The organism is Pseudomonas sp. CMR5c (genome assembly GCF_003850545.1).
Taxonomy (GTDB): Bacteria; Pseudomonadota; Gammaproteobacteria; order Pseudomonadales; family Pseudomonadaceae; genus Aquipseudomonas; species Aquipseudomonas piscis.
Map to the genome: position 1 here is coordinate 3,892,327 of NZ_CP027705.1, position 109,653 is coordinate 4,001,979.

Annotated in this window: 112 protein-coding genes, 1 tRNA gene, 3 pseudogenes and 1 riboswitch (2 of these 117 cut by a window edge); of the genes and pseudogenes, 55 read left to right on the top strand and 61 right to left on the bottom strand. The window is 63.4% G+C overall.

Annotated features, from left to right (window positions below):
• The 3 genes in view from C4K40_RS17870 to hpaI are tightly spaced (at most 10 nt apart) and all read left to right on the top strand, a layout consistent with a single transcriptional unit that may run on beyond the window.
• A protein-coding gene (locus tag C4K40_RS17870; RefSeq protein ID WP_022639089.1) for an MFS transporter crosses the window boundary here: on the top strand, nt 1-423 show its final stretch. It extends 885 nt beyond the left edge of the window; 423 of the gene's 1,308 nt are visible here — the last part of the coding sequence; its start codon lies beyond the left edge, outside the window; its stop codon occupies nt 421-423.
• Nucleotides 424-425: 2 nt separating this feature from the next.
• A complete protein-coding gene (gene hpaH / locus C4K40_RS17875; protein WP_031319953.1) occupies nt 426-1,229 on the top strand; it encodes a 2-oxo-hept-4-ene-1,7-dioate hydratase in 804 nt (267 codons plus the stop codon).
• A 10-nt stretch (nt 1,230-1,239) separates the two neighbouring features.
• Entirely contained in the window at nt 1,240-2,040 is an 801-nt protein-coding gene (gene hpaI / locus C4K40_RS17880; protein WP_053130726.1) for a 4-hydroxy-2-oxoheptanedioate aldolase, read from the top strand.
• A 12-nt stretch (nt 2,041-2,052) separates the two neighbouring features.
• Here the strand turns inward: hpaI and C4K40_RS17885 are convergent, their stop codons facing one another.
• On the bottom strand, nt 2,053-3,204 hold the full coding sequence (locus C4K40_RS17885) for a glycerate kinase (RefSeq protein ID WP_053130729.1): 1,152 nt from the start codon (nt 3,202-3,204) through the stop codon (nt 2,053-2,055).
• Between the two features lie 290 nt (nt 3,205-3,494).
• Complete coding sequence (locus C4K40_RS17890; protein ID WP_053130732.1) at nt 3,495-4,628, bottom strand: sugar diacid recognition domain-containing protein; 1,134 nt, start codon at nt 4,626-4,628, stop codon at nt 3,495-3,497.
• 191 nt (nt 4,629-4,819) lie between these two features.
• Between C4K40_RS17890 and C4K40_RS17895 the strand changes: the two genes are divergently transcribed.
• Nucleotides 4,820-6,130 (top strand): MFS transporter, encoded by a 1,311-nt coding sequence (locus C4K40_RS17895; RefSeq protein WP_053130735.1) that lies wholly within the window; start codon nt 4,820-4,822, stop codon nt 6,128-6,130.
• Between the two features lie 62 nt (nt 6,131-6,192).
• Here C4K40_RS17895 and C4K40_RS17900 read toward each other — a convergent pair whose 3' ends face one another.
• Nucleotides 6,193-6,603: a hypothetical protein gene (locus C4K40_RS17900; RefSeq protein ID WP_053130738.1), complete on the bottom strand. Its 411-nt coding sequence runs from the start codon at nt 6,601-6,603 to the stop codon at nt 6,193-6,195.
• The gene (locus C4K40_RS17905; RefSeq protein WP_022639095.1) at nt 6,600-7,331 is read right to left on the bottom strand and encodes an SDR family oxidoreductase; all 732 of its coding nucleotides are present in this window, start codon (nt 7,329-7,331) and stop codon (nt 6,600-6,602) included. The genes C4K40_RS17900 and C4K40_RS17905 overlap by 4 nt, the downstream gene beginning before the upstream one ends.
• A 100-nt stretch (nt 7,332-7,431) precedes the next feature.
• Between C4K40_RS17905 and C4K40_RS17910 the strand changes: the two genes are divergently transcribed.
• The 3 genes from C4K40_RS17910 to rarD all read left to right on the top strand — a co-directional run bounded on the left by C4K40_RS17910 (nt 7,432) and on the right by rarD (nt 10,492).
• On the top strand, nt 7,432-8,331 hold the full coding sequence (locus tag C4K40_RS17910) for a LysR family transcriptional regulator (RefSeq protein ID WP_053130741.1): 900 nt from the start codon (nt 7,432-7,434) through the stop codon (nt 8,329-8,331).
• A 76-nt stretch (nt 8,332-8,407) separates the two neighbouring features.
• Complete coding sequence (locus C4K40_RS17915) at nt 8,408-9,421, top strand: aldo/keto reductase (protein WP_053130744.1); 1,014 nt, start codon at nt 8,408-8,410, stop codon at nt 9,419-9,421.
• A 189-nt stretch (nt 9,422-9,610) separates the two neighbouring features.
• The gene (gene rarD / locus C4K40_RS17920) at nt 9,611-10,492 is read left to right on the top strand and encodes an EamA family transporter RarD (RefSeq protein ID WP_031319954.1); all 882 of its coding nucleotides are present in this window, start codon (nt 9,611-9,613) and stop codon (nt 10,490-10,492) included.
• Between the two features lie 79 nt (nt 10,493-10,571).
• Here the strand turns inward: rarD and hpaR are convergent, their stop codons facing one another.
• The 3 genes from hpaR to C4K40_RS17935 form a co-directional block, all read right to left on the bottom strand.
• Nucleotides 10,572-10,994 (bottom strand): homoprotocatechuate degradation operon regulator HpaR, encoded by a 423-nt coding sequence (gene hpaR, locus C4K40_RS17925; protein ID WP_022639099.1) that lies wholly within the window; start codon nt 10,992-10,994, stop codon nt 10,572-10,574.
• A gap of 128 nt (nt 10,995-11,122) precedes the next feature.
• Nucleotides 11,123-12,199 carry a 4-hydroxyphenylpyruvate dioxygenase gene (gene hppD / locus C4K40_RS17930; RefSeq protein ID WP_022639100.1) on the bottom strand — a complete coding sequence of 359 codons (1,077 nt, stop codon included), beginning with the start codon at nt 12,197-12,199 and terminating at the stop codon, nt 11,123-11,125.
• A 247-nt stretch (nt 12,200-12,446) separates the two neighbouring features.
• Nucleotides 12,447-13,403 carry a DMT family transporter gene (locus C4K40_RS17935; RefSeq protein WP_053130747.1) on the bottom strand — a complete coding sequence of 319 codons (957 nt, stop codon included), beginning with the start codon at nt 13,401-13,403 and terminating at the stop codon, nt 12,447-12,449.
• Between the two features lie 86 nt (nt 13,404-13,489).
• Between C4K40_RS17935 and C4K40_RS17940 the strand changes: the two genes are divergently transcribed.
• The 3 genes from C4K40_RS17940 to C4K40_RS17950 all read left to right on the top strand — a co-directional run bounded on the left by C4K40_RS17940 (nt 13,490) and on the right by C4K40_RS17950 (nt 16,592).
• Nucleotides 13,490-14,383, top strand: a complete 894-nt coding sequence (locus C4K40_RS17940) for a LysR family transcriptional regulator (RefSeq protein WP_053130750.1) — start codon at nt 13,490-13,492, stop codon at nt 14,381-14,383.
• Between the two features lie 62 nt (nt 14,384-14,445).
• Nucleotides 14,446-15,984, top strand: coding sequence for an EAL domain-containing protein (locus tag C4K40_RS17945; protein WP_053130752.1), 1,539 nt, complete (start codon nt 14,446-14,448; stop codon nt 15,982-15,984).
• A gap of 242 nt (nt 15,985-16,226) precedes the next feature.
• Entirely contained in the window at nt 16,227-16,592 is a 366-nt protein-coding gene (locus C4K40_RS17950; protein WP_022639105.1) for a histone-like nucleoid-structuring protein, MvaT/MvaU family, read from the top strand.
• Nucleotides 16,593-16,836: 244 nt separating this feature from the next.
• Here the strand turns inward: C4K40_RS17950 and C4K40_RS17955 are convergent, their stop codons facing one another.
• Nucleotides 16,837-17,364, bottom strand: coding sequence for a DUF4946 domain-containing protein (locus tag C4K40_RS17955; RefSeq protein WP_053131404.1), 528 nt, complete (start codon nt 17,362-17,364; stop codon nt 16,837-16,839).
• Nucleotides 17,365-17,562: 198 nt separating this feature from the next.
• On the opposite strand from C4K40_RS17955, the gene gloA reads away from it, so the two are divergent.
• The gene (gloA, locus tag C4K40_RS17960) at nt 17,563-18,084 is read left to right on the top strand and encodes a lactoylglutathione lyase (protein WP_022639107.1); all 522 of its coding nucleotides are present in this window, start codon (nt 17,563-17,565) and stop codon (nt 18,082-18,084) included.
• A gap of 87 nt (nt 18,085-18,171) precedes the next feature.
• Here the strand turns inward: gloA and ahpF are convergent, their stop codons facing one another.
• The 3 genes from ahpF to C4K40_RS17975 all read right to left on the bottom strand — a co-directional run bounded on the left by ahpF (nt 18,172) and on the right by C4K40_RS17975 (nt 21,510).
• The gene (ahpF, locus tag C4K40_RS17965; protein ID WP_053130755.1) at nt 18,172-19,737 is read right to left on the bottom strand and encodes an alkyl hydroperoxide reductase subunit F; all 1,566 of its coding nucleotides are present in this window, start codon (nt 19,735-19,737) and stop codon (nt 18,172-18,174) included.
• A gap of 120 nt (nt 19,738-19,857) precedes the next feature.
• Nucleotides 19,858-20,421, bottom strand: a complete 564-nt coding sequence (ahpC, locus tag C4K40_RS17970) for an alkyl hydroperoxide reductase subunit C (protein ID WP_017907017.1) — start codon at nt 20,419-20,421, stop codon at nt 19,858-19,860.
• A gap of 150 nt (nt 20,422-20,571) precedes the next feature.
• Nucleotides 20,572-21,510, bottom strand: coding sequence for a site-specific integrase (locus tag C4K40_RS17975; protein WP_022639109.1), 939 nt, complete (start codon nt 21,508-21,510; stop codon nt 20,572-20,574).
• Nucleotides 21,511-21,689: 179 nt separating this feature from the next.
• Here C4K40_RS17975 and C4K40_RS17980 point away from each other — a divergent pair, with 179 nt between their 5' ends.
• Nucleotides 21,690-22,694 carry a DNA-binding protein gene (locus C4K40_RS17980; RefSeq protein WP_053130758.1) on the top strand — a complete coding sequence of 335 codons (1,005 nt, stop codon included), beginning with the start codon at nt 21,690-21,692 and terminating at the stop codon, nt 22,692-22,694.
• Here C4K40_RS17980 and gorA read toward each other — a convergent pair whose 3' ends face one another.
• Together gorA and galU are read right to left on the bottom strand one after the other, a co-directional pair.
• The gene (gene gorA / locus C4K40_RS17985; protein ID WP_053130760.1) at nt 22,695-24,053 is read right to left on the bottom strand and encodes a glutathione-disulfide reductase; all 1,359 of its coding nucleotides are present in this window, start codon (nt 24,051-24,053) and stop codon (nt 22,695-22,697) included.
• 132 nt (nt 24,054-24,185) lie between these two features.
• Nucleotides 24,186-25,025, bottom strand: coding sequence for a UTP--glucose-1-phosphate uridylyltransferase GalU (gene galU, locus C4K40_RS17990; protein WP_022639112.1), 840 nt, complete (start codon nt 25,023-25,025; stop codon nt 24,186-24,188).
• Between the two features lie 420 nt (nt 25,026-25,445).
• Here galU and C4K40_RS17995 point away from each other — a divergent pair, with 420 nt between their 5' ends.
• A complete protein-coding gene (locus tag C4K40_RS17995; protein ID WP_022639114.1) occupies nt 25,446-25,727 on the top strand; it encodes a hypothetical protein in 282 nt (93 codons plus the stop codon).
• Nucleotides 25,728-25,733: 6 nt separating this feature from the next.
• Here C4K40_RS17995 and C4K40_RS18000 read toward each other — a convergent pair whose 3' ends face one another.
• The 4 genes from C4K40_RS18000 to C4K40_RS18015 form a co-directional block, all read right to left on the bottom strand.
• Nucleotides 25,734-25,964: a hypothetical protein gene (locus C4K40_RS18000; RefSeq protein WP_022639115.1), complete on the bottom strand. Its 231-nt coding sequence runs from the start codon at nt 25,962-25,964 to the stop codon at nt 25,734-25,736.
• Between the two features lie 70 nt (nt 25,965-26,034).
• Nucleotides 26,035-26,886: a c-type cytochrome gene (locus C4K40_RS18005; RefSeq protein WP_371263422.1), complete on the bottom strand. Its 852-nt coding sequence runs from the start codon at nt 26,884-26,886 to the stop codon at nt 26,035-26,037.
• Nucleotides 26,887-26,951: 65 nt separating this feature from the next.
• Nucleotides 26,952-27,602, bottom strand: a complete 651-nt coding sequence (locus C4K40_RS18010) for a cytochrome c (RefSeq protein ID WP_053130766.1) — start codon at nt 27,600-27,602, stop codon at nt 26,952-26,954.
• Nucleotides 27,603-27,810: 208 nt separating this feature from the next.
• Nucleotides 27,811-28,164 (bottom strand): hypothetical protein, encoded by a 354-nt coding sequence (locus tag C4K40_RS18015; RefSeq protein WP_022639118.1) that lies wholly within the window; start codon nt 28,162-28,164, stop codon nt 27,811-27,813.
• 214 nt (nt 28,165-28,378) lie between these two features.
• On the opposite strand from C4K40_RS18015, the gene C4K40_RS18020 reads away from it, so the two are divergent.
• From C4K40_RS18020 to ada, 5 genes are all read left to right on the top strand, one after another.
• The gene (locus C4K40_RS18020) at nt 28,379-28,681 is read left to right on the top strand and encodes a DUF1883 domain-containing protein (protein WP_022639119.1); all 303 of its coding nucleotides are present in this window, start codon (nt 28,379-28,381) and stop codon (nt 28,679-28,681) included.
• A 38-nt stretch (nt 28,682-28,719) separates the two neighbouring features.
• Entirely contained in the window at nt 28,720-28,890 is a 171-nt protein-coding gene (locus C4K40_RS31575) for a hypothetical protein (protein ID WP_022639120.1), read from the top strand.
• Nucleotides 28,891-28,979: 89 nt separating this feature from the next.
• Nucleotides 28,980-29,696, top strand: coding sequence for a 2OG-Fe(II) oxygenase (locus C4K40_RS18025; RefSeq protein WP_053130770.1), 717 nt, complete (start codon nt 28,980-28,982; stop codon nt 29,694-29,696).
• Complete coding sequence (alkB, locus tag C4K40_RS18030; protein WP_053130772.1) at nt 29,686-30,420, top strand: DNA oxidative demethylase AlkB; 735 nt, start codon at nt 29,686-29,688, stop codon at nt 30,418-30,420. The genes C4K40_RS18025 and alkB overlap by 11 nt, the downstream gene beginning before the upstream one ends.
• A 31-nt stretch (nt 30,421-30,451) precedes the next feature.
• Nucleotides 30,452-31,525: a bifunctional DNA-binding transcriptional regulator/O6-methylguanine-DNA methyltransferase Ada gene (gene ada / locus C4K40_RS18035; RefSeq protein WP_022639123.1), complete on the top strand. Its 1,074-nt coding sequence runs from the start codon at nt 30,452-30,454 to the stop codon at nt 31,523-31,525.
• Here ada and C4K40_RS18040 read toward each other — a convergent pair.
• Complete coding sequence (locus tag C4K40_RS18040; RefSeq protein WP_022639124.1) at nt 31,489-31,977, bottom strand: GyrI-like domain-containing protein; 489 nt, start codon at nt 31,975-31,977, stop codon at nt 31,489-31,491. The two genes, ada and C4K40_RS18040, sit on opposite strands and share 37 nt — an antisense overlap.
• Nucleotides 31,978-32,191: 214 nt before the next feature.
• Between C4K40_RS18040 and C4K40_RS18045 the strand changes: the two genes are divergently transcribed.
• The 7 genes from C4K40_RS18045 (at nt 32,192) to C4K40_RS18075 (ending at nt 39,528) form a co-directional block, all read left to right on the top strand.
• On the top strand, nt 32,192-33,256 hold the full coding sequence (locus C4K40_RS18045) for a nitronate monooxygenase family protein (protein ID WP_022639125.1): 1,065 nt from the start codon (nt 32,192-32,194) through the stop codon (nt 33,254-33,256).
• 179 nt (nt 33,257-33,435) lie between these two features.
• Nucleotides 33,436-34,203 (top strand): molybdate ABC transporter substrate-binding protein, encoded by a 768-nt coding sequence (gene modA, locus C4K40_RS18050; protein WP_022639126.1) that lies wholly within the window; start codon nt 33,436-33,438, stop codon nt 34,201-34,203.
• Entirely contained in the window at nt 34,204-34,884 is a 681-nt protein-coding gene (gene modB / locus C4K40_RS18055) for a molybdate ABC transporter permease subunit (protein ID WP_022639127.1), read from the top strand. It abuts the gene before it with no gap.
• Nucleotides 34,885-34,888: 4 nt separating this feature from the next.
• Nucleotides 34,889-35,971: a molybdenum ABC transporter ATP-binding protein gene (gene modC / locus C4K40_RS18060; RefSeq protein ID WP_053130774.1), complete on the top strand. Its 1,083-nt coding sequence runs from the start codon at nt 34,889-34,891 to the stop codon at nt 35,969-35,971.
• A gap of 237 nt (nt 35,972-36,208) precedes the next feature.
• The gene (locus tag C4K40_RS18065; protein WP_053130776.1) at nt 36,209-37,246 is read left to right on the top strand and encodes a DNA topoisomerase IB; all 1,038 of its coding nucleotides are present in this window, start codon (nt 36,209-36,211) and stop codon (nt 37,244-37,246) included.
• Between the two features lie 175 nt (nt 37,247-37,421).
• Entirely contained in the window at nt 37,422-39,062 is a 1,641-nt protein-coding gene (locus C4K40_RS18070; protein WP_053131407.1) for an ABC-F family ATP-binding cassette domain-containing protein, read from the top strand.
• Between the two features lie 76 nt (nt 39,063-39,138).
• On the top strand, nt 39,139-39,528 hold the full coding sequence (locus C4K40_RS18075; RefSeq protein WP_053130778.1) for a VOC family protein: 390 nt from the start codon (nt 39,139-39,141) through the stop codon (nt 39,526-39,528).
• 21 nt (nt 39,529-39,549) lie between these two features.
• On the opposite strand, the gene C4K40_RS18080 is transcribed toward C4K40_RS18075, so the two are convergent.
• The 5 genes from C4K40_RS18080 to C4K40_RS18095 all read right to left on the bottom strand — a co-directional run bounded on the left by C4K40_RS18080 (nt 39,550) and on the right by C4K40_RS18095 (nt 42,241).
• On the bottom strand, nt 39,550-39,870 hold the full coding sequence (locus tag C4K40_RS18080; RefSeq protein ID WP_022639133.1) for a YbjQ family protein: 321 nt from the start codon (nt 39,868-39,870) through the stop codon (nt 39,550-39,552).
• Nucleotides 39,871-39,990: 120 nt separating this feature from the next.
• On the bottom strand, nt 39,991-40,149 hold the full coding sequence (locus C4K40_RS31580; protein ID WP_022639134.1) for a hypothetical protein: 159 nt from the start codon (nt 40,147-40,149) through the stop codon (nt 39,991-39,993).
• A gap of 221 nt (nt 40,150-40,370) precedes the next feature.
• On the bottom strand, nt 40,371-40,757 hold the full coding sequence (locus C4K40_RS18085) for an MliC family protein (protein ID WP_022639135.1): 387 nt from the start codon (nt 40,755-40,757) through the stop codon (nt 40,371-40,373).
• Nucleotides 40,758-40,831: 74 nt separating this feature from the next.
• Nucleotides 40,832-41,608, bottom strand: a complete 777-nt coding sequence (locus C4K40_RS18090; protein WP_053130781.1) for an APH(3') family aminoglycoside O-phosphotransferase — start codon at nt 41,606-41,608, stop codon at nt 40,832-40,834.
• Between the two features lie 6 nt (nt 41,609-41,614).
• Entirely contained in the window at nt 41,615-42,241 is a 627-nt protein-coding gene (locus C4K40_RS18095; RefSeq protein WP_256223893.1) for an N-acetyltransferase, read from the bottom strand.
• 187 nt (nt 42,242-42,428) lie between these two features.
• Here C4K40_RS18095 and C4K40_RS18100 point away from each other — a divergent pair, with 187 nt between their 5' ends.
• The 3 genes from C4K40_RS18100 to C4K40_RS18110 all read left to right on the top strand — a co-directional run bounded on the left by C4K40_RS18100 (nt 42,429) and on the right by C4K40_RS18110 (nt 44,326).
• On the top strand, nt 42,429-43,364 hold the full coding sequence (locus tag C4K40_RS18100; RefSeq protein ID WP_053130783.1) for a hypothetical protein: 936 nt from the start codon (nt 42,429-42,431) through the stop codon (nt 43,362-43,364).
• 197 nt (nt 43,365-43,561) lie between these two features.
• Nucleotides 43,562-43,648 (top strand) — tRNA-Leu (locus tag C4K40_RS18105).
• Nucleotides 43,649-43,906: 258 nt separating this feature from the next.
• Nucleotides 43,907-44,326: a hypothetical protein gene (locus C4K40_RS18110; RefSeq protein ID WP_022639139.1), complete on the top strand. Its 420-nt coding sequence runs from the start codon at nt 43,907-43,909 to the stop codon at nt 44,324-44,326.
• 166 nt (nt 44,327-44,492) lie between these two features.
• On the opposite strand, the gene C4K40_RS18115 is transcribed toward C4K40_RS18110, so the two are convergent.
• Entirely contained in the window at nt 44,493-45,386 is an 894-nt protein-coding gene (locus tag C4K40_RS18115; RefSeq protein WP_256223894.1) for an MFS transporter, read from the bottom strand.
• 59 nt (nt 45,387-45,445) lie between these two features.
• Between C4K40_RS18115 and C4K40_RS31955 the strand changes: the two genes are divergently transcribed.
• On the top strand, nt 45,446-45,802 hold the full coding sequence (locus tag C4K40_RS31955) for a hypothetical protein (protein WP_256223895.1): 357 nt from the start codon (nt 45,446-45,448) through the stop codon (nt 45,800-45,802).
• 497 nt (nt 45,803-46,299) lie between these two features.
• Here the strand turns inward: C4K40_RS31955 and crcB are convergent, their stop codons facing one another.
• The gene (gene crcB / locus C4K40_RS18120) at nt 46,300-46,683 is read right to left on the bottom strand and encodes a fluoride efflux transporter CrcB (protein ID WP_053130785.1); all 384 of its coding nucleotides are present in this window, start codon (nt 46,681-46,683) and stop codon (nt 46,300-46,302) included.
• 139 nt (nt 46,684-46,822) lie between these two features.
• A riboswitch (Fluoride riboswitch) is annotated at nt 46,823-46,883 on the bottom strand.
• A gap of 180 nt (nt 46,884-47,063) precedes the next feature.
• Complete coding sequence (locus tag C4K40_RS18125; RefSeq protein ID WP_022639143.1) at nt 47,064-47,327, bottom strand: DUF1652 domain-containing protein; 264 nt, start codon at nt 47,325-47,327, stop codon at nt 47,064-47,066.
• Nucleotides 47,328-47,681: 354 nt separating this feature from the next.
• On the opposite strand from C4K40_RS18125, the gene C4K40_RS18130 reads away from it, so the two are divergent.
• Nucleotides 47,682-48,170, top strand: a complete 489-nt coding sequence (locus C4K40_RS18130; protein ID WP_053130788.1) for an ATP-binding protein — start codon at nt 47,682-47,684, stop codon at nt 48,168-48,170.
• Between the two features lie 49 nt (nt 48,171-48,219).
• Here the strand turns inward: C4K40_RS18130 and C4K40_RS18135 are convergent, their stop codons facing one another.
• Entirely contained in the window at nt 48,220-48,489 is a 270-nt protein-coding gene (locus C4K40_RS18135; RefSeq protein WP_022639146.1) for a hypothetical protein, read from the bottom strand.
• Between the two features lie 802 nt (nt 48,490-49,291).
• Between C4K40_RS18135 and C4K40_RS18140 the strand changes: the two genes are divergently transcribed.
• Complete coding sequence (locus tag C4K40_RS18140; RefSeq protein ID WP_083456878.1) at nt 49,292-50,032, top strand: HAD family hydrolase; 741 nt, start codon at nt 49,292-49,294, stop codon at nt 50,030-50,032.
• Nucleotides 50,033-50,162: 130 nt separating this feature from the next.
• Here the strand turns inward: C4K40_RS18140 and C4K40_RS18145 are convergent, their stop codons facing one another.
• Nucleotides 50,163-50,648, bottom strand: coding sequence for a helix-turn-helix domain-containing protein (locus C4K40_RS18145; RefSeq protein ID WP_022639149.1), 486 nt, complete (start codon nt 50,646-50,648; stop codon nt 50,163-50,165).
• A 118-nt stretch (nt 50,649-50,766) separates the two neighbouring features.
• Between C4K40_RS18145 and fabF the strand changes: the two genes are divergently transcribed.
• Nucleotides 50,767-52,035: a beta-ketoacyl-ACP synthase II gene (gene fabF / locus C4K40_RS18150; protein WP_053130791.1), complete on the top strand. Its 1,269-nt coding sequence runs from the start codon at nt 50,767-50,769 to the stop codon at nt 52,033-52,035.
• A 51-nt stretch (nt 52,036-52,086) separates the two neighbouring features.
• On the opposite strand, the gene C4K40_RS18155 is transcribed toward fabF, so the two are convergent.
• Nucleotides 52,087-52,608, bottom strand: coding sequence for a hypothetical protein (locus tag C4K40_RS18155; RefSeq protein WP_053130794.1), 522 nt, complete (start codon nt 52,606-52,608; stop codon nt 52,087-52,089).
• A gap of 222 nt (nt 52,609-52,830) precedes the next feature.
• Here C4K40_RS18155 and C4K40_RS18160 point away from each other — a divergent pair, with 222 nt between their 5' ends.
• Nucleotides 52,831-53,031: a hypothetical protein gene (locus tag C4K40_RS18160; RefSeq protein WP_172681618.1), complete on the top strand. Its 201-nt coding sequence runs from the start codon at nt 52,831-52,833 to the stop codon at nt 53,029-53,031.
• 26 nt (nt 53,032-53,057) lie between these two features.
• On the opposite strand, the gene C4K40_RS18165 is transcribed toward C4K40_RS18160, so the two are convergent.
• Entirely contained in the window at nt 53,058-53,522 is a 465-nt protein-coding gene (locus C4K40_RS18165) for a MerR family transcriptional regulator (RefSeq protein WP_053130796.1), read from the bottom strand.
• Nucleotides 53,523-53,633: 111 nt separating this feature from the next.
• On the opposite strand from C4K40_RS18165, the gene C4K40_RS18170 reads away from it, so the two are divergent.
• Together C4K40_RS18170 and catB are read left to right on the top strand one after the other, a co-directional pair.
• Nucleotides 53,634-54,890 carry an NADH:flavin oxidoreductase/NADH oxidase family protein gene (locus tag C4K40_RS18170; protein WP_022639153.1) on the top strand — a complete coding sequence of 419 codons (1,257 nt, stop codon included), beginning with the start codon at nt 53,634-53,636 and terminating at the stop codon, nt 54,888-54,890.
• A gap of 232 nt (nt 54,891-55,122) precedes the next feature.
• Nucleotides 55,123-55,758: a type B chloramphenicol O-acetyltransferase gene (catB, locus tag C4K40_RS18175; protein WP_053130798.1), complete on the top strand. Its 636-nt coding sequence runs from the start codon at nt 55,123-55,125 to the stop codon at nt 55,756-55,758.
• Nucleotides 55,759-55,837: 79 nt separating this feature from the next.
• Here the strand turns inward: catB and C4K40_RS18180 are convergent, their stop codons facing one another.
• The 3 genes and pseudogenes from C4K40_RS18180 to C4K40_RS18190 form a co-directional block, all read right to left on the bottom strand.
• The gene (locus C4K40_RS18180) at nt 55,838-56,275 is read right to left on the bottom strand and encodes a DUF1289 domain-containing protein (protein ID WP_053130801.1); all 438 of its coding nucleotides are present in this window, start codon (nt 56,273-56,275) and stop codon (nt 55,838-55,840) included.
• 52 nt (nt 56,276-56,327) lie between these two features.
• Nucleotides 56,328-57,464 (bottom strand): annotated as a pseudogene (locus C4K40_RS18185) (ribonucleotide-diphosphate reductase subunit beta); the annotation flags it as partial.
• Between the two features lie 522 nt (nt 57,465-57,986).
• Nucleotides 57,987-59,012: a sensor histidine kinase gene (locus tag C4K40_RS18190; protein WP_053130807.1), complete on the bottom strand. Its 1,026-nt coding sequence runs from the start codon at nt 59,010-59,012 to the stop codon at nt 57,987-57,989.
• A gap of 224 nt (nt 59,013-59,236) precedes the next feature.
• On the opposite strand from C4K40_RS18190, the gene C4K40_RS18195 reads away from it, so the two are divergent.
• The 3 genes from C4K40_RS18195 to C4K40_RS18205 all read left to right on the top strand — a co-directional run bounded on the left by C4K40_RS18195 (nt 59,237) and on the right by C4K40_RS18205 (nt 62,731).
• Nucleotides 59,237-60,253: an AraC family transcriptional regulator gene (locus tag C4K40_RS18195; RefSeq protein ID WP_053130810.1), complete on the top strand. Its 1,017-nt coding sequence runs from the start codon at nt 59,237-59,239 to the stop codon at nt 60,251-60,253.
• A gap of 192 nt (nt 60,254-60,445) precedes the next feature.
• Nucleotides 60,446-61,813, top strand: coding sequence for an APC family permease (locus tag C4K40_RS18200; protein WP_022639159.1), 1,368 nt, complete (start codon nt 60,446-60,448; stop codon nt 61,811-61,813).
• Between the two features lie 48 nt (nt 61,814-61,861).
• A complete protein-coding gene (locus C4K40_RS18205) occupies nt 61,862-62,731 on the top strand; it encodes a proline iminopeptidase-family hydrolase (RefSeq protein ID WP_053130813.1) in 870 nt (289 codons plus the stop codon).
• A 13-nt stretch (nt 62,732-62,744) separates the two neighbouring features.
• On the opposite strand, the gene C4K40_RS18210 is transcribed toward C4K40_RS18205, so the two are convergent.
• On the bottom strand, nt 62,745-63,203 hold the full coding sequence (locus C4K40_RS18210) for an anti-virulence regulator CigR family protein (RefSeq protein WP_022639161.1): 459 nt from the start codon (nt 63,201-63,203) through the stop codon (nt 62,745-62,747).
• A 171-nt stretch (nt 63,204-63,374) separates the two neighbouring features.
• Here C4K40_RS18210 and C4K40_RS18215 point away from each other — a divergent pair, with 171 nt between their 5' ends.
• Nucleotides 63,375-63,755: a hypothetical protein gene (locus tag C4K40_RS18215; protein ID WP_022639162.1), complete on the top strand. Its 381-nt coding sequence runs from the start codon at nt 63,375-63,377 to the stop codon at nt 63,753-63,755.
• Nucleotides 63,756-63,797: 42 nt separating this feature from the next.
• Here the strand turns inward: C4K40_RS18215 and C4K40_RS18220 are convergent, their stop codons facing one another.
• The 5 genes from C4K40_RS18220 to C4K40_RS18240 form a co-directional block, all read right to left on the bottom strand.
• Nucleotides 63,798-64,964, bottom strand: coding sequence for an NAD(P)/FAD-dependent oxidoreductase (locus C4K40_RS18220; RefSeq protein WP_256223899.1), 1,167 nt, complete (start codon nt 64,962-64,964; stop codon nt 63,798-63,800).
• A gap of 92 nt (nt 64,965-65,056) precedes the next feature.
• Complete coding sequence (locus C4K40_RS18225; RefSeq protein WP_022639165.1) at nt 65,057-65,404, bottom strand: ribonuclease E inhibitor RraB; 348 nt, start codon at nt 65,402-65,404, stop codon at nt 65,057-65,059.
• A gap of 87 nt (nt 65,405-65,491) precedes the next feature.
• Complete coding sequence (locus tag C4K40_RS18230; protein WP_053130815.1) at nt 65,492-65,926, bottom strand: hypothetical protein; 435 nt, start codon at nt 65,924-65,926, stop codon at nt 65,492-65,494.
• 243 nt (nt 65,927-66,169) lie between these two features.
• A complete protein-coding gene (locus C4K40_RS18235; RefSeq protein ID WP_053130819.1) occupies nt 66,170-67,669 on the bottom strand; it encodes a UbiD family decarboxylase in 1,500 nt (499 codons plus the stop codon).
• A 3-nt stretch (nt 67,670-67,672) separates the two neighbouring features.
• Complete coding sequence (locus tag C4K40_RS18240) at nt 67,673-68,092, bottom strand: hypothetical protein (RefSeq protein WP_256223900.1); 420 nt, start codon at nt 68,090-68,092, stop codon at nt 67,673-67,675.
• Between the two features lie 110 nt (nt 68,093-68,202).
• On the opposite strand from C4K40_RS18240, the gene C4K40_RS18245 reads away from it, so the two are divergent.
• The 3 genes from C4K40_RS18245 (at nt 68,203) to C4K40_RS18255 (ending at nt 69,494) form a co-directional block, all read left to right on the top strand.
• Nucleotides 68,203-68,505: a hypothetical protein gene (locus tag C4K40_RS18245; RefSeq protein WP_172681619.1), complete on the top strand. Its 303-nt coding sequence runs from the start codon at nt 68,203-68,205 to the stop codon at nt 68,503-68,505.
• Nucleotides 68,506-68,581: 76 nt separating this feature from the next.
• Nucleotides 68,582-68,791, top strand: coding sequence for a hypothetical protein (locus tag C4K40_RS18250; RefSeq protein ID WP_022639170.1), 210 nt, complete (start codon nt 68,582-68,584; stop codon nt 68,789-68,791).
• A 145-nt stretch (nt 68,792-68,936) separates the two neighbouring features.
• Nucleotides 68,937-69,494: a hypothetical protein gene (locus C4K40_RS18255; RefSeq protein WP_172681620.1), complete on the top strand. Its 558-nt coding sequence runs from the start codon at nt 68,937-68,939 to the stop codon at nt 69,492-69,494.
• Between the two features lie 17 nt (nt 69,495-69,511).
• Here C4K40_RS18255 and C4K40_RS18260 read toward each other — a convergent pair whose 3' ends face one another.
• Nucleotides 69,512-70,219 carry a haloacid dehalogenase type II gene (locus C4K40_RS18260; protein ID WP_053130822.1) on the bottom strand — a complete coding sequence of 236 codons (708 nt, stop codon included), beginning with the start codon at nt 70,217-70,219 and terminating at the stop codon, nt 69,512-69,514.
• A gap of 190 nt (nt 70,220-70,409) precedes the next feature.
• Nucleotides 70,410-71,354, bottom strand: a complete 945-nt coding sequence (locus C4K40_RS18265) for an alpha/beta hydrolase (RefSeq protein WP_218188660.1) — start codon at nt 71,352-71,354, stop codon at nt 70,410-70,412.
• Between the two features lie 137 nt (nt 71,355-71,491).
• Between C4K40_RS18265 and C4K40_RS18270 the strand changes: the two genes are divergently transcribed.
• The gene (locus C4K40_RS18270; protein ID WP_053130825.1) at nt 71,492-72,406 is read left to right on the top strand and encodes a LysR family transcriptional regulator; all 915 of its coding nucleotides are present in this window, start codon (nt 71,492-71,494) and stop codon (nt 72,404-72,406) included.
• A 267-nt stretch (nt 72,407-72,673) separates the two neighbouring features.
• Here the strand turns inward: C4K40_RS18270 and C4K40_RS18280 are convergent, their stop codons facing one another.
• The 5 genes from C4K40_RS18280 to C4K40_RS18300 form a co-directional block, all read right to left on the bottom strand.
• Nucleotides 72,674-73,780, bottom strand: coding sequence for a YheT family hydrolase (locus tag C4K40_RS18280; RefSeq protein ID WP_053130828.1), 1,107 nt, complete (start codon nt 73,778-73,780; stop codon nt 72,674-72,676).
• An 82-nt stretch (nt 73,781-73,862) separates the two neighbouring features.
• Nucleotides 73,863-74,729 (bottom strand): SDR family NAD(P)-dependent oxidoreductase, encoded by an 867-nt coding sequence (locus C4K40_RS18285; RefSeq protein ID WP_053130831.1) that lies wholly within the window; start codon nt 74,727-74,729, stop codon nt 73,863-73,865.
• Nucleotides 74,730-74,849: 120 nt separating this feature from the next.
• Nucleotides 74,850-75,689, bottom strand: coding sequence for an SDR family NAD(P)-dependent oxidoreductase (locus C4K40_RS18290; protein ID WP_053130834.1), 840 nt, complete (start codon nt 75,687-75,689; stop codon nt 74,850-74,852).
• Between the two features lie 47 nt (nt 75,690-75,736).
• Nucleotides 75,737-76,681 carry an alpha/beta hydrolase gene (locus C4K40_RS18295; RefSeq protein ID WP_053130837.1) on the bottom strand — a complete coding sequence of 315 codons (945 nt, stop codon included), beginning with the start codon at nt 76,679-76,681 and terminating at the stop codon, nt 75,737-75,739.
• 136 nt (nt 76,682-76,817) lie between these two features.
• A complete protein-coding gene (locus C4K40_RS18300; RefSeq protein ID WP_053130840.1) occupies nt 76,818-77,660 on the bottom strand; it encodes an SDR family NAD(P)-dependent oxidoreductase in 843 nt (280 codons plus the stop codon).
• Between the two features lie 169 nt (nt 77,661-77,829).
• Between C4K40_RS18300 and C4K40_RS18305 the strand changes: the two genes are divergently transcribed.
• Entirely contained in the window at nt 77,830-78,840 is a 1,011-nt protein-coding gene (locus C4K40_RS18305; RefSeq protein ID WP_053130842.1) for an AraC family transcriptional regulator, read from the top strand.
• 261 nt (nt 78,841-79,101) lie between these two features.
• Here the strand turns inward: C4K40_RS18305 and C4K40_RS18310 are convergent, their stop codons facing one another.
• The 3 genes from C4K40_RS18310 to C4K40_RS18320 all read right to left on the bottom strand — a co-directional run bounded on the left by C4K40_RS18310 (nt 79,102) and on the right by C4K40_RS18320 (nt 82,040).
• Nucleotides 79,102-79,611, bottom strand: a complete 510-nt coding sequence (locus C4K40_RS18310) for a ProQ/FINO family protein (protein WP_053130845.1) — start codon at nt 79,609-79,611, stop codon at nt 79,102-79,104.
• A 127-nt stretch (nt 79,612-79,738) separates the two neighbouring features.
• A complete protein-coding gene (locus C4K40_RS18315; RefSeq protein WP_053130848.1) occupies nt 79,739-80,869 on the bottom strand; it encodes an amidohydrolase family protein in 1,131 nt (376 codons plus the stop codon).
• Nucleotides 80,870-80,969: 100 nt separating this feature from the next.
• Complete coding sequence (locus C4K40_RS18320; protein ID WP_053130851.1) at nt 80,970-82,040, bottom strand: amidohydrolase family protein; 1,071 nt, start codon at nt 82,038-82,040, stop codon at nt 80,970-80,972.
• Nucleotides 82,041-82,334: 294 nt separating this feature from the next.
• Between C4K40_RS18320 and C4K40_RS18325 the strand changes: the two genes are divergently transcribed.
• The 9 genes from C4K40_RS18325 (at nt 82,335) to dmpG (ending at nt 93,022) form a co-directional block, all read left to right on the top strand.
• Nucleotides 82,335-82,943 carry a TetR/AcrR family transcriptional regulator gene (locus tag C4K40_RS18325; protein ID WP_022639186.1) on the top strand — a complete coding sequence of 203 codons (609 nt, stop codon included), beginning with the start codon at nt 82,335-82,337 and terminating at the stop codon, nt 82,941-82,943.
• A 244-nt stretch (nt 82,944-83,187) separates the two neighbouring features.
• On the top strand, nt 83,188-85,044 hold the full coding sequence (locus C4K40_RS18330; RefSeq protein ID WP_053130853.1) for a DUF1302 domain-containing protein: 1,857 nt from the start codon (nt 83,188-83,190) through the stop codon (nt 85,042-85,044).
• 14 nt (nt 85,045-85,058) lie between these two features.
• Nucleotides 85,059-86,423, top strand: coding sequence for a DUF1329 domain-containing protein (locus tag C4K40_RS18335; RefSeq protein WP_083456879.1), 1,365 nt, complete (start codon nt 85,059-85,061; stop codon nt 86,421-86,423).
• 184 nt (nt 86,424-86,607) lie between these two features.
• Nucleotides 86,608-87,477, top strand: a complete 870-nt coding sequence (locus tag C4K40_RS18340) for an alpha/beta fold hydrolase (RefSeq protein WP_053130856.1) — start codon at nt 86,608-86,610, stop codon at nt 87,475-87,477.
• Between the two features lie 15 nt (nt 87,478-87,492).
• Entirely contained in the window at nt 87,493-88,488 is a 996-nt protein-coding gene (locus C4K40_RS18345; RefSeq protein WP_053130859.1) for a VOC family protein, read from the top strand.
• The gene (locus tag C4K40_RS18350) at nt 88,485-90,224 is read left to right on the top strand and encodes a bifunctional 3-(3-hydroxy-phenyl)propionate/3-hydroxycinnamic acid hydroxylase (RefSeq protein WP_053130862.1); all 1,740 of its coding nucleotides are present in this window, start codon (nt 88,485-88,487) and stop codon (nt 90,222-90,224) included. The genes C4K40_RS18345 and C4K40_RS18350 overlap by 4 nt, the downstream gene beginning before the upstream one ends.
• Nucleotides 90,221-91,012, top strand: coding sequence for a 2-keto-4-pentenoate hydratase (locus C4K40_RS18355; protein WP_053130865.1), 792 nt, complete (start codon nt 90,221-90,223; stop codon nt 91,010-91,012). Before C4K40_RS18350 ends, C4K40_RS18355 begins: the two co-directional genes overlap by 4 nt.
• Before the next feature lie 22 nt (nt 91,013-91,034).
• On the top strand, nt 91,035-91,976 hold the full coding sequence (locus tag C4K40_RS18360) for an acetaldehyde dehydrogenase (acetylating) (RefSeq protein ID WP_053130868.1): 942 nt from the start codon (nt 91,035-91,037) through the stop codon (nt 91,974-91,976).
• Nucleotides 91,977-91,987: 11 nt separating this feature from the next.
• Complete coding sequence (gene dmpG, locus C4K40_RS18365) at nt 91,988-93,022, top strand: 4-hydroxy-2-oxovalerate aldolase (protein ID WP_053130871.1); 1,035 nt, start codon at nt 91,988-91,990, stop codon at nt 93,020-93,022.
• A 66-nt stretch (nt 93,023-93,088) separates the two neighbouring features.
• Here dmpG and C4K40_RS18370 read toward each other — a convergent pair whose 3' ends face one another.
• Complete coding sequence (locus C4K40_RS18370) at nt 93,089-94,135, bottom strand: amidohydrolase family protein (RefSeq protein ID WP_218188661.1); 1,047 nt, start codon at nt 94,133-94,135, stop codon at nt 93,089-93,091.
• A gap of 251 nt (nt 94,136-94,386) precedes the next feature.
• On the opposite strand from C4K40_RS18370, the gene C4K40_RS18375 reads away from it, so the two are divergent.
• Nucleotides 94,387-95,181 carry a DNA-binding transcriptional regulator gene (locus tag C4K40_RS18375; RefSeq protein ID WP_022639196.1) on the top strand — a complete coding sequence of 265 codons (795 nt, stop codon included), beginning with the start codon at nt 94,387-94,389 and terminating at the stop codon, nt 95,179-95,181.
• Nucleotides 95,182-95,299: 118 nt separating this feature from the next.
• On the opposite strand, the pseudogene C4K40_RS18380 reads toward C4K40_RS18375, so the two are convergent.
• The 11 genes and pseudogenes from C4K40_RS18380 to C4K40_RS18430 all read right to left on the bottom strand — a co-directional run bounded on the left by C4K40_RS18380 (nt 95,300) and on the right by C4K40_RS18430 (nt 107,916).
• Nucleotides 95,300-96,570, bottom strand: a pseudogene (locus tag C4K40_RS18380) (OprD family porin).
• A gap of 78 nt (nt 96,571-96,648) precedes the next feature.
• On the bottom strand, nt 96,649-97,830 hold the full coding sequence (gene mhpT, locus C4K40_RS18385) for a 3-(3-hydroxy-phenyl)propionate transporter MhpT (RefSeq protein ID WP_022639198.1): 1,182 nt from the start codon (nt 97,828-97,830) through the stop codon (nt 96,649-96,651).
• A 79-nt stretch (nt 97,831-97,909) separates the two neighbouring features.
• A complete protein-coding gene (gene mhpE / locus C4K40_RS18390; protein WP_053130877.1) occupies nt 97,910-98,920 on the bottom strand; it encodes a 4-hydroxy-2-oxovalerate aldolase in 1,011 nt (336 codons plus the stop codon).
• Nucleotides 98,917-99,849, bottom strand: a complete 933-nt coding sequence (locus C4K40_RS18395) for an acetaldehyde dehydrogenase (acetylating) (protein ID WP_053130880.1) — start codon at nt 99,847-99,849, stop codon at nt 98,917-98,919. The genes mhpE and C4K40_RS18395 overlap by 4 nt, the downstream gene beginning before the upstream one ends.
• 11 nt (nt 99,850-99,860) lie before the next feature.
• Entirely contained in the window at nt 99,861-100,655 is a 795-nt protein-coding gene (mhpD, locus tag C4K40_RS18400; protein WP_053130883.1) for a 2-keto-4-pentenoate hydratase, read from the bottom strand.
• A gap of 15 nt (nt 100,656-100,670) precedes the next feature.
• Entirely contained in the window at nt 100,671-101,534 is an 864-nt protein-coding gene (locus C4K40_RS18405) for an alpha/beta fold hydrolase (RefSeq protein WP_053130886.1), read from the bottom strand.
• A 19-nt stretch (nt 101,535-101,553) separates the two neighbouring features.
• Nucleotides 101,554-102,498, bottom strand: a complete 945-nt coding sequence (gene mhpB, locus C4K40_RS18410) for a 3-carboxyethylcatechol 2,3-dioxygenase (RefSeq protein ID WP_053130889.1) — start codon at nt 102,496-102,498, stop codon at nt 101,554-101,556.
• Nucleotide 102,499: 1 nt separating this feature from the next.
• A complete protein-coding gene (locus tag C4K40_RS18415; RefSeq protein WP_053130892.1) occupies nt 102,500-104,167 on the bottom strand; it encodes a bifunctional 3-(3-hydroxy-phenyl)propionate/3-hydroxycinnamic acid hydroxylase in 1,668 nt (555 codons plus the stop codon).
• 620 nt (nt 104,168-104,787) lie between these two features.
• Entirely contained in the window at nt 104,788-105,963 is a 1,176-nt protein-coding gene (locus C4K40_RS18420; protein WP_053130895.1) for a PAS domain-containing sensor histidine kinase, read from the bottom strand.
• A complete protein-coding gene (locus tag C4K40_RS18425; protein WP_053130898.1) occupies nt 105,956-106,768 on the bottom strand; it encodes an alpha/beta fold hydrolase in 813 nt (270 codons plus the stop codon). The genes C4K40_RS18420 and C4K40_RS18425 overlap by 8 nt, the downstream gene beginning before the upstream one ends.
• A gap of 489 nt (nt 106,769-107,257) precedes the next feature.
• Nucleotides 107,258-107,916, bottom strand: a pseudogene (locus C4K40_RS18430) (carbonic anhydrase).
• A 1,707-nt stretch (nt 107,917-109,623) separates the two neighbouring features.
• Between C4K40_RS18430 and C4K40_RS32255 the strand changes: the two are divergent.
• Nucleotides 109,624-109,653 carry the 5' end (the start) of an ATP-binding protein gene (locus C4K40_RS32255; protein ID WP_083235727.1) on the top strand. It continues 156 nt past the right edge of the window, so the window shows 30 of its 186 coding nt (coding positions 1-30); its start codon is at nt 109,624-109,626; the stop codon falls past the right edge of the window.

Consider the following 109,653-nt stretch of genomic DNA (forward strand, 5'->3'; position numbering starts at 1 on the left):
GGTTGCCTGTTCATGCTGGCGGTCGGCCGTTCCTCGGACCGCCTGCGCGAACGCCGCTGGCACCTGGCCGTGCCGCTGCTGATGGCCTGCCTGGGCCTGGCGCTGACCGCCCTGGCGCCACAGAACCCCTGGCTGGTGATGTTCGGCCTGCTGGTGGCGGGCATGGGCGCCAGCGCCGCATTGCCGATGTTCTGGCAACTGCCGCCGGCCTTTCTGGCCAGCAATACCCAGGCTGCGGGCATCGCCCTGATCAGCTCCTTCGGCAGCGTCGCGGCCTTCCTCGCGCCTTACCTGATCGGCGTGGTGCGTGACGCCACCCAAAGCGCCAGCCTGGCGCTGTATGCCCTGGCCCTGCTGATCGCCCTGGGCGCCTGGCTGGTGCTCTGGGTGCCGGCCCATATCGTCAACCCACAAGAGAAATGAACATGCTCAGCCCCTCCGCCATCCAACAGGCCGCAGCGCGCCTCGATGCCGCCGAACGCAGCCGCGAACAGATCGGCCAGCTGTCCCTGGAATACCCGGATATCCGCATCGAGGATGCCTATGCGATCCAGCGCAGCTGGGTGGAACGCAAGATCCGCGACGGCCGCCGGCTGGTGGGCCACAAGATCGGCCTCACCTCCCGGGCGATGCAGGTGTCGTCGAACATCAGCGAGCCGGACTTCGGCGCCCTGCTGGACGACATGCTGTTCGATGAAGGCAGTGACATTCCCTTCCAGCGCTTCATCGTGCCGCGGGTCGAGGTGGAACTGGCGTTCATCCTCGGCAAGCCCCTCAAGGGCCCCGGCTGCACCCTGTTCGATGTGCTGGAAGCCACCGACTGGGTGATCCCGGCGCTGGAGATCATCGACGCGCGCATCCAGCAGGTAGACCCGCAGACCCAGGCCACGCGCAAGGTCTTCGATACCATTTCCGACAACGCCGCCAACGCCGGGGTGGTAATGGGTGGCCGGGCCGTGCGCCCCGGCGACGTGGACCTGCGCAAGGTGCCGGCGGTGCTGTACCGCAACGGTGTGATCGAAGAGTCCGGGGTCTCGGCCGCGGTGCTCAACCACCCGGCCAAGGGCGTGGCCTGGCTGGCCAACAAGCTGGCAGCCTACGACGTCGGCCTGGAAGCCGGGCAGATCATCCTCGGCGGCTCGTTCACCCGTCCGGTGGCCGCGCACCCGGGGGATGTATTCCACGTCGACTACGACCAACTGGGCAGCATCGCCTGCCGTTTCGTCTGAGGAGAACGCCATGGACATGCCGCAGAACCTGTTCAAGCAACGCCTGCAAGGCAGCGAGCCACAGATCGGCCTGTGGCTGGGCCTGGCCAATGCCTACTGCGCCGAGCTGGCGGCCAATGCCGGTTTCGACTGGCTGCTGCTGGACGGCGAGCACGCCCCCAACGACCTGCGCAGCTTGCTGGGGCAATTGCAGGCCATCGCCCCCTACGGTGCCCACGGCATCGTCCGCCCGCCGATCGGCGATACCGCGCTGATCAAGCAGTTGCTGGATATCGGTGCCCAGACCCTGTTGGTGCCCATGGTCGAAAGCGCGGCCCAGGCGCGCCAGCTGGTCAGCGCCATGCGTTATCCGCCCCAGGGCATTCGCGGGGTCGGCAGCGCCCTGGCCCGGGCCTCCCGCTGGAACAGCATCCCCGGCTACCTGGACCAGGCCGCCGAACACATGTGCCTGCTGGTGCAGATCGAGAACCTGGAGGGCTTGCGCAACCTGGACGAGATCGTCCGGGTCGAGGGTGTCGATGGCGTGTTCATTGGCCCCGCCGACTTGTCGGCGGCCATGGGTCATCGCGGCAATCCCGGACATCCCCAGGTGGTCGCGGCGATCGAGGACGCCATCCTGCGGGTGCGCCAGGCCGGCAAGGCCGCGGGCATCCTCAGCGCCGACCCGGGCCTGGCCCGGCGTTGCATCGAGCTGGGAGCCAACTTCGTCGCGGTGGGGGTGGACACCACGGTGCTGATGAAGGGTTTGCAGAACCTGGCCGGGCAGTACAAGGCCCAGGACGCCCCCAGCAGCGAGGGTGGCGTCTACTGAGCGGGGCTTGCGCTAGACACTGGCCTGGCGGGTAGCGGCCAGGCGCCAGAGCCGGGCGATGTCCACCGCCCGCTCGCGCAACAATCGCGGGGCCTCGGCGCAGGCCTGTTCCAGGCTCATGGGCCCGGAGGTCAGGGCGAAGGCCGCGTCCACGCCATGAGCGTACATCTGCTGGTAGCCCTCGCCGAGGGTGCCGGCGATGACGATCACCGGCACCCCTTGCTGGCGAGCGATCCGCGCCACGCCGAAGGGCGTCTTGCCACGCAGGGTCTGGGCATCGAAGCGTCCTTCGCCAGTGATCACCAGGTCGGCGCCACGCACCGCCTGTTCCAGCCCTACCAGCTCGGCGACCACTTCCACCCCGGAGCGGAACCTCGCGCCGAGAAACGCCTTGGCGGCGAATCCCAGGCCACCGGCGGCGCCACTGCCGGGTTCGTCACGCACGTCCCTGGGCAGCACCTGGGCGCAGAGATCGGCAAAGTGCCCCAGGGCCTGGTCCAGGGCCTCTACCTGCTGCGCCGAGGCACCCTTTTGCGGGCCGAAGATGGCCGAGGCCCCCTGCTCGCCACACAGGGGATTATTGACGTCGGCGGCGATCTCGAAACGCACCTGGGCCAGGCGCGGGTCCATGGCGTCGAGCTCGATGCTGGCCAGGTCGGCCAGGGCCAGGCCACCCCGGGGCAACACCTGGCCCCGGCGGTCCAGCAGCTTGAGCCCCAGGGCTTGCAGGGCTCCGGCCCCGCCGTCGTTGGTGGCGCTGCCGCCGATGGCCAGGATGATGCGCCGGGCGCCGGCGTCCAGGGCCGCCTGGATCAGTTCACCGGTACCGAAGGTGCTGCTGTGGCAGGCATCGCGCTGGCCTGGCGGCACCAGTTGCAGGCCGCTGGCCTCGGCCATTTCGATGATCGCCGTGTGGCTCGATGCCAGCCAGCCCCAGCGGGCCTGCACTTCGCTACCCAGCGGGCCCTGGACCCGGGTGCTGCGCAGTTGCCCCTGGCATGCGGCGAGTACCGACTCCACCGTGCCCTCGCCACCATCGGCCATCGGGCACTGCAGTACCTGGGCTTCGGGCCAGGCCTCGGCCAGCCCTTGGGCAATGGCCTGGGCCACGCCTTCGGCACTCAGGCTGTCCTTGAACGAGTCGGGGGCGATGATGATTTTCATGGGGTTTCTCCAGTTCTCATGGCGCCATGCTGCCATTTGCCGCAGCGGCTGACGCCGGTCCGCTGCACAAGGGCGCAGGCACTTTATTGTTCATTGCTACAAGCTGCGCAGCGGGGATGATGGAGCGCCGTTATCCAGGTGGAACCCATGGCCGCTTGGCGAGGACTGCGTCCTCGTACGCAGCCTCGCAGGCTCGGCAGCGGCTACAGGGTCGTCCTGCAGGAGTAGCCGCTGTCGAGCGCCAGCGAGTCTGCGACCGGGGCGCAGCATCCGTAATACCGGCACCGCCGTTATTCAGGTGCGAATTGGGTGGCGGGTTGCTGGGGCAGCAGTTGTACGGCCAGGTACAGCGACAGCATGCCGTCCAGGCGCAACGGGTCGACGCCGCTGAGTTCGGCAATGCGCTCCATGCGGTAGCGCAAGCTGTTGCGGTGGATGCCCAGGGCGTCGGCACAGGCCTGGCTCTGGCCGTCGTGTTCGCACCAACTGCGCAGGGTCGCGAGCAACTGACCGTTGCCGTCCTTGGCCAGGACCTTGTGCAAGGGGCTGAGCAACTCGTCCAGGGCATCCTCGTTGCGGTGGCGCCAGAGCATCACCGGCAGCCGGTAGCGATCCAGGGTCAGCAGGCGAGTAGCGGGCAGGATGTCGCGCCCATAGGCCAGCAGGTCGCTGACCCGTCGGTAGCAGCGGCGCAACCCCGAAAGGCCCTCGGCCGGCCCACCCACCGCCACCCGCTGGATATCCCAGCCCAGGCCGACGAGCCGCTCCAGCAGGCGCGGGTCGTCCAGGGTCAGGCTCGCCGGCCGGCACCAGAGCAACGACGTTTGCGCGGCACTGACGCACCAGCTGTCCGGATAGCGGGACATCAACCAGGCGCTGAGGGCATCGACGTCCTGCCCCGCCCCGGCTTCCAGCCCCAGCTCGAACAGATAGGGAATGCGCGCCAATTGCGGCTTGAGGCCCATCTGCCGCGCCTCGTCCACCAGGCGCGGCGAGTCGCCACCCTCGCCCAGCAGCAATGCCAGCAGGTCATCGCAGCGCTGGCGGCGCCATTGCTGTTCGGCCTGCTGGTGTCGCTGGCTCACCAGCATTTCGGCGGTCATGCGTACCAGTTCGGCGTAGGTGCGCAGCAACGCCGGATCACCAGTGATGCCCAACACGCCGATCAAGCGCTGGTCGTGCAACAGCGGCAGGTTGATCCCCGGCTGCACGCCCTTGAGCCGGCAGGCGGTGGGCTCATCGATCTCCACCACCCGGCCGTTGGCCAACACCAGCTGCGCGCCCTCATGGCGGGTATTGATGCGCTCCGGCTCGCCGCTGCCCAGGATCAGGCCCTGGCTGTCCATGACGTTGACGTTGTTGGGCAGGATGGCCATCGTGCGGTCGACGATGTCCTGTGCCAGGTCATGATCGAGTTCGAACATGCTCGGTGATCCTTGGGTTGGCTACGACAGGGGCGGGCCACGGCACGCGCGGTGTTGTTCAGTGGCACAGGGGGGGCACGGCATTCGCTGTGCGCCGGCACAAAGACAGCGGCGCCAGGGTGGCCGAGACTCTCGGGGCGGTCAACGTTACCCTTTGCACCGTGCAAAATCATAATAAAGAGAGATCCAGCATGTCACACAGAGCCGCTGCCGCCCTGGCCCAGGCTGACGACAAGAACGCCGTCTACAAGCGCATCACCCTGCGCCTGATCCCCTTCATCTTCATCTGCTACCTGTTCAACTACCTGGACCGGGTCAACGTCGGCTTCGCCAAGTTGCAGATGCTCGACGCCCTGAAGTTCAGCGAAACGGTCTATGGCCTGGGCGCCGGGATCTTCTTCATCGGCTACGTGCTGTGCGGCGTGCCCAGCAACCTGGCGCTGACCCGCTTCGGTCCGCGGCGCTGGATCGCCTTGATGATGATCACCTGGGGCACGCTGTCCACCTGCCTGCTGTTCGTCACTACGCCAACCCAGTTCTACACCCTGCGCCTGTTCACCGGGGCCGCCGAAGCCGGATTCTTCCCAGGGGTGGTGCTGTACCTGTCGCAGTGGTTCCCGACCTTCCGCCGTGGCCGGATCATGGCCCTGTTCATGTCGGCGATCCCGGTCTCGGGCTTGTTGGGCAGCCCGTTCTCCGGCTGGATCCTCAATCATTTCGCCGCAGGCCAGGGTGGCCTCGCCGGCTGGCAGTGGATGTTCCTGCTGCAGGGCATCCCCACCGTGGTGCTCGGCGCCCTGGCCTACTTCCTGCTGAGCGACGGCTTCGCCCACGCCAAGTGGCTGAGCCCGGCCGAGCGCGCCATGCTCGAGGCCGACCAGGCCGCAGACGCCGCCAACCAGCCCAAGACCGCCAGCGACTCCCTGGCCCAGGTGTTCAAGAACCCGGCGATCTGGGCCTTCGGCCTGATCTACTTCTGCATCCAGAGCGGGGTCTATGCCATCAACTTCTGGCTGCCGTCGATCATCAAGAACCTGGGGTTCGCCGATAACCTGGTGATCGGCTGGCTCAGCGCGATCCCCTACCTGCTGGCGGCGGTGTTCATGCTGCTGGTAGGCCGCTCGGCAGACCTGAACAAGGAGCGCCGCTGGCACCTCGTGGTACCCATGCTGATGGGCGCCGTGGGGCTGCTGATCGCGGTAAACTTCGCCGCCAACCCGGCCATCGCCATCCTCGGCCTGAGCATCGCCACCATGGGTGCCCTCACCGGCCTGCCGATGTTCTGGCCGGTGCCTACCGCGCTGCTCAGCGTCGGGGCGGCTGCCGGTGGCCTGGCGCTGATCAACTCCATGGGCCAGATGGCCGGCTTCCTCAGCCCCTACATCGTCGGCTGGGTCAAGGACAGCACCGGTTCCACCGATGCCGCCCTGTACCTGCTGGCGGCAGTGATCGTCGCCGGCAGCCTGCTGGCCCTGCGCATGACCCGCACCTTGCATCGCTGAACCCCGGCAACGCCAGAAGCCCGTTCGAGCATCGGCTGGAACGGGCTTTTTTCGTGGCGGCTTCAGTCCGGCGCGCCAGGATGCCGGGCGTAATCATGACTGCCGGTCAACGCCCCCGATGCCGGGGCGTCCAGCTCCAGCAGCAGGCCACCGGGCAGGCGCACGAAGATCTGCCAGAGGCCATCTTCCGGCACCTGCGCCACTTGGTACTCAAGACCGCTGGCCTGCACCCGCAGCAAGACCGCGGCAGCGGCCTCCTGGGTGTTGAAGGCGATATGGCTCAGCTGTGGCGCGGGGCAAGCATCCTGCTCGATGACATGCACCAGCGCCTGATCATCCTGGTACAGCCAGCGCCCGGGGAAGGGAAACGGCGGACGGCGGCCCGCTTGCAGCCCCAATAGCTCGGCAAAGGCCTGGGGCAGGGTCGAGCCACCATCGGTGTTGAAGGCCAGGTGGTCGAAGCGCCAGTTCACAACAGGCCTCCACCGTCGACATCGATCAGGCTGCCGTTGATGAAGCCGTTCTCCATGGCCAGGATGAAAGCCGCCGCCACCTCCCCCGGCTCCCCGACCCGGCCGACCGGCAAGCTCGCGGCCGCCTTGGCGAACATCGCCGCTCGGGCATCGGCGGGCATGCCGGCGTAGGCCTCGGTATCGGTGATCCCCGGGCTGATCACGTTCACCCGCCGTGGCGCCAGCTCCTTGGCCAGGTGCTTGCCCAGGGCATCGAGGGCGGCATTGAGGGTGGTCTTGAGCACCTGCCCCGGGACCATCTTGCGCGACAACATGCCCGAGGTCAGGCTGATGCTGCCCCGTGCCGCCAGGTATGGCAGCGCGGCCTGCACGGCGCGCCAGACACCCCAGAACTTGACCTCGAAGGCCCGCTGGGCGTCCTGCAGGTCAGTGTCGGCCAAGGGTTTGGGAGCGATGGCCGGACCGGCGCTGATCACCAGGTGATCGAAGCCGCCCACGGCCTGGAACAAGGCCTCCAGGCTGGCGCTGTCGGTGATGTCCACGCTCAGCGCCCGGGCCGACTCCGGCAGGCGTGCCTGCTGGCGCTGCAAGGCCTTGAGATCGCGCCCGGCCAGCACTACCCGGGCGCCACGGGCGGCGGCCTGGTGCGCCACGGCGGCGCCGATGCCACTGCCTGCACCGATGACCACGACGGTCTGCTTATGCAAGCCTGGATTGGAAAGAGTCATTGCGATCACCTGTTGTGAAGTAAAGGGATTACATCTTCACCGCTTGCCAATCGAAGAAAAATCCGCTTAAAACGCAAAGATCTTTAAAGGATTTTTATCAATGAGTTCGATCCTCGACCTGGAAATCTTCGTTCGCATTGCCGACGAAGGCAGTATTTCCGCGGCGGCGCGCAGCCTTGGCCTCACCGCAGCGGCGGCCAGCATCGCCCTGAAGCGCCTGGAAACCCGCCTGGGCAGTCGCCTGCTGGCCCGCTCTACCCGTAGCCTGCGCCTGACCCCGGAAGGTCGCCGCTACCTGGACAGCGTGCGCCTGGCCCTGGCCGCCCTGGAGGATGGCGAACAGGCGCTCAGGCAGCAGGGCCAGGGCCTATGCGGGGTGCTGCAGTTGTCGGCCCCTTCGGATTTCGGGCGCAACGCGTTGCTGCCCTGGCTCGACGAATTCAAGGGCCAGCACCCGCAACTGCGCCTGCAACTGCAGCTCAACGACCGCCATGCCGACCTGTTTCGCGAGAGCGTGGATGTGGCGCTGCGCTTTGGCGTGCCCGGGGACTCCAGCCTGGTGGCCCTGCCGATCCTGGCGGCACATCGACGGGTGGTCTGCGCCAGCCCGCAGTACCTGGCCCGCCATGGCGCACCGCAGGTGCCCGAGGACCTGGCTCGGCACAGCGCCCTGCTCTACCTGCGCGACGGCCAGCTCTACGACCTCTGGCGCTTCAGCCGGGACGACCAGGTGCGCGAGGTCCAGGTGCGCGGCGACTACTCGTGCGACGACGGCGAGGTAGCCCGGCGCTGGGCCCTGGCCGGCCATGGCCTGGTCTACAAGGCAAGGCTGGATGTGGCCGAGGACCTTCGCGCCGGGCGCCTGGTGCCACTGCTCACGGATTGGCAAGGGGAGCCACTGCCCTTCAACCTGCTGTGCCCGCACCGCCTGCAGGTGTCCGAACGGGTGCGCTTGCTGCACGGCTTCCTGGTCCAGCGCTGCCGCGAACTCTGTCCGTGACAGGCATTGCCCCGGCGTGCGGTTCTGGTATTTGATGGGCGGCCCCGCCACCTCTCCAGCACAAGGATCCCGCCCCATGAGCTATCGCATCCTCGGTCACTCCGGCCTCAAGGTTTCCAGCCTGACCCTGGGCACCATGATGTTCGGCGAGCAGACCAGCACCGAAGACTCGCTGCGCATCATCGACAAGGCCTGGGACCAGGGCATCAACTTCATCGACACTGCCGATGTCTACAACCAGGGCCGCTCCGAGGAGATCGTCGGCGAGGCCATCGCCCGCCACCGCCATGACTGGGTGCTGGCCTCCAAGGTCGGCTTCGGCCCGGCCGACGGCGTGCCCAATCGCAGCGGCCTGAACCGCAAGCACATCGGCAACGCCATCGAGGCCAGCCTGACCCGGCTCGGCACCGATTACCTGGACATCTACTACCTGCACCGCGAGGACCACGACACGCCGCTGGAAGTGAGCATCGCGGCCATCGGCGACCTGCTGCGCCAGGGCAAGATCCGCCACTGGGGGCTGTCCAACTACCGGGGTTGGCGGATCGCCGAAGCGGTACGCATTGCCGACCAGCTGGGCGTGGAGCGCCCGGTGATCAGCCAGCCGCTGTACAACCTGGTCAACCGCCAGGCCGAAGGCGAGCAGATCACCGCGGCCCGTGCCTATGGCCTGGGCGTGGTGCCCTACAGTCCACTGGCCCGCGGCGTGCTCAGCGGCAAGTACACACCCAACGCGACCCCGGACAGCGACAGCCGCGCCGGCCGCCAGGACAAGCGCATCCTGGAGACCGAATGGCGAGTGGAGTCCCTGCGCATCGCCCAGCAGGTCCAGCAGTACGCCCAGGGCCGCGGGCTGGGTATCGTCGAGTTCGCCATTGCCTGGGTGCTGAACAACCAGGCGGTGAGCTCGGCCATCGTCGGCCCGCGCACCGAGGCCCAATGGGACGCCTATGCCCGGGCGCTGGCCGTGCGCATCAGCGCCGAGGACGAAGCCTTCGTCGACTCCCTGGTGACCCCGGGGCACGCCTCGACGCCGGGCTTCAACGATGTCAGCCATTTCGTCCCGGGGCGTTTTGCCCGCCTCGACTGAGAGCTGCCGGTGGCGGTCCGAGGGCCGCCGCCGGCGATTGCTGGAGGCGGCCTCAGGGACGAATGAAAAAATATCCCGCCGGCATGTCGCAAACAGAGCAAAAATCTCGCGCCAAACCCTCTATATTGCCCTCGCTTGTTTACCCCCCAACTCCCGGCGCCCTGCGCCTCCGGGTCTTACGAGGACAGTGTGTCTAAAGGTATTGCGTTATCGGTCCTGGCGTCGGTGCTGTTCGCCGTCATGTATTTCTACACGTCGCTGCTGGAGCCCCTTACCGGGGTGGAGATCTTCGGCTGGCGAATGCTCCTCACCCTGCCCTGCATGACCCTGTTCATGCTGCTCACCGGCGAATGGCCAAGGGTCGGCGAAGTCTTGCGCCGGGTGCGCGCCAGGCCGGCCATGGCCCTGGCGCTGCTGTTGTCCTCGGCCCTGGTGGGCGTGCAGTTGTGGCTGTTCATGTGGGCGCCGCTCAACGGCTACAGCCTGGATGTATCCCAGGGCTACTTCCTGCTGCCGCTGACCATGATCCTCACGGGGCGTATCGTCTACGGCGAACGCCTGTCGCGGCTGCAAAAGCTGGCCGCAACGCTGGCCTGCATCGGCGTGCTCAACGAGTTGTACCAGGCTGGCAGTTTTTCCTGGGCGACCCTGGTGGTGGCCGTGGGCTACCCGCTGTACTTCGTCCTGCGCCGGCGCTTGCACAGCGATCACCTGGGCGGATTGTGGCTGGACATGGCGCTGTTGATACCGGTGGCGCTATGGGTGGTGCAAGGAGGCGAACAAGGCTTCGCCGTGCTGGATGCCCAGCCCCGGCTGTACCTGCTGATCCCGCTGCTGGGCCTGATCAGCGCCTCGGCGCTGGTGTGCTACATCATCGCCAGCCGCCAACTGGCTTTCAGCCTGTTCGGCCTGCTCAGCTACGTGGAGCCGGTGTTGCTGCTGATGGTGGCCCTGTTGCTGGGGGAAAGCATCAAGGAGGGCCAATGGCTGACCTACGTGCCGATCTGGCTGGCGGTGCTGGTGCTGATCACCGAGGGTGCGCGCCACCTGCTGCGCCAGCGACGCGGGTAATGGAATAGCCAAAGAGCTTCTGCAAACCTGCCCGCAGCCTCGCCCTGGCTCGAGCCCGGCTACTTTCGCCAGTGCCGCGTCAGGGCTTGATCTGCTTCAGTTCGTTGAGCAGTGCCAGCAAGGCTTGCATCTTTTCCTCGCCGAACTGCTGCTGGATCCTCTGGTAGTTGATCTCCATGTCGTCGCTCATGGATTCGAAGCAGGCATGGCCCCTCTGGGTCAGGGTGATGAACAGGCGGCGCTGGTCCTCCGGTGACTTGCGCCGGCTGACGTACTCATCGCGCTCCAGGCGCGTCAGCACCCCGGTCATGCTTGGCGGCAGGATGCAGGCCATCTTCGCCAGCTGGTGGCTCTCCAGTTCGCCGTTCTGGCGCAGGATGCGGATCACCCGCCACTGCTGTTCGGTGAGCTCGTGCTGGTTCAGCGAAGGACGGAAGAACGCCATGGCGGCCTCACGGGCCTGCAGCAGGGTCAGGGTCAGGGAAGGTCTGGGGGTTTTCATCAAGGAGTCGGTCAGGGCCTGGAAACAAAGGCGAGAACATTAACACATTCATAATCGCCAACCGACAGGCAAAACAAAGCCCGGCCAGGAAAGACCTGGCCGGGCTTGGGCTTCAAGCGCTACGCGGCTTATTCGGTGGCGAGCACGCCACGTCGTACCTGGTCACGCTCGATCGATTCGAACAGTGCCTTGAAGTTGCCCTCGCCGAAACCATCGTCGCCTTTGCGCTGGATGAACTCGAAGAACACCGGGCCCATCAGGGTTTCCGAGAAGATCTGCAGCAGCAGGCGCTTGTCTTCTTTATCCGAGGCACCGTCGAGCAGGATGCCGCGCGATTGCAGTTGATCAACCGGCTCGCCGTGGTTTGGCAGGCGCCCTTCGAGCATTTCGTAGTAGGTATCAGGCGGTGCGGTCATGAAGCGCATGCCGATCTTCTTCAGGGCGTCCCAGGTCTTGACCAGGTCGTCGGTGAGGAAGGCCACGTGCTGGATGCCTTCGCCGTTGAACTGCATCAGGAACTCTTCGATCTGGCCTGCGCCCTTGGACGATTCCTCGTTCAGCGGGATGCGGATCATGCCGTCCGGGGCGGTCATGGCCTTGGAAGTCAGGCCGGTGTATTCGCCCTTGATGTCGAAGTATCGGATCTCGCGGAAGTTGAACAGCTTCTCGTAGAAACCGGCCCAGTAGGCCATGCGTCCGCGATACACGTTGTGGGTCAGGTGGTCGATGATCTTCAGGCCCGCACCTGGTGGGTTGCGGTCCACGCCTTCGAGGAACACGAAGTCGATGTCATAGATCGAGCTGCCTTCGCCGTAGCGGTCGATCAGGTACAGCGGCGCGCCGCCGATGCCCTTGATCGCCGGCAGGTTCAGTTCCATCGGGCCGGTGGCGACGTGGATCGGCTGCGCACCCAGTTCCAGGGCGCGGGCGTAGGCCTGCTGGGCATTCTTGACGCGGAACGCCATGCCGCATACCGACGGGCCGTGTTCCGCGGCGAAGTAGGAAGCGATGCTGTGGGGTTCGTTGTTGAGGATCAGGTTGATCGCGCCTTGGCGATACAGGTGCACGTCTTTTGAACGATGGGTCGCGACTTTGGTGAAACCCATGATCTCGAAGATCGGTTCGAGGGTATTGGGGGTGGGCGATGCGAATTCGATGAATTCAAAGCCCATCAGGCCCATCGGGTTTTCAAAGATATCTGCCATGGTTGGCGCCTCATCATATTTTTAGAATTAACGGATCGTTAGTTGCTATCAATGCTGAGGAAGGCAGGTGGTGCGCAGGAAATGCCCCGCACGCTGCGCGCGAGGAAGTCACCATAGATGAGTTGGAATCCGAGAATCTTCATATCGGTCCTGTCTTGCCGGCTGGCCAGGCTTCTGCTGCCAGAAGACTTTATTATTGTATGCGTAACCAGATTCTACACAGCGTAAAAGCCTTTGTCCGCACTCTTTATGAAATCGCCTTGCTTGTCCCCTTCGCAAGGGGCCGGTTGCACTGGTAGATCCCGCCCAGGATCAGCGCGCCCCCCAGCACCATCACCAGGCTCAGTTGCTCGGCCAGCAGCAGCGCCCCGAGAATCACCGCCGTCAGCGGGTTGAGGGCGATGAATACCCCGCAGCGGGTAGCGCCGATCCGCCGCAGGCCGTCGTAGTACCAGATGTAGGCCAGCGCCGAGCCCAGTACACCCAGGTATAGAAGAGCCAGGCCTTGGGCCAGGTCCAGGTGGAGCACCGCTTGCAGGTCGAATTCGCCGCGCACCAGGGTCGCCGCGCACAGCATCAAGGTTCCCAGCACCACCGAGTAGGTCACCGTCTGCAGCGGTCCCAGGCTCTGGTTCAGTTCCTTGGAAAACAGCGAATAAACGCCCCAGCCCAGGACACAACCGAGGATCAACAAGTCGCCGCGCCAACTCCCCGCCTGGCTGACCAGGGCCGAAGGATCACGACTGCAGATCACCAGGGCCGCACCTCCCAGGCACAGGCCGATACCCAGCAGCTTGCGCCGGTCCAGGCGTTCCTTGAACAGTGCCCAGGATGCCAGGGCGATCACCGCCGGGTTCAGGGCGACGATCAGCGAGGCTCGCGAGGCGTTGATCTGCTGCAGGCCGAGGAAGAAGCACAGGTTGTAGAAGAAGATCCCGAAGAACCCCAAGAGCGCCAGTTGGCCGAGCTGCCTGAAGCTCGGGCGCACCAGGGGAATTCGCGCCAGGGCCATGAAGCCCAGCAGGGCCAGGCTAGCCAGGAGAAAACGCAAGCTGGCGGCCAGCAACGGCGACAGCCCCGAGGCCAGGTAGCGCCCGGCGACGAAGGTGCCGCCCCAGATCATGGTCACCGCCGCCAACTTGCAATAGACCCCCAGGTCGTGGTGCCTGGCAGCCAGTGGGGCAAAGAAACTGCTCTCGCTCATGTTGATCGCACTCGAAGAAGATCGGATTTGTCTTGCCGGAATATTCTTTGTCTAATGCCTGATCATCGTAAAATGAGCTTTTACTCATGACCCTGACCCAGCTGGAAATCTTTTCCCGGGTAGCCCAGTTCCAGGGCTTCACCAGCGCCGCCACGCGCCTGGGCATCAGCCAGTCGGCGGTGTCCCACGCCATCAGGTCCCTGGAGCAGGAGCTGGGGGTGGAGTTGTTCCGTCGGCACCAGGCCCAGGTCGAGCTCACCGACATCGGCCAGCAATTGCTGGCACGGGCCCGGGCCATGCTCGGCCTGGCAGCGACGTTGGAACAGGAGGCCGCCGATGTCCGGGGCATGAAGCGTGGCACCTTGCGCATCGGCTCGTTCGGTCCCTCCTCCTCCATCCGCCTGCTGCCACCGATCCTGGCGCAATACCGCGCCCAGTATCCGGGGATCGAAGTGCATATCGACGAAGGACCGGACCGCCAGGTCCTGCAGTGGCTGGAGGAGCGGCGTATCGACCTGGGCTTCGTGGTGCTGCCCCAGGAACGCTTCGACAGCTTCCCCCTGGCGCAGGACCAACTGCTGGCCCTGGTTCCGGCAGGCCATCCCCTGGCCGGCGAGTCGCAGCTAAGCCTGGAGCAGCTGTGCCAGGATCCCTTCGTCCTCACCGAGGCCGGCTCCGCGGAACTGGTGTCGCGGTTGTTCATTGGCGCCGGGCTGGTCCCCAACATTCGCTATCGCTGCTCACAATTGCTCAGCACCCTGGAAACCGTGGCCCGGGGCGATGCCCTGAGCATCGTCGCCCAATTGTCGTTGCCCCAAGGGGCAGACCCGCGCTATACAAGTCGCCCATTGGTGCCGGCAGTGCAGCGCAAGATCGGTGTCGCGGTGCTGGACCGCCGCCAGTCATCGCCAGCGACCCTGGCCTTCATCGACCTTGCCCAGGGTCTCTGCAGCCAGGCAAAGCCGTCTATCCTGCGATGATCCAGGCAATACCGCGTCCGTGACCGGCGCCCTGCCCCTCCCCCTTGCCACAGGTCCGACCCATGCCGCTGACCGCCAAAGGTCCACTCCAACGCTCCACCCACACCCTCTGGACCTTGCTGGCGATACTCCTGCCGATCGTGCTCGGAGCCGTCATCCTCTACCTCCAGGCGCAACGGACCTTGCTGCACAACAGCCAGGAAATCGCCGAAGAAGCCATCGAGCAGTTCGACCAGATGCTCGACCACTCCGACAGCGCCGCCCGTGCCCTGCTGCCCCTGGCCGGACAGGAGTGCGACGCCGCCCGGCAACTGGCCCTGCGCGAACAAGTGACCCGGCGCCCACTGGTGCGCTCCACCAACCTGGTGTGGCGCGACAACAACTACTGCAGTTCATACCTGGGCAGCTACGCGGCGGTCCTCGATCCCCGGGACTACGTGGATGGCCGGCTGCGCCTGATGGATGGCAACCATGTCACTCCCGAGACCCCGCTGCTGGTCTACCGCTTGAGCGCCGGCGAAGGCGCTGCCCTGGCCGCCATCAACGGTTATCATCCGACCAACACCCTGCGCATGCTCAGCCGTTTCGCTCAGTTGCAACTGCAAGTGGGCCGGCATTGGTTGTCTAGTGACGGCCAGGTGCGCGAAGGCAACGCTCCCCTGGCAGCGGTGGCCAGCCAGCAACTGACCTCGTCACGCTATCCCTACAGCGTCAATGCCGGGTTCGCCCAGGGCAGTGTCTGGCGCTATATGAAAAGCCAGTATCCGGCGCTGTTCAGCTTGCTGATCTTCCTCGGCGCCGCCGCCGGCGGCCTCGCCCACTGGCTGCAACAACGTGCCGTTTCCCCCAGGCACGAGCTGCAGCGAGCACTGGTGGCGCGGGAGTTCATCCCGTACTTCCAGCCGATTGTGCGCGGCGACAGCCTGCAGTGGGCCGGTATCGAAGTGCTGATGCGCTGGCAACACCCCAGGGAGGGCCTGGTCCGTCCTGACCTGTTCATTCCCTTCGCCGAACATACGGGGTTGATCGTGCCCATGACCCGTTCGTTGCTGCGCCAGACCCGAGAAGTACTGGCGCCCTGGGCCGGGAACTTCCCCGACGGCTTTCATATCGCCATCAATATCACCGCGCGCCATTGCCAGGACCTGCAATTGCTGGAGGACTGCCGGGAGTTCCTGGCGGCATTCGAGCCGGGCAAGGTGGTCCTGGTGCTGGAACTGACCGAACGTGAACTGATCGAGCCTACGGCCGTCACCCAGCAGTTGTTCGCTGAATTACGTGAACTGGGGGTGATGATCGCCATCGATGACTTCGGCACCGGCCACTCCAGCCTCGGTTATCTGCGCACCTTCAATGTCGACTACTTGAAAATCGACCAGAGTTTCGTGGCCATGATCGGTGCCGATGCACTGTCGCTGCATATACTGGACAGCATTATCGAACTCTCACTCAAACTCGACCTGAGCATAGTCGCCGAAGGTATTGAAACTGCCGAACAACGGGATTACCTGACAGCCAAGGGCGTGCATTTGCTCCAGGGTTACTTGTTTGGAAAGCCCATGCCCAGCTCAGAATTTGTTACAGCTATAGCGCGCCATTAAATAGCCATGTCAGAAAAATAATGCTCGACAAGTAACTCCGGGCATGAGCAGCTTTGCATCAATTTACAAATATGGCCTGGAACAAGAACAACACGATTTACTCGCGGCGCGTTAACTACTACAATTTTTCACGCCTGTACAAGATTCACAGGTAGGCCAGTTAATCGAACCTTAACCAGTTCATGGCTTATAGCTTTGTTTGTGCTGTGTATTAGCCAAAATAGACTATTGGAGTGAAGATATTGTCCAGACTTGCTGAATTCCGTGCTGCCGAGAAAGCACTTCAAGAACAGCTCGCCCAGCTTGAATCCCTGAAGAACGACGCCGGGCTCAAGAAGGAAATCGAGTTCGAAGAAAAACTCCAGGCTCTGATGAAGTCCTACGACAAGAACCTGCGTGACATCATCGCGATCCTCGATCCGAACCTGGGCAAGGCCGGCCTGCCACAGGCCAGCGCCCCTAAACAGCGCCGCGCCCGTGTGGTCAAGGTCTACCAGAACCCGCACACCGGCGAGCTGATCGAAACCAAGGGCGGCAACCATCGCGGCCTGAAGGCTTGGAAAGAACAATACGGCGCCGCTACTGTGGACTCCTGGCTGCGTGCTTGAACAAAGCCGCACCTGAAAAAGGCCCTGCACATGCAGGGCTTTTTATTGAGCGGAATAATTTTAGTGCCCCAGAGTCAAAGGAAAGATCTTACGCACATTGCAGGCAGACTCCTGCATCACATCTGCCCTCTCGCGAGCTGCAGCCAGCGTGGAATAAGGGCCGGGCATGCTCAACTTCACGCTTAATGCCTTTCGATAACGAACCTGCAACACGCAGAAAGCAAACGATGAGCCTTAAACCCGCTTAAAGTTTCAGGTTATTTCGAATGGCGAGTACTTCATCCCGACTATCGGCATAAGCCGCTGCCTGGCCAGCGTATGAAAGTACATAAGCCTTATCCCCATCCAATGCGGCCACCAATGTTTGTGACAGCACATGCCGGCCATTCTGGGTAATAGTGCAAGTGGTTTCCAATGCTTCGAGGCGACTCAACTGCGCGGCATGGATCTTGTTGCACACGCTCTGGTAACCACCTTGGGCAAAGTCCTTCTGTACTGACTTGCGCATCTCCAGCAATACCCCCTGGAGATTGACTACATGCCCGGGCTCGACCTGGCTCATGGTCAACTCCATGACCAGTTGCGGATTGCCCGCGGCATCGTTCTTCACCGCCCGCTGGCGCGACACCTTGGCGGCCTGGTCGGCCTCCTGGGAGGGCACCGGCTCCACCGTCCAGCCCTGGGGCCAGCTGATTTCGGGAGCCGCCTGGGCGGCACCGGCGAGTATTGCCAGGAACAGGGCTACAACGGAGGTTCTGAACGACAGGATCATGTTCTGCACACTGGAAAAGGGAGCCTGGAGTCTGAGCCCGGCGCCAGGAATGGGCAATAGATCAAGAGCTTTGGGTTTGGCCCATCCCAGGCACTTGCGTATCATTGGCCAATCCCAAGGATGTCCGAACCATTGCCCCGGCAAGCCGCTGCCCGAGCCTTCGACCAGCCCTTGCCGTCTCATTTTCCCGGAGGGCCCATGAGCCTCAACGAACTCAACACTTTTCCCGGCGTAACCGCCCAGCCTGACGCCGCCACCGCCCGCTTCGTGTTCAACCACACCATGTTGCGCGTCAAGGACATCACCCGCTCCCTGGACTTCTACACCCGGGTCCTGGGTTTCTCCCTGGTGGAGAAACGTGATTTCCCCGAGGCTGAGTTCAGCCTGTACTTCCTGGCCCTGGTGGACAAGGCGCAGATCCCGGTCGACGCCGCGGCGCGTACCGAATGGATGAAGTCGATCCCCGGCATTCTCGAGCTGACCCACAACCACGGCACCGAGAACGACCCGCAGTTCGCCTATCACAACGGTAATACCGACCCTCGCGGTTTCGGCCACATCTGCATCTCGGTACCGGACATCGTCGCCGCCTGCGAGCGCTTCGAAGCCCTGGGCTGCGACTTCCAGAAGCGCCTGAACGACGGCCGCATGAAAAGCCTGGCGTTCATCAAGGATCCGGATGGCTACTGGGTCGAGATCATCCAGCCAGCTCCGCTGTAAGGCAGCAGCCAACCGGGCCTGGTTCGCCAGGCAAGAAAAAACCCCATGGGCCATGGCTCATGGGGTTTTGTTGTTCCAGGGGGCGGCTCAGTCCGGCGCCGAGGTCCGGATCAGGTGGTCGAAAGCACTCAGGGATGCCTTGGCCCCCTCGCCCACCGCGATCACGATCTGCTTGTACGGCACCGTGGTGACGTCACCTGCCGCAAACACTCCAGGCAAGGAAGTCTCGCCGCGCGCATCGACGATGATCTCGCCACGTGGCGACAATTCAACCGTGCCCTTGAGCCAGTCGGTGTTGGGCAGCAGACCGATCTGCACGAAGATGCCTTCCAGTTCGACGTTGTTGAACTCACCCGACTGGCGATCCTTGTAGACCAGGCCAGTGACCTTCTGCCCGTCGCCCTTGACTTCGCTGGTCAGGGCACTGGTGATGACCTTGACGTTGGGCAGGCTGAACAACTTGCGTTGCAGCACAGCGTCGGCACGCAGTTGGCTGTCGAACTCCAGCAAGGTCACATGGCTGACGATACCCGCCAGGTCGATGGCCGCTTCGACACCTGAGTTGCCGCCGCCGATCACTGCCACGCGCTTGCCCTTGAACAGCGGGCCATCGCAGTGCGGGCAGAAGCACACACCCTTGGCCTTGTACTCTTGCTCACCGGGCACGCCCATTTCACGCCAGCGCGCACCGGTGGCCAGGATCACCGACTTGGCCTTGAGGCTGGCGCCGCTCTCGAACCGCACCTCATGCAGGCCACCCGCATCCTTGGCTGGCACCAGGGCACTGGCACGCTGCAGGTTCATGATATCGACGTCGTATTGCTTGACGTGCTCTTCCAGGGCCGCGGCCAGTTTCGGGCCTTCAGTCTCCTGCACCGAGATGAAGTTCTCGATGGCCATGGTGTCCAGTACTTGCCCACCGAAACGCTCGGCGACCACACCGGTGCGAATCCCCTTGCGCGCAGCATAGATGGCTGCCGCAGCGCCGGCCGGGCCACCGCCGACCACCAGCACGTCGAAGGCTTCCTTGGCGCTGAGTTTCTGCGCTTGTTTCTCCACCGCGCCGGTGTCGAGCTTGGCCAGGATTTCTTCCAGGCCCATGCGGCCTTGGCCGAAGTTCACGCCATTGAGGTAGATGCTGGGCACGGCCATGACCTTGCGCTCGTCTACCTCGGCCTGGAACAGCGCGCCATCGATGGCCACGTGGCGAATATTGGGGTTGAGCACCGCCATCAGGTTCAGTGCCTGGACCACGTCCGGACAGTTCTGGCAGGACAGCGAAAAATAGGTTTCGAAGTTGAACTCACCCTTGAGCGAGCGGACCTGCTCGATCACTTCCGCGCTGGCCTTGGATGGATGGCCACCCACTTGCAGCAGCGCCAGTACCAGGGAGGTGAACTCGTGGCCCATGGGGATACCGGCGAAACGCAGGCTGATATCACTCCCCGGGCGATTCAACGAGAACGACGGCTTGCGCGCATCGGTACCGTTGTCGAGCAAGGTAATTTGATTGGAAAGACTGACGATGTCTTTGAGTAGAGCGAGCATTTCCTGGGATTTCGCACCGTCGTCGAGGGAGGCGACGATCTCGATCGGCTGTGTGACCCGCTCCAGGTATGACTTCAACTGAGATTTAAGATTGGCGTCCAACATACGGGCGATTTCCTTTGGTTCGGTAAAAAAACAACGCCCGGGCGAATCTCGCCCGGGCGTTATTTGAGGGCGGTGCGGCTTACTTAAGTGCGGATGACCGCCTCTGGATGACGCATGGACTTAGATCTTGCCGACCAGGTCCAGGGACGGAGCCAGGGTGGCCTCGCCTTCTTTCCACTTGGCTGGGCAGACTTCGCCTGGGTGGGCAGCGACGTACTGGGCGGCCTTGATCTTGCGCAGCAACTCGGAAGCGTCACGACCTACGCCACCATCGTTGATTTCAACGATCTTGATCTGGCCTTCCGGGTTGATCACGAAGGTACCGCGGTCAGCCAGGCCGGCTTCTTCGATCAGCACGTCGAAGTTGCGGGAGATGGCCAGGGTCGGATCGCCGATCATGGTGTACTTGATCTTGCCGATGGCTGGCGAAGTGTTGTGCCAGGCAGCGTGGGCGAAGTGGGTGTCGGTGGAAACGCTGTAGATCTCAACGCCCAGCTTCTGGAATTCGGCGTAGTTGTCGGCCAGGTCTTCCAGCTCGGTCGGGCAGACGAAGGTGAAGTCAGCTGGGTAGAAGAACACTACGGACCACTTGCCTTTCAGGTCGGCATCCGATACTTCGACGAACTCACCGTTTTTGAATGCAGTAGCTTTGAACGGTTTAACTTGGCTGTTGATGATAGGCATCGTTGACTCTCCATCAGTGGTTGAAGACATTGGGTGAAAACTTGATGGGGAGAATCCTAGCCAATGAGTCGCCATCTGGCTCATTGGTAAACCTGATGCTCTCGATTGGTTTTGGCTATGAGCCCTGAGTATTAATAGAAAAAACCTTGCCTAAGGGGCGACCGCCTTCTCCCTGAGCTGCGCCATGCCCGCGAAGGGCTCTGCCTCGACATAGCGCATGGCCGATTTCAGGTCCTTCCACCCCACGTAGGCCATCAGCGACTTCAGGTCCCAGCCGCTGCGCTGGGCCCAGGTGGCGAACCCGCGGCGCAGGGAATGGCTGGTGTAGCGCTCGGCGGCGATACCGGCCTGCTCCAGCACCTGGCGCAACAGGGGAATCACACTGTTGGCATGCAGCCCCTGCTCGCCCAGGTTGCCCCAGCGATCGATGGCGCGAAATACCGGCCCGCGCACCAGTGCGGCGGTATTGATCCATTCGATGTAGGCCTGCACCGGGCACAGGCGCTGCAAGGCCGGCGTGCTGTAGGTACGGCCCAGGTTGTCGCGATCGCCCTTGCTGCGCGGCAAGTACAGGCTGATGCCGGAGCCGGCGTGGGCCTGCACATGCTCGACCTGCACACGACAGAGCTCGTCGCTGCGAAAGCCACGCCAGAACCCCAGAAGGATCAACGCCCGATCCCGCCGCGCACGCAGCAGGCCGGCCTGGCAACGCTCGGCCAGAGCTAGCGACGCCTGCTCATCGAGCCAGCTGGCCACCCGCTCCAGGTCCTGCAACTGCAAAGGCACGGCCTGCTTCTCCTGGGCTGGGTGCAAGGCCCGAATCCCCTTGAGTACCTGGCGCACCACCGGGGCCTTGGTCGGGTCGACGAACCCCTGGCTGTTATGCCACTGCGCCAATGCCGACAAGCGCAGCTTCAAGGTGTTGATCGACAACTCGCCGGCATAGGCCGCCAGGTAACGGGCGACGCCTTCCGCCGTCGCCGGCAGGAAGCCTCCCCACTGCACCTCGAAATGCTCGATGGCCGCTCGATAGCTGCGACGGGTGTTGTCGCGGGTGGCCGCTTGTAGATAACGATCCAGTTCACTCATGGCGCCTTGACTCCAGCAAGTACAGGGCAAAATCGGCAGGAAAACCCGATGCAGGTCGCTGAGATTGGATAATACTAAAATATCCATTGTTATGATCCTGCTATCTGGCATGAAAATTCATATGTACAATTACCTAAATTACATACCACGTAACACAGTACTAAATCGTTGGAGGCAAGATGGCTCGCGGAGGCATAAACAAAGCGGTGGTGAAAAAGGCGCGCCAGGCGATCCTTGCCCGCGGCGGACACCCCAGCATCGATGCAGTACGTATAGAAATGGGCAATACCGGTTCGAAAACCACCATTCACCGCTACTTGAAGGAGCTGGATGACGGCATCGGACAACGGGATTCCGGTCCGATACCACTGGACGAAGAGCTCGCGGAGCTGGTCGGGCGCCTCGCCCGGCGTCTTTCGGAGCAGGCCCAGGAGCCACTGGAACAGGCCCTCGCCCACTTCCAGGAGCAGAAGCAGGCGCTGGAGCAGCAACTGGAGGAAATACGCCGCCATGAAGAGCAACTGCAGCAGCAAATACAGGACAAGGTCGCGGCCCTGGCCAACGAAAGCGCCGTACTACACGACACCCGCAACATGCTGCAGGGCGAACGGACCCACAATGCCGAACTCGGCCAGGCCCTCAAGGACTACGACCTGCGCCTGGCCGACAAGGAACAGCAGATCCGCTCCCTGGAAGAAAAGCACCTGCATGCCCGCGACGCCCTGGAGCATTACCGCGCAGCCAGCAAGGAGCAGCGCGACCAGGAACTGCGTCGCCACGAGGGGCAAATGCAGCAAGTCCAGATGGAGTTGCGCCAGGCCCAGCAGAGCCTCCTGGTACGCCAGGATGAGATCACCCAGCTGCACCGCGACAACGAACGCCTGCTCAGCGAGCAACGCACCACTCTCAAAGAGCTCAAGCAGACCCAGGAAGCGCTGAGCCAGGGCAGCACTCTGCAGACGCAACTCAATGAGCAACTGGCCCGCCAGGGCAACGAAGGCACTCTGCTTCAGGAGCGCTTGCGCGTAGCTCAGGAAGAGATCCAGGCACTCAAGGAAAAGAATCGGCAACAAACCCGGGCGGGCAAGGAACTGGAAGCACGCGCCACCAAGGCCGAGACCAGCCTGGAGGCGCTGCGCCTGGCTGCCGACAAGGCCCAGCCAGGCGCAGCAAAGGACGCCTGATCAGCCGGCGACCGGGGTCCGCATGGTGACGAACTCTTCAGCGGCGGTCGGATGCACGCCGATGGTTTCGTCAAAGTCACGCTTGGTCGCCCCGGCCTTCAGTGCAATGGCCAGGCCCTGGACGATCTCACCTGCGTCCGGGCCGACCATGTGGCAACCCAGCACCTTGTCGGTCTCGGCATCCACCACCAGCTTCATCAGGGTGCGCTCTTGACAGTCGGTCAGGGTCAGCTTCATCGGCCGGAAACGGCTTTCGAAAATCTGCACCTGGTGTCCAGCCTCGCGCGCTTGCTCCTCGGTGAGACCGACGGTGCCGATGTTCGGCAGGCTGAACACGGCAGTAGGAATCATCCGGTAATCCACCGGGCGATATTGCTCGGGCTGGAACAGACGGCGCGCAACCGCCATGCCTTCGGCCAGGGCCACCGGGGTCAACTGAACCCGGCCGATCACATCGCCAATGGCCAGGATCGACGGCTCGCTGCTCTGATACAGATCGTCGACCTCGATGAAGCCGCGCTTGTCGAGCTTGACCGCGGTATTCTCCAGGCCCAGGTTGTCGAGCATCGGCCGACGCCCCGTGGCATAGAACACGCAGTCGGCCGCCAGCTTGCGACCATCCTTGAGGGTAACCTCGAGGCTGCCGTCGGCTTGCTTGTCGATACGCTCGATGTCGGCATTGAATTGCAACCCCAAGCCGCGCTTGGTCAGCTCTTCCTGCAGGTGCTTGCGCACCGCGCCATCGAAGCCGCGCAGGAACAAGTCACCGCGATACAACAACTGGGTGTCCGCCCCCAGGCCGTGGAAGATTCCGGCGAACTCCACCGCGATGTAGCCGCCGCCCACCACCAGGATGCGCTTGGGCAGTTCCTTGAGATAGAAGGCTTCATTGGAGCTGATGGCATGTTCGCGCCCCGGGATGTCCGGGATCTGCGGCCAGCCGCCAGTGGCGATCAGGATGTGCCTGGCGGTATAGCGCTGGCCATTGACCTCCACCTGATGCGGATCGATCAACTTGGCATGCCCTTCGTGCAGGGTCACGCCGCTGTTGACCAGCAAGTTGCGGTAGATGCCGTTGAGGCGATGGATTTCCCGATCCTTGTTGCCGATCAGGGTCGCCCAGTCGAAATTCGCCGCACCAAGATCCCAGCCGAACCCGGAGGCCTGCTCGAAGTCTTCGGCGAAGTGGGCGCCGTACACCAACAGCTTCTTCGGCACGCAGCCGACGTTGACGCAGGTGCCTCCCAGGTAACGGCTCTCGGCCACCGCGACCTTCGCCCCGAAGCCTGCGGCAAAACGTGCGCAACGTACACCGCCGGAACCGGCGCCAATTACATACAGATCAAAATCGTAGGCCATTTCACTCTCCCAGGCAGGCTGACAAGCATAACCGCAGATGGCGAAGCGGTCAGCGCAGTGGATGGACATATGGGCGATAAATGAAAAAGCCACCCGCAGGTGGCTTTTCCAGAGAAAACCTCGCAGCGGCTATCAGTAAGCCTTGCCGGTCTTGTAGAAGTTCTCGAAGCAGAAGTTGGTCGCTTCGATGTAGCCTTCGGCGCCACCGCAGTCAAAACGCTTGCCCTTGAACTTGTAGGCCATCACGCAACCGTTTTGCGCCTGCTTCATCAGGGCGTCGGTGATCTGGATCTCGCCACCCTTGCCTGGCTCGGTCTGCTCGATCAGGTCGAAGATATCCGGAGTCAGGATATAGCGGCCGATGATCGCCAGGTTCGATGGAGCATCCTCGGGCTTTGGCTTCTCGACCATGCTGTGAACGCGATAGATATCGTCGCGGATCATCTCGCCGGCGATCACGCCGTACTTGTTGGTTTCCTGTGGGTCGACTTCCTGGATGGCCACGATCGAGCAACGGAACTGCTTGTACAGCTTGACCATCTGGGTCAGCACGCCGTCGCCTTCGAGGTTGACGCACAGGTCATCAGCCAGCACTACGGCGAAAGGTTCGTCACCGATCAGCGGACGACCGGTGAGAATCGCATGGCCCAGGCCTTTCATTTCGGTCTGGCGGGTGTAGGAGAACGAGCACTCGTCCAGCAGCTTGCGGATACCGACCAGGTACTTCTCCTTGTCGGTGCCCTTGATCTGGTTTTCCAACTCGTAACTGATGTCGAAGTGGTCTTCGAGGGCGCGCTTGCCACGACCGGTCACGATGGAGATTTCATTCAACCCAGCATCCAGCGCTTCTTCAACGCCGTACTGGATCAGTGGCTTGTTCACCACCGGCAGCATTTCTTTGGGCATGGCCTTAGTCGCTGGCAGGAAGCGAGTACCGTAACCGGCTGCAGGGAACAAGCATTTCTTGATCATATGAGTCCTTAAATAAGGCTGTGCGTACGAGTTTCGGCGCAGTCTAATCAGGCGGCGAGCACCTTACAATGCCCCACACTGGCTAACCGCTGCCATCATAGAGAAATAAAGCGCCAGATAGTTCCGCAGCGCCCATCGGATCGCCTGGAGCATGACCCCAAAGGCTTGCAGTGCGCTGCTTCCAGCCCGACCAGCGAGAGCGTAGGCAGCCTGCTTGCGGGCGATCCCGAGCAAGATCCGAGCCCCTTTCGGATACCCGGTGATGGCACCAGGCAAGATGCCTGCGGCATCGATCTCGCAAGATCGCCCGCAGGCAGCTGCAACAAGACCAAGAACGACCAGCAATCCCTGTACCGCCATGGCCATTAGCTATAGCATCGCCAACAGGTGTTCCTCCCCCCTCAAGACGACGAAAAATCCATGAACAAACTGCTGGCAATCTCGGCGATCCTGGCCCTGGGCGGCTGCGCCACCGTGTCCGATACCTACCTGGCCAATGGCGAACAGGCTTTGAGCATAGACTGTTCCGGGGAAGCCGGATCCTGGGCCAGCTGCTATGAAAAGGCCGAGGCCTCCTGCGCCGGTACCGGCTATCGGATCATCGGTACGCAAGGCACTCCCGCCCCCGGTGAAAACGACAAGACCCTGGGCGTGGATGTCGGCAACTACAAGAGCCGCAGCGTGGTGGTGGTCTGCAAATAGCGAGGCCTAGATATGGATCTCGGCAAACTTGATCCCCAGGCCGCGAATGGTCTCGATCAAGTCGTCCAGGCGCGCGAAGGATTCCACCTCGTCGCTGTCATCCACCAGGAAATAGCTGCGCCCAGCGCTTTTCTTGAAAAACACGATCCACTCCCCGGAATTGGCCGGGTTCTGGATTACATGGGTGGCAGAGATCAAGCCCTCTGCATGCTTTTCCCTGACGTGTTCCCGCTTCATGCTTTCTCCCAAAAAAGACGATGCCGCCAAGGCGGGAGCCCGAGCGGCATCGGTGACGATAGGCGACAGTTTATCGGATGCCTTGGCCGATCAGCACGCCTTCTACCGTTTGCCCATACAGATTCACTCCATCGTTGGCGTGAAACTTGACTCGGGTCTTCTCGATCGAACCATCCACCAGGCGCGGATCCTGAGGCCGTTCATGGCTGTTGACGAAGGCCGCGACGTCCCAGGCTTGCTCATCGCTCAGGCTGCCCCCCTTGCCCAAGGGCATGTTGTGCTTGATGAATGACGCCGCGGTATTGATCCGGTGCATCCCTGCTCCCCAGTTGTAGGAGTCCTTGCCCCAGAGCGGCGGCATCACGTAGCCCTCCCCTGACTTCTGCCCCTGGCCTTGCTCGCCATGGCAGACCGAGCACTGCGCCTGGTACACCGCGGCGCCACGTTTGAGGTCATACCCCTTGGCCGGCTGCGGCACGTCGGGATAACCACGGCCTGGCAGCTCGGTGCCCAACGGCGCCTTGCTCGCCAACCAATAGGCGTATACCGACAACGCGGTGATTTCCGGACTGTCCGCCGCCGGCGGCTGGCCACCGTTCATGCTGAACTGGAAGCAGCCCTGCAAGCGCTCGGCGAAGGTATTGACCTTGTCGTTTTTCTTGCGATAGGCGGGATACATCGGGTAGGCGCCCCACAGCGGAGCGGAGTTGGCCAGGCGCCCCTGGTCGAGGTGACAGTTACTGCAGTTGAGGCCGTTGCCCACATACTTCGGCGCCAGGCGCTTGGTATCGACGAACAATGCATGTCCCTCGCGCACCAGCTTGCCGTAGGCGTTGTCCGGCAGTTCATTCTCGGCCGGTGCCTGGAAATACCGGGCGCTGGAGGATGCGCTCGGGGCCTGGATCTGCGACTGGTCTTCCATGGCGATCCCGGCCGCTTGCACCTGGGCCGCCAGCGCCGCCAGCACCGTCCCTGCAATCATTGTCTTCATGGACGTGCCTCCTTCTGGCTCAGGTTGGCGAAGTAGTCCGCCACCGCGGTGACTTCCTCGGCACTCAGGGACTTGGCGATATGCCCCATCAGGTCATTGGGGTCATTGTGCCGAGCACCCTCGCGCCAGGCATTCAGCTGCGCCACCAGATAGGTAGCAGGCTGCCCGGCCAGCGGTGGAAAAGCCTGGCCGACACCCGCACCTCCCGGGCCATGACAACTGACGCACTCGGGCACCTGGCGATCCCAGGCTCCGCGCAAGGCCAGGCGCTCGCCCACCCCGACCGCAGGCTGGGCGCGACTGGTAGCAGGGGTTTTCGAGGCAGGCATGGCAGCGAGGGTGGCGGTCACGGCGGAGATTTCATCTTCGGTCAGGGCCTTGGCCAGCGGTTGCATGACCGGGCTGGTACGAGCACCACTGCGAAAATCATGCAGTTGCTTGCTCAGGTACCCCGCCGGCAAGCCGGCCAGACGCGGAAAACCAGCGGGCGCCAGCCCCATCGCATCCGCACCATGACAGGCCATGCAGGCCGCCGCCCCCGGCTGGGAGCCGCCCTGGGTGAAGACTTTCTGCCCGTCCACGGCATGGGCAGATTGCACAAAAAGCAGCATCAGGCCACTCAATAGCATTCGATCCAGTGGGATCATATGAACTCCATTATTCTAGTTATATGCTTAGACTTACTTGATATAAGCAGAAGAATAGTAGGTCAATAGATCCACAGCGACAACGCCCAATTACCCTCTATAGCCCGAATAGCCGGGGTTCCCCGGTCTTTTCAGCAGGCAAAAAAAAGCCTGCCGGCTTCCTGCCGAGTAGAGCAGGAAACCTTGCAGGCGTGCCGTTAAGCACCCTTCAACCTGAGATACAACGCTCCCCGGCCTTGAGCACATCCCCGGGACGCAATGGGTTGTTGGACATCTGCTCGTGCAGCTTGATGCTGCTACCACCGGAACGTTCGTCGATATAAAAAATTGCCGCCGGGGCCGGCGACAGGCTTTGCGGGACTATCACTCGATAACCGCCGGACTTGTTCGCCTCAAGCTGCAAGGCGCCACGGCTGTCGGCCAGCCTCGCGCTCAGGCACTTGGCGTACTCTTCGGGCTTTTTCCCGGAAATGACATTCAGGGTCGGTGGCGTCTGGTTGATATCCGAGACGGTGGAACAGCCGCCAATTGCCAATGCCAGTACCCACACCCACCGCTTCATATGAAATCTCCAATGAAAACCCCTCCGACAGCCAGCACGCCATTTTTCTCCGGAGGCACGGCTTTATCGCCGATAAAAATCCAAATAACTGTTTTAAATTGTCAAAGCCCGACAGCGGGGCCGGATAATAAACCCTTCAGCCTGATAAACTGCAGCACTGCCCACGCAAACGTTTTTTGCTTTAACCGCAATCGGCTTCCTGGAGTCCCCCCACATGAAATTCATCCATCAGCGCGAGCACCTCAACGAGGACGACATCGTCGTCATCGAATGCTCCCAGACCTGCAACATCCGCCTGATGAACGACGCCAACTTCCGCAGCTTCAAGAACGGTGGCCGGCACACTTACCACGGCGGCGCCTTCGACAAGTTCCCGGCGAAGATCACCGCCCCCAGCACCGGCTTCTGGAACATCACCATCGACACCGTTTCCCGGCGCGCCATCAGCGTGACCCGCAAGCCGAACCTGACTCACTCGATCCGCATCATCCGCCGCTCCACTTCGAAACTGCGCTAGGTAGCGCTTTCCCCTCCTTGCGACAAACAGGTAGCCCCGTGCCCAACACCACCAAATACGTCATCAAGTACAAGCTTAACGGCGAGCGGCGCTTCGAATTCGCCCAGCTCGAAACCGGTACCGCCGAAGAAGCCCTGACCGCTCTGCTGGCCCTGCACGGCCAGAGCGACGACGTCATCAGCGATGTCAGCGTGAGCAAAGCCCTGTAATCGGATTCAAGCGCAAGCAGCGGAGTGCCCGCCACTTCTCGGGGCCGGAGAATGACCGCAGTCCGCCTTCTGTCCAGGAAACTTGCGCCATGACCGTCTCTCCCCTGCCCCATCGCCTGCAACGACTGGACTGGGCCTGCATCGATCAGGCCCTCGACCAGGACGGCTGCGCCCGTCTCGAAGGGCTGCTGAATATCGATGAATGCCAGGCCCTGAGCGAACTCTACCCCCGCAGCGAGCTGTTTCGCTCCAAGGTACTCATGGCCCGCCATGGCTTCGGGCTCGGCCAGTACCAGTACTTTCGCTATCCGCTGCCCGAGCTGGTAGCCCAGTTGCGCCAGCAGCTGTATCCACGCTTGGTGGCGATCGCCAACCGCTGGAACCTGGCCATGGGCATCGACACCCACTACCCCGAACAGCACCCACAGTTCCTGCAGCGCTGCCATGAGGCTGGGCAGCAACGACCCACGCCGCTGTTGCTGCAATACACCGCCGGGGACTACAACTGCCTGCACCAGGACCTCTACGGCGAACATGTCTTTCCCTTGCAGGTGGTGTTCTTGCTGTCCCAACCCGAAAAGGACTTCACAGGTGGCGAACTGGTGCTCACCGAACAGCGTCCACGCATGCAATCGCGCCCCCAGGTCATTGGTCTGAAGCAGGGTGATGGGCTGGTATTCGCCGTGCATCATCGACCGATCAAGGGCTCTCGCGGTCATTATCGGGTGACCATGCGCCATGGCGTCAGCCGTGTGCACAGCGGCCAACGCCATACTCTGGGAGTTATTTTCCACGATGCGCTCTAGCGATACCGCCCCTGGCAACCTCGGCCTGTTCAGCGAGGAAGAACTGCAGCAGCCCCCACGCATGGAGCATCTGGGGCCACAATCCCTGGCGCTGCGCGGGTTTGCCTTGCCCTGGATCGAACGCCTGCTGCCGGCGCTGAAGCAGGTGCTGGCACAGGCGCCCTTTCGCCAGATGCTCACCCCCGGCGGCTTCGCCATGTCGGTGGGCCTGAGCAGTTGCGGGCAACTGGGCTGGACCACCGACTTGACTGGCTACCGCTACAGCGCCACCGACCCGCAGAGTGGCTATCCATGGCCGAGGATGCCCGAAGTCTTCCGCCAACTGGCCGCGGCGGCGGCGCACGCCGCAGGCTTCGCCGACTTCGCCCCCGATTCCTGCCTGATCAACTGCTACCGTCCCGGGGCAAAGATGTCCTTGCACCAGGACAAGAACGAGCACGACTACAGCGCGCCCATCGTCTCCCTGTCCCTGGGCCTGCCGGCGGTCTTCCTGTTCGGCGGCCTGCAACGCAGCGATCGCAGCCTGCGGGTGCCCTTGCTGCACGGCGACGTGGTGGTCTGGGGCGGCGTGGATCGCCTGCGCTATCACGGCGTACTCCCCGTGAAGGATGGCAGCCATCCCTTGCTCGGCCAGCAACGGATCAACCTGACATTTCGCCAAGCCGGCCCGACCCCGGAATTGGACCGCAAGCGGCGGAGTGCCGAGCAAGGGGTACAGGGTTAAGCTGGCTACCATTCCCAACCGAGAACCGTCCATGAATGCTCCATCGCGCAAACAGCGTATCGAACAGGACCCCCGCTGGCAGGCCGTGCTCAACCGCGACGCCAGCGCCGACGACCGCTTCGTCTATGCCGTCAGGACCACGGGGGTGTATTGCCGGCCCAGCAGCCTGTCACGCCTGCCGAAGGCGGAAAACGTCGAGTTCTTCGACAATGCCGAGCAGGCCGAGGCCGCAGGCTATCGCCCGAGCAAGCGCCAGGCCGGCGACCAGACCCAGCTCGCGGCGCGCTATGGCGCGCTGGTGGCGGCGGCTTGCCGGCAGATCGAGAACGCCGAATCGGCGCCCAGCCTGGAGCAATTGGCACAGCAGGCGGGGATGAGCAGCTACCACTTCCACCGGGTCTTCAAGGCGGTCACCGGCTTGACCCCGCGGGGCTATGCCAATGCGCAGCGCTCGCGCAAGGTCCGCTCGCATTTGCAGCAGGGTCAATCAGTGACTGATGCCCTGTACGACGCCGGCTTTAATTCCAACAGCCGCTTCTACGAGGCTGCGGACCAGGTCCTGGGCATGAAGCCCAGCGACTATCGCGCAGGCGGCTCCAACCGCGATATCCGCTTCGCCGTGGGCCAGTGCTCGCTGGGAGCGATCCTGGTGGCCCAAAGCGAGCGCGGGGTCTGCGCCATTCTCCTGGGAGACGATCCCGAGCGGTTGGTGCAGGAACTGCAGGACAAGTTTCCCCGGGCCAACCTGATCGGCGCCGACCAGGAGTTCGAGCAACTGGTAGCCCAGGTGGTGGGTTTCATCGAGGCACCGGCCATCGGCCTGAACCTGCCCCTGGACCTGCGCGGCACCGCTTTCCAGGAGCGGGTCTGGCAGGCCCTGAGAACCATCCCGGCCGGCAGCACCGCCAGCTATTCCGAGATCGCCCAACGCATCGGGGCCCCGCGTTCGTACCGGGCAGTGGCCCAGGCTTGTGGCGCCAACAGCCTGGCAGTGGCGATTCCCTGCCACCGCGTGGTGCGCAGCGACGGCGACCTCTCGGGCTATCGCTGGGGTGTGGAACGCAAGCGTCAGTTGCTGGAGCGAGAAAGCTCGCCCGAGGCATGAACGCCGATATAGATCGCCACCGAGTCGGCGCTGGTATAGACCTCGAAGTCGGTGGCATAGGCGCGGCGCACCTGGGGGTTGTCCTGAAAGTACGCCCAGATGAATCCCCAGGCCTGGATCACGCACTCCGGCATTTCCCCCTTGGCGCTGAACACCAGGTAATCCCCTCCCTGGATATCCACCATCGGATAATCGGCGCAGGCCGCGTCCAGCGCCACGCCGGCGGTCACGTCGAAATACCCCGAGGCATCGGACTCGTAGTTGGAATACACCCCGTAGACGAAGGAATCCATTTGCCTTGGGGCAATCTTGTCGTACAGGTTCTCGACGTAGAAACGCTGCCACATCGGACCGATCCGTGCGGTATCCGCCTGTTGCTCCAGGGTGTTGAGGGTACGCACTTGCAATCCCGCCACCCTGAAAGGCAGCACTTCCCGCAGTTTTACTTCCATGGTCGGCCTTCCTTAACGAAACGATGAGTGGAAAATCCCGGCGCAGTCTAGCGCCTGGAAGCAGCCGCAGACAGCCTGCCCGGTATCACCCGGCACGGCCGATCCACCGGGGCTTTCATGCAAGCCGGGCAAAACTCAGCTGGCCTTGGGCCGCTTTCTCCTGTTAAAAAACGCCGCAGCATCGTCTGAATCCGCCGCTGGAGAACCACTTCAAATGAGCCCATGGACCGATACTCGCCTGCTGGACCTGCTGGGAATCGAACTGCCGATCATTCAAGCGCCCATGGCCGGCCCCGCCGGTTCCGCCATGGTGATCGGCGCCTCCCGCGCCGGCGCCCTGGGCTCGCTACCTTGCGCCATGCTCGGCCCCGAGCAGATCCGCCAGGAAGTACAGGTGATTCGTTCCGCCACGCACCATCCGTTGAATCTCAACTTCTTCTGCCACCAGCCGCAGGCCGTCGACAGCGAGCGCGAAAGCCGCTGGAAGAACGCCCTGGAACCCTACTACCGCGAACTGGGAGTCGACTTCGACGCACCGACACCAGTCAGCGACCGTGCCCCCTTCGATGAAACCAGTTGCCAGTTGGTGGAAGAACTGCGGCCCGAGGTCGTGAGCTTCCATTTCGGCCTGCCGGAGCCGGCGTTGCTGGCGCGGGTCAAGGCCACTGGCGCGAAGATCCTGTCCTCGGCCACCACCGTCGACGAAGCCCTGTGGCTGGAAGCTCGTGGTTGCGACGCGATCATCGCCATGGGTTACGAAGCCGGCGGGCACCGGGCGATCTTCCTCAGCGACAGCCTGGATACCCAGGTCGGCACCATGGCCCTGGTGCCGCAGATCGTCGATGCCGTGAAGGTGCCGGTGATCGCCGCCGGCGGCATCGGTGATGCCCGGGGCATCGTCGCGGCACTGGCGTTGGGCGCCTCGGCCGTACAACTGGGCACCGCCTACCTGTTCACTCCGGAAGCCAAGGTCAGCGCCTCCCACCACAAGGCGCTGCGCACCGCCAAGGAAAGCCAGACCGCGCTGACCAACCTGTTCACTGGCCGCCCGGCGCGGGGCATCGTCAACCGCGTGATGCGCGAACTCGGCCCGATCAGCCCGCTGGCCCCGGCCTTTCCCCGGGCCGGTGGCGCACTGCTGCCGCTGCGGGCAAAAGGCGAGGCGCAATTCGCCAACCTGTGGTCCGGACAAGCATTGCGCCTGGGCGTGGAGCTGCCGGCCTACGAGCTGACCCTGCGCCTGGCCGAACAGACCCTGGCACGACTGCGCCGGCATTGATGACTGGTGGCCGCGATCGGCGTCGCGGCCACCGCCTGCCGGGCCCTGGGCGCAGTTCCGTTCGTCGGCAATTCGCTATATATTCCGCTATACAGCGATTTCTCCTCGCCTTGGTGCAGCCCTTGCATTCCCGCCCGTCACTGCCCAACGCTTCCTTTTCCCCTCAATGGAGCTGTTCGATGAACCTTCGCGCCCCAGGTTTCGCCCCGACTTGCCTCGCTACCCTGCTTGCCCTGTTCGCCTTCGGTTCGGTCCAGGCCGCCGAGGTCCAGGTGGCGGTCGCCGCCAACTTCACCGCCCCGATCCAGGCCATCGCCAGCGACTTCGAGAAAGACACCGGACACAAGCTGGTAGCCGCCTATGGCGCCACCGGGCAGTTCTATACCCAGATCAAGAACGGCGCGCCCTTCGAGGTCTTCCTCGCCGCCGATGACAGCACCCCGCAGAAGCTCGAGAGCGAAGGCGACATCGTCAAGGGCTCGCGCTTCACCTACGCCGTCGGCACGCTGGCCCTGTGGTCGGCCAAGGATGGTTACGTCGACGGCAAGGGCCAGGTGCTCAAGGACAACCAGTACCAGCACCTGTCCATCGCCAATCCCAAGGCCGCACCCTACGGCCTGGCCGCGACCCAGGTGCTGGCCAAGCTGGGCCTGACCGACAAGGTCAAGGGCAAGATCGTCGAAGGCCAGAACATCACCCAGGCCTATCAGTTCGTTTCCACCGGCAACGCCGAACTGGGTTTCGTCGCCCTGTCGCAGATCTACAAGGATGGCAAGGTCACCGGCGGCTCGGCGTGGATCGTGCCTGGCGACATGCATGACCCGATCAAGCAGGATGCGGTGATCCTCAACAAGGGCAAGGACAACCCTGCGGCCAAGGCCCTGGTGGACTACCTCAAGGGTCCGAAGGCCGCGGCGATCATCAAGTCCTATGGCTACCAGCTGTAAATGAACCTCTCGAGTGCCGACTTCTCCGCGATCTGGCTGACCCTGAAACTGGCGTCCCTGACCACCCTGATCCTGCTGGTGGTCGGCACTCCGATTGCCCTCTGGCTGTCGCGCACCCGCTCCTGGCTGCGCGGCCCGATCGGTGCCGTGGTGGCCCTGCCGCTGGTGCTGCCACCCACGGTGATCGGTTTCTACCTGCTGCTGGCCCTGGGACCCAACGGGTTCTTCGGCCAGCTCACCCAATCCCTCGGGCTAGGCACCCTGACCTTCAGTTTCAGTGGTCTGGTGCTGGGCTCGGTGATCTACTCGATGCCTTTCGTGGTGCAACCTTTGCAAAACGCCTTCTCGGCCATCGGCAGCCGGCCTCTGGAAGTGGCCGCGACCTTGCGCGCCAACCCCTGGGACACCTTTTTCACGGTGATCCTGCCCCTGGCCCGGCCGGGCTTCATCACTGCCGCGATCCTCGGGTTTGCCCACACCGTCGGCGAGTTCGGCGTGGTGCTGATGATCGGCGGCAACATCCCCGAGAAGACCCGGGTGGTGTCGGTGCAAATCTACGATCATGTCGAGGCCATGGAATACGCCCAGGCCCACTGGCTGGCCGGGGCCATGCTGGTGTTCTCGTTCCTGGTGCTGCTGGCCTTGTACTCCAGCCGCAAGACCCGGGCTGGCTGGAGCTGACGACATGAGCATCCAACTGCAACTGCAAGTGGGCTATGGCGCCTTCGCCCTGGATCTTGACCTGCAATTACCGGGGCGCGGGGTGACCGCGCTGTTCGGCCATTCGGGCTCCGGCAAGACCACCTGCCTGCGCTGCATCGCCGGCCTGGAGAAAACCGGGCGCGGGCGCATCCAGATCAACGACGAACTCTGGCAGGACAGCCAGCGCAAGCTGTTCGTCCCCCCCCACAAGCGCTCCCTGGGCTACGTGTTCCAGGAAGCCAGCCTGTTCCCCCATCTGTCGGTGCAGGCCAACCTGGAGTTCGGCCTGCGCCGTATTCCCAGGCAGCTGCGCCGGGTCGACATGGCCCAGGCCACCGAACTCCTGGGGATCGGCCACCTGCTACAACGCCATCCGCAGCACCTGTCCGGCGGTGAGCGCCAGCGCATCGGCATCGCCCGGGCCCTGCTCACCAGCCCACGGTTGCTGCTGATGGACGAACCCCTGGCGGCCCTGGACTCCAAGCGCAAGAACGAGATCCTGCCCTACCTGGAACGCCTGCATGACGAGCTGGATATCCCGGTGCTCTACGTCAGCCATTCCCAGGATGAAGTGGCGCGCCTGGCCGACCATATCGTCCTGCTCAGCGAGGGTCGGGTCCTGGCCAGCGGCCCGGTGGGCGACACCCTGGCGCGCCTGGACCTGCCCCTGGCCCTGGGCGACGACGCCGGCGTGGTGGTCCAGGGCCAGGTCAGCGCCTACGACCCGGCCTACCAACTGCTGAGCCTGCAACTGCCCGGCAGCCAGCTGCTGGTGCGCGTGGCCCATGAACCCGTGGCGCCGGGCCGGAGCCTGCGCTTCAAGGTCCAGGCCCGGGACGTCAGCCTGAGCCTGCAGGCCAGCGAGCACAGCAGCATCCTCAACCGCCTGCCGGTCACCGTCAGCGAGGAAATTCCGGCCGACAACACCGCCCATGTACTGGTGCGCCTGGACGCCATGGGCACGCCCTTGCTCGCGCGCATCACCCGCTTCTCCCGGGACCAGCTCGGCCTGCACCCCGGGCAACGACTCTGGGCCCAGATCAAGGCCGTGGCCGTCCTGGCATAGGGGCTTAGCAGGCCGTTGAAAAACTACCTGCGTTGCCATCGCTACGTTGAAAACAGGCTGGTGCGCCAGCCCGGTCAAAATGCTCATTTACCACTTGTAAACTGCGCTTTTTCGCCTGTTTGCGCCTTGCGCTGGCTACCTCGCCTACGTTTTTCAACGGCCTGTTAGAAATCCGGCACCCCGGGGCGGCGGCGCGGTCCATTCCCTATCGGCCCGCCGCTCGAAGGATCCGCTGCCATGCCCGCCACCCCGGACACTCCCGACCTGCCCCCAGACCTACACTACACCGACGACCGCCAGCCCGGGATCAGCCGGCGCAAGCTGCGGGGCAAGTTCGCCTACTACCAAGCCCAGGGCCAGCGCATCACCGACGTAGCCGAGATCCAGCGGATCAACGCCCTGGCGATCCCGCCGGCCTACGCCCAGGTATGGATCTGTGCCGACCCCAAGGGCCACTTGCAGGCCACCGGGCGTGATGCCCGCGGGCGCAAGCAGTATCGTTACCACCCACGTTGGCGCGAGGTGCGCGACAGCGACAAGTACGCCCGGCTGTTGCAGTTCGGCAATGCCCTGCCCCGGCTGCGCCGCCAGCTGCAGGCGCAGCTGGCCAGTCCCGGGTTCAGCCGCGACAAGGTCCTGGCCACGGTCATCACCTTGCTCGATGAAAGCCTGATCCGGGTCGGCAACAGCCAATACGCCAGGGACAATCGCTCCTACGGGCTGACCACCCTGCGTAACCGCCATGTCCAGGTCAACGGCAATGCCATTCACTTCCAATTTCGGGGCAAGAGCGGCGTCGAGCACCAGATCACGGTCAGGGACCCGCGCCTGGCCCGGGTGGTCAAGCGCTGCCGGGAGTTGCCCGGCCAGCAGCTGTTCCAGTACCTGGACGAAGACGGCCAGCGGCACTCGGTGAGCTCGTCGGATATCAATCTGCACCTGCAACAACTGACCGGGATGAGCTTCACCGCCAAGGACTACCGCACCTGGGCCGGTAGCGCGCTGGCCTTGGCGCTGCTGCGGCGCCTGCCATGGCAGCCAGACTCAGAGGCCAAGAAACACCTGGTGGCCACCATCAAGCAAGTGGCCTGCGAACTGGGCAATACCCCGGCGGTCTGCCGCAAGTGCTACATCCATCCGGCGCTGCTGGAGGGTTTCGCCCAGGGTGAACTGGCCCGCTTGCCACGCTCGCGCAAACGCCAGGGCCTGAAAGCCGAGGAAGCCGCCCTGGCACGCTTTCTCCGAGACCTTGGGCAGCCCAGGCCGCCGGCTTGAATACAAAACCCATACATTTGAGGCTTGGCAGCCGGAATCTTCCGGCGCTAGGCTACGCACCTTCCTAGCCGTCCAAGGACGATTGCCAACGTGAACAACTAAGCCTTCCAGAAATGTATCCGCGACGAGCCCTTCCATGCTCGTTGGCCTGCTTGCGCATTTTCCGGAGGTGCTGATGACTCACGTCACCCGGCTGCCCGCACTGGTTTCCCTGAACCAGCTGACTTACCAATTCGCCAATGGCGAAACCCTGCTTGACGCCCTGAACCTGACTTTCGATCGCCAGCCAACAGCCATCGTCGGGCGTAACGGCATGGGCAAATCCCTGCTGCTGCGCTTGATCGCCGGCCAATTGCAACCCACTTCCGGCAGCATCCAGCGCAATGCCCACCTGGCCTACGTGCCCCAGGACCCACGGCCCGAACCTGGGCAGAGCGTGGCCCAGGTCGCCGGGCTCGCCGAGGCGCTGGGCGCGCTGGAGCGCTTGGCGGCCGGCACCGCCAGCCTGGAGGACCTGCAACAGGTGGAGGAACGCTGGGACCTGGCCGAACGCCTGCGCCAGGCCCTGGACGCTGCCGGCCTGCCAGAGGTCGGGCCGGACGATCCGGCCGCAGTCCTCAGTGGCGGGCAACTGGCCCGGGTGGTTCTGGTCGGCGCCCTGCTCAGCGCCGCCGAGTTGCTGTTGCTCGATGAGCCCAGCAACCACCTGGATCGCAGCGGCCGGCGCTGGCTCAGCGAGCAATTGCAGCAATGGCGTGGCGGGCTGATCCTGGTCAGCCACGACCGCCAGTTGCTGATGCAGGTGCAGCGTATCGTCGAGCTCAGCCCCCACGGGGTACAAGTCTACGGCGGCAACTACGAGCTATTCCAGGCCCAGCGCGAGGCGCAGCATGAAGCGGCCCAGGCGGCCCTGGAACATGCGCGGACCCAGCGCAGTCGCGAGCACAAGCGCCTGCAACGGGAACACGACACCATCCAGCGCCACGCCGCGGCATCGCGTCGGTACGCCAAGACCGCCAATGTCTCGGGTTTCGAACGGGCCAAGATGCTCGGCGCCGCCCGGGACATCATGGGCAAGGTGCGCCACACCCACCAAGGGCACAAGGACAGCCTGGACGACCAGGTGCGCGAGGCCTTTGCCCGCGTTGGCCCGGAACAGCCGACGCTGCTGACCTTGCCCGCCACCACCCTGCCGGCGGGCCAGAGCGTGTTCAACCTGCAACAGGCACAGTTGCCCTGGCTGGATAGCCGCGCGCCGTCGTCCTTCCTGACCTGCAATGTCAGCGGGCCGGCACGCATCGCTCTGGTCGGCCCCAATGGCTGTGGCAAATCCACCTTGCTGAAGATGCTCGCCGGCCAGTTGCAACCCCTGAGCGGCGAATGTCGGGTGGCAGTGGCCAGCGCCTACCTGGACCAGCACCTGGCGCAGCTGGCCCCTGGACACTCCCTGCTGGAGCAGTTGGCCAGCGTCACCTTGCCTCTGGAAGAGAGCGCCCTGCGCACTCGCCTGGCGCGCCTGCAACTGGACGCCCAGCGGGTGCAGCAACCCTGTGCCTTGCTCAGTGGTGGGGAACGCCTGAAAGCCGCGCTGGCGCTGGCACTGTGGAATGGCAACCCGGCACGCCTGTTGTTGCTCGACGAACCGACCAACCATCTGGACCTGGAGTCGGTGCAAGCCTTCGAACAGGCCCTGCGGGACTTCCCCGGGGCCATGGTGGTGGCCTCCCATGACCAGGACTTTCTCCAGGCCCTGGCCGTGACCCATACCCTGCAATGGTCGGCCCAAGGCTGGCAGCTTCAGGAGCACCGGGCATGAGTTCACGCGTTACAGGCAGTGCGCGACTTCGTGCTAGATTCGCGCCCTCTCATCCAGTGACAGGGAGCGTCAATCCATGCAGTTCGGCTACACCATCATCTATGTCCCGCAAGTGGAAGACTCCTTGCGGTTCTTCGAGCAAGCCTTCGGCTTCAAGCGCCGCTTCCTCCACGAGTCCGGCACCTACGGGGAACTGGAGACCGGCAGCACCGCCCTGGCCTTCGCCGACCACCAGTTGGCGCAGATGAACTTCAAGGACGGCCACGTCGCCGCCCATAGCTCACGGCAACCCCTGGGCATGGAGCTGGGCCTGGTCACCGAGGATGTCCAGGAGGCGCACGCCAAGGCCCTGGAACACGGTGCGCGAGAACTGGCCGCGCCCACCACCAAGCCTTGGGGGCAGACGGTGTCCTACGTCCGTTGCCCGGATGGCACCCTGGTGGAATTGTGCACCCCGATCGGATGAGCCTCGCCGGCGCGCCGCCGGTTACTTGAGCTTGACCGCAGTGCCAGTGGCGAAGACCACCACCATGCCGCCGCGACCTGAAGGCATGCTGATCTCGAAATCCACGCCGACCACGGCATCGGCATCCAGCCGACGCGCGCGATCCTTGATCTCGTCGGTAGCCTGGACCCGGGCCTCGCGCAAGGCACGCTCGAGGGTCTGGGAGCGCCCACCGAAGAAGTCGCGCATGCCGGCGAACAGGTCGCGGACCACGTTGATGCCCTGGACGGATTCCGAGCTGACGATATCCAGGTAAGCGGCGATTTCGCGGCCTTCGATCTGGGCGGTGGTGGTGACGATCATGGGTTTCTCCCTTAAGTGGACAACCCGTCCCGATACCCCGGGACGGCAACGCCGGCGATGGTACCAGAGCAGACAGCCGGCACCAGGAACCACAACCCCGCTCGATGGCGGGGCTGTGGCTCAGGGTCTCAAGGGACGTTCTTCATCCAGCTCCGACAGGCTCTTGCCGTCGTCCGGATGCTTCCAGGTCTGGGGTGGCGGCTCCCAGTGCTCGACCTCGGGCTCCTCCACCTCCTCGTTGTGTTCATGCTCGCCAGGGCGTTGCTGTTGCAGTGCCATGCCCACCTCTCTTCCTGAAGGGATTTGTGCTTCGCTTCTTGAGGTTAGAACAGTTACCGCAGCAGCCGGCCATTTGCCGACCAAATACGAAGCGGGGCCTGGATGAAACTTCTTTCATCCAGGCCCCGCTTCGGTCTCGGTATAGTCGCCTTGCTCATTCAAGCAACTAAGGTATTGGCCCGCGCTCTCCCGCGGGCATTTTTTTGCCTCCCGAACACCCCTTACTGAGGGTCCAGTTCCTGGCAGTCCTTGAGCAGGACCTGCTCCTTGGCGGTGTGATCGGCCTCCAGGAACGACAGCACGGCGCCCTTGCCCTTGGTATGCCAGCGGAAGCTGTTCTGCTCGTCGTCCGCCACATACAGGGCCCCGGAAGCCGAGCGTGCGATGTGCATCGGAATCAGCTGGTCCTTGTAGTAGAGGGTGGCGAAAGAAGTACCGTTGTCGATGTTCAAGTAGGCCGCGTCGATACGCACCTTGCCTTCGCACTGGTAGCGAGCCACCTGGCTCTGATAGGAGGGCTCTGCAACCTGTGGCTGCGCGGCGTGGACCAGCATCGGCAGGGTCGAGGCCAGGACAGCGGCGCAGAGCGGTGCAAGACGGTTCTTCATGGTGTTTCCCCCAGACAGATAAAGACGTCCCATGGGACTGGCAGGACCGTTGTTAGTTCAGCCCATGGACCGCCCTAGAACAACTCATCCAGCTGTTCGAAGTATTCACGCCGGGCAGGCTGGTCGGGCAGCGGCAGGCCGGCCAGGAACTCATCGGCAAGCTGCGGGCTGAGCTGTTCGCGCAGGTCACGGTGGACGAAGGCGATATCCAGCCAAGGATCGGCCAGGCCGCCGCGCCCGAGATCGATGAAATGCAGTTCATCGCGCCGATCGACGAAGACATTGCTATCGCCCAGATCGCCATGGGAGAACAGCCGCTCCTCCCGAGGCCTGTTGCCATGCAAACGATCCCGCAGATCCTCGGCGCTGGCCAGGCCGGGCCATTGCTCGAGATCATGCTCCGCAGCACACAGTCCGTTGGCCAGCAGGTAGTCCAGCTCCGCGAGGCGCACCGCGATCCCCGAATCCAATGGACAATCCACCACCGGCACCGCCTGTACCTGGCGCAACGCCTGCGCGAACAGCTCCAGCACCACCCGTGGCTCGCGGAGCCACTCGGACAGCGGCACTCCAGGCACTTGGCGGGTGATCATGAACTCGTGCCCATGGTCCTGCGCCACCAGCACCAACTCGGGGACCTTCAGCCGCCCGGCCAGCCAATCCAGGACCCGGGCCTCGCGCAATACGCTGTAGGTGGTGGGCGCGAAGATCGCCGGTGACGACTTGAGGAAAAACACTTCCCCCGCACGATGAAAGCTCTGCACCCGACATGGCGACTCGCCTACGGTATCTGGCACCAGCGCAGCGTCGCCGATGAACCGGGCAATGCTGGCTGGCAGTTTCATCGACATGGCGGCTTACTCATCTAGTGCAGGCCTGGACTTGGGTGGCGCCATGGAACCGCTCCGGTCATGGGGCATCAGTTCCAGGTAATCGGCAAGATCGCTCGGCGCCAGTGGCTTGAGCATGATCGACACTTGATGGCGCAACAGACCCAGCTCGATATCGTCCCGGGTTCGCACCTGGGCGTAGCCGCATCGCCTCCAGAAGCCCCGGGCCCGCAGGTTGTCCTGCACCACCACCAGCCGTAGCCAGCGCGCGCCCTGTTCACCAGCCCAGCTTTCGAGCTGGTCATGCAGTTGCCCGGCGATGCCGCCGCCCTGGCGGGAGGTCGCCACCATGAACAGGCCGATATGCCATACCCCCTGGGCCAGCAGATCGCCGACCAGACTGGCAAAAGCCACCAGCTCGCCCTGATCGTCGAAATAACCGATCTTCCATTTGCGGGTAAAACTCCAGCCTTCGGGCAGGCTGTCCTGGATCTCGTTGCGGGCTTCGTCCGGCTGCGGCGCGCAACCATGCACCAGATGGAAGTAGCCTGGGTTGGCGAAAAAGAACCGCTGCAGCACAGCTTCGTCGGCCAGGGTGATTTCCCTGGCGCCCAGGCCCGTCGATGCCGCCAGGGGCAGTGGTGCTTGCAACATGTTCCGGCTCCGTCCCGCATGATCCAAGTATGGTTTGCGCGCCGATCCTAGCCTGCGCGACAGTCCGGCAACAGGCTCTATTTGTTGGAGAACTGTACCGATCGCCACGCCTGCGACGCCCTGCGGGTTTGTTATCATCGGCCCGCCTTGAACGCCCTGCCCCTACCCCCACCCGTGGATTTTCCCGATGTCCGATCCCTTGTCCTCTCCAGGCTACCAGCGGCTACTGGCGCTGCAGCAGCGCATTCATCAGTTCACTCGAGAGCAGGCCGCCGAGCGCGACGACGATCCCGATGACTTCACCACGCCGCTGTGGACCAGCGACTACAACTACCTGGCCCTGGCGCCCATGCGCGGTGGCTTGCATGTGGAGTTCCATGGTGAGCTGTGGGACGAGCCCCTGGCCTGGACCCTGGAGTGCCTGGCCGAGCAGGCCGTGGCCAGCGTCATCAGCTCGTTGCTGTTCTGCGGCCCCGACACCGGCGCCAACGGCACCCGCGAATGGGAGTTCACTCCGTTGCTGGACAGCGCCGTGACCTTTACCCAGCTCAGGTCCCTGGCGATCAGCCCCACCGCCCCCGAGCACCACAACACCTCGCTGGTGCAAAAGGCCGGCAGCATGATGGCAGAGGCCGGAGAGATCGCCCGCTTCGTCGCCAAGGCGCCCTACCTCAGCGAACTGACCTTGCCCAACGCTCCCAATGGCGATTTCTTCCAGGTGGACCTGTCACACCTGGAACTGCTGCGCATTGGCGCTGGCTCCGACACCCAGGGCTTCATCGACAACCTGGCCGCAGCGAACAACTTGCCAGGCTTGTCCACCCTGGACTTCAGCGAATCCAGCGAGCTGCAACAGACCTGGGCGCAGCGGCGCGAGGCCGGTGTCGTCACCGCGTTTTCCAGTTATGAAAAGCTGTTCGCCAGCTCCGCCATGGACTCGCTGCGGATACTGCGGCTGCGCAACACCTGCCTGAGCCTTGCGCAACTGCAAGCCTTGCAACAGATGCGTGCCGCTTTGCAGTTCATGGTGATCCAGGCCACGACAGGCGGCTACGTGAGTCATTTCGCCCGGGAGGTATTTCCCTGGCGGCACCTGGTGCAGCCGGACCCAGGACAGCGCTGAAGCAAAACCAGCCGCAAATAATCGTAGCCCCATGATTTATCGCGGTTTTTTTCGTGCGTCCAAAGCGACGGGAGAAGCCTTTTTGGCGGTTTCGACCTTGCTTCACAAGGAGTGGATGTATATATTCCACACCCTGTTTCAAGCACTGGCTGGCGCAATGCCAACTCAAGACCCCAGTGCCGCGTTATCGCGCTACCGCCCGAATGGCGAAACTGGTAGACGCATGGGACTTAAAATCCCCCGCTCGTAAGGGCGTGCCGGTTCGATTCCGGCTTCGGGCACCATATAAATCAAGGGCTTGCGTGATTTCATCATGCAGGCCCTTGTCGTTTTTGTTCCGCAATTCTCATACCTGTTCCGCAATTCTCATTTCCGCGGTTTCCCGGAATTTGACGCTTTTTCATTGCCGCTGTTATTTCCGCCGGGCTGTGGATGCTGGCCAGGTATGTGCGTACCTTGCGCTTCAGGAAATCCGTCAAACCGGAACCGGTAGTTCTGTCCTGACGCTCTTGCTGCTGAATATCGACTGATGGAACTGTTAAATGAAGGCTGCGCCCCTAACGCTCGTCGTACTTTTTTACATCGGCATCTGCTCAGCGTTCGCCGATGGCACGCCGGCGACAAACGCCCTGCGCGGGCCAGCCGGTATCATTGCCGGAGAGTCTTTGCTCACGGCCAGAGCCAAGCTGCTCGAACATGATTGGAAGCCGACACGGATGCACGCCACTGATGACTATGAATACAGCGGGGTGGAACGGGAGCTGGCTATGCACCATTTGTTCGAGGTCGACACCTGCTCTTTTGATAGCTCGCGTTGCATCCTGTTCTACTCAAGGAAAGGTGCCTGCCTTCGTGTCGACACCATTGGCGAGCGACTCCACGACATGACCGTTACGCACTGGGCAGACATGTGCCCTGGTGCGCCGGAATCAGGCAAGGGTGGCACGCAACAACCACGATGATGCTGCCTTGTTGATCAGTCGGCCTATTCCCGACACCCCAATACGGGCCAACTAGTACCCTCTGGCTGGCAAAGGCGGCCATCAGCGAAAGGCCCGGCGGGTAACGAGATAAACCCGGCATGCCTCGGTATTTTCTGTTGCGCAGTCCTCTGTTTTTCCACCACCCTCATTGCTCCGGCGCGCTGCCACCCCGTCCTTCACAGGCCATCCCGGGCACCGCCGAAGTACGCGGTTCGCTACGCGAGCGCAAGCCCGAGATGATCATCAGCACGATCGCCGGGACGATCACCAGGCTGGCCGAGAGCATCGCGCCCTTGAACCCGGCCACATCCAGGGCCTGCCCGCCAATGATCACGCCCACCCCGATCGCGCTGTTGAGCACTGCGGTATGGATCGCGGTTGCCGGCACCGTGTGTTCGCCGGCGATCCTCAGGACCCAGGTCTGCAAGCCGGTGAACAACGCCGAGATCGACACACCCCAGAGCACCAGCAGGCCGACCATCAGGGCGACGCCCAGTCGCGGCCCATAGCCCCCCAGGATCACCAGGGCCAGGGCCATGCCGAGCAACGCCACCAGGATGAATGCCTTCAGGTAGCGATCGATGAACAGCGCGCTCAACAGATTGCCCAGGAAACCAGCGGCTCCAAAGGCGAACAGCAGCACCGCGATCATGTAGGAGGTGATGCCCGGTACCTGGCCAATGAACGGCTCGACGAAGGTATAGGCGCCAAAGTGGGCGGCCGCCGTCAGCCCGGTGATGACGTAGGTGATCAGCAAGTCCTTGCGGCGCAGGACCACGGCGAAACCGCCGCCCTCGACCAGCGAGGGAATACGCATGCTCGGCAGCACCAGGGCCATTGCCGCGGCGCTGGCGATACACATCAGGGCCAGGCAGGCGAACGCCGTACGCCAGCCATCGTACTGCCCCACCAGATTGATCAACGGCACGCCCATGACGGTGGCGATGGTGATCCCGCCCAGCACGATCGAGGTGGCCAGGCCCATGCGCTGTGCCGGCGCCATGCGTGCGGCGGTGGCCGCCACGGTTGCCCAGAACACCCCGTGGGCCAGGGCCCCCGAGCAGCATCGAGAACTCAGGGGATAACGCCGCCAGTGCGTTGGACACCGCCAGCACCAGCATCAACACGATCAGCAGCGCCTTGCGGGCGATCCGGCGGTTCAGCCAATTGGACGACAAACCGCTGGCGGCACCGATCCACGCGTACAGGGTCACGGTCAGGCCGACGGTGGACGGTACCTGGTCAAGATCGGCAGAAATCTGCGACAACATGCCGATGGGGGCGAACTCGGAGGTGACCATCGTGAACGAAGCCACGCACAGCACGCTGACTGCACACCATATTCGCAAAGCCGTGTCGACCATCGGTAATACCCATCCCTGTCTGCTACCGAATCATCGAACCCCACCCGCGCTACCGGCGCGGCGCGGGTGGGTTCGTATTTCCTACGCTTGATATCCACGGAAACATCATACTCGGCAAGCCAGCTGTTCCTGTTTGCGGACATCTCACAGGGCGAAGCCGTACATGTGATTGAGGTGCTCGGCGAACTGTTCGCCCCATTCCACACCATTCCTTGTCAGTGACACTTCAGACAACGGAATTGACGGAGTTGAAAATGATTTACAAAGCACCCCAATTGACTTTTTCGAATTGAAAGTTGACCTGAGTTTCGGATTGCTTTTTCAAAGCATTGATACAACCGGCAAAATATCCGACTGCGAAACCTATGAGCTCACCACCAAACAAAACCCTTATCGACGCCTGGAAACCCCATTGAAAGCTGGTACTTGTGTTCCGAAAAAACAGACCAGTCCATTAAAACAAATGGTCAAATCTCAATAAAATCAATGTCTCTGAAAACATCCAGAGACATGATCATTTAGTTATACGATCCAGCTCTTCGAAGATATCTTTTCATCGCCCAAGCAATGGCACTTTTTCCGCATTCCTCATCGGGTACCGAGCAACTGGAAGGATGCCAGGCCCGCCGCCGTCATCAGCAACGAGCCCACCACGTGCAGAGCCACCGAACCCAAGGCCCACAGCAACTTGCCCTCCTGGAGCAGGGATACAGTCTCAGCGGAAAAAGTCGAGAACGTGGTCAGCCCTCCACAGAAGCCCGTGATGATCAATAACCGCCATTCAGGGCTCAAGGAAGGGGATGCCGCGAGGAAAGCCAGGGCCAGGCCGATGATGTAGCCACCGACCATGTTCGCCACCACGGTCCCCGGGGGGATGGCCGGAAACAACAGATTGAGCTTGAGGCCCAGGAACCAGCGTAACCAGGCACCGGTCGACGCGCCCATGGCAATGACCAGAAGTGATTTCAGCATGCTGGGCAGACCTCCATCGAACGGCATGGCCGATGGGGAAAGCGAGAGGTGATGCAAGAAGGGAGTGCTAGAGCAGTCGGTATCATGGTCCTGTCCTGGTTGAGGACAGGGGCAGGCACACCTACGCACCCTGTCCAGGGTTCACGTAGGCATCATCAGCACGAAGCGGTTCAAGGAGGAATGCCATCTCCGGGGGCAAATCCTAGCGCAGGAGAAATCGCAGCTTCAAGGATCGCGTGCAACTCCCAAAGGGAGTTCGCCCAGTACAGATGACCTCGCCATCCATGAACCGGTAAAGAGCCACAGATACTGGGCGAACGGCTAAACGCTATGCCCTCGCCATGGGATGTTCAACTGTCAACAATGATCGGGCAGGCAAGTCAGCCGACAGGGCTGCCGAAGCCGCCGGCGAAAGCTCGCCGCCCTGCTCGCAGCTCGGTGCGCAATTCGCCGATCAGGTTGGAAATATCCCGCACGCTGGTGAGCTGCGCGGTGGAAACGCCCGGGAGCAGCAAGTCCACCCGGCCAGATGCCGCATCGTAGATCTTGATGGTCAGCGATCCACCAGGATTGACATTGCAGGCGCAGGAAAGCGGCAGGAAGCCGGATTCCAATATGTGGCACAGCTCATGGGTCGAGAGCATGGCATCCTAGCCTACGTAGTGTTTATGGGAATTTTTCCGATTCAGCATAGGCGAGCATGCGCCTTGTGTATCGGAAAAAACACACCCCAGTGTTAACTGCATCGCAGTTCCTGAAAATGGCCGACCACGAACTAGCCGCCACTACTTTGCTGCTGACAGCCCAGGAGGTTTTCCTGGGCATGGTTTCGCCAACTGTGTATGTTCGCTCCATGGACCGACTTCTTCAGCCCTGCCGCCCAGCGATTATTACCATCCTCTAGAGGGTGGGCCAGCGGCTGTCCAAACCGCAATCAACCCGCCTCGGAGGCGGGATTCATGACCGCTCTTGCGAGGCCTCAAGCAAGGAGACGAAGCATGAACCCTCCATCCAACCCGGTCTTGCACCTGCTATGCGGCAAGATCGCCTCAGGTAAATCGACACTCGCCCGGCAACTGGCCCAGGCCCCTGGCTGCGTGCTGATCTGCGAGGACCTGTGGCTGGCCCGGTTGTATCCGCAGATGATCCATTGTGTCGCGGACTATCAACTCCATGCCCGACGCCTGGGCGAGGCCCTGGGGCCGCTGGTCGTCGCCATGTTGCAGGCCGGCACCAGCGTGGTGCTGGACTTCCCCGCCAATACACTGGCCCAGCGCGCCTGGTTGCGCGGCCTGGCGGACCAGGCACAGGTTCCACATCGCCTGCATGTACTGAATGTCGCCGAGGATGTCTGTCGCAGCAGGCTGCGTGAGCGCAACAACCAAGGCGAGCACCCGTTCGCCACCAGCGACGAACAGTTCGAGCTGATCTGCAGTTACTTCGTCGCGCCCCAGGCGGCGGAGGGGCTGAATATCGTCGAGGCCTGAAGCGGCAGGCGGTGTGCGCAGCGGCTAAGGCGGTCGCTGCGCTGCAGGCTCAATAGGAGTGGCCGAACCGCCTGGCATAGTGGTCTTCCAGGCCGCGGCATTCATCCGCAGGTGAGGCGGCGTCGACCACAGGCTTGGTCGAAGGCAGGTTCTGCCGACGGCAGTACAGGATTTCTTCCTGGGCCCGGGCACGCTCCCTGTCGACCTCGATGTTGAAGCGGACGATGCACGCCCCAAGGATCACGGCAATGCCCATCAGGGACAACGCCAGCGCCCTGAACCCGTCGCTGTCGGCCCTTTCATCCTCGTCCCGGATCATCCGCGTCCCACCGCACGCATACGTCCTCCTACTCAGGCTGCGTACTGTATCAGCTCCGGGAACCGGCACGAAAATGGCGAGGCAAATCGTCAAAAGAACAGGGGACACCGGACCAGGAGGCGCATGCGGCCAGTCCCTGGCAGCACTGGCCTGGGCAAATCGCAGGCAAAAAAAAGCCCAAGCAGCTGATGGACACTTGGGACTAAAAATGCATAAACCGTGGTAGGTGAACGCGGAGCTATAGTAACGGGTTGGTACATTCTGTAACAAGTTATTTTTTGAAAAAAACGTAAATAAAAGCACTTAACCATTTAAATATCCACAATTTTTTTAAGTCATTAGTTTTCAACAACTTAACTCTCCACCCTGGCCACCCGCCCTTTGAGCAGTACTACACAGGGGCTTCAGCCCCCGCTTCCGGTTAAACGAAAATGCGCTGAAAATTCACACAATCGCAACAGACAGGCCCCTGGAGCCCCCTTACATTGCCGGCACCCACCTGAATGGACTGTGTTGGCATGAACGATTTTCTCGACACCCTGCCCCTGCTGCTTTGCCTGACCACCTTCGCCTGGTGCTGCTGGGGGTAGTCCCTGGAAACCCCGTCAATCGACCCCACTGCTCTTCCTGTTACGCCTCCACCCACGCTCCCGCCAGAAGTCGTCCGGCACCCGAACCGCTCCCGCGCCGACAACGCCCTGCCGGGCAGGCGACAGTGAACCCGACGATGCAGAACGCGTAGACTGCGCGAATGACCACCGCACCGGTCCCCCGCCAACGTCCGCACCGATCGAGAGCCAGCATGTCATCCCCAGCCGACCCCGTCCCAACGCTCGCCGCCAGCCCTGCTGGCCATTCCCCGGAGACCGAGCAGCCCGGGCCACCGCTAACCCCGGAAACCCTGGTGCTCGACCCTCGGGCCAGCCAGGTACTCTCGGTCTTCGATTTCGATGGCACCCTGACCCGCCATGACAGCTTCGTGCCCTTCTTGCGCTTCGCCTTCGGCCCCCGCAGATTCCATCAGCGGGTGCTCAAGCTGGCCCTGCCAAGCCTCGGCTTCCTGGCGCGCAGGGTCGATCGTGACCAGCTCAAGGCCCGCCTGATCAGTTGCTTTCTCAAGGGAGTCGAGGCCGCGTGGGTCCAACAGCAGGCCGAGGCGTTCTGCCAGCGCTCCTGGTCCCGGCTGATGCGTCCGGCGGGGCTGCAGGCAGTAGCCGAAGAGATCGATTCCGGAGCCCGGGTGACCCTGTGCTCGGCCTCCCCGGCCCTGGTCCTGCAACCCTTCGCCAGGCGCCTGGGCATCGCCCTGATCGGCACCGAACTGGAGGTCGTCGATGGCGTGCTCACCGGCCATATCGTCGGTAACAACTGCCGTTGCGAAAACAAGGTGCTGCGCCTGGAGAACGTCTATGGCCCGCTAGACCAATACCGGCTACGCGCCTGGGGCGACACTCGAGGCGATCATGAGCTACTGGCCGCCGCCCAGGACGCCCACTGGCGTCACTTCCATCCCGCCTGGCGTCGCGGCCAAGCGCCACGCTGAACCTTGCGCCAAGGGCCAGGCGCCAGACACCGGCGACTGGCCGTCACTCGAGCGGAACAAACCGGGTGAATCCCGCTATTGCCACTACAAGCCAGTCGCGGCGGCTAGGTGACCGGCAAGCCGAGCGCTCTCAGTCGGTCCGGGCGCAGAAGCGCTCGCGCATGCTGGCGCTGGCGGCCGGCCCGACCTGCACCGTGCAGTCCTGCAGGGGCACCAACTGGTGCCCCTGCACATCCATCATCGCGGGCCGTACCGGCCGGCCGGTTGCCCGCTCGACGATCTGCACACTTTCGCCCTCGGGGGCGAAGTGGCGATTGCCCCAGGCGACGAACGCCATCAGCACCACACGAAAGTCCTCGCCCTTGGCCGTCGGCACATATTGATAACGCAGCGGGCGCTGACTGTAGGCCTGGCGTTCCAGCAAACCCGCCTCCACCAGGGAGTTGAGACGCCGGGTCAGCATGTTCGGGGCGATATCCAGGCTGCGGGAGAACTCATCGAAACGCCGCAGGCCGTGCAAGGCGTCGCGCATGATCAGGATGCTCCACCATTCCCCGACCCGTTCCAGGCCACGGGCGATAGGACATTCGGCGTCCTCCAGGCTTTTTCGTTGCATCACTTGCTCCTGCGCTATGGCTCGAAATATTGTCGAGCCGGATGTTACTTTCATGACGATAGTATCGTCCACGCTTCGTTACCCCCCAACCCAAACACACTGAAGGAGCAGGACCTGCATGAGCAAACGCATCGTAGTCACAGGTATGGGCGCAATCACTCCGCTGGGCTGCGGGGTCGAGCAGGTATGGCAACGCCTGCTGGCGGGACAATCGGGCATCCGCCAGTTGCCCGAGGAGTTCATCGGCGGACTGTCCACGACCGTGGGCGGCCAGGTTCCCGACCTGACACAGGATCCGCAGGCTGGTTTCGATCCGGATTCACTGCTACCGCCCAAGGAACAGCGCAAGATGGACCGCTTCATCCTGTTCGCCCTGGCGGCGGCGGAAGAAGCCCTGGCCCAGGCCAACTGGCGACCGGACAACGCTGCGGCCCAGGAGCGCACGGCCACCATCATCGCCTCGGGGGTCGGCGGCTTCCCGGCCATCGCCGATGCCGTGCGCACCACTGACAGCAAGGGCCCGCGGCGCCTGTCGCCCTTCACCATTCCTTCGTTCCTGTGCAACCTGGCGGCCGGCCACGTCTCGATCCGCCATGGCCTCAAGGGCCCCCTGGGCACGCCGGTCACCGCGTGCGCCGCCGGGGTCCAGGCCATCGGCGATGCGGCACGGATGATCCGCGCGGGCGAGATCGACATCGCCATCTGTGGCGGCGCGGAAGCCACGATCCACCAGGTCAGCCTGGGCGGCTTCGCTGCGGCCCGGGCACTGTCCAGCGACTACAACGACACTCCGGAACGCGCCTCGCGCCCCTTCGACCAGGGCCGTGACGGTTTCGTCATGGGCGAAGGCGCCGGCTTGCTGGTCATCGAAGAGCTGGAGCACGCCCTGGCCCGGGGCGCCCGGCCCATCGCCGAGCTGGTGGGGTATGGCACCAGCGCCGACGCCTACCACATGACTGCCGGCCCGGAGGATGGCGACGGCGCCCGACGCGCCATGGAACAAGCCCTGCGCCAGGCGGGCGTGTCGCCGAAGGAGGTCCAGCACCTCAACGCCCACGCCACCTCCACACCGGTGGGCGACAAGGGTGAGCTGGCGGCCATCAGGCAGTTGTTCGGCACCGGCGACGGCCCGGCCATCAGTGCGACCAAGTCCGCCACCGGCCATCTGCTGGGCGCGGCCGGCGGGATCGAGGCGATCTTCACCATCCTCGCCCTGCGCGACCAGGTCGCCCCGGCGACGCTCAACCTGGAGAACCCCGACAGCGCCGCTGAGGGCATGGACCTGGTGCACGGCCAGGCGCGCAAGATGCCAATGCAGTACGCGTTGTCCAACGGCTTCGGCTTTGGCGGGGTGAATGCCAGCGTGCTGTTCAAGCGCTGGGAGTGATCCCCAGCGCGATATCACGCCAGCGCTACTTGCCCGCCTTGCGACGTCGGATCAGCACCCGGCCAGCAAGTCGGGCCGGTAGTCGCAGTGGATCTGCAGGCTTTCCGTGTGATTGCGGTGGATCTGGAACCCATGGCGCACCAGCGCGCTCTTGACCTCGTCCACCAGCGTGCCATGGCGGGCCTTGCGCAATTCCTGGCGAACTGGCGAGGTGAACACCCCCAAGGGCAGGAAACGCAGGCGCTTGCCAGCGAGAACGATCGATACATCGACATGGGTGCCGTCCACATCGTGGCCATTGCTACCGAAGATGTCCTGCACCTCGTCCCGACGCCCCGGGTAGCAGCACACGAACAAGCGGATGCCCAACCAGCGCGACAGCCTACGGAACCCTCCCAGCCGGCTGCCTTTGTGCTCATACCCTCGGGTCACCAGCAAGCGCACGGTATCCGGCAGGCTCGACTGGACCTTGCGCAACTGCTGGAAGACCTGCCCCTCCAGCTGCACTGTCGACGAGGGCCAGCGCGGCCCGACCTGCAACCCCTGGTGGTTGCCCCTGGTAAGAATCAGCATGGAAATAAACCCTGGTGGTTTGCGCGGGGCAATACTACCCATGCTGGCGCCAAGCGCAGCGAAAATCCTCCCGTTCTTCAGGTTCTTGTCAGCCCCCGGTGACAGGCCATGGGCCGCTTCGGTATGCTATTGATGGCTCATAGCCATTACCACAAGAACAGTGACCACGGGTGTTGTATGTACGATTTAACGAATCTGGTCATTGTCGATAAGAGCTATGGCTTGACCGTCCTGCAGGTCACTGCGGACCTGGTTGCCGGCGCGCTGGAAGAACTACTGGCCAACTGTGCGGGCAACGCCAATATCACCCAGAAGCTGGACTACTCGATCCTCAGTCTCTATCAGGACAAGCTCGAGGTGGCCATGCGCAACATGAGCCTCCCGGCCCTGCCCATGGGCTCACCGGCCGAGAGCCTTCGCTGATCCGGGCTTGAGCCGCCAATGGCGGCTCAACGTCCCTGCTTCTGACGCCGCCGGCCACTGGCCGCAGCCGGCGCCTGCCCTTCGTTTTCCCGCCACTGGGCCAGCAGGCGCTGGGCATTCTCCTCGCAGCCCAGGCCTTCGGGCTTGCCTTCGATACCGGCGATCAGGGTCAGCAGATGCTGGCGATTCTGCGTCAGGCGCTGCTGCAGGGCTTCGATCTCCGCCACCTTGCTGCGCAGGCTGACCAACAGTCGGTCATGCTGGAAGCGCCCATCGCTCCGGGTGGACTCCAGGGTCAGGGTGCGCATTTCCTCCAGGCTGAAGCCCGCCTGCTGACCGCAGGTAATGATCTCCAGGCGCTGCACCACATCTTCCGGGTAGTCGCGGTAGCCATTGCCCAGGCGCTGGGCCTCGATCAGGCCGCTGGCCTCGTAGAATCGCAAGCGCGATGCACTCAATCCCGTACGTCGGGCTAGTTCACCAATTTTCATCGGGTTGCAAACCTCCTATTGACCTTAAGGATAACTTTAACCTTAGCCTTCTTTGCAACACAGCCCCCTCCTGCATACAAACCGACGCACGGGCTGTACCTGGAGAACCCCATGACTGCTTTCCAATCCCTGCGTTTACCCAACGGAACCCTGCTGCCCAACCGCATCGCCAAGGCGGCGATGGAGGAAAACCTGGCCAATCTCGACCAGACCCCTTCCGAGCAGTTGCTACGTCTGTACAAGGCCTGGGCCGAAGGCGGCGCCGGCCTGTTGCTGACCGGCAACGTGATGGTCGATCCCCGGGCCATGACCGGGCCCGGCGGCGTGATGCTCGACGACAGCCAGCAACTGCAGCGCTTTCGCGAGTGGGCGCGAATCGGCCGGGCCCACGGCGCGCAATTCTGGATGCAGATCAACCATCCCGGTCGCCAGATGCAGGCCAGCCTCGGTCAGGCCACGGTGGCACCCTCGGCAGTCGCCCTGGACATGGGCGGCCTGTCGAAGATGTTTCCCGTACCCAAGGCCCTGGATGAAGCCCAGATCGCGACCCTGATCCAGCGTTTTGCCCGCACCGCGGCCCTGGCCGAGGACGCCGGTTTCAGTGGTGTGCAGATCCACGCCGCCCACGGCTATCTGCTGAGTCAGTTCCTTTCTCCCCTGAGCAACCAGCGCCAGGACCGCTGGGGCGGCAGCCTGGAAAATCGCGCGCGGCTGCTGCTGGAGGTGGTGAAGGCCGTACGGGCCAGCGTCTCGCCGCGTTTTTGCGTGGCGGTCAAGCTCAACTCCGCGGACTTCCAGCGCGGCGGCTTCGAGCCTGCCGACGCGCGCCAGGTCGTACTCTGGCTCAACGAACTGCCGGTGGACCTGGTGGAGTTGTCCGGCGGCAGCTACGAGGCGCCAGCCATGCAAGGTGATGCCCGCGACGGCCGGACCCTGGCCCGGGAAGCCTACTTTCTCGAGTTCGCCCAACAGATCGCCGTCGTGGCCCGGATGCCGGTGATGGTCACCGGTGGCATCCGCCGCCTGCCCGTGGTGGAGCAAGTACTGGACAGCGGAGTGGCCATGGCCGGCATCGCCACCGCCCTGGCCGTGGACCCTGCCCTGCCCCGGCGCTGGAAAAACGGCGACAGCAAGGCCAGCGCCGAACTGCCGCCGATCCGCTGGAAGCGCAAGGCCTTGGCCGCCCTCGCCTACATGGCGCTGGTGAAACTGCAGATGCGCCAGTTGGCCGATGGCCATTCCACCAGGCCCGGCGCCTCGCCACTACGGGCATTGCTGGCGGAACAGTGGAGCACTCTGCGCCGCACCCGCCAGTACCGGCGCATGATGCAAGGCCGTAACGACCAGGCAGCCGCCGCAACGGCCTGAACCCCTTGCCGCCACCCGGAGCCATTTCCGGGTGGCCCCCTTCCGGCGACATCTACCGAGCCACCTGGGGCCGGCCACAAGTCAAAATCTTGCACCAACACGCTCTGCGGCGCAGCCCTGACGGATCTGGCATGATGCCTCCGCAAGACCTGCATCCCGAGAGGCCCTGCGCCTTCTCGCCGAAGTACCGCGTGCTTGCAAGACAGCAGCGGTCAGCCACATGGAGAGCGTTTTGAGCAATTACTTCGAGAGCCCCTTCAAGGGCATCACCCTTGACCGCCAGGTCACCAACCCCAACATCAAGGTAGGCCGCTACAGTTATTACTCCGGTTACTACCACGGCCACAGTTTCGACGAATGCGCACGCTACCTGCCCCCCGACGAGGGCGTCGACCAGCTGATCGTCGGCAGCTTCTGCTCGATCGGCTCGGGCGCTGCATTCATCATGGCCGGCAACCAGGGCCACCGAAACGAATGGATCAGCACCTTCCCCTTCTACTGGATGTCGGAAGAGCCGGCCTTCGCCGGAGCGCAGAACGGCTATGAGGGAGCCGGCGATACGGTCATCGGCAACGATGTCTGGATAGGTTCCGAGGCAGTCATCATGCCGGGTATCAAGGTCGGCGACGGCGCGGTGATCGGCACTCGCGCCCTGGTGACCCGGGATGTGGAACCCTACGCCATCATCGGCGGCAACCCGGCCAAGACCATCCGCAAGCGCTTCGACGAACGAACCGTGCAGATGCTCCTGGAAATGAAATGGTGGGATTGGCCCATCGACCAGTTGCAAGCCGTGATGCCACTGATGACCAGCGGCAATGTCGAGGCCCTGTACCAACATTGGCAGGCCGCCAGCCAGTCTGCCTAGTTAGCCCATCGAGCCCCGGCCCGCAGGCGAGCGACCTGCCGGCCCACGGGCACCTTGCCCGCAAGCGGTGCCGGGCGAATCAGCCACCGGCCTGGTAGCTGGCCAGGGACAAGGCAAAGAACTCGCTGTCGATCACATCCCGCAACTCCACCAGCGACAAGCCCTGGTAGGCCGGCAGGACGCGGATGCCGAACGCCTCGATATTGCTGATCACCGCCGCACCGCGCCGGATGATCTGGTAAGCACAATAGGGGATCGAATCCTCCGCGGAGCAGTTCATCTTCCTGGAACGTACTTCGAAGGCCAGCCGCTCGGGATCGAAGATCTCGCACTTGTCGTGCATCACCTGGTTCAAGAGCTTGTCGAAGCGCCGCAGGATCGCCTGCTTCTGTGGCTCGTCGTAGGTATTCCACTGGATCACTTCATATTCGAAGCGCTTGCATCCACGGCAGACCACATCGCCATAGACGGTCGAGCAGAGCCCTATGCAGGGGGTCTTGATCTTTTCGAACAACATGAACAACTCCCGAAGGCCGGGCCCATGGCCCGGCCGTTGTCTGCAAGCCCGGTCAATCCCAGGACAAGGCTCCGCCGGTCTGGTACTCGATCACTCGGGTCTCGAAGAAGTTCTTCTCTTTCTTCAGGTCCATGATCTCGCTCATCCACGGGAACGGATTGACGGTGCCCGGGTACTCCTCCTTCAGGCCGATCTGCGACAGGCGTCGGTTGGCGATGAACTTCAGGTAGTCCTCCATCATCACCGCGTTCATCCCCAGCACCCCGCGCGGCATGGTGTCGCGAGCGTATTCGATCTCCAGCTGAGTGCCCTGGATGATCATCTGGGTGGCCTCTTCCATCAGGGCGTGGTCCCACAGGTGAGGGTTCTCTATCTTGATCTGGTTGATCACGTCGATACCGAAGTTCAGGTGCATGGATTCGTCGCGCAGGATGTACTGGAACTGCTCCGCCACCCCATTCATCTTGTTGCGCCGGCCCATGGACAGGATCTGGGTGAAGCCGCAGTAGAAGAAGATGCCTTCCAGCACGCAGTAGTAGGCGATCAGGTTGCGCAGCAGTTCCTTGTCGGCGAATAGAGTGCCGGTCTTGAAATTCGGGTCGGATATGGCGCGGGTATACCTGAGCCCCCAGGCGGCCTTCTTGGCCACGGTGGGCACCTCGCGATACATGTTGAAGATCTCGCCCTCATCCATGCCCAGCGACTCGATGCAGTATTGGTAGGCGTGGGTGTGGATCGCTTCCTCGAAGGCCTGGCGCAGGATGTACTGGCGGCACTCGGGGTTGGTGATCAGGCGGTACACGGCCAGGGCCAGGTTGTTGGCGACCAGGGAGTCGGCGGTGGCGAAGAACCCCAGGCTGCGCATGACGATGCGGCGCTCGTCTTCGCTCAGGCCTTCGGCGCTCTTCCACAGGATGATGTCGGCGGTCATGTTGACCTCCTGCGGCATCCAGTGGTTGGCGCAGCCGTCCAGATACTTCTGCCAGGCCCAGTCGTACTTCAACGGCACCAGCTGATTCAGGTCGGCGCGGCAATTGATCATGCGCTTTTCATCGACGGCCACGCGCCCGGCAGCGCCTTCCAGTTCCTCCAGGCCTTGGGTGACGTCCAGCGCATTGAGCGCTTTCTTCGCCCGGACCACCGCGGCCGAGTCACGGGAGTCAATCATCCTGGCGTTCCCGGCAGCGGTATTTCCCGCCGCATCGAGGGCCTCGGCGGCGGTTGCCCGTGGTTCTGATCTATCCGCTGCATCAGCTCCTGGGGCCTTGTGGCCGTGTATATCGAGCTCATCCCAATTCAACATTTCATTCATCCTTACCTTGGCCGAACCGACGGGCGACGAACCCGTTCGGGCGGTCAATATTCTTCTTGGTGAAAGCCGTTGGCTCCAGAACGCCTCGCCCCATAAAAACACTACATATAGAATAAAAATAAAAACAAAACACCACATGTAGTGCCAAAGGCGAAAGCGAGGCACAAGGTATAGAACGAAGACCGGGACGTCAACACAACATATTGTGTTTTTAAAAATACAAAAACACAAAATATAGTGCCCACCATCATCCCCATCCCACTCGGCCTGGGTCGGAAAATAGCCTTCGCAACCAGATAAACGCAGGCAGCCGGCAGCGGCCATGCCAGGTCGACATAGCCCTGCTGCAGCGCAAGGATCGGGACAAAGCAGGAGCAAGGCCCGTGGTGGGCCTCGAACCTATTCGCGGCGCAGCGTAAGCCTCAACGCTACCTGCAAGCCCTGGGAATGCCATGTGCGATCAACGGCGCCTCCAGCGGAGCTGGCCAGTTGATCGATCATCTCGCTGCCATAGCCGTAGCGCGCAGGTGGCTCGGCAATGGGTGGCCCACCGCTTTCCTGCCAGTCGATATCCAGCTTCGCATCGGTCGTGCTCCAGCTGATCCGCACCTGGCCTTCAGGAAGGCTGAGCGCCCCGTGCTTCACGGAATTGGTGACCAGTTCATGGAGGAACAACGCCAGCAAGTTGGCCAACTGGCCCGGCACCAGGTGCCTGGGCCCACTGACGTGACACTGGGACTCAAAGGGAAAGAGCACCGACCCCATGAAGGAATGAAGCTCCACCTGGCCGCCGTCGTCCACGGCCAATACCCTGTCGTAGACCCTCGACAAGGCCTTGAACTTGCCGGCGGCGATCGTCGCCAGCTGGTCGGTGTTGCCACCGGCGCGAGCTTCGCGATCGGCCATCATCATCACCGCGGATGCCACGGTGAACAGGTTCTTGATCCGGTGCACCATCTCCCCCGACAGCAACTGCTCCCTGGCCAGCAATTGGCCCAGTTGGCGTTGCATCAGCACCTGCTCAGTGACATCCCGGGAAACACAGACGATGGACTGGACCTGACCTGCGGAATCGACCACCGGAGTCAACAGGTTGTCCCAGTGCACGGTGCGCCCTGCCGCGTCGCTGTAGCCGGCGAACCGGGCGCTGGTGCCGGTGGCGGCCAGGGCCAGGGCATCACTGGCAGCCGCGTGGATACCAGGGGGCAGCAGGGGAATCCAGGCTGTGCCCCTGACCCGCGCTTCCGGAATTCCCAAGGCCACGCAGCCGGCCCCGCTCATGGCCAGGAGCAGGCCGTCCGGGGTCAGGACCTTGATACAGTCGGGAGTTACGTCCAGCATCGCGCGTTGTGCATCGAAGACAGGCGGCAGGCCACCTGATGCAGGCCCGGCGGAATCGCCGGCGTCCTTATCGTCCTTTTCCATGATTTCAACTACCCAAAGGCCGAGACAGCGAGCCCAAAGATAGAGCAATCAAATTTCCCCCACAATCGTTCAGCACGCCCAGGCAACCGTGGCTTGCAGCGCTCGGGGCAAAGCCCCGAGAGCATCGGCGACAGCCAGCGCCCCGCAGCCCCGCACTGGCGGTTCCCCGGCCCGACGCGCATGATTGGACGCCACATCCGCGGCGCCGCCAGAGGAGTGTTTCAATGTATGAAGTTCGCCCCGTATCGCTGCATGGCGTGCTGGCGACCCTGGCGGTGACCCGGGCTCGGGGCGTACCGGACGCGGTGATCCTGCAGGATGCCGGCAAGCTGCCGCAGGCCCTCACCGATCCCGACACGGCGATCACCATGGAGCAGGAACTGGTGGTGTTCGACAACGCTCGCCGAGCGTTGCCCGAACCGCACCTGGGGCTGTTGATCGGCAGCTCCATGCCGATTTCCACCCTGGGCCTGCTGGGCTACACCCTGCTGGTGGCGCCGACCCTCGGCGATGCGCTGGATACCGGCCTGCGCTTCCCCATCCAGCTGGCCAGCCAGTTCGCCCCGGCCATGGTCCACCAGGGCGGCGAACTGCATTTCGTCGCCAACGACTGCCATGGCTTCTTCGAAGGCCACGGTTTTTTCAGCGATGTGTTCCTCAGCGCCAGCCTGCGGGTCATCCGCGATTGCCTGCAATCGAACAGCGAGCCATTGTGCGTGCACTTCAAGCGCCAGGCGCCCCAGGACCAGGAGCCTTATCGCCAGCTGTTCGGGGGCGACATCCGTTTCGCCAGCCATGGCGATTCGCTCAAGTTGCCCAAGGCCCTGCTGACCCGCCCGCTACCGCTGGCGGACCCGATCAGCTACCAGGCCATGCTCAGGCTGACCCAGGCACGGGAACAGGAACTGCAAGCCATCGGCGGTGGCGGCTTTGCCAGTGAAGTGGCCGCCCTGCTCAAGTCCGATATCCAGCGCTACAGCGACCTGCTGGCCGTGGCCCAGGCCCTGAATGTCTCCGAGCGCACCTTGCGCCGTCGCCTGGCCGAGCGCGAGGTGAGCTTCAAGCGCCTGCAGAACATGGCGCGCCACCAACTAGCCAACCGACTGCTGAGCACCACCCAACTGCCCCTGGACGCCATCAGCCAGCAACTGGGTTTCGCCGCGCCCTCCTCCTTCGTCCACGCCTACTACAAGTGGGCCGGAGTCTCGCCCGGACGCTTTCGCCGCTCGCTGCGCGGCTGAGCGTTAGTCGCCCCGGGGCTGGCGACCGCCAGGTGGATTGGCCGGAAAAGACAAAAAACTGGCCGGCTTCAGCACCTGGGCCCCGCGCCCGCGCCAGATACTGGAACCCGCTTCATTGCCTGTCCAATTCTAATAATACGGTCGTCTCGGCCAGCCAAAGGCTGCGTGGGACGGCTGACAGGAGCACGTCGAATGCGCGCCACCTCCAGCACCGCACAACCCAGCACAGATTCCGCCGCCACAGGATCACGCCTGGTCCGCCGCCTTTCTCTTTCCGATGTACTAGTCTATGGCCTGCTGTACTTCTGCCCCCTGGCTCCCACGGCAGTATTCGGCATCGTCTACGGCATGTCCGGCGGCATGGCGGCCCTGGTCTACGCCGTCGCCGCCCTGGCCATGACCTTCAGCGCCATCAGCTACAGCGAAATGGCCAAGTCGGTGAATGTCAGCGGTTCGGTGTATCGCTACGTCAGCCTCAGCACCAACGCCTTCACCGGCTTCGTCACCGGCTGGCTGATCCTGCTGGACTACTTCCTGCTGCCCGCCCTGCTGTCGATCCTCACCGCCATCGGCATGGTCCTGCAGTTCCCGGAAAGCTCGCGGGGCTTCTGGATCCTCGCGTTCATCTGGTTGCCGGCATTGCTGAACATCATCGGCCTGAAGCTGACCATCCGGGTCAACAAGCTGTTCCTGCTGGTGCAACTGGTGACCCTGGGCGTGTTCTTCGTCTATTCCCTGTGGGGCGTGCTCCAGCACAGCCACGCCATCGGCTTGCTCGCGCCGATCTGGGACGGGCAACGCTTCGAGCTGCTGGCGATACTTTCCGCCATCCCGGTCGCGGCATTGAGCTTCGTCGGCTTCGACGCGATCTCGGCCCTCAACGAAGAGGCCAACGGCGGTGGCCGGACCATCTCCCGGGCCACGCTGATGCTGCTGTTGCTGGTGTCCCTGCTGTTCTTCGCCCAGGTGTACCTGGTCAACCTGTTCGTTCCCGCCGGCACCCAATACGACACGGAGCAGGCCGAAACCGCCTTCTATACCCTGAGCCGCGATATCGTCGGCGCCTGGTTCCAGCCGATCATGATCGTGGTGGCCGGCACCGTCTCCGGGGTCGCCAACGCCATCGTCTCGCAGATGACCACCTCGCGACTGATATTCAGCATGGCCCGCGATGGGCGCTTCCCGGCCTGGCTGGCGCGCCTGGACCGGCGGGGCAACCCGGTGAGGGCCTTGCTGTTCGTCGCCATCGTCTCCAGCGTGGTCGGCCTGGTGGCAGCCAACCAGGTGGAACTGCTGGTGACCCTGGTCACCTTCGGCGCGCTGTTCGCCTACATCACCTTGCACCTCAGCCTGTTCCAGCGCTTTCGCAAACACCCCGAGCGGCACTGGTTCAAGCACGTGGTATCGCCACTGGCCGGCATCCTGATCCTGGTCGCCGCCCTGGCCAGCATGAACGACAACGCCCGCTGGCTGGGAGGCGCCTGGCTGTGCATCGGCCTCGTGCTGGCGCTCATCCTGCATCGCCAAGGCCGCCTGGGCAGCCTCCCGCTCAACCAATGACACCAGGCGCCAGCGCGCCTCCCCTACACCAGACCAAGGCAGCAAGGCATGTACTTCGATCAGCAACAACACATCCCCGCACCAGGCGGGCAGATCTGGACCGCCATCAAGCACGGCGCGGACCAACACCCGCCCCTGGTGCTGGTGCATGGCGGACCTGGCTCCAACCACCTTTACCTGTCGAACTTCAGCGAGCACCTCAAGGACCGCACGCTGATCTACTACGACCAACTCGACAGCGGTTACTCGGCCCGACCCCATGACCCGGCCCACTGGACCCTGGAGCGAGCCTGCGCCGAACTGACGGCCGTCATCGAGTTCCATGCCCTGGAGCGCTTCCATTTGCTGGGCAGTTCCTGGGGCGGCTCCATCGCCACGGCCTACGCCAGCACCCGGGACCAGCGCCTGGCCAGCGTGGTACTGGCCGGGCCGTTGATCAATGGCGCCGACTGGAACGCCGACAACCACCAGCATCTGCAGCGACTGCCCAGCCCCTGGCGCGAGGTGCTGCTGGCGGGCGACAGCCGGCATCCACAATTCGCAGCGGCACTGCAGGTGTTCAACCGCAGGCACATGCTCAGGCTCGACGAGGAACCAGCGTTCATCGCCGAGTCGGACCGCCTGCACAACCCGCAGCTATTTCGGCATATGTGGGGAGTCGCGGATTTCTTTGGCGACGGGGCCCTGGCGCAGCTGGACCTGGTCCCCCTGCTGCCGCGAATCCTCTGTCCCGCCTATTTCGTGGTGGGCGAACACGATGAGTGCACTCCAGACTCCATGCGTCGCTACGTGCGCCACCTCAAGCAAGGCAGCGGCCATGTAGTGCCCGATGCGTCCCACCTGGCCCATATCGAACAGCCAGGGCAGTTCTTCGGCTGGCTCGAAGAAGTCCTCGCACGCCATGATGCCCCGGCCTGAACGACCTGGCCGATCAGTCGAAGACGCCGTTGAGCACTTCGTAAATGAGCCCGGTGGCGACGGTCACCAGGATCAGGTCGGTGCCGGCCTGCCGCCACTCATAGCCGTCGTAGTGCGGCAGCTGGCCGAGCAGGCGGCCGTCGAGCTTCCTGGCGATGCCGGGAGGCAACGGCTTGCCCCGCGCCAGGTTCTTCTGGATACCGGGCGGCAACGCCGGACCGGGCCGCCAGTAATCACGATGGCCGCTCAAGATCCCCAGGACATCGCCACGGTCGATGGACGGGCCACCTTGCCAATTGCCCTGTTTGCCCCCACTCCTTGAATTGCCGTGCCCCTGGCCATGCTCGGCCGAGCCCTGGTCATGGCCTTTGCCCTTGCCATGACCGTTACCGGGATCGGCACCAGCGCCAGTGGGGCCGGCAGCCAGGGCGGCGCAGGCCAGGGCGACAACCAGGGCTCGTGGAATGTTCATGCTGAATTTCCTGTCTTGCAAGGGACGTCATGAACTATAGCCACTCCCCGCTGGCGGCAACCTGCCAGTTCACCTGGGCGATCGCACTCTCCTACAATGGCCACCTCATGGACCGAATCCAGGCGCCGGGCGGCTTATCGCCCAAGGTTCCTGACACTCAAGAGACAGACGATGAAGACCACCACTGCCCTGCTGCTTCTACTGCCTGCGCTACTGGCCGGGTGCGGCCCCGACCAGTTGCTCTCCGACCTGCCATCGCCCGGCGGCACGTATCACGTCGAAATCCGCCAGTGCCCCGAAAGAGGCAGCATCACCTGGGGCCAGAGCCTGCAGGTCTCGGTGCTGGAAGCCGGGAAGTCGGAAAAGTGCAATACCTTCATCAGCGCCCTGGCCCAGTTCGGCGGGCAGGAGTCGGCAGACCAACTGCAACTGCAATGGCTCTCCGATACCGAACTGCGGGCCTGGCTGCCCAGCTTCAATCCCGAGTACGGCCCCCCGGCGTGGAATCACCAGCAGTCGCCGCTCAAGCTGGTCTTCAAGCCCGAGCCCTGAGCCGGTTCGCGGGTCCGTCCCGATGGGTTCGAATGGCAGGAGCTAACCTGCGGCGGCCTCGAAGCGGCGAAACAGCTCCACCAGGCTGCCGGGCGCGTCGGCATCGAAGAACAGCTCCAGGTTCGCCCCGGTCCTGACGGCGGCCTCGTTGCTGCGAACAAAGAGTTCGGCCTCATAACTGGCCAGCGCCGCCTCCACATCACCAGCGGACTCCAGCAACGCCCTGGCCAGCTCGGCACCGTCGTACAGGGCCAGGTTGGCCCCCTCGCCGGCGAACGGCGACATCAGGTGCGCGGCATCGCCCATCAGCGTCACCCCGGGTGTCCGTTGCCAGCGGTGGTCGACGGGCAACGCGTGGATCAGACGGATGACCGGCACCGTCTGGCAAGCGGTGATCAATGCCGTGAGCGCGGGCGCCCACCCGGCGTATTCCCTGGCGATCCGCGGCAGCGCCGTGGTGGGCGCGGCCAGCTCCCCGGGACTGAACCAGTCCGCCGGTACTTGCAGGGCCACATAGGCCTGCAGGGTGCCGTCGGCATGTCGGTGGGCGAAGATGCCCTTGCCCGGCATCACCGCCATCAGGGTCCCCTGGCCGATGATCCCGGCGGTCGCCGGGTACTGCTCGTCCCCTTTGAAAAGGACTGTCTCGACGAAGGAAATGCCGGTGTACCGAGGCTTGGTCGCGCACACCAGCGGCCGGACCCTGGACCAGGCACCGTCGGCGCCCACCAGCAGGTCGGCCACAACCGAGGCGCCATTGGCGAATTGCAACCGGTGGCGCCCGTCACCGATCGCCGTCGCTTGGACCAGCTTGTGCTGCCAGCGCACGCACCCTTCGGGCAACGAGTCCAGCAGGAGTTGGCGCAACTCGCCGCGATCGACCTCCGGCCGAGTACTCTGTCCAGCACCAGGGCGCTCCAGCAGCACATTGCCGGTGCTATCGCAGATGCGCTTGGCATCCTCGCCAGGCCGGACCAGGCGCCAAAAGGCGTCGTAGAGGCCCGCGGCCCTGAGCGCCAGCTGGCCGTTGTATTCATGGATATCCAGCAGCCCACCCTGGGTACGGGCGCTGGCCGAAGGTTCCGCTTCATAGACCGTCGCCACCACACCATGGATGTGCAGCACCCGGGCCAGGAGCAATCCTGCCAGCCCTGCGCCGACGATGGCGATCGACGCCGAAGTCAGGCTTGTTGCATCGCGTCCGGCCACCAGGGGCTCCTTCTGAATGGATCATCGATTACCCCGGCCAGTGCCGCCCGGGCGCCACTCTCGCCATGCCGATGCGGCGCCCGGCGCCTCGCTCAGTGCACCTCTTCGGCCTCATCGGCCTGGAGCCGCTCCACATCCCAGCCATCGAAGAACGCGCCATAGGCCTCGGCCAGTTCATTGAACGCGCTGCAACGGCGCGCGAGCTTGTCCGCGGCCAGGACCTCGGTCTTGCTGACGAACAGCGTCCAGTCGCCTTCATCGTCCTGGTGCACGTTCTGGACGACATAGTCGTGATCGACGAGTTCGGAATAGATCCCCATCAGGTCTTCCTCGGCCTTGGCGATGAAGAAGAACCCCCACTGCAATGGGCTCGAGGTATCCCAGCCATCCTGCTGCATCTGCGAATACGTGGCATCGATCGAGGCTTTATTAGTTTCCATTACTGACTCTGTACCTGGGTTGAACGACTGCCAACCTGTAGTGGTTGGCTATATGCAAGACGGGTTGCTTCACTGTGAGTTGTGAAATCAATCCCAATAGACGGTGTAGACGTGGTAGCCGGCCCGGGGCTCTGGCGCGCCAGCGTGCTTGCCATAGGGCCAGCCCTCGCCGATGCCATCGGCTTCCAGGCCTTCGATCCACTGCTCGGCCACCGCCAGTGGCGCACTGGAATAGATATGGATGTTCTCCGCCGCCGGCCAGTCATCGGACTCCAGCGCCTCGCCCCACTCCTGATGCAGGCCCACATACACGCCCTGGACGTCGGGACGCTGCTCCAACGCCTTGAAATGCGCGTGGATCCGAGCGATGGAAGGCCGTCCGAACTCCCATTGATTAGGGGCGATGGACTGCTCCTGGTCGTTACCCTGGAAATACTCGTCCAGGGTTACCAACGGAAGATGCTCCTCATCCAGCGCTTCCAGCGCCTCGAGTCGCTCCAGCAGTTTTTCTCGATGATTCATGATTTACCTGTAGGTCGAAATCCTGTTCGCAAGCACCCCGCGGTGCATTGCGCAGGGTGCCGTCATCTATGTGGCGCCAGCTCTGGCACAAGGCTTTGGGCGGGCCGAGCCAGACGCTACCCCTCCTTGATCGGCTCCGGCAACAAATTCTGCAACGATATCTGCACCCACCCGGGACCTGCCAGGCAAGCAACCCTGCATTGGCACCGGCTGCCGACCCCACAATGGATCACCACAAGCGCTTCAGTCCCGGGCAAGGTAGCCGTACTGCGCCCAGCGCTGCTGGACCTGATCCTGTAGCGCTGGCGGGAACGAATGCTTGAACGAGGCGGTGCCGGCCCGCATCTGCCCGCGGAACTGCTCGGGAAACAGGCAATTGATCACTGCCTTGCCACCGCTGCCCCGGGCCCTGTCGGCCTCATTCAGGTAAGGCACCATGGGAAACTCGCGCTGCTGCGGATAGCTGAAATGGTCATGGGCCGGATGCGAGCGCGTGGCCAGCGCCCACACCACCTGATCGATATCGGTGATATCGATATCGTTGCCCACCAGGATCAGCTTGGGGATCAGGTAGCCGGGGTGGGTGTCGAACACCGTCCGGGCGATCAGGTCGGCGAAGGCCCTGGCCGTGGTGTCCAGGGCCGCCAGGGCGACGGTGTCCACCGAGATCACCGCCCAGCAACTCGCCGCCTCGTACGAGCACCACACCATGTCCACGGGAAGCCCGGCCTGTTGCAGTAGCTCCAGCAACTGCGCCGAGATCATGGTGCCCCAGATGGTGTGGTTTTCCTCTGGCGGCAACCCGGCCACGCAGATCGGCAGGATCGGTCGGTCGCGGAAGGTCACGGCATGGACATGGAACACCGGCTGTTGGTGCCCCACATGATGCTGGTAGCCGTGGTACTCGCCCATGGGGCCCTCCAGCGCCGTCTCGCTGAGGCTGATCTCGCCCTCGAGGATGATTTCCGCCTGGGCCGGCACCCACAGGCCATTGGTCTGGGTCTGGACCAGGTCGAGACCCTGGCCCATCAGCGCCCCCACATACCCGGACTCGCTCACCCCGGCCGGCAGCGGCATGCCGGCCACCGCCACGGCCGCCGGTGGTGCACCCAGGGCCATGGCCCACGGAGTGGCCTTGCCCTGCTGCGTCCACATCTGGCGGATCATGCCGATGTGCTGCGTAGGGATCGCCGGACCGGTGAGCCGGTTCTTGTCGAGCAGCATCAGGCGCCCGATGCCCCAGCTGTCCCAGGAGCGGTCCGGCGACTGGACCACATGGAAACCATAGGTGCCCAAGTAGCGCCCACCATCCTGCTCATGGAGCAAGGGCACGGCGAAGCGGGTCAGGTCCACCTCATCACCGCGCCAGATGTTCTGCTGCACCGGCCCCGTGGGCACATGGCGAGGGGCCACGGGCCGGGCTTTCATCGCCGTGCGGATGGCGGCGACGATGTCTTGTGCGGTGCTGGCCTGCGCCAGCCCCAGGTGCAGGGCCAGGCGCCCGTACTCGGCGCCCGGCTTGCCGCTCATGCCGGCCGGGGCGCCCAGCACCCGCGCGCCCAGGGCATTGCCGGCAACGTTATGGAACAGCGGCGCGGGCAAGCGCTCTTCGTATACCCGCCGGGTGATCGCGGCCATTTCCATGTCGCTGTCGACTTCGACAGTGACGTCGACCAGATCCCCTCTGTTCCTGAGTTCCTCGATGAATTGCCGAAAGTCCACGGCGCAGTCATGCAGGCTCATGTTTCAACTCCCTGTGGTGGATGGGGCGAACTGGCGCTCGTAGGCCAGGACATGCTCGGGGAAGAGCTCGTCATAGGTGGGCGACTCGATGCCCAGCACATGCACTTCCATGGCGTCGATCCCGGCATCGGCCGAGTAGTCGAGAATGCACAAGCCGGCCGCGCGAATCTGCTGGGGGCCAGCACCTTGCACCGTCAGTTTGAACGCTCCCTGGTCATTCCCGGCGCAAGCCCGGACCTGTTCCTGAATCGCGGCATAACCAGGCCCCGGGACGAAGAACCCGAAAGCCACGCCCATGGGCGGGTCACCCTGTTCGAGGTCGGACCAGCCAATGAGCTGCCCATGACTGAAGATCTCGAAGCGCCCCATGCCGATACCCTTGAAAGAACCAATGATTGGCTGGCAAGGGTAACCGATCGCCATTCAACATCGCGCTGCGCGGCACTGTCTTGACCCTTTGCACCTGACGGCCGATGTAGGCATCGACAGCGTTTAATGAGATAAAGCCACAGCCCAGCCCATAGGAACTCTCGATGATGCGCCACCTCAGTACCGCCCTCCCGGGCCTCGTCATGGCGACCCTGCTCTGTGCATGCACTACGCAATTGACCGAGGGCGGGCGCCGGGTGAACCTGGTCACCGCGGCCTCGGCCCAGGCCTGCAAGGTAATCAAAGGCTTCACCGTCAAGGGCTCGTCCAATGGCGATGCATTGAACATGGCCTTCAACCGGGCAGCCGAGTTGGGCGGCGACAGCGTGAGCGTCATCGATGTCGGCGACGATTCCAGGCTCCAGGCAGCGGCCCTGCAATGCCGCCGTGATGCGCCGCGCGACTGACCATCGCCTGCACCTTCACCGGCCCCTTTGCACCCGTTCCCCTGGTCATGATCACGACCCCCAGAGATTTCAGCCAATGTCCAGGAAAGCACCCGCAGGGGCCAATACCGCCAGCGCCGCCGATATCGAACGCTCGATCCAGGCCCTCAACAAGATGGCCGAACGCCTTTGGGGAGAAGGCAGGGAAGCCGAGGCCCAGGCGCTGATCAATGCCCTGGACGCCCTGAACCGGGCACTGGATCGCATCCGCATCGGTGAAAGCCGCAGGGCCGTCACCGTCCATTGACCAGGCCTGTTTCCCCGCCAGATCCATGAAAGCAGAGCGCCATTAGCACATCAGCGCTAGTCGACCCCTTTGCCCTGGCCCGCCTATAGTCCCGCCCCGCCGCCCCGATGCGGGCGTGACCAGAACCACCAAGGAAGGACCACCCATGGCGAACTCTCTGCCGTGCGCCGGGCGTTCGCTGCTGGCGCTCAGCCTGCTGTGCGCCAACGCCATGGCCGGTACCGCGGGCGATTACTGGATAGTCCACGGCAAGCCGGAGCGCTATCGCCACGAGGTGTTCATTGCCGATGCCGCCGGTATCCTGCACACCCCTGAAGGGGTGCAGTCGGCCATGATCCTGCAGATCTTCGAAGACCCGGCCATGCCGGTACTGACGGCCTACGAGATCCAGTACAAGTGCCAGGAACACAAGCTGCGCCTGGACAGCGCCAGGAACATGCGGCGCCTCGACTACGCTTTCAAGGACGCGACCACCAGCCGTGGCTGGATCGATCCGCAACAGTCCGCCTATTGGCTCCAGCGCAGCTACGCGTTCGTTTGCGCCCCCCGCAACCGCGACCACAACCGGATGCTGCCGCTCGGCAAGATGTCCAACGCGCAGATGGTCCAGGCCGTCCAGGCGATGTTCCTGGAGCCGCAAGACAATCCGTCCGACAGCACAATGAACCCTGACCTGGATACGATGCTCGACCCTGTACCGTGAAAGACGATGGGGCGTATTCAGCACCCGAGCTGATCGGCAAGATCCAGGAAGTCCCGGGCGTTGATGTCGAACCTTGCGTCGAACGCCGTATCGACATCGCCATCAGGACCGAACTCCAGGGGCCTGGCCACGAACGCGGTCTTGAGCCCCAGGGCGCCGGCGGCCAGCAGATCGTACTTGTGGCAGGCGACCATCATCGCATTCCCGGCGCCGATGCCCAGGTAGCGCAGGGCCATCTGGTAGGTGCGTGGGTCGGGCTTGAAGGTGCCGGCCATCTCGGCGGCGAAAATGGCATCCCAGGGCAAGCCGCCACTGCGGGAAATGTTGATGACCGCGCTGACGTCGGCATTGGACAGGGTCACCAAAGTGAAACGCGGCTTCAGTCGCCGCAGTCCGGCAATCGCATCGGGCCAGGGCGTGATGGCCTGCCAGGCAACATTGATCCGCTCGCGCTCATCAAGCGTCAGGAATTGCAGCCCATGGGCCTCGATCACCTCATCCAGGGCTTGCCGGTAGAGGCGATCCACCGAACTCCAGGGCCGCGCACCGGCAAGAATTCCATCCAGCGCCGGCCGGTACTTGTACCGCCAGGCATCGACGAAACGCCCCCAGTCAATGTGCGCCCCGCGGTCGCCTGCCACCAGCCGGGCCTGTTCGGCCACGCTCGAGCGAAAATCGCAGACGGTTCCCTGGACGTCGAAAATCAAGGCTTGCAGCGAACTCATCACCTATTCCCTCCATGCGAGCGATCGAAGCTCCCACGCCCTGGCCGCAGGGCACTTGTGGCTCCAAGGCCGGCCGCAGCACGCTCCAGCCGGGGCGCAGCAAGCATAGCAACGGTGCTTGTGACATAGCGTGCCCACAGCCCTTCACCCACAAGGAACCTGCTGGTTTCCAGCGTGAGGCGCAACGCCCTCAAGCTGCCAGGTGTGCCCGGAAGAACGGCACTACCCTGGCCAGCGCCCTTGCCGTCGCTTCAGGCTGGTCGTACAGCTCGTAGTGCGAGGTATTGGGCAAGACCAGCAGCTCCTTGTCTCTGGAGGCCGCGCGGCCATAGAGCTCCTGGCCGTCACGATAGGCCCCGAAGCCTCCGGGCCTGTCACCGATCACCAGCAGCAACGGCTGGGTCAACAGCACTTCGGCGAGGTGGAAGGCGTCCCAGTCCACCGCCGCCGCACGACGCGAAAACAGGAAGCTGGTGGGACCATGCTCGGCACGGCCCCGTGCAGTCTTGTAGTAATCGGTGGCTTCGAGAACATCGATGTCGTTGATTCCGACTTGCTTGGCCGCTTCCACCGATGGCGGCAGCACATCGTCCACCCGCCCTTGGCCACCCCGGGCCTCGGCGGTGCGCTGCGCCGCGATGGCTTCCAGCGTAGCGATTGGATCGTAGCCGCCAAAACCCTCACGGCTCAGGCGCCCGAAGTTGACCCCGGTGATGCTCGCCACCGCCCTGATCCGCCGTTCGGACTTGATCGCGCTGATGGCATAGCCGCCGCCACCGCAAATGCCCAGAACGCCGATGCGATCGGCATCGACATAGGGCAGCGTCACCAGGTAATCGACCACCTGGCGAAAGTCTTCCACGCGCTGCCCCGGGTCCTCGACCAAACGCGGCTCGCCACCGCTGGCGCCCTGGTAGCTGGCGTCGAACGCGATCACCACGAACCCCGCCTTGGCCAGAGCAGCGCCATACACATTGCCGGAGGTCTGCTCCTTGCAACTGCCGATGGGGTGCGCGCTGATGATGGCCGGATACTGCTTGTCGCTGTCGAACTGGGGTGGGAAGTGCAGGTCCGCGGCGATGTGCCAGGCCATGCCTGGGTTGCTGAACTGGACGGTTTCAATCGTGTGGCTCATGACCGGATCCTTGCATTGATGATGACAATCGGGGTTATGCCTGCTTCGGCAGTTGCCGTGTGCCATGCAGGTTAGGCCTTGAGCGGTCTATTGATAATCCTTCAGAATCAGCATTCAGTCATAAGCAGGCTTGATAAATGCAAGGGCATCGACTTCGAGACCTGGAAGCTTTCCTCGCGGTAGCGGAAGAAGCCAGCTTCACCCGCGCAGCCGCGCGGCTGGGCATTTCGCAATCGGCCCTGAGCCAGGTCATCCGCGGGCTGGAGGAAAGCCTCGGCTTGCCACTGTTCGCCCGCACCACCCGCAGCGTCTCGGTGACGCCGGCCGGCGAGCGCTTGCTGCTGCTCATCGGGCCGGCGGTGGGCCAGATCCACGCGGGGCTGGAGAAAGTCACCGAGCTGCGGGACAAGCCCTCGGGCACCATCCGCATCAGTGCCGATGAATACGCGGTGCACAGCGTGCTGCAACCGGCGCTCAGGCACTTCCTGCCGCAATACCCGGATATCAACGTCGAACTCACCGTCGACTACGGCCTGACCGATATCATCAGTGGCCGCTACGATGCCGGTGTACGCCGGGGCGGGTTGGTGGCCAAGGACATGATTGCGGTGAACATCAGCGCACCGCACCCGATGAGCGTGGTGGGCTCGCCCGCCTACCTCGCGCAGCGCCAAGCGCCGCAGCAGCCGCGAGACCTGACCGACCACGCCTGCATCAATCTGCGCCTGCCCACCCATGGCGAGCACTTCGCCTGGGTGTTCGCCAAGACGGGCCAGGAGCAACGGGTCCGGGTCGAGGGCCAGTTCATCAGCAACAGCATCGCCTCGGCGCGCGAGGCTGCCTTGCACGGCCTGGGCCTGGCGTACCTGCCCCTGGCCTACGTCAGTGATGCCCTGGAGAGCGGGCAGCTCGTCGAAGTGCTGCCGCAATGGCGCAAGACATTCGAACCCTATTACCTGTACTACCCCAGCCGCCGTCACCCGTCGGCAGCCTTTACCCTGCTGCTCGAGGCATTGCGCCACAAACCACAGGCCGCAGCGTTATCTACCTGAGGTGTGCCGAATGGCTCCCGGCGGCTGACCATTGATGCGCTTGAAAGCCCTGCTGTGGGCCGCCAGGCGCGTGGGACTTCCAATGGTTCACGCTGATGCGCATGGCGCCACCCAAGATGGCCCACACGGCATCGGGGTGGACTTGCTCCGGCGCCCGGGAATCGTCATCGGCACGTGCGGCTGCGTGCTTGCCCATACCGGCCAAGTTGCCGCGACATGGCGCGGCCACAGGCCCGGCGCTGCACATTTGAACGAAGCGGGAGCTGATCAGGGGCGGGGTTGCCCATGCACCGCCCGCAGGAAATCGGCCGCCAGGTGATGTGCCCATGAACGTGCCGTAAAGCCTGCGAGATAAGCGCAGTGGCTGCCTCGCCGGGTAACGGCCAACAACGTCCTGGGCATGCGTGACAGGGCGTTCTGATGATCGCGCACGTTACCCAGTACGCAGACCGGATCATCCTCGGCATTGAGCACCAGCAGCGGGATGGTCACGGTCTCCATCACCAGCATCGGATTGCAGGCCTCGAGGAAGGCTTGCTGGGTGGGATAACCCGCGCACTCGTACAGGTGCCGGTGGAACTCATCCAGGCTCTGCGCCCCCTCCAGGGCCGCCAGGCTGGGCAAGTGCGCCAGCGCCTGGCGATTGGGGGCCACGAACTGGCGCACCAGTTTCCTGGCCATCAAGCGGGTATAGGGCGCACGTGCACGGCCGAAGGCCACGCGGATGTCGTAGCCCGGGCAATAGGCGAAGGCGCCCCGCAACGGCGTATCGGCGCCCTGCTCGCCCAGGTAGCGGATCAGCAGGCCGGTGCCGGCAGAAATGCCGGCAGCGTACAGCGCCGATTGCGGGTAGCGCTCGGCGATCAGCCGCAATTGTTCACGCAGATCGGCGGTATCGCCCATGGTGTTGAAACGCGGGCTGGTCAGCGGCAACTGGCCGTGGCCGCGACGCTCGCATAGCACCACGCGCCAGCCGGTGAGCCGCCTCAGATCACGGACGAAGCCACGCATGCTGTGTGGCGAGCCGGTGATGGTATGCAGCACCACCAGGGTCGGGACCTGCTCCGGCAGATCGCAGCCAAGCCAGTGCAGCGCGGTGGTGCCGCCATCGGCCATGCGCAAGGTATCGACATGCTCGTAGCTCAGGCGCGCAGCCAGGACCTTCTTCAACCCCAGCCCAAGCAGTTGCAGGTGGCCGTTGAACAACCAGGGCGTGGCCCAGAAGCGTCGGCTCAAGCGCGGTACCTGGGCAATCAGCGCCTGGTTCTGCGGGTTGGGCTGATAGATCAACTGTGGCCTGCGTGCGGCCGTGAACAGATAGTACGCACCCAGCCCGACAGCCAGCACGGCACAGGCGCTGATCCAAATCGACATCCAGAGTCCCTCGATCAAAATGTGCAACACGGGTTCAGGTCGCTACGCTGGCCAAGACCTGGACCCACGTCAATACCTGGCTTCAGCCCCGGGGCCGATTGCGCACCACCTCTTCCTCCAGTTGCAGGAGCAAGCGCTGCAGGCGAGGTTCGCGCGCAACGTGCCAATCCGTGAACACATTGAAGATGCCGCGCATGATCGAAATGGGCGCCCAGCGAAAAGGCGCGGTGATGCGCGGCTGGCGCTTGCGCAATCCCCGCACCACGCCACGGCCGATCACTTCCGGCCCCACCGGCTGGTTCAAGAACGGCGGAACCCCGATTTCGTTCATTTTGGTGGCGATGGCGTTGCCACCGAAGGCGACCTTGGCGATGGCCGTATTCACCCAGCCCGGATAGAGCACGCTGGCAGTGGCGCCGGTACTGCCCAACTCGGCGCGCAGCGAGCGAGTCAGCGACTCCACCGCCGCCTTGGACAAGGCGTAGGGCGCATTGGCCATGCCATTGAGATAGGCGTAGGTCGACGAAGTGACCAGGATCTGCCCGCGGTTGCGCACGACTTCCGGCAATGCCGCGCGCACCGTATGCCACACGCCGAACAGGTCCACTTCGACGATGCGCCGGAACTCATCCTCATCGCAGGTGCGCAAGGTCGCCGGCGTGCCCTTCCAGGAAATGCCGGCGTTGGCGAAGGCCACGTCCAGATGGCCAAAGCGTTCCACGGCCTGGTGTACCACCTGCCTGGACGCCGCGCTGTCGGTCACATCCAGCTCCAGGGCCAGCACTCGTTGGCCATCGAACTCCTGGGCCAATTGGTCCACAGCCTCCTGCCGGGTATCGGTCAGCACCAGGTTGGCGCCATGCACATACAGCTCCCGGGCGGTGGCGGAGCCGATGCCGCCGGCCGCACCGGTGATCAGGACAACTTTGCCGTGAAGGTCGTAGTTCATGCTGTCTGTCTCTTGTTGTTGGGTCGGGAAACTGCCGCGCCGCCTTGCCTATGACCTGGCTGCCAGCCAGTACCCCGCCATCGAGGTCATGACCCACGGGACAGCGCCGGCCGGCGGTGCTCAGGACGTCTTGCGGGTGTTCGTGAGTCGTACCGCTTCAGCCACCTTGCTTGGCTCGAAGCCGATCCGCTCGATCAAGCGCCGCAGCAGACCGCATGCTTTGGCCACCATGCCGTTGCTGCTCGGCACCGTGACCAGGTCACGCCGGCGCTCGATGCAGTCGACGAGGGAAGCAACCACCTGGTCCAGCGCCACGAACTTCCAGATGCCCCGGTGGTTGTTCCACACCAGGGCGCTGCACGGATGATCGATGACCGCCTCCATCATCGGCGTCTGGAAGAACGTCGGATGAAAACTCCCCACCCCGACGCCCTGGGGCTTGAGCTCCAGGCGAATGCTGTCGCACAGGGCCCAGACCCCAGCCTTGCTGGCGGTGTAGTGCGCGTTCAGGGGCGAATGCACGAACGCCGCCATCGAGGAGATGGCCAGCAGGTAACCCTGGCGCGCCTTGACATACGGCAGAGCGGCACGGAAGGTGCGCCAGACGCCGTTGAGGTTGATATCGACAACCCGGTCGAAGGCGGCAGGTTCCATGGACTCCAGCGATTCGGGAGAGCCGATGCCCGCCCCGGCGATCACCACATCGATGCCGCCAAAATGCCCTGCAGCATCCTTGAGCGCCGCCTCCAGGCTCTGCAGCGAACGCGCGTCGGCCACCCAGCCAGCGGCAACGCCGGGACCGCCCAGGTCGATTGCCAGGGCATTGAGGCTGTCGCGGTCCAGGTCCAACAGGACCAGCTTGGCCCCCTTCCCGCGCAGTGCGATGGCAGCGGCCCTGCCAAGGCCGCCGGTGGCGCCGGTGATGGCGATGACGCGATCTCTGAGTACGTAACGGGTCATGGTTGCTTTCCTAGCGAGTCTTGGATGCAGGGAGTACACAGGCCGCGTTATCCACGGGAGCGCCGTTCAGGCTCATTGTTCTTTGGCGCCACCGGGACCGTGCGCAGGAGGAAGTCGACCTGGTCGGCCACCACTTCCTCGAACGGCTTGCCGACATAGATAGCGAAGTGGCCGTAGGGATAACGCTTGATCTCGTGATGCGGAGCGCGCCCGGCGTGTCGCAGGGTCGCCTTGGCCGGAGCCACGCTATCGGGGTCGCAAACGCTGAACAGCACGGGAGCTTGAATCGCGGGAGTCCGGCGCCCGGGGTAGTAGCGGATGATGTCCAGGGCGAAGCGTGCGGCGATTTCGTTGCGATTGCTGGCACCGGGAGCGATCAGCCCGTGGTACCCGCCCCAGCTATCGGGCGAAGTCATGAACGCCGTCTCACCCGGCTGGCCGGCGAGCGCGGCCATCACCGGCCTGGCACCGAGCATCGCGCCGAGGCGGTCCAGCACCGCCAGCGCGGTGAGCTTGATGGACACCAGCGGCTGGGTGACGAGACTGGAGGCCAGGCCATCGGTGAAGGGGCACTGGGAAATCACCGCAGCCACCTGCGGGTCCTCGGCGGCGATCGTCAGCACATGCCCGCCACCAAAGGAAGTGCCCCAGATCGCCACACGCTCCGGGTCCACTTCCGCAAGGCTTCGAGCATGGGCAAGCGCTGCGTGCCAGTCCTCCAGCTGGCGCTTGATATGCAGCAATTGGCGAGGCTCGCCATCGCTGTCGCCAAAGTGCCGGTAATCAAAGGCCAGGCAGGCGTACCCGGCCGCCACGAAGCGTTGAGCGAAAGCAGGAATACGCATTCCCCGGGTGCCACCCAGCCCGTGGGCCATCACCACCACAGGGAACGGCCCGGCACCTGCCGGCCGATAGAAGTCGGCTACGCAGCGAGTGGCATTGGAGTAGAAGTGCAGCGTTGTCGAGACCGGGGACTCACTGATATCGCTCATGGTTCGCTTCCGTTGGAATAGCTGGCGTAATTGCATTGTTGGCAAGGTAAAACGGCCCTGCTTGACGCTATCCGCCGGCCCGCTTATCAGTTCACGCCAACAACACAGTGGACTGCGGCCCGGCAGGCGCGTGCGGTTAGCCTGCCTCCTGGAGATTGGCCTGCTCTCTAACAGCCTTGGCGACGCGGTCAGGGTCGAAGCCAATGCGCTCGATGATCCGCCGTAGCAGCCCGGGCGCCTTGGCCACCAGGCTGTTGCTCCCCGGCACGGTGACCGTGTCGCGCCGACGCTCGATGCAGTCGACCAGCGCCGCGACCACCTGCTCCAACGACACCAATTTCCAGAGCCCCTGGTGGTTGTTCCAGACCAGCGCACTACAACGCCCCTGGAGCGCGGCATCCATCATGGGTGTCATGAAGAAAGTTGGGTGAAGAGACCCGACCCCTACCCGCAACTGCGCCAACTCCAGGCGAATGCTGTCGCACATGGCCCAGACGCCAGCCTTGCTGGCGCAGTAATGGGAGTTCAGGGGCGAATGCACGAAGGCAGCCATGGACGAGACGGCCAACAAGTAACCCTGGCGTTTCCTCACATGGGGAAGCGCCGCGCGGAAGGTCCGCCACACGCCGTTGAGGTTGATATCGATAGTCCGCTCGAAAACCTCCGGGCTCATGGACTCCATGCTTTCCTGGGTAGCCACGCCGGCGGCCGCCACCACCACGTCGACTCCCCCGAAGTGCTGCGCAACGGCCGCCAGGGCCGTTTCCAGGCTATCCAGCGAGCGTACGTCAGCGACCCAGCCCGCCACCTCATCGGGCTTACCCAAGGTCGCGGCCTGTTTATCCAGGACCTCAAGATCCAGGTCGAGCAACGCCAGCTTGGCCCCCCTGCCCCGCAGCGCCTGGGCCGCGGCTCTACCCAGTCCTCCTGTGGCGCCGGTGATGGCGATCACGCGGCCTTTGAGGTCGTAGTTGTTCATGGCAGCACCTTCAGCAAGTCTCGGGGAGGGGTGGGCAAGCACTCTGTTCAGCAGCGCATCGCGCTCGAAGCAGCGTGTATGGGCATTCTTGACCACTGCCCAAAGAACGGCTTGACGCTACCCGTCGCACGGCTTGACACTTTGCGCCAAACAACAATCGAGAGCTCGCATGAGCCAGCCACTGCACCGGCGCGTGGTTCCGGAAACCTACGTGCAACTGCTTTACGACTACCTGAAAGCCCACGGGCACGATCCGGTTTCAGTGCTCGAAGAACCTTGGCCGCAGCCGGATCCGAACGGCGCCGGAGGAGTCGACGTCGAGCACTGGGAACATATGCTGGCCATGGCTGCGCGGCAGCTGGGCGATCCGCTGCTGGGCATCCACCTGGGCCGGACGATCAGCGCCCGACACTTTGGAGTGCTCGGTTCGGTGCTCCTGGCCTGCAACACCCTCGAGGCGGCCCTGGCGCGCCTGGAGCGTTATCTGCGCCTGGTGTTCGATGTCCTGCCGATGTATCGCCGTGAAGGACAGGGCTGGGTGGAAATCGTCTGGGACACCAGCGAGTACCAGCCCGGCCCCTTGGTCAATGAAACGGGAACCGTGGCGATGGTCCAGTTCTGCCGCGACCTGGTCGTTGGCGCGGTCGATCCGATCCAGATCGACTTCAATCATCAAGGTCCCACTGACCCTGGCCCTTATGAAGAGTTCTTTGGCTGCCCCGTGCGTTTTGCCCAGGCGCAAGCGGTGATGCGCTTTGCCTCGGATGTGCTGGCTATGCCGCTGAAAAGCCCTGACCCGGCGCTGATCACATTGCTGGAACAGCATGCGGACCGGCTCCTGGCACAACTGCCACAGCAGGATGAGATGGTGGAGCAGGTACGCAAGACCATTTCCAGGGAGCTGCACGAGGGTGAACCAAGCATCGAGCGAATCGGGGCCCGGCTTCGTCTCTCCCCGCGGACCCTGCAACGGCGCCTGCAAGAGACCGGCACCACTTTTCGCGGCGAACTGAACCTGGTGCGCCATGAACTGGCCTTGTCATACCTGCGCGACCCGCGCCTGCAGATCGTCGATATCGCCATGCTCCTGGGGTATTCGGAACACAGCGCCTTCACCCGGGCATTCAAGGAGTGGAGTGGGCAAACGCCACTTGAAGCCCGGCAGAACCAGCGCTCCTAGGAAGAATGCCGGCCCTTGCTTCAAGGCAGCCCGGGCATTCGCGTCCGGGCCCTTCGCCTGACGACACAGGCCAGGCATGAAAGGTAGGCCCGGGGTCAGTGAAGTACCCAGCGATTCCTGGAAATACCGGTATAGCGCTCATCTGCCATCAAGCGCCTTCACCCTCGGCCAACGCACCAGGAACCGCCATCACGCTGCCCATTGCGGGCAGCGTGCTGAAAGCTCAAGGCCGTGGCCGTACGAGCGAGGCCCGGAGAGGCTTCAGACCACGACTTGTTCAGTGGCGTCCTCTGTCCCCTGCTCCTGGGGACGTTCCTTGGGCTTGGACTGTTTGCGTCGCGCTTGTCCACGCTGGCGTGAGGCCTGCTGCCTGGCATGCAGCGCCTGGGAGGCGGTGACCGTACCAGCAGCCTGGCCATCCAGGTCGAGCCGCGGCGCATCCTGGGTCATGCAGGTCCAGTAGCGACTGCCCTTGCACCAGGTAGCGATACCCAGCTTGAGCTGCTCGCTGGTCAGGCCGAGCAGTTCCAGGTGCTGCTCGGCATCCTTGAAGATGCCCTCCTTGAGCGGAACCTTGGGCGCCGGATTGACCGGAAAGGCCAGTGGAAAGTGCTTCTGCAATCGCCAGATGGCCTCTACCGCAGGATCTTGCTCACGGGGCTTGGTGTGCGGCGCAGGTTTGCGCTTACCCTGTTTGCTGCTTTCAGTTTTTACCTGCTGTTGTTCAGCCCGCAGGCGGTCACGTAGCTCAGCTAGTTGCTCAAAACCCATCGTTCATTTCAGCTTCATGGTTGATTCGTGGCGCAAGATTACCCCAAGCAGTCGTTTGGAGCAGCCTAAACCAACAACGAAATCAACACCGCACTCCGAGCGGTAGCTGGCCCCAGGGCCTCGGCTCTCACTCCCTCAGCTTCTGGGCAATCGTGCGCAATGGCGCAAGTACCTGGCGCCTGGCGCCGGCAAGGAGCGATTCCTGCTCGAAGATGGGCAACGGGCCAACTCGCTCATTGGGCTGTTTGTAGCCAGGGAACAAACCCAGGGCGTTGCCACGTTCGACACCGACAGCCGCACCGGCGCTCCAGAAGCCAGAGGCGACCAGCTCCTGGACCTGCGCGCGGCTACGGGCGCCCGAGGCGAAGGGGCTGTCGGTGCCGAACAGCAACCGATCCGGCTCGAACAGCTCGCGCAACGTGGCCATGGCCGGACGCGATAGCGAGGTGGCGGTATCCAGGTAGAAGCGCCTCAGGTAGGTCAGAACGCCCTGAGGGGCGGTGTCGCCGTACTCGATCATGGTGTTCGCCAGCGATACCCGCCAGGCGACATAGGGCAGGAAGCCTCCGGCATGGGCGAGGATCCAGCGGATCCTGGGGAAACGCTCCATGGTGCCCGACAGGATCAGGTTCAACCCCGCTCGCGTAACATCGCAGGGGTATTCGACCACGCTCAGTGGCGTGCCCAGGCCGAGAGCATCCTTGGCCGGCACATTGGGGTGGACGAAGACGACCGCACTGCGCTGGTTCAGTTCGTGCATCAGCTCCTCGAACAGCGGATCGCCGAGGAATTTCCCCTCGTTGCTGGCCATCAGCACCACGCCATCGGCGCGCAGGATATCCAGCGCGTGGACGGCCTCGGCGCAAGCCAGCTGGGTGTAGGGCAATGGCAGGTGCGCGAAGAACCCGACCCGCCCCTTGTAGCGCTGGGCCAGGGCACGGGAGAACTCGTTGCTGCCGCGGGAAAAAGCGGCCAGTTCAGTTGCGGCCAGCTGGATGCCAGGCAGTACTTCAGAGGTGATGGCCGTCTGCACGCCCTCCTCCTCCATGGACGCCATGAACGACTCGGGCGACCAATCGGGCAGCTCCTGCCCGGCCAGCGACCGGGTGTTGTGACGGGCCAGCACGCCGCGCAAAGCCGGAGACCGGGTATGACGGTGAATGTCGATGCTGCCCCCCCGTGCGACGGCGGTGTCGGTCGCCTCGCCTGCAACAGGGTCGAGGCGCCCCAGCGGTTTGTTCTCCGATGTGTTGTTCATGTACGAGGCCAACTCCCTGCCCCCACGAGCGCGTCAGCACCCACGACCAACGTAAGACCTTTCATGACCACCTCATGTGCTTATAGGTAAACCCTGGAAATCAACGATCTCGCATGGACTCGGCGAGGCCGGACATCGGCCTGGTCATTGCCCGCCGCAACCGCTCCGCCACGGACTCGTCCTTGAAGATCGCAGAGGCCGTGACCACCTCGTCGGGCCGGCGGTACTGGGGGAACAGCTCGAGCGCATGGCCCCGGGCAATGCCGTATTTGGTCGGTTCGGCAAATACGTCGGACTTATCCAGGGTGCGGCATTGCAGGGCCGAGGCCGGGGCCGGGGCAAACGGAAAGTCGCTGCCGAACAGGATGTGCGAAGGGTCCACCAGCTCCTTCAAGGCCACCATGGAGTAGCGTGACGGCGACAGCGCGGTATCGAAGTAGAAGCGCTCGATATAGTGCTGCACGCCTTGGGGCACATGGCGCTGCAGATCGCCGAGGTCCACCGCGCTCAAGCGCCCGGCCACGAACGGCAGGAAGCCGCCGGCATGGGCCAGGATCCAGCGGGTACGGGGATACTTCTCCTGGGTTCCGGTGAGGATCAGGTTGACGGCGGCTCGGGTGGTGTCACAGAGAAACTCGATGAGAAAGCCCGGCATGTCCAGGGCGATGTCGATGCTGGTCGCATGCAGGTTGGGATGCACGAAGACCACCGCCCCGCGGCGATCCAGCTCGCTCATCAACTCATCGAACAGCGGGTCGCCAAGGAAATGGCCGTCGGTACTGCCCAGCAGCACCACCCCATCGGCCTTGAGCACGTCCAGGGCGTAGATGGCTTCGCTGCAAGCGTGTGCCGTGAAGGGCATGGGCAGCACCGCGAAGAAGCCGAACCGGCCCGGATAGCGGGCCATCATCCCCGCGCAGAACTCATTGCAACGCCTGGCCAGGTCGACGGCCTGGGCCGGGCCATCACCGAAGTGCACGCCCGGAGCGGAGAGCGAGGCAATCGCCGTTTGAATGCCGTTGGCATCCATCACGGCAATGGACTTTTCCGGCGTCCACTTGGGCAGCAGGGCCCCGGCGACCTTCTGGATACCCTTGGCTTGCATGGTGGCGACGAAGGCAGGGGGAATGACATGGTGATGGACGTCTATGCGCCCTTGCTGGATAGCCATGAGGGTTACCTTGGCAAACACGGAGTTAGAGTCGAATGGCGACTCACCACTAACACAACCGCTTAATGATGATCACCACTGTTCACATAGATCAAGAATTATTCATCAGCGAGATGCACTTCATTCGCCAACCACACTCTCTAAAAATCTATAACTCCTTGAAAAACATTGAGTAAATTCCTTTACCCGGTTTTTCAGAGGACATACGGGGAAAAAATAGGCGGTGCGTCAGTTGATTTAACGTGAACAGCAGTGTTCACTAGCGAGCATTCAACGTTGCGAAGGCCTGAATCCGTGAGCATCATCCAAAAGCGTATCCATGACGCCGCCCTGCAGCTGTTCGCCCAGAAGGAACTGGCTGACATCAACGTCAGCGAACTGGCCCAGAAGGCCGGGTTGGCGCGCAACACGGTGTACAAGAACCTCGACTCCATCGACTCGCTGTTCGAGACGGTCGCCACCAAACTCGCATCCGAGATGAACGAACGCGTTGGCAGGAGCGCAGCCCCCGGGCTGGATCCGGCGCAACGCCTGTCCAATGGCATTCGCTTCTACATCCGCCGGGCCCACGAGGAACGCCACTGGGGCAGCTTCCTGGTGCGCTACGGAGCCTCCCATGCCTCGCTGCAGGCCTTGTGGGATGGCCCACCGGTAAGGGACATCCTCGAAGGGCTCGCCAGCCAGCGCTACAGCTTCCGCCAGGAGCAGCTCTTGTCGGTCATTGGCGTGGCCGCCGGCTCGGTGCTACTGGCCATCAGCCTCGTCCTGCAAGGGCACAAGACCTGGCGCGACGCCGGCGCCGATACCGCCGAGTTCGTGCTGCGTGCCCTGGGCGTTCCGGCGGATGCCGCCCGGGAATTCGCCACGGCCCCACTTCCGGAGCTTCCCCCCCTGGAAGACTGATCGACCTGGTTCTGCAAAGCGCACCACGTGATGCGCAGGAGGAGCTTATTGCCTTAAAAAAAGTGCACGGACAGGCCAGGCCAACCGGCCGCACCTGCTGATCAGCCGCCCGCCAGTACCCTGGGGGCAAATCCATCACCCCGACGAATACGGACTTCATCGAACCCTCGATGACCTGTACGGGTCGGCTCGTCCCGCAAAAAGAGCCTGCGTCGCAAAACAAGAACAACAAGAGGTAGTGAAGATGCTCAAGCACCCCCTAAGGCGGGCAATCCGGCTCGCCAGTGTCATCAGCCTTGCAACCCTGGGTTGCGCCCAAGCCCAGGCCGTGAGCTTTGCCATCGGCGAAATCGATGGCCAGCTGGACTCCACCCTTTCCGTCGGCGCCAGTTGGGCGTTGCGCAACCCGGACCCCGACCTTTTGGGCAGCAGCATCACCGACGACGGCCGGCGCAACTTCAAGAAGGGCGAGACCTTCTCCAAGCTCTTCAAGGGCATCCACGACCTGCAGCTAAGCCATGGCGATACCGGCGTGTTCCTGCGCGGCAAGTACTGGTACGACTTCGAGCTCAAGGACGAGAGCCGCCCGTTCAAGGATATCGACGACCACGGGCGCAAGCCCGGCGCCCAGTCCAGCGGCGTGCAATTGCTCGACGCCTTCGTCTATCACAGCTACACCATCGGCGACCTGCCGGGCACCGTGCGCCTGGGCAAGCAGGTGGTGAACTGGGGCGAGAGCACCTTCATCCAGGGCGGCATCAACAGCATCAACCCGGTAGATTTCGCCGCGTTGCGCCGCCCTGGTTCCGAGATCAAGGAAGGCCTGATCCCGGTCAACATGTTCTACCTGTCGCAGAACCTCACGGACAACCTGAGCACCGAGCTGTTCTACCAGCTGGCCTGGGACCAGAGCGTGATCGACAACTGCGGCACGTTCTTCGCCGTCAACGATGCGCTGCCCGACGGTTGTACCGGCCTGACCGCCGGCCCCGCGCTGAATCAGAACGCCCTGGCCCAGGCTGCGTTGTCGCCTTTGGGCATCGACCTGACCAGTGAGGGCATCCGCGTGCCACGGGGGCACGACAACGATCCGCGCAACGACGGGCAATGGGGCGCGGCACTGCGCTGGTTCGCCCCGGAGCTGAACAGCGAGTTCGCCGCCTACTTCATGAACTACCACAGCCGCATGGCCTACATCAGCGGCATCACCAGCCCGCACATGGCCGACCGGGGCTTCGCCGGCCCGATCTGCGCCAACCTCGGCATCGGCAATCCGGCCGTGTGCAATGCGCTCCTTGGCAGTCCCCTGGGCCAAGCGGCGGCCCAGGCCTACAGGCTGGGTACCTCGCAGTACCTCGCCGACTACCCGGAAGATATCCAGCTGTACGGCCTGAGTTTCAGCACCAGCTTGCCCACCGGCACCATTCTCTCCGGCGAGCTCAGCTACCGGCCGAACATGCCGATCCAGATCAACTCGGCCGACCTCATCGCCGCCACCTTCGGCGACCCCAGCGCGTCACCGGTGCTGTCCTCGGGTTACCTACCCATTGCCAACAGCAGCTCGATCAAGGGTTACCAGCGCAAGGAGCTGACCCAGGCCCAGGTCAGTGCCACACACTTCTTCGACCAGGTCATGGGGGCCGACCGCCTGACCCTGATCGGTGAGGTCGGGGTGACCCACGTCAGCGGCATGGGGGGCAGCGGACTGCGCTATGGGCGCAATCCCACCTTCGGCATGGGCGAGCTGGCCGACAACAGCATCTGCACCAGCCAGATCAACACCAAGACCCCGCAGTACTGCACGAATGACGGCTACACCACCAGCACCTCCTGGGGTTATCGGGCGCGGGCGATCTGGGAATACAGCAACGTGTTCGACGGTGTCGATCTCAAGCCCAGCCTGGCCTGGTCCCATGACGTCAAGGGCTACGGGCCGGAGCCTGGCTTCAACGAAGGCGCCAAGGCCATCAGCCTGGGCCTGGACGCCGTCTACCTCAATACCTACACCGCCAGCCTCACCTACACCGACTTCTTTGGCGGCGACTACAACGCGATGACCGATCGCGACTATGCCGCCCTGAGTTTCGCCGTATCGTTCTAAGTGGAGTTACCAAGATGAATAACAAAATACTCTCTGCCTGCTCACTCGCCCTTGCCTGCAGTTTCAGCACCCTCCCCGCCCTGGCGGCGGTCAGTCCCGAGCAGGCCCAACAGCTGGGCTCCAGCCTGACCCCCACTGGTGCGCAAATGCAGGGCAACGCCGATGGCAGCATCCCCGCCTGGACCGGTGGCCTGCCCAAGAGCGCGGGAACCCTCAGCCGCGAAGGCTTCCTCAGCGATCCCTTCGCCAATGAACAGCCGCTGTTCACCATCACCGCGCAGAACATGGCCCAGTACCAGGACAAGCTGAGCCCGGGCCAGCAGGCGATGCTCAAGCGCTATGCCACCTACCGGATACCGGTCTACCCCAGCCATCGCACGGCCAGCCTGCCCGATGCGGTCTACCGGGACGCCAAGGACAATGCGACCAAGACCAGGCTGGTCGAAGGCGGCAACGGCCTGTCCGAGTTCGCCACGTCCATTCCCTTCCCGATCCCGCAGGATGGCCTGCAAGTGCTGTGGAACCACATCACCCGCTACCGCGGCGGCAGCGCCAAGCGCACCCACGTGCAGGCCACACCCCTGGCCAGCGGCACCTTCGTGCCGGTGTACTTCAAGCAACAGTTCACCTTTCGCGACCGGATCAAGGATTTCAATCCGGCCGATCCGGGCAACGTGCTGTTCTACTACAAGCAGCTGATCACCGCGCCAGCGCGCCAGGCCGGGGATGTGGTGCTGGTGCATGAGACCCTGAACCAGGTGAAGGACCCCCGCATGGCCTGGATCTACAACGCCGGACAGCGGCGGGTGCGGCGCGCGCCGCAAATTTCCTACGACGGCCCCTACCCGGCTTCCGAGGGGCAGCGGGTGTCCGACAACCTGGACATGTACAACGGCGCACCCGACCGCTACGACTGGAAGCTGGTGGGCAAGCGCGAGATCTATATCCCCTACAACAGCTTCAAGCTGGATTCGCCGAAGCTCAAGTACAGCGACATCGTCCAGGCCGGCCACCTGAACCCGGCCCACACCCGCTATGAGTTGCACCGCGTCTGGCAGGTCGAGGGCACCCTCAAGCAGGGCGAGCGGCATATCTACGCCAAGCGGGTGTTCTTCATTGACGAGGACTCCTGGCAGATCGTCCTGGCCGATCACTACGACTCCCACGGCATGCTGTGGCGCACCGCCGAAGGCCACCTGACTCCGTTGTACGACGTGCAGGTGCCCTGGCTCGGCGTCGAGGTCCTGTACGACCTGATCAATGGCCGCTACATCGTCTCCGGCATGCGCAACGAGGAAAAGGAACCGATCGAGTTCGGCTTCTCCTCGGTGTCCTCCGAGTACACCCCGGCGGCCCTGCGCAACGAAGGCATTCGTTGATTCCAGCCTTCTAGGCCCAAGGGGACGCCCCCAGATCCCCGCCGCATGACCACGCGGCTTGCGCAGGACGCCATGCTCGTGTCCTGCGAAAGATCACCACAACCACAGAATGAACACTTGTGTTCATTAATGAGCAGATATAGATTCATCAGGACAAAAATAATCAGGTATTTCTGGAGAGCACATGAACGACATCGCAGCCATTCCAGGTCTTACATCCCGCCACGTCAGGGTTGGCCGACGGCAAATCTTCCTCAGCGAGGTGGGCCAGGGCCATCCCCTGCTCATGCTGCACGGCGGCGGAGCGGGCGCCTCCGGAATGTCCAATTACTCGCGCAACATCGAAGCACTGGCCAAGCAGTTTCGCGTACTGGTGGTAGACATGCCGGGCTATGGGCAATCGACCAAGGGCCTGGACCGCAGCGACTGCTTCGGCGACCTGGCCCAGAGCATGCTCGGCCTGCTCGACGCATTGCAGATCAAGTCCGCGCACCTGGCCGGCAACTCCCTCGGCGGCTCCTGCGCCCTGCGCATGGCCCTGGAAGCGCCAACCCGGGTCTCGGCCCTGGTGCTGATGGGCCCGGGCGGCATCAACACCACACGTAGCCTGCCCACCAAGGGGCTGAACCACCTGCTCGACTACTACAACGGCGCGGGCCCGACGCTGGAGAAGATCACCCGCTTCATCCGCGAAGACCTCGTCTACGACAGCAGCCTGGTGACCGACGCCATGATCGCCGAGCGCTATCGCGCCAGCACCGACCCTGAAGTGGTCGCCGCACCGCCCCTGCGCCGCCCTACAGGCCTGAAGGCCGCAGTGCGCATGGACCTGACCCGCGATCCGCGGCTCGACCGTTGCCAGGTCCCGACCCTGGTGCTGTGGGGCACGGAGGACAAGGTCAATCGTCCCAGTGGCGGCCAGACCTTGTGCAAGCGCATGCCCAACTGCGACCTGTACCTGTTCAGCAAGACCGGGCACTGGGTGCAGTGGGAACGCGCCAGCGAATTCAACGCCGTCACCGCCAGCTTCCTCGCCTGCCACAACCCGGCCTGAAGACAAGGAATCCCTATGAAACAGGACATCTTCGGCGCCAGCAGCATGGGTTATGCGGTCATCGAGTCGAACCAGCTGGACCGCTGGCAGGCGCTGCTGCAAGGCGGCATCGGCCTGCACCTTGAACATGCGGACAGCCAGCTCCTGGCGTTTCGCATGGACCAGCACCAACGGCGCATCATCGTCAAACACGGCCCCGCGGAAGACTTCGCCGCCATTGGCTGGCAGTTGCACGACCAGGACACCCTGCACATCGTGCTGCAGCGCCTGAGGGCCCGCGGTATCGCCATCCACGAAAGCACTGCGGCCCAGGCGGCAGAACGCGGTGTGGCGCGCTTCTGGCGAGTGCTTGGCCCCAAGCGCATGGCCATCGAGCTGTTCGTCGAGCCACTGACCACACAAGAGCCCCTGAGCATGCTCAGCGAGGGCTTCATTACCGGTGAATCCGGCATGGGCCACCTGGCGATCACCAGTCGTCGCGGCAAGGACATGCGCCGCTTCTGGCAGGAAATATTCGATGCCCGCCAGAGCGACAGCGTCGTCGAGCATCTGGCTGGAGTAACGCTGGACATCGAGTTCTTTCGCGTCAACCCGCGCCATCACTCGATCGCCATCGCCCAGGTACGGGGCCTGGCGCTCGACCCGATCCGCACCAAGGCCCAGCACATGAACCTTCTGACCACCTCGGTCGCCGGCCTGACCGACGCCTTCCTGCGTTGCCGCAAGCTGGGCTTCGAGATGGCCCATGAAATCGGCGAACACCCCAACGACCGCGAGCAGTCGTTCTACGTCCTCACGCCTTCGGGTTTCGAGCTGGAGCTGGGCTGGAACGCCCTGGAAGTCGACGAGGCCGATTGGCAGGTCACCACCTACAAGGGCATCAGCCTGTGGGGCCACAAGCCACAGAAGCCAGGCACCTGGAACAAGCTCAAGACCAACCTGGGCAACTTCGGCCAAGGCCTGCGTTCGCTGCGCCACGCCGAGTATTCCCCGCTGCAGGAGCAGCCATGAACACTACTGAAATCTTCGACGTCGTCATCGCCGGCCTCGGTCCGACCGGAGCCACCCTCGCCCACTTGCTCGGCAAGCGCGGCCTCTCGGTGCTGGTGCTGGAGCGTGAGCCGGTGTTCTACGGCAATGCGCGCGCGGTCTACACCGATGATGAATGCATGCGGGTAATGCAAGCCGCGGGGGTAGCCAAGGACCTGGCCGGCGATATGCAGATCGACACCCCGGCCCAGTGGACCTTCCCCGATGGACGAGTGATCGGCCGCTACTGGCAGCTCAAGCGCAGCTTCGGCTGGCCGGTGATCAACTTCCTCTACCAGCCCTGGCTGGAAACCAAGCTCAGCGACCTGCTGGCCAATCACCCGACGGTAAGGGTCGAACGCGGTCGCGAACTGGTGGACTTCAAGCAGGACGGCGCGCTGGTCACCCTCACCCACCAGGCCACGCAGAACTGCCGCTTCGGCGATGGTGACGGCAGCCGCGTCGACCTGGATATCGACCTGGCGCCGATCACCCTCAAGGCGCGCTACCTGGTGGGCGCGGACGGTGGACGCAGCACCGTGCGTGAGCAACTGGGCATCGGCATGGACGGCAAGAACTTCCCCGAGCCCTGGCTGGTGGTCGATCTGGAAATGAAGGAAGGGGAAGATGCGCTGCGCCACATCCCGTACTTCAACTTCATCTGCGACCCGGACTCCCCGGTCGTCAGCTGTCCGCAGCCCGGGCGCTTCCATCGCTTCGAATTCATGCTGATGCCCGGCCAGACCAAGGAGTACATGGAGGACCCGGCCACCGTGCGCAAGCTGCTGAGCCGGTACGTGAACCCGGACCAGTTCGAGGTCAAGCGCAAGCTGGTCTACACCTTCAACGCTCTGGTCGCGCGCGAGTGGCGCAAGGGTCGCGTACTGCTGGCAGGCGATGCCGCGCACATGACTCCACAGTTCATGGGCCAAGGCATGAGCTCCGGAGTGCGCGACGCCTACAACCTGGCGTGGAAGCTGGAGGCGGTACTGCGCGGCAAGGCTGCGGACAAGCTGCTCGACACCTATGGCACCGAGCGCTACCACCATGCCAAGGCGATGATCGACATTTCGGTGCGGATGAAGGACTTCGTATCCATGTCCAATCCATTCAAGACGGCGCTGCGCAACTTTGCGGTCCGGGCCCTGAATGTCACGCCGGTACTGGGCAAGTGGCTGCGCGAGGGTGGCTTCAAGCCCACCCCGACCTACAAGCCCGGCTCCTACCTGGGGTTGCCCAGGGATGGTTGGCGCGGGGTCGCCGGGAAGCTGATGCCCCAGCCGCAGGTCCGCACCTTCAAGGGCAAGCGCGTACTTCTCGACGAAGTGCTGGGCGAAGGCTTCTCCCTGCTGGGCCTGGAGAACAATCCGCGCGTGGCGCTATCGGCCGAGTCCCAGCAGTTGCTGGCGGCGCTGGATACCCGCTACGTCACGCTCTACCCCTTCGGTGGGCGTCCCCAGGGCATGGCCGTGCAGCGTTTCAGTCCGGCCGGCCTGGTCGAGGTCGAGGAGCCCGATGAGGAACTGGTGCGTTGGTTCAAGCGTGCAGGACGCGGTCGCGACCTGGTGGCCGTGATACGCCCGGACAAGTTCGTCTTCGCCCTGGTACCCGCCGCGCAACTGGACAGCGTCCTGGCCGAACTCCGGCATCAGCTGGGCTGGCAGCCGAACCTGGCCAATGAACAGCCTCTTGTCGCCCCCCTGAGGAAAAGCGCATGAACCACGACGCCTTGAACGACCTCGACCAGGCGGCTGCAGCATTGAACCAGGCCCGACAACGGCGCGAGCCCTGCCCGCAGATCTCGGCGACCTTCGGCATCACCACCCTGGCCGATGCCTACGCGGTCCAGGAAATCAACACCCGGCGCGCCCTGGACCAGGGCCGGCGACTGGTCGGGCGCAAGATCGGCCTGACCTCCGCGGCGGTGCAGCAACAGTTGGGCGTGAACCAACCGGACTTCGGCATGCTGTTCGCCGACATGGAGATCAGCGACGGCACGGGCATCGATTGCAGTCGTCTGATCCAGCCCAAGGCCGAAGGGGAAATCGCCTTCGTCCTCGGGCGCGACCTGCCCCATGCCGACACCACGCTGGCCGAGCTGATGCATGCGGTGGAATACCTGCTGCCGGCCATCGAGATCGTCGATTCCGCCATCGTCGACTGGCGGATCACCTTGGCCGACACCGTGGCGGACAACGCTTCATCCGCCCTCTACGTACTGGGCAAGCAAGCCACCCGGCTGTCGGCGCTGGACCTGCGCCTGGAAGGCATGTTGCTGGAGAAGAATCGCAGCCAGGCCGCCATTGGGGTCGGCGCCGCTTGCCTGGGCAATCCACTGGATGCCTGCCTGTGGTTGGCCCGCACCATGGCCGAGTCCGGCCGTCCATTGCTGGCCGGCGATGTGCTGCTCTCGGGTGCGCTAGGCCCGATGACCCCAGTCGTCCCGGGCGATCACCTGCATCTGCGCCTGACTCGCCTGGGCGAAGTCAGCTGCCATTTCTACTGAGCCGCACGCCTGGAGAATCAGAATGACTACCAAGAAACTCAAAGTCGCCATCGTCGGTTCCGGCAATATCGGCACCGACCTGATGATCAAGCTGATGCGAAATGCACAACACCTGGAAATGGCCGCCATGGTCGGCATCGACCCGGCCTCCGACGGCCTGGCCCGAGCCCAGCGGCTGGGAGTCGCCACGACCCATGGGGGCATCGAGGGGCTGAGCCGCCTGCCGGTGTTCAACGAGATCGATTTCGTCTTCGATGCCACCAGCGCCAGCGCCCATGTGCGCAATGCCGGTTTCCTGCGTGAACTGAAGCCAGGCATCCGCCTGATCGACCTGACCCCCGCGGCCATCGGCCCGTACTGCGTGCCGGTGGTCAACCTGGAGCAGCACTTGCAGGCGACCAACGTCAACATGGTCACCTGCGGCGGCCAGGCCACCATCCCGATGGTCGCGGCGGTATCGCGGGTCGCCAAGGTGCATTACGCCGAGATCATCGCCTCCATCGCCAGCAAGTCCGCAGGCCCCGGTACCCGCGCCAACATCGACGAGTTCACCGAGACCACCAGCAAGGCCATCGAGGTGATCGGCGGCGCAGCCAAGGGCAAGGCGATCATCATCATGAACCCCGCCGAGCCGCCGATGGTGATGCGCGATACGGTGTTCGTGCTGTCCGAGGAAGCCGACCGAACCCGAGTCGAAGCCAGCATCGAGCAGATGGCCGCCGCCGTGCGGGCCTACGTGCCGGGCTACCGGCTCAAGCAGAGGGTGCAGTTCGACCTCATCGCGCCATCCGCCCCGCTGAACATTCCCGGCCATGGTCAGTTCAGTGGACTCAAGACCTCGGTGTTCCTCGAGGTCGAAGGCGCTGCCCATTACCTGCCGGCCTATGCCGGCAACCTCGACATCATGACCTCCGCCGCGCTGGCCACGGCCGAGCGCATGGCCCAATCGATGCTCAACGGCTGAGGAGCGAGCACATGACTTTCGATCCAGGCAAGAAGCTCTACATCTCCGACGTCACCCTGCGCGACGGCAGCCATGCGATACGCCACCAGTATTCCCTGGACTCGGTGCGGGCCATTGCCCGGGCCCTGGACCGGGCCCGGGTGGACTCCATCGAAGTGGCCCATGGCGACGGCCTGCAGGGCTCGTCCTTCAACTATGGCTTCGGCCGCCACGGCGATCTCGAATACATCGAGGCCGTGGCCGGCGAGCTCCGCCACGCCAAGATCGCCACGCTGTTGCTGCCCGGCATCGGCACCGTCCACGACTTGAAGAACGCCTATGAGGCCGGCGCGCGGATCGTTCGCGTGGCCACCCACTGCACCGAGGCGGACGTGTCCAGACAGCACATCGAATATGCCCGGGAGCTGGGCATGGAGGCCGTGGGCTTTCTGATGATGAGCCATATGCAGACGCCCGAAGGGTTGGCGCAACAAGCCAAGCTGATGGAGAGCTACGGCGCGCAGTGCATCTACATGGCCGACTCCGGCGGCGCGATGAACATGCACGATATCCGCGAGCGCATGCGAGCATTCAAGGCGGTCCTGGACCCACAAACCCAGACCGGCATGCATGCCCATCACAACCTCAGCCTCGGGGTGGCCAACTCCATGGTCGCGGTGGAAGAAGGCTGCGACCGCATCGACGCCAGCCTCGCCGGCATGGGCGCGGGCGCGGGCAACGCTCCGTTGGAAGTCTTCATCGCCGCAGCCGAGCGCGCGGGCTGGAATCACGGCACCGATCTCTACACCCTGATGGACGCGGCCGACGACATCGTCCGCCCCCTGCAGGATCGCCCGGTGCGGGTCGACCGCGAAACCCTCGGCCTCGGTTATGCCGGCGTGTATTCAAGCTTCCTGCGCCATGCGGAAGTGGCCGCTGACAAATACGGCCTCAAGACCCTCGACATCCTGGTGGAGCTGGGCAAGCGGCGCATGGTCGGAGGCCAGGAAGACATGATCGTCGACGTCGCCCTGGATCTGCTCAAGCTCGAAGTGCTGCCCACCTGAGACAGCGCCCGATACCCGGTGCCCAAGCACTCGGGTATCGGGCGCCCCTGGCCGCACAGCCAAGGGTCAGGCCAGGCGGGGGAACAGGCGCAAGGCGTTTTGGCGATTGACCGCCAAGCGCTGGGCAGCGGTGAAGCCGAAAGTATCCAGCAAGCTGGTGAAGTGGCTGGAACGCTCTTTATTGGCATAGGGCCAGTCGCTGCCGAAAGTGATGTTCTCGGGCTTGGCGAACGCCAGCAGCGCCGGGAACGCATAGGGGCTACTGGACAGCGCGGTATCGAAGTAGAACTTGCGCAAACGCTGGATTCCTCGCTCGGTGCTGCCATCGTCGGAGCAGACACGGGCCATGCGCTCAGCGGCATAAGGAAGGAATCCGCCCCCATGGGACAGGATGATCTTCAGTTCGGGGTAGCGCTCCAGGCAACCGCGCTTGGCCAGGTTCAGCGCCGCCCGAGTGGTATCCAGGAGGAAGTCCGCGGCATAGGGTGGAATCCCATCCACCGGTTCGGCAGGCAGCTCCGAGGGATGCACGAATACCGTGGCCCGGTGACGGTTCAATGCCTCCATGAGCGGGTCCCACTCCGGCGCGCCCAGGTAAGTCCCGCGCACGTTCGCCAGCAGGACGACGCCGTCGGCTTTCAATGTGCCCAAGGCATACTCGGCTTGTTCGATAGCGCCCTCGACATCCGGCAGCGTCAAGGTGGCGAAGAAACCAAAGCGCCCGGGATGCTTGTCGACGAGCTCGGCACAAAACTCGTTGACCTCCCTGGCCTTCACCCGCGCCTCTGCATCGTTCCCAAGATGCACGCCCGGAGTGGACACCGAGAGTATCCCGGTGGCGATGCCATTGCTGTCCATCAGGTCCAGCGCGCCCTCGACGCTCCAGCTTGGAATAGGCAAGCCCCCTGCGGTGATACCTCGGGATTCGAGCCACTTGCCGTAGAACGCTGGAACGACATGCTGATGGGTATCGATGCGCCGAGCGTCCTTGGCAACGGCGCCATCGGTGGGCCCGGCGGTTTGAGAGGCACGGGCGCGGGTTGCCGGCAAACCAGAAACCGCTGCGACGGTAGCGGTGGTAGCCATGCTTTGGAGGACTTGTCTTCGATTCATGGTGAATGCCTTTTGTCTGAAGGGTGAACCAGCGTGCGGCCTGCTACGGGGAGCTGGAGGAGCGTTGCCAGGCCTTAGCAGAGCAAGGACGCAGGCAAGGGGTGGAAGCACCAGGCACAGCGCATGCTGTAATCCCCTGGTGGGGCACCGGTAGCTGTTGCGGCGAGTATAGGAATGGCCTCGATTGCCCTACAATGAAAAACCGCCTTGCTGTGCACTAGATGCACATCATTATTTTATAAGGATTTTTCGTGAATACTGATCGAGGTTCCGACTACAAGACCGTGCGTGGCTTGAGCCGTGGCCTGGCCTTGCTCAATGCCCTGAACCGCCTCGACGGCGGCGCCAGCCCGACCCGGCTGGCCGAGCTCACCGGCCTGCACCGCACCACCGTGCGGCGGCTGCTGGAGACCCTGCAAGACGAAGGTTATGTGCGCCGCAGCGAGTCCGATGACAGCTTCCGCCTGGCCCTCAAGGTGCGTGAACTGAGCGAAGGCTTTCGCGATGAACAATGGATCAGCGCCATCGCGGCGCCGTTGCTGGCCGAGCTGCTGCAGGAGGTAGTATGGCCGACCGACATCTGCACGCTGGATGTGGACGCAATGGTGGTGCGCGAGACAACCCATCGCTTCAGCCGCCTGTCGTTTCACCGCTCGATGATCGGTCGCCGCTTGCCGCTCTTGCAAACCGCTACAGGCTTGACCTACCTCGCGTTCTGCGGGGATGCCGAACGTGAACAGATACTCACCCTGCTGGCGGAGCGTGAAGGCAAGGAGTTCCAGTTGGCACGCAATATCCCACAACTTGAGAACGTGCTGCGCAGGGTCAGGCACCAGGGATACGGAGAGAACTTCATGGCTTGGAACCGCGAGGAAAAAATCGCTTCGATCGCCGTGCCGATACTCGCCGGACAACGTTTGCTGGGCTGCCTGAACCTGGTGTACGTGGCCAAAGCGATGACCATCGAACAGGCTGCACGGCGTCATCTGGGCGCCTTGCAGAAAACCGCCAGGCTGATCCAGGAAAAACTGGAGGAGCCCCAGTAGCCTTGGGCCCGCGCCCTGCCCGCCGCTGCACGACATGCCCGCTGCGGCGCGCCCACGCCTGGCTCCCTGGGCATGGCCCCTTGAGCCGGGGGGCCTTGCCCGATACCGGCCGGTCGAGTTACCAGAGCTTGATCGTGTAATCCAGGTTGATCCGCAATTCGTTGTCGTCCCGCTGGGAGGCGCCGGCCAGGAAGTCGTTGCGATACCAGGCATGGCGCAGGCGTAGCGCCACATTCTTGAACGTCCCCTGTTGCACCACGTACGACACCTCCACGTCCTTCTCGCTTTCGCTCAGCCCGCCGCCGCCAAAACGCGCCAATTCGATATTGTCCCCACGGACATAACGCAGCATGCCCTTGAGCCCTGGCACACCGAACGGGGCGAAATCCTGGTCGAACTTGACCTGCCAGCTGCGTTCCCCGGGATTGAGGAACTCCGAGCTCAATGTGCCTTCGGTGATGACCAGCGGCTCAGTCCCGTACAGGTAGGGCATCGCGGTATCGCCATCCAGGCGCATGTAGCCGACGCCAAGACTGTGGCTGGCCCAGGCATAGGTGAGCATCAGCGCCGTATTGCGGTTGTCGACCTGCCCCGCCTTGGCCGTGCCGTCTTCGCCCGTGACGAACAGCCGAAAATCACTCTTCAGGCGACCGGGACCCAGCCTGCGCTCATCGACGAAGCCGAGGAAATCCTTGCGGTACAGTTGATCCAGCTCGGCATGGTAGTAACGCAGCGTCAACGCCTCGGGCCAGGCGTAGTCCCCCCAAGAAAGAGGAAGCGGTCGGAGGTCGCCGCGCCGTTGAAACGCCCATTGGGCGCGGCGACGCTCATCTTTTGGTAATCGGTGGAGTCGCGCAGGTTGATGCGATCGAGCCAGCCGGCATGCAGGGTCAGGCGCTCGATATCACTGGAGCGTAGATAGGCGCCACGGAAGGTTTGCGGCAACAACCGGGTCGGGCTGGCGAAGGCAATCGGCAGGAAGGTGCTGATCGACCCACCTTGCAGCTCGGTCCGCGAGATGCGCATCTTGCCCGTCAGGCCCAGCTCACTATAGCTATCGGCCGGTTCATGGGTGACACGGTCGAAGGGCAACAGGCCGGTACCAGCGCGGTCGGGCGACGAGTCGAGCTTCACGCCGAGCATGCCCTTGGCGTCCAGGCCAAAACCCACCGGCCCGTCGCTGAACCCCGAGTTGATGTTGAGGATGAAACCCTGGGCCCATTCACGAGCTGCCGCTTGTGGTGTCTGGCCCAGGTAATTGCGATCGAAGTAGTAGTTGCGTAGCGCGAGCTCGGCATGGCTGTCGTCGATGAAGCCGGTGGCGTGGCAGGGGTCGGCGCCAAGCAGGCCGATAGTCAGGGCCTGCCAGGTTTTCAAGGTCTTGTGCATGACTTCTTCACTTTCTTGTAGTTATAGGAAGCCCTGCCGCCGAAGCAGCAAGGTGCAAGCAAGGATGGGTAGCGGGGGTTATTCCGGGCGCCGGCCTATCAGGCGGAACAGCGCCAGCGCGGCGATCACCACCCCTGGCGCCGAGGCCATCAGCACTCCGCCCGAACCGGCGCCAAGGGCCAGCATCTGGCCGGCGATCAGCGGGCCGCTCATGGCGCCTAGGCGGCCGACCGCCACCGCCGCGCCAACGCCGGTGGCGCGCACGCGCACGCTGTAGAAATGCGGCGCCAGGGCATACAGCACGCCTTGCCCCCCAGTGGCGAAGAAACCGGCGAAGAAGCCGGCGACGAGCATCGCCGGCAATGCGCTGGCCAGGCCCAGGCCCGCCAGGGCAGCGAGGATCCCCACATACACCAGGGCTGTGGTGGCGCCCGCCGGCAGGCGCTCAAGCACCTGGCCAAGGATCAAGGTGCCAATGGCTGCCCCCATTTGCAGGGCGAACATCACCCAACTGGCGTCATGGCTGCTGAAGCCTTGGCCGACCAACAGGCTCGGCAGCCAGTTGATCAGGATGTACACCACCATCAGCGTGAAGAAGTAGCTCAACCACAGCAGCCAGGTGGCGCTCTGCCCGAACAGCTCCTGACGCACATTGGCCCCCTGCTCGGCCTGGGCAGTGGCTCGGAACTGGCCGGACTCGGGCAAGTAGAGCGCGAGCAGCGGCAGGATCAGCAATGGCCCGGCGCCACCGACGTGGAATACGCGCTGCCAGTCGCCGCTATAGCCGGCGATGCCGATGCCGGCGGCCAGCGCCGCGCCCAGGGGCACGCCGCAGTACATCAGGCTGACCGCGCTGCCGCGCAGGCGCTGCCCGGCGGCTTCGCTAGTGAGGGCAATCAGGTTGGGCAACGCCGCCCCCAGCCCGGCGCCGGTGAGCAGCCGCGCCAGCAACAGGCTGGGCAGGTTCCAGGCATGGGCGGTGGCCAGGGAAAACAGGCCGAACAGCGCCACCGAACCGATCAGGATGCGCTTGCGTCCGCAGCGATCGGCGAGCCAGCCACCGACCAGCGCTCCAGGCAAAAGGCCGAGGATCCCGGCGCTGAACACCCAGCCCATCTGCAGCTTGTCCAGGCTAAAGGCACTGGCCATGCCCGAGGCGGCGATACCGGCGGCCTGCAGGTCGAGGCCTTCGAGCAGGGCAACGAGAAAACACAGGCCGATGGTGACGGCCACGCGCGGCGGATTATTGGCAAAAGTCATGAACTCACCCGTTTTATTGTTGTGTTGGGTCGTTATCCGTTGGAGCGATTGGGCCGCACAGCGGCCCTCGACGCCGGCATCAGCGCTTGAGCAGATCCAGCGCCACATCCACGATCATGTCTTCCTGACCTCCCACCATCCTGCGCTTGCCCAGCTCGACGAGTATGTCCACCGCCTTGATGCCGTAGCGGGCGGCGGCGACCTCGGCATGGCGCAGGAAGCTCGAGTACACCCCGGCATAACCCAGCGCCAGGGTTTCACGGTCCACGCGCACCGGACGGTCCTGCAGCGGACGCACCAGGTCGTCGGCGGCATCCATCAGCGCGTAGAGGTCCGTGCCGTGGTTCCAGCCCAGCTTGTCGGCGGCGGCAATGAACACCTCCAGCGGAGCGTTGCCAGCCCCCGCGCCCATGCCGGCGAGGCTGGCATCGATGCGGTCGCAGCCCTCCTCCACGGCGGCAATGGAGTTGGCCACCCCCAGGCTGAGGTTGTGGTGGGCATGGATGCCGGTGGCGGTCGCCGGGTCGAGTACGGCCTTGACCGCACGAAAGCGCGCGCGGATGTCGTGCATGTTCATTGCCCCGCCGGAATCCACCACGTAGATGCAGGTGGCGCCATAACCCTCCATCAGCTTGGCCTGTTGCGCCAACCCTTCGGGCGTCTGCATGTGGCTCATCATCAAGAAGCCTACCGTGTCCATCCCCAGCTCACGGGCATACTCGATGTGCTGGCGCGAGACGTCCGCCTCGGTGCAGTGGGTGGCCACGCGGACGATGCGCGCACCGGCGTGGTAGGCGTTCTTCAAGTCATGGATGGTGCCGACGCCCGGCAATAGCAACGTGGCGATCCTGGCGTGGCTGACCACGTCGGCGGCGGCTTCGATCCACTCCAGATCGGTGTGGGCACCAAAACCATAGTTGAAGCTCGAGCCCTGCAGGCCGTCGCCATGGGCGACTTCGATCGAGTCGACCTTGGCCTGGTCCAGTGCCCTGGCGATGGCGCGCACGTCATCCAGGGAATATTGATGGCGGATGGCGTGCATGCCATCGCGCAGGGTCACGTCGGAGATATAGAGTTTCTTGCCGTTCATGCCGAGGCCTCCATTGCTTGCGCCATGCGCTCGGCCGTGGCCAGCGCGGCGGAGGTCATGATGTCGAGATTGCCGGCGTAGGCCGGCAGGTAATGGGCAGCGCCTTCGACTTCGAGGAACACCGAGGTCTTCAGGCCGGTGAAGATCCCCTGCCCCGGCAGCTTCAGGTAGCGCACCTGCTCGAACTGCACCTGCTGCTTGAGCCGGTAGCCCGGCACATAGGCCTGCACTGCCGCGGCCATCGCTTCGATACTCGCCGCCACTCGCTGTTGGTCGGCGATATCGCTCAACACGTACACCGTGTCGCGCATCATCAGCGGCGGCTCGGCAGGGTTCATGATGATGATCGCCTTGCCCTTGGCTGCGCCGCCGATCACCTCGATGGCCTTGCTGGTGGTCTCGGTGAACTCGTCGATGTTGGCGCGGGTACCGGGGCCTGCGGACTTGCTGGCGATGGAGGCGATGATCTCGGCGTAATGCACCTTGGCGACCCGTGATACCGCCGCGACCATCGGGATGGTTGCCTGGCCGCCGCAGGTGACCATGTTGACGTTGGTCGCCTGCAAGTGCTGCTCCAGGTTGACCACCGGTACGCAGTACGGGCCGATGGCCGCGGGGGTCAGGTCGATCATGCGCAGGTTGGCCTTGTGCTCGCGCAGGAAGGCGTCGTTCTTCACGTGGGCACCGGCGCTGGTGGCATCGAAGACGAAATCGATGTCCTTGAACACTGGCAGGCGGACCAATCCCTGAACCCCTTCGTGGGTCGTGGCCACACCCATCCGCTGGGCGCGGGCCAGGCCATCGGAGGCCGGGTCGATACCGACCAGCGCCGCCATTTCCAGGTGCTTGGCGTTGCGCAGGATCTTGATCATCAGGTCGGTACCGATATTGCCGGAACCGATGATGGCGACTTTGCGTTTCTGGCTCATGGAGGTCTCCATCACTCGCCGCTGAAGGTCACGCCGACACGGCCCAGGCCGTCGATCTCGGCTTCGAAGTTGTCGCCCGGCGCCACATTCACCATCGGCCCCAAGGCGCCGGTGAGGATGATGTCGCCGGCACGTAGCGGCTCGCCCAGGCGCGCCATGGTGCAGGCCAGCCACACCGCGGCATTGAGCGGGTGGCCCAGGCACTCGGCGCCGCTGCCGCTGGACACCAGCTCGCCGTTGCGGGTCATGCGCATGGCCGCGCCGCGCAGGTCGAGGTCCTGCAACGGGCGGACCGGGCCGCCAAGCACGAAGCAGCCACTGGAGGCGTTGTCGGCCACGGTATCGGCGAAGCGGATATTCCAGCCCTGGATCCGGCTGCCGACGATTTCCAGCGCCGGCAGCACCTGGCCTGTGGCCGCGACCACATCGGCGAAGGTGGTCTGCGCGCTGGATAGATCACGGGCCAGCACCAGGGCGATTTCCGCCTCGATCTTGGGCTGCATGACGCTGGCGTAGGGCACGCTTTGCCCGTCGCCATAGCACATGTCGGCGAACAGGCTGCCGAAGTCCGGCTGGTCGACTCCCAGCTGGGCCTGCACCTTGGCGTTGGTCAGGCCGATCTTGCGGCCCACCAGGCGCCGTCCTTGGGCAAGAGCATGAGCGACGTTCAGGCGCTGGATGGCATAGGCCGCCTCGGCGCTTTCCGCGCCGATGGCATCACGCAACGGCGCGATGGCCTCGCCCTGCTGCTGGGCGCGGCGCAACTCGCCCGCCAGGCGTTCCAGGGTTTGCGAATCGATGGTCATGGGGTGTACCTCAAATCAGTGCTGGAGGAAGTCCAGCACCAGGCGGTTGAAGCTGTCGGCGTGTTCCCACTGCGCCCAGTGGCCGCAGTTGTTGAACACGTGCAACTCGGAGTTGGCGATACCGGCGATCAAGCGCAGGCCGACATCCATCGGCACGAAACGGTCGTTGCGGCCCCAGATCACCAGGGTCCTGGCCTTGATTTCGCCCAGGCGCGCGCCGAAGTCGGGGAACTGCCTGGGATTGGCGGCCAGGCTGGCAACGAAGTTCTCCAGGTGGTCACGCCGGCTGAGCATGTTGTCCAGGCGGGTCTGGAACAGCTCCTCGGTGAGATCGCTCGGGTCGTAGACGAAGACATTCATCATCGCCTTCAGGTTGTCGATGGTCGGCTCGCGGTACAGGCCGTTGAGCAGCTTGATCCCTTCGGTGGGCATCGGTACGAACGGGCTGGCGCCGCCGGTACCACCGCCCATCAGCACCAGTTTGCCGACACGCTCGGGGTAGCTCAGGGTGAAAGCCACCGCGCTATGGCCGCCCATGGAGTTGCCGAGGATATGCACGCGTTCGAGACCGAGTACGTCGAGCAGCCCCTTGAGCGCAGTGGCGTTCAGGTCTGAACGCGAGCCGTGGTTGATGACCGGGTCGCTCTTGCTCCAGCCCGGGCAGTCCATCAGCACCACCCGGTAACCGGCGCTCAGCAGCGGCTCGAGGTTGCGGCTGAAGTTGGCCCAGCCACTGGCACCAGGCCCGGAACCGTGGAGCATGACCACGGTCTCGGCACCCTCGCCAAGATCGTTGTAATGCACTTGCAGATCGAGCTCGCCTTCGCGAATCCGGGCGAAGCGGCTGCTGGCGGCTTCATTGAGGGAAATGCTGTTCATGCTGGAAGTCCTCCGTTGATCAGGTAAGGGAATGTGCGCTGAGCGAGCCGAAGCCGGCGATCCACTCGGGGATCGGCCGGTAGTAACGCTCGCTGGCCTGGTAGTCGCCGAACGCCGCGAGCGCGGCGAAGGCCGCGACCCAGGTCTTCACCTCGTGGGTCGACTTGCCCGCCAGCGCCGACAGTTCGGCATTGGCCATGCCATCGAGCTCGCCGTAGCGGCGCTGCTCCAGCAGGTCGAGAAAGTGGTTATCCCAACCGGGATTGAGCGGATGCAGGCTGTGCGGGTCGCGCACGAACCCTTCGGCGGCGCTGATCACTCGCTGCTGGCGCGCCTGGCGTTCGCAGGCTGGCAAATCGCGACCGCTGCCCAGCAAGCGATCAGCCATGCGCTCATTGACGTGGGCCAGTTCCGGCACCGGTGGTTGATGGGACAACCCGCCGGAACCGAGAAACAGCACACGCTTGCCGGTACCACGGACGAAGCGGCCAATGGCCTCGCCGAGCAGGCGGGCACGAGCAAAACCTGGCAGCGGCACCGCCACACTGTTGATGAACACCGGGATCACCGGTTTTGTAGCCAGGCCGCCGAGCAGCAGCTCCAGCGGCTGGGCAAAGCCGTGGTCGACCTGCATGCGGTAAGACACGGCAACGTCCAGCCCGGCTTCCAGCACCGCGCCAGCACAGGCCTCGGCGATGTCACGGGGGACGTCCAGCGGGCCGGCCAGGCTCTGGAAGTCGCCAATGGCGGTGGCGCCCATGCCGATGCAGAAGGCTGGCATGACGTCATAGAAGAAACCGTTGTAGTGGTCCGGGGCGAACAGGAACACCAGCTCCGGGTCGAAGGCGGCGATGCGCGCACGGGCGCTGCCGATCACCTCGTCCACTTCGGCCAGGACCGCTTGCTCCGGGTCGACATAACCCACCAGCGGGGTATGGGATAAACAGTGCAGGTAGGCGCTCATCTCAAGCCACCTTGGACGCCAGGGGCGCCTGCTGCTTGGCCAGGGGCGGGACTGCCAGTGCTCGCAGCAAGGCCTCGCTGGCCTGGCCGATGGTTTGCGGGATGGCCACGGCAGCGACGAAACGATCCGGACGCAGCAGCGTGATCGACACCGGGAAGCGCCCGAACCACTCCTTGAGGCGACCGGTGCAGTCACCCAGGCGAATGACCCCGTCCGGTACTTCGCGCCCCGCCTTGAGCTGAACGTCCGGCAGCACCTGGATGAAGCAGGCCCCCAGCGCCCGCCAGGCTTCGACCTGGTCGGCGCTCAAGCCCCACAGCGGGTTGCTGCCCCAGGCGATGAAGGCAAAATGGCTGCCGATCACGTCGTCCAGCAGGCGTACCTCACCCGACTCGGTAACGACCTTGGGTTGAATGAACATGCGCCCGACCGGCGTCGTCCTGCTGTCCTTAGCGTTCACCAGCGCACCCTTGGTGTACTGCGGCATGGGCTTGAAGCGCATTTCCAAGAAATAGCGCTTCACCGCGGGCAGGTAGTTCAGCGCCCAGGAAATCCCGTCGCGCAGGGCACCTTGCCAGCGTTTGGGCGGCGCCAGCACATGACCGGCCATCACCGACAGGTCGATCATGGCCTTGGCATGGTCACGACGCTCCTGCTCATAGGTATCGAGCAGCGCTTCGCCAGCCAGGCCCTTGGCCACCAGCGCCAGCTTCCAGCCAAGGTTGCTGGCATCGCGCATGCCGCTGTTGTACCCCTGGCCCTGCCAGACCGGCATGATGTGCGCGGCATCGCCGGCCAGAAGCGCTCGCTTGACCCGGAAGCGGCCTGCCAGGCGTGCGTTGTGGGTGTAGACGCGCTTGCGGATCAGTTCGACCCGGTCCGGGTCGGGCAGCACCTTGGCCAAGAGCTTGCGCATGCTCTCGGGCTTGCCCAGCTCCTCCTCGGTCTCGCCCGGCATGACCATGAATTCAAAACGGCGTACGCCGTGGGGCAGCGCCGCCGACACGTAGGGACGCACCGGGTCGCAGCACAGGTAGACGTTGGGCGTGCCGAGCGGATCGTTGGCGATGTCGATGACGATCCACTGGTTGGGTGCGGTCTTGCCGTCGAAGGAAACCTCCAGCGTTCGCCGGATCAGGCTGTTGCCGCCGTCGCAAGCCACCAGGTAGCGGCCACGCACGGTTTCCGAACGGCCATCGGGGCCGTTCATGCACAGGCTGACGCCCTGCTCGTCTTGCTGGAACTGCACCACATCGCGGGAGAACAAGGTTCTAACGTTGGCAAATCGTGCCAACCCCCGATGCAATACCGCATCGACCTGCGGCTGGATGAACGCGTTGCGCCGCGACCAGCCAAACTCATCGGTGGCCGGCTGGATATCGGCGAAGCAGCGGCCCTTGGGGGTAAGAAAGCGCATGGCATGCCAGGGCGTGGTATGCGGCAGCACCTCTTCGACCAGGCCAATGGCTTGCACGGTGCGCAGCGACTCGTCGTCGATACCGATGGCGCGCGGGTAGTCGATCAGCTGGTCGAGCTTCTCGATCTGCAGCACCTGCACCCCGGCCTGGCCGAGATAATTGGCGATGGCCAGCCCTACCGGGCCGGCACCGATAATCACCACGTCTGCGGTGTAATCGGCCTGGATGTGATCTGGATGCGGCTTGTTCATTGTTGTAATCCTCGACACTGCCCACGGCCGCCCCGGAAGATTTCGCGGCAAGCCGAGACCGTCCTCGCGCAAGTGGGCGCAAGGGGGTGAGCGGGCGTTTGGCTGGTACGGGGTCTAGTGCAGCGGCGCTACGCTTGGAAGTGGGAAAGCGCAGGCAATGGGTAGGAACGGCAGGCAGGCACGGAGCATGGTGTATTCCCCTGTCAGGGCGTTTGTAGTTGTTGCGGCGAGTATAGGAATGGCGCCGGCGGCCCTACAATGAAAAACCACCTTATCGTGCACTAGATGCACATCATTGTTTTATAAAGATTTTATATCTTCTATTGAAATCACAGGCCAAGGGGTCCTGGATGGGCAGGAGCGCGGCAAGGCCATGTGCATCGCCTCTTTGCCGCTGCCCCGCCCCATCGACCTGGCTACCGATTGCCATCAACTGGAATAGAACAGAAGCCTGCGTGACGCCTGCCGCTGGAGGGACGACTCATCGCCCCATGATCTGCGGATCGCATGCAGAAGAATGCGCTTACCCTGATCCCGGGCCATAAAAAACCCCGTAGGCATCGATCCACGGGGGTCTTGAGAATGCGGCCACTTGGCTGTGCAGCTTCCCGTCAGTGCGCTCAGTCCGGTCCGGCGCCTGCGGGCAGATGGATGCTGAACCTGGTGCCATAAACCGCACTCGACGTCACCGAGACGCTGCCATCATGGGCCTCGACAATCTGCCGGACGATGAACAACCCCAGCCCCACCGAACGCAGCGAGTCTTGCTGCTCGCTGGCGCGCACCATAGGCTCGAACAAGGTCGCTAGTACGTCCTCGGCTATCGCCGGCCCATGGTTGTGCACAGTGATGATGGCGCCCTGCTCCGACAGATCGGTGGTCAGGGTGATCGGGAAACCCAGGTCGCCATAGGCCACGCTGTTCGCCACCAGGTTGCCGATCATCTGCTGCAAGCGATCCTGGTCCAGGGTGAACTCTCCACGGCCCCGCGAAAGGTAGCGTATATCGGCATTGCCGAAGGCCACTCGCAACTCACTCAGGCATTGCTCCACCGTTTGCACCACGTCGACCGGACGGCGGCGGATGCTGATGCCCTGGCCAATCCTCACCGAGGCGAAGTCGAGCAGATCGACGATCATGCGCTGCGCACGCTCGGCGGACTGGCTGATGCTGCTCAGCAAGCGATGCGCCTTATCGGTGTGCGCATGTTGCTCCAGCAACTGCGTAGCCATCTTGATGGCCGTCATCGGGGTCTTCAGGTCATGACTGGCGATGGCGACCATCAGTTCAGCGAATGCCGCGCGGCGCTGGCTGCTCTCATAGGCTGCCGCGAGCTCCGCCTTGGCCTGCTGCAGCGCAGTCTCGGCACTGATCTTCTGGGCCAGCAGCTCTTCGGCGCGCTGTCGCGCCGCCAGCAACGCGCGCTCATAACGATCTCGCTCGGTCGTGCCGAACAAGGCGAGTTGGTAGCGAACGCCCTCGGCGGTTTCGCGCCTGACTCCATTGAGAAACACCGAGATGACATGCCCATCGCGATGCACAAGCTCCAGTTTCACCTCGGCTACCGAGCCCTGCATCTTCATCAACGGGATCCAGTGGGTACGCTGGAACAACCGACTGCCGGCCGTCAGCAGCTGCTCGAAGGGACGCGCATCCAGGCTGGCCTGGTCATATCCCAACCAATTGCAGAGAGTCTGGTTACAGCGCAACAGGGTGCCATCTTCGGCCATGACCACCAGCCCGCAGGGTGCCTCCTCGAACAACGGCTCGACACAGAACAGCAGCGGATCATCCATGGCCGGATTCACGTTGGGCGAAGAAGGCGTCCATGACTGCGGAACAGACACTGGGGGCGCTCAACTGCGGATAGTGGCCAATGTTGTCGATCACGCTCAGCTGGCTGTTGGGGAGCACGCGGTGCAGGTATTCACCCACGGCAACCGGCACCACCGGGTCATCGCAACATTGCACGATGAGCGCTGGAGTCTGCAGGCCGGCGATATCCTGGCGATGGTCGGAAAGAAAGATGATCCGCGCGAACTGCCTGGCAATCTGCGCATCGGTACGCCGAAAACTGTTGACCAGCTCTTCGCCAAGCGCCGGTTGCCCCGGGGCGCCCATCAGCACCGGGGCCATGGTGCTGGACCAGCCCAGGTAATTGTCGTCCAGGGTAGCGAGCAATGAATGAATCTCGTCTGGCGAGAAGCCGCCGATATAAGGCGCAGAATCGATGTAGCAAGGCGAGGCGCCGATCATCGCATGGGCGGCGATTCGCCCAGGGTGCTGGAGATCCGCCAAGACGCCGATCATCGCCCCCACCGAATGGCCAGCCAGGATCACCGGGCCCTCGGCGTATTCGTCGATCAGCTCGTTGAGATCTGCCGCGTAGCCCCAGAGCGACGCATATTTGTCCTGGTCATAGCTGCCGACATCGGATTGGCCGGCGCCCACCAGGTCGTAGGCGATCACCCGAAAACGCTTGATGAAATGGGGCAGGAGGAATTTCCACATCGACTGGTCGCAGCCGAACCCATGGGAAAGGATCAAGGTTTCACTGCCGCCGCCAGCCATGTGGACGTTGTTGCGTTTTTGCAGGGTCATACCTATCCCATTGTTGTGCAGCAAAATGCCTGGCAGCGGCCATAGGTTGAGCTGCCCATTCAGAATAGTAGCAATTTGACGCAATCGACCTTGCATTTGACGCAGGTTTTTCGTGCCTGTAGCCATTGCGCTTCAGCAGCGCGGCATGGCCAGTCCGCCAACATACGCGAAACGGCTGCTTCGCGCGCGGCTGGCTGATTGGTGCCCCGATTTATTTAGCGTCCTGGAAATCTGTGGCCGTTTTTCAGCGAAAGCGCCCTTTGTCGATGCCCCGGGGCGACGGGCGTGCCAACCGGGTACCATTGACTGCCATGAACCCCGAGCAGCCATAGTTGGGGCTGCTATCGGCGAGCTCCGCCGATATCCATTCGAAAGCCTGGTCCGCTTCCGGACCTTGCTCGATAAAGACCATGCCGTATCGCTGGCCTTATTGACTCAAGGCGAACGGGCGCTGGAAGCAACGCCGCCACCTTGAGTTGTTTGCCAGCGCTACATCTGCTTGCCATTTCGAGCAGAGATCGCAACGGTGTTCGGCGAATCGGCAAGTGGTACGAACTTGCGCGTCGCGCCATCAAGCGCATCGATCCCCCCGCTTCGATGTCGTAGACCCAGCCGTGCAAGTTCATGCGCCCCTGCTCGAGCGCCAGTGCCACGGATGGATGCGTACGCAGGTTCGCCAGTTGTGCGATCACGTTCTCACGCACCAGGCCATCGAGCTTCGCGCGGGGCGTGTCGAACTCATGGGCCGCGTTGATCGCTTTTGCGGCATCCGAATGGCGTAGCCAGTTGGCGACCGCCGGAAGATGATCCAGGCACGTGCAGCGTGAAATCGCGCCCATGGCTCCGCAGTCCGAGTGGCCGCAGATCACGATGTCCTGCACCCCAAGTACTGCGACTGCATATTCGACAGTGGCCGAAACGCCGCCCGGCTCGGGCCCATAGGACGGCACGATGTTGCCGGCGTTGCGAATAACGAATAGCTCGCCCGGCTCACGCTGCGTCAGGAGTTCGGGCACAACACGACTGTCCGAGCAGGTGACGAACAACGCCTTGGGGTTCTGTGTCGTCGCGAGCTGCTTGAAAAGCTCGATGCGTTGCGGATAAACCTCGCGCTGAAAGCGCAGAAAGCCGTCGATAATGTCACGCATGGAGTTCTCCAAACCCAAATACCAGATGTTGGCGCAAAGCACTCGATAGGCCATCGCGCCGCAGTGCTCGTCATTATTGCAGACGTCGCGCGTGCTGGCTGTATTGATCAGCGATGGACATCGAGTGGTAAACATTGCAGCGAGGGCCCGTCGCCATCTATCTTTCACCGGCCTGTGAGGTCATTCGGATCGAAACAGGTCGTTCTTAAGCGACTGCTATTGGCCAGACGCAACCCTTCGCGAACATCAACCTCGCCATGCTCTTGAACCTGATTGGTAGATCCTGGCTGGAGCGATTCAATCCACCGTCAACTCGCCCCCATGGAGAGAAAGCTCTCTCCAACTCGCAGCTAAAAGCCGGCAACTTGCGGGGGCGATCCAAAAATCTGCACAAGCGATTGCCCAAATCCCAGGCAATAAAAAACCCCGTAGACGTTAATCTACGGAGTTTTCAAGGGTGGAGGCCGAGGTCGGAATCGAACTGGCGTAGGCGGATTTGCAATCCAGATAAAATTTCATTGTTTTCAGTTGGTTAGTGATAGATCTGTTCCGCAAATGCCAACGCCTAGAAAGGCTGTAACCCGCGGCCCACGCAGGTCGTGATTTTGATTGCGGAACTGATTTTGTAGACCTATCCCACTATTCAGAATCCAACAACTGCTGCCCTCCACCGTCGCTAGGCTTGTGCGCTGATGGCTCAAAATCGGATAGGGATTCGAACCCGACCATAATCAACCGTAGTCCGCTCAAGGCCACGAAATTAGAGTATGTAGCACCTGAGTTAAGGCCTATATAGGCCTAAAGCGGTATCCGCTATGCCCTAAAAATGCCCTAAGATCATCTGCGCTTCTAGCCAACAACCTGTTCGGCATCTGCAAACCAGGGTAGCGAGGATAACGCGTCCGAGGTGTGCCAAGTGATCAGCCACTCGGTGTGGATCAAATCCGGCAGGCTGATCCCGTTTTGTGGGAACGCGTCACCCATGCGCCTTTCGCCACCATATTTCCACTCAAGCGGTCCGAAGCCGTCTGCCATACTTCGGCCAGAGAGGCTGTCATGGCCAACTCTGTATCATTCGTAATAAGTTCAGCGTCTCGCAGGGCCTGCGTGTAGCCGATTGCATTATGGTAGGCGCGAACACCAGAAACCCAGTCGCTCGATTTATGTACTGAGTTCAACCGCAAAAGCCAGGCTGTTTGGACTCTGCGCTCGGCAAACCGGGCTGATCGCTAATCGTTAATACGCTGATGCCTGGCATGCCCCAATCCCCATAATTAAGCGCTGCTTATACGCTTACCAGCACGACCGGTACCAGTAGCCAAATGTAGGGGGCATGGTTACCGCGACCACTAAAAAGGCCCACATCCCCTAGACGAGCAGGCCAGTCCCACCTCGGCTGGCTTTCGCCTAATCAACCCTTGTTCGCAATAACCCTCTTTGCCAAGGTTGATCAACAGGGACATCTCTTCCAACGGAACTCAACTGCTCCGTTTGTGCGTGGTGGGTGTTTCACCAAACCTTGAAGTCCTTTCCAGGGTTTCTTCAAGCGCTCGAACTAGTACATTTGTGCTAGTTGACTCCCCCCTCCTACGGGGATCATGGTCCCGACTAGTGCTGCCATTCTGAGATTCCAGTCAATCGGACATTCCGACTAGTCGCGCAGTATCACAAGGGACGTTTGGCTGGGTAGTTTAACGCTCGAAGTTGATGACAATCGATGAAATATGTTATTTACTT

What these genes read in the sequence shown, in the direction of transcription:
- C4K40_RS18065 (WP_053130776.1), top strand. Translation starts at nt 36,209, where the DNA reads ATGCCCGCCACCCCGGACACTCCCGACCTGCCCCCAGACCTACACTAC.
- C4K40_RS18125 (WP_022639143.1), bottom strand. Translation starts at nt 47,327, where the DNA reads ATGCTCTCGACCCATGAGCTGTGCCACATATTGGAATCCGGCTTCCTG.
- C4K40_RS18190 (WP_053130807.1), bottom strand. Translation starts at nt 59,012, where the DNA reads ATGGAAAAGGACGATAAGGACGCCGGCGATTCCGCCGGGCCTGCATCA.
- C4K40_RS18205 (WP_053130813.1), top strand. Translation starts at nt 61,862, where the DNA reads ATGTACTTCGATCAGCAACAACACATCCCCGCACCAGGCGGGCAGATC.
- C4K40_RS18255 (WP_172681620.1), top strand. Translation starts at nt 68,937, where the DNA reads ATGGCGAACTCTCTGCCGTGCGCCGGGCGTTCGCTGCTGGCGCTCAGC.
- C4K40_RS18225 (WP_022639165.1), bottom strand. Translation starts at nt 65,404, where the DNA reads ATGGAAACTAATAAAGCCTCGATCGATGCCACGTATTCGCAGATGCAG.
- C4K40_RS18130 (WP_053130788.1), top strand. Translation starts at nt 47,682, where the DNA reads ATGAACCCTCCATCCAACCCGGTCTTGCACCTGCTATGCGGCAAGATC.
- C4K40_RS18230 (WP_053130815.1), bottom strand. Translation starts at nt 65,926, where the DNA reads ATGAATCATCGAGAAAAACTGCTGGAGCGACTCGAGGCGCTGGAAGCG.
- C4K40_RS18305 (WP_053130842.1), top strand. Translation starts at nt 77,830, where the DNA reads ATGAGCCAGCCACTGCACCGGCGCGTGGTTCCGGAAACCTACGTGCAA.
- C4K40_RS18315 (WP_053130848.1), bottom strand. Translation starts at nt 80,869, where the DNA reads ATGAACAACACATCGGAGAACAAACCGCTGGGGCGCCTCGACCCTGTT.
- C4K40_RS17915 (WP_053130744.1), top strand. Translation starts at nt 8,408, where the DNA reads ATGAGCTATCGCATCCTCGGTCACTCCGGCCTCAAGGTTTCCAGCCTG.
- C4K40_RS18025 (WP_053130770.1), top strand. Translation starts at nt 28,980, where the DNA reads ATGACCGTCTCTCCCCTGCCCCATCGCCTGCAACGACTGGACTGGGCC.
- ada (WP_022639123.1), top strand. Translation starts at nt 30,452, where the DNA reads ATGAATGCTCCATCGCGCAAACAGCGTATCGAACAGGACCCCCGCTGG.
- C4K40_RS18100 (WP_053130783.1), top strand. Translation starts at nt 42,429, where the DNA reads ATGTCCGATCCCTTGTCCTCTCCAGGCTACCAGCGGCTACTGGCGCTG.
- crcB (WP_053130785.1), bottom strand. Translation starts at nt 46,683, where the DNA reads ATGCTGAAATCACTTCTGGTCATTGCCATGGGCGCGTCGACCGGTGCC.
- hpaR (WP_022639099.1), bottom strand. Translation starts at nt 10,994, where the DNA reads ATGAAAACCCCCAGACCTTCCCTGACCCTGACCCTGCTGCAGGCCCGT.
- C4K40_RS17945 (WP_053130752.1), top strand. Translation starts at nt 14,446, where the DNA reads ATGCCGCTGACCGCCAAAGGTCCACTCCAACGCTCCACCCACACCCTC.
- mhpD (WP_053130883.1), bottom strand. Translation starts at nt 100,655, where the DNA reads ATGACCATCGATTCGCAAACCCTGGAACGCCTGGCGGGCGAGTTGCGC.
- ahpC (WP_017907017.1), bottom strand. Translation starts at nt 20,421, where the DNA reads ATGCCTATCATCAACAGCCAAGTTAAACCGTTCAAAGCTACTGCATTC.
- C4K40_RS18000 (WP_022639115.1), bottom strand. Translation starts at nt 25,964, where the DNA reads ATGAAGCGGGAACACGTCAGGGAAAAGCATGCAGAGGGCTTGATCTCT.
- C4K40_RS18405 (WP_053130886.1), bottom strand. Translation starts at nt 101,534, where the DNA reads ATGAACAGCATTTCCCTCAATGAAGCCGCCAGCAGCCGCTTCGCCCGG.
- C4K40_RS18045 (WP_022639125.1), top strand. Translation starts at nt 32,192, where the DNA reads ATGAGCCCATGGACCGATACTCGCCTGCTGGACCTGCTGGGAATCGAA.
- C4K40_RS18340 (WP_053130856.1), top strand. Translation starts at nt 86,608, where the DNA reads ATGAACGACATCGCAGCCATTCCAGGTCTTACATCCCGCCACGTCAGG.
- C4K40_RS18345 (WP_053130859.1), top strand. Translation starts at nt 87,493, where the DNA reads ATGAAACAGGACATCTTCGGCGCCAGCAGCATGGGTTATGCGGTCATC.
- C4K40_RS18360 (WP_053130868.1), top strand. Translation starts at nt 91,035, where the DNA reads ATGACTACCAAGAAACTCAAAGTCGCCATCGTCGGTTCCGGCAATATC.
- C4K40_RS18240 (WP_256223900.1), bottom strand. Translation starts at nt 68,092, where the DNA reads ATGGCGATCGGTTACCCTTGCCAGCCAATCATTGGTTCTTTCAAGGGT.
- C4K40_RS18135 (WP_022639146.1), bottom strand. Translation starts at nt 48,489, where the DNA reads ATGATCCGGGACGAGGATGAAAGGGCCGACAGCGACGGGTTCAGGGCG.
- C4K40_RS18295 (WP_053130837.1), bottom strand. Translation starts at nt 76,681, where the DNA reads ATGAGCGATATCAGTGAGTCCCCGGTCTCGACAACGCTGCACTTCTAC.
- C4K40_RS18425 (WP_053130898.1), bottom strand. Translation starts at nt 106,768, where the DNA reads ATGACCCTGCAAAAACGCAACAACGTCCACATGGCTGGCGGCGGCAGT.
- mhpE (WP_053130877.1), bottom strand. Translation starts at nt 98,920, where the DNA reads ATGAACGGCAAGAAACTCTATATCTCCGACGTGACCCTGCGCGATGGC.
- modB (WP_022639127.1), top strand. Translation starts at nt 34,204, where the DNA reads ATGAACCTCTCGAGTGCCGACTTCTCCGCGATCTGGCTGACCCTGAAA.
- C4K40_RS18170 (WP_022639153.1), top strand. Translation starts at nt 53,634, where the DNA reads ATGACTGCTTTCCAATCCCTGCGTTTACCCAACGGAACCCTGCTGCCC.
- C4K40_RS18040 (WP_022639124.1), bottom strand. Translation starts at nt 31,977, where the DNA reads ATGGAAGTAAAACTGCGGGAAGTGCTGCCTTTCAGGGTGGCGGGATTG.
- C4K40_RS18195 (WP_053130810.1), top strand. Translation starts at nt 59,237, where the DNA reads ATGTATGAAGTTCGCCCCGTATCGCTGCATGGCGTGCTGGCGACCCTG.
- C4K40_RS18415 (WP_053130892.1), bottom strand. Translation starts at nt 104,167, where the DNA reads ATGAACAAGCCGCATCCAGATCACATCCAGGCCGATTACACCGCAGAC.
- C4K40_RS18070 (WP_053131407.1), top strand. Translation starts at nt 37,422, where the DNA reads ATGACTCACGTCACCCGGCTGCCCGCACTGGTTTCCCTGAACCAGCTG.
- C4K40_RS18280 (WP_053130828.1), bottom strand. Translation starts at nt 73,780, where the DNA reads ATGTCGATTTGGATCAGCGCCTGTGCCGTGCTGGCTGTCGGGCTGGGT.
- C4K40_RS18350 (WP_053130862.1), top strand. Translation starts at nt 88,485, where the DNA reads ATGAACACTACTGAAATCTTCGACGTCGTCATCGCCGGCCTCGGTCCG.
- C4K40_RS18020 (WP_022639119.1), top strand. Translation starts at nt 28,379, where the DNA reads ATGAAATTCATCCATCAGCGCGAGCACCTCAACGAGGACGACATCGTC.
- C4K40_RS18180 (WP_053130801.1), bottom strand. Translation starts at nt 56,275, where the DNA reads ATGTTGTTCGAAAAGATCAAGACCCCCTGCATAGGGCTCTGCTCGACC.
- C4K40_RS18245 (WP_172681619.1), top strand. Translation starts at nt 68,203, where the DNA reads ATGATGCGCCACCTCAGTACCGCCCTCCCGGGCCTCGTCATGGCGACC.
- galU (WP_022639112.1), bottom strand. Translation starts at nt 25,025, where the DNA reads ATGATCAAGAAATGCTTGTTCCCTGCAGCCGGTTACGGTACTCGCTTC.
- C4K40_RS18270 (WP_053130825.1), top strand. Translation starts at nt 71,492, where the DNA reads ATGCAAGGGCATCGACTTCGAGACCTGGAAGCTTTCCTCGCGGTAGCG.
- C4K40_RS18420 (WP_053130895.1), bottom strand. Translation starts at nt 105,963, where the DNA reads ATGGATGATCCGCTGCTGTTCTGTGTCGAGCCGTTGTTCGAGGAGGCA.
- hpaH (WP_031319953.1), top strand. Translation starts at nt 426, where the DNA reads ATGCTCAGCCCCTCCGCCATCCAACAGGCCGCAGCGCGCCTCGATGCC.
- gloA (WP_022639107.1), top strand. Translation starts at nt 17,563, where the DNA reads ATGAGCCTCAACGAACTCAACACTTTTCCCGGCGTAACCGCCCAGCCT.
- C4K40_RS18330 (WP_053130853.1), top strand. Translation starts at nt 83,188, where the DNA reads ATGCTCAAGCACCCCCTAAGGCGGGCAATCCGGCTCGCCAGTGTCATC.
- hpaI (WP_053130726.1), top strand. Translation starts at nt 1,240, where the DNA reads ATGGACATGCCGCAGAACCTGTTCAAGCAACGCCTGCAAGGCAGCGAG.
- C4K40_RS31580 (WP_022639134.1), bottom strand. Translation starts at nt 40,149, where the DNA reads ATGGCACTGCAACAGCAACGCCCTGGCGAGCATGAACACAACGAGGAG.
- C4K40_RS18165 (WP_053130796.1), bottom strand. Translation starts at nt 53,522, where the DNA reads ATGAAAATTGGTGAACTAGCCCGACGTACGGGATTGAGTGCATCGCGC.
- C4K40_RS18200 (WP_022639159.1), top strand. Translation starts at nt 60,446, where the DNA reads ATGCGCGCCACCTCCAGCACCGCACAACCCAGCACAGATTCCGCCGCC.
- C4K40_RS17905 (WP_022639095.1), bottom strand. Translation starts at nt 7,331, where the DNA reads ATGACTCTTTCCAATCCAGGCTTGCATAAGCAGACCGTCGTGGTCATC.
- C4K40_RS18110 (WP_022639139.1), top strand. Translation starts at nt 43,907, where the DNA reads ATGAAGGCTGCGCCCCTAACGCTCGTCGTACTTTTTTACATCGGCATC.
- C4K40_RS18355 (WP_053130865.1), top strand. Translation starts at nt 90,221, where the DNA reads ATGAACCACGACGCCTTGAACGACCTCGACCAGGCGGCTGCAGCATTG.
- C4K40_RS18290 (WP_053130834.1), bottom strand. Translation starts at nt 75,689, where the DNA reads ATGACCCGTTACGTACTCAGAGATCGCGTCATCGCCATCACCGGCGCC.
- dmpG (WP_053130871.1), top strand. Translation starts at nt 91,988, where the DNA reads ATGACTTTCGATCCAGGCAAGAAGCTCTACATCTCCGACGTCACCCTG.
- C4K40_RS18140 (WP_083456878.1), top strand. Translation starts at nt 49,292, where the DNA reads ATGTCATCCCCAGCCGACCCCGTCCCAACGCTCGCCGCCAGCCCTGCT.
- C4K40_RS17980 (WP_053130758.1), top strand. Translation starts at nt 21,690, where the DNA reads ATGGCTCGCGGAGGCATAAACAAAGCGGTGGTGAAAAAGGCGCGCCAG.
- C4K40_RS18310 (WP_053130845.1), bottom strand. Translation starts at nt 79,611, where the DNA reads ATGGGTTTTGAGCAACTAGCTGAGCTACGTGACCGCCTGCGGGCTGAA.
- C4K40_RS17890 (WP_053130732.1), bottom strand. Translation starts at nt 4,628, where the DNA reads ATGTTCGAACTCGATCATGACCTGGCACAGGACATCGTCGACCGCACG.
- C4K40_RS18095 (WP_256223893.1), bottom strand. Translation starts at nt 42,241, where the DNA reads ATGTTGCAAGCACCACTGCCCCTGGCGGCATCGACGGGCCTGGGCGCC.
- C4K40_RS18265 (WP_218188660.1), bottom strand. Translation starts at nt 71,354, where the DNA reads ATGAGCCACACGATTGAAACCGTCCAGTTCAGCAACCCAGGCATGGCC.
- C4K40_RS18155 (WP_053130794.1), bottom strand. Translation starts at nt 52,608, where the DNA reads ATGCTGATTCTTACCAGGGGCAACCACCAGGGGTTGCAGGTCGGGCCG.
- C4K40_RS18090 (WP_053130781.1), bottom strand. Translation starts at nt 41,608, where the DNA reads ATGTCGATGAAACTGCCAGCCAGCATTGCCCGGTTCATCGGCGACGCT.
- ahpF (WP_053130755.1), bottom strand. Translation starts at nt 19,737, where the DNA reads ATGTTGGACGCCAATCTTAAATCTCAGTTGAAGTCATACCTGGAGCGG.
- C4K40_RS18145 (WP_022639149.1), bottom strand. Translation starts at nt 50,648, where the DNA reads ATGCAACGAAAAAGCCTGGAGGACGCCGAATGTCCTATCGCCCGTGGC.
- C4K40_RS17885 (WP_053130729.1), bottom strand. Translation starts at nt 3,204, where the DNA reads ATGAAAATCATCATCGCCCCCGACTCGTTCAAGGACAGCCTGAGTGCC.
- C4K40_RS17975 (WP_022639109.1), bottom strand. Translation starts at nt 21,510, where the DNA reads ATGAGTGAACTGGATCGTTATCTACAAGCGGCCACCCGCGACAACACC.
- C4K40_RS18370 (WP_218188661.1), bottom strand. Translation starts at nt 94,135, where the DNA reads ATGAATCGAAGACAAGTCCTCCAAAGCATGGCTACCACCGCTACCGTC.
- mhpB (WP_053130889.1), bottom strand. Translation starts at nt 102,498, where the DNA reads ATGAGCGCCTACCTGCACTGTTTATCCCATACCCCGCTGGTGGGTTAT.
- C4K40_RS18285 (WP_053130831.1), bottom strand. Translation starts at nt 74,729, where the DNA reads ATGAACTACGACCTTCACGGCAAAGTTGTCCTGATCACCGGTGCGGCC.
- C4K40_RS18215 (WP_022639162.1), top strand. Translation starts at nt 63,375, where the DNA reads ATGAAGACCACCACTGCCCTGCTGCTTCTACTGCCTGCGCTACTGGCC.
- C4K40_RS18080 (WP_022639133.1), bottom strand. Translation starts at nt 39,870, where the DNA reads ATGATCGTCACCACCACCGCCCAGATCGAAGGCCGCGAAATCGCCGCT.
- C4K40_RS18235 (WP_053130819.1), bottom strand. Translation starts at nt 67,669, where the DNA reads ATGAGCCTGCATGACTGCGCCGTGGACTTTCGGCAATTCATCGAGGAA.
- modC (WP_053130774.1), top strand. Translation starts at nt 34,889, where the DNA reads ATGAGCATCCAACTGCAACTGCAAGTGGGCTATGGCGCCTTCGCCCTG.
- C4K40_RS18300 (WP_053130840.1), bottom strand. Translation starts at nt 77,660, where the DNA reads ATGAACAACTACGACCTCAAAGGCCGCGTGATCGCCATCACCGGCGCC.
- C4K40_RS17940 (WP_053130750.1), top strand. Translation starts at nt 13,490, where the DNA reads ATGACCCTGACCCAGCTGGAAATCTTTTCCCGGGTAGCCCAGTTCCAG.
- C4K40_RS18085 (WP_022639135.1), bottom strand. Translation starts at nt 40,757, where the DNA reads ATGAAGAACCGTCTTGCACCGCTCTGCGCCGCTGTCCTGGCCTCGACC.
- modA (WP_022639126.1), top strand. Translation starts at nt 33,436, where the DNA reads ATGAACCTTCGCGCCCCAGGTTTCGCCCCGACTTGCCTCGCTACCCTG.
- C4K40_RS18075 (WP_053130778.1), top strand. Translation starts at nt 39,139, where the DNA reads ATGCAGTTCGGCTACACCATCATCTATGTCCCGCAAGTGGAAGACTCC.
- gorA (WP_053130760.1), bottom strand. Translation starts at nt 24,053, where the DNA reads ATGGCCTACGATTTTGATCTGTATGTAATTGGCGCCGGTTCCGGCGGT.
- C4K40_RS18210 (WP_022639161.1), bottom strand. Translation starts at nt 63,203, where the DNA reads ATGAACATTCCACGAGCCCTGGTTGTCGCCCTGGCCTGCGCCGCCCTG.
- hppD (WP_022639100.1), bottom strand. Translation starts at nt 12,199, where the DNA reads ATGGCAGATATCTTTGAAAACCCGATGGGCCTGATGGGCTTTGAATTC.
- C4K40_RS17955 (WP_053131404.1), bottom strand. Translation starts at nt 17,364, where the DNA reads ATGATCCTGTCGTTCAGAACCTCCGTTGTAGCCCTGTTCCTGGCAATA.
- C4K40_RS18395 (WP_053130880.1), bottom strand. Translation starts at nt 99,849, where the DNA reads ATGAGCCAGAAACGCAAAGTCGCCATCATCGGTTCCGGCAATATCGGT.
- C4K40_RS18335 (WP_083456879.1), top strand. Translation starts at nt 85,059, where the DNA reads ATGAATAACAAAATACTCTCTGCCTGCTCACTCGCCCTTGCCTGCAGT.
- C4K40_RS18320 (WP_053130851.1), bottom strand. Translation starts at nt 82,040, where the DNA reads ATGGCTATCCAGCAAGGGCGCATAGACGTCCATCACCATGTCATTCCC.
- C4K40_RS18015 (WP_022639118.1), bottom strand. Translation starts at nt 28,164, where the DNA reads ATGAAGCGGTGGGTGTGGGTACTGGCATTGGCAATTGGCGGCTGTTCC.
- C4K40_RS17895 (WP_053130735.1), top strand. Translation starts at nt 4,820, where the DNA reads ATGTCACACAGAGCCGCTGCCGCCCTGGCCCAGGCTGACGACAAGAAC.
- C4K40_RS18005 (WP_371263422.1), bottom strand. Translation starts at nt 26,886, where the DNA reads ATGGAAGACCAGTCGCAGATCCAGGCCCCGAGCGCATCCTCCAGCGCC.
- mhpT (WP_022639198.1), bottom strand. Translation starts at nt 97,830, where the DNA reads ATGACTTTTGCCAATAATCCGCCGCGCGTGGCCGTCACCATCGGCCTG.
- C4K40_RS18260 (WP_053130822.1), bottom strand. Translation starts at nt 70,219, where the DNA reads ATGAGTTCGCTGCAAGCCTTGATTTTCGACGTCCAGGGAACCGTCTGC.
- C4K40_RS18010 (WP_053130766.1), bottom strand. Translation starts at nt 27,602, where the DNA reads ATGATCCCACTGGATCGAATGCTATTGAGTGGCCTGATGCTGCTTTTT.
- fabF (WP_053130791.1), top strand. Translation starts at nt 50,767, where the DNA reads ATGAGCAAACGCATCGTAGTCACAGGTATGGGCGCAATCACTCCGCTG.
- C4K40_RS17910 (WP_053130741.1), top strand. Translation starts at nt 7,432, where the DNA reads ATGAGTTCGATCCTCGACCTGGAAATCTTCGTTCGCATTGCCGACGAA.
- C4K40_RS17995 (WP_022639114.1), top strand. Translation starts at nt 25,446, where the DNA reads ATGAACAAACTGCTGGCAATCTCGGCGATCCTGGCCCTGGGCGGCTGC.
- C4K40_RS17935 (WP_053130747.1), bottom strand. Translation starts at nt 13,403, where the DNA reads ATGAGCGAGAGCAGTTTCTTTGCCCCACTGGCTGCCAGGCACCACGAC.
- alkB (WP_053130772.1), top strand. Translation starts at nt 29,686, where the DNA reads ATGCGCTCTAGCGATACCGCCCCTGGCAACCTCGGCCTGTTCAGCGAG.
- C4K40_RS18250 (WP_022639170.1), top strand. Translation starts at nt 68,582, where the DNA reads ATGTCCAGGAAAGCACCCGCAGGGGCCAATACCGCCAGCGCCGCCGAT.